The sequence below is a fragment of the Tessaracoccus sp. OS52 genome, from assembly GCF_020687685.1.
Taxonomy (GTDB): domain Bacteria; phylum Actinomycetota; class Actinomycetes; order Propionibacteriales; family Propionibacteriaceae; genus Arachnia.
In genome coordinates this window covers 286,730-402,072 of the sequence record NZ_JAJEWM010000001.1, presented here as the reverse complement: position 1 = coordinate 402,072, position 115,343 = coordinate 286,730, and the positions used below count along the sequence as shown (strand labels likewise).

Below are 115,343 nucleotides of genomic sequence, written 5' to 3'. Positions count from 1 at the left end.
AAGTAGGAGTCGTAGGGGTCCTGCTCGTAGACGCCGACCTGCTGCAGCGCGCCACGCTCGACGAGCTCGATGAACGGGTCACCGGAGATCTGGTCGGAGAACCGGGTGCAGCGCGCACACAGGACGCAGCGCTCGCGGTCCAGCAGGATCTGGGCGGAGATGCTCACCGGCTTGGGGAAGGTCCGCTTGGCCATGCCGAACCGGGACTCCCCCGGGCCGTGGCTGAGGGCCTGGTTCTGCAGGGGGCACTCGCCACCCTTGTCACAGACCGGGCAGTCCAGCGGGTGGTTGATGAGGAGGAACTCCAGCATGCCGCGCTGGGCCTTCTCCGCCACCGGGGACGTCAGGTGGGTGTTGACCTTCATGCCCTGGGCCACCGGCATGGTGCAGGAAGCCTGCGGCTTCGGGAAGCCGCGGCCGTTTCCGGCGTCCGGGATGTCGACCATGCACTGGCGACAGGCGCCCACGGGGTCCAGGAGCGGGTGGTCGCAGAACCGGGGAATGTGGTTGCCGATCATCTCGGCGGCCCGGATGATCAGGGTCCCCTCGGGAACGCTCACCTCGGTGCCGTCGATCGTGAGGGTCACCAGCTTGGGGGCCGGGGCCACCTCGCCTGTGGGCTTCTTCGCGTCGACGCTCACTTTGAATCTCCTTCCGAAGTGAACAGCGCACTCTTCTCGTAGGGGAACAGTTCCCAGGCGGGCGTGTGGTAGCCCTGCTCGAACTCGTGGCGGAAGTGCCTGACCGCGCTGGTGGTGGTCGCGACGGCGCCGTCGGCCAGCGCGCAGAACGACCGGCCTCCGATGTTGTCACAGGCGTCGAGCATCTTCTCGATGTCGCCCTCCTGGGCCGTGCCCGCCTCGAAGCGCATCAGCAGCTGCACCAGCCACCAGGTGCCCTCGCGGCAGGGGGTGCACTTGCCGCAGGACTCGTGCTTGTAGAACTCGACCCACCGCAGGGTGGTGCGCACCACCGAAGTGGTCTCGTCGAAGACCTGCAGTGCCTTGGTGCCAAGCATCGAACCCGCGCCGGCCATGCCCTCGTAGTCCAGGGGCAGGTCGAGGTGCTCGGCGGTCAGGATCGGGGTCGAGGAGCCGCCGGGGGTGAAGAACTTGAGCTCGTGTCCGTCACGGATGCCGCCCGAGAGTTCGATGAGCTGCCGCAGCGTGATGCCCATCGGCGCCTCGAACTGACCGGGACGCTTGACGTGCCCGGACAGGGAGTACAGCGTCATGCCCTTGGACTTCTCGGTGCCCATCGCCTGGAACCACGCCGCACCGTTGTTGATGATGGAGGGCACCGAGGCGATCGACTCGACGTTGTTGACCACGGTGGGCGACGCGTAGAGGCCGGCCACGGCGGGGAACGGGGGCCGCAGTCGCGGTTGCCCACGACGGCCCTCCAGCGAGTCGAGGAGGGCGGTCTCCTCGCCGCAGATGTAGGCGCCGGCACCAGCGTGGACGATGATGTCGAGGTCGTAACCGGTGCCCAGGATGTTGCGGCCGAGGTAGCCGGCGGCGTAGGCCTCTCGCACTGCCTGCTGCAGGCGGCGCACGATGTGCAGCACCTCGCCGCGGCAGTAGATGAAGGCGGTGTGCGCGTTGATCGCGAACGCGGAGATGATGACGCCCTCGACCAGGGTGTGCGGCGTCGCCATCATCAACGGCATGTCCTTGCAGGTGCCCGGCTCCGACTCGTCGGCGTTGACGACGAGGTACTTCGGATTCGGGTTGTCCTGCGGGACGAAGGACCACTTCATGCCCGTGGGGAAGCCGGCGCCTCCACGACCCCGGAGGTTGGCCTCCTTCACCAGGGAGATGACGTCGGCCGGCTGCATGTCGAGGGCCTTGCGCAGCGCGCGATAGCCGCCAGTGGCCTCGTAGCGCGCGAGCTTCCAGGAGTTCTCCGTGCCCCAGTGCTCGGACAGGACGGGGGTGAGCATGGCTACTCCTGAGCTGGTCGAAGGAGCGGTCACTTCGCCTCCTCCGTGACTGACTCGGACTTGGGCAGGTTGTTCGGGTCCGGAGCCCGCCAGTCGTTCTCACGGGCGATTTCGCGGCCCAGCAGCGACGCATGCCCTGCGGAGGGGCCCTCGTCGGCACGTCCGTCGGGGAAACCGGCGAGCACGCGCTCGGCGGCCTTCCATGAGGTGAGCGTGGCCCCGCGCGGGGACGACACCTGCTCGTCGTTCATCAGCGCATCAAGCAGCGCGTCGGTGGTCTCCGGCGTCATGTTGTCGAAGTACTCCCAGTTGACCATCATCACGGGGGCGAAGTCGCAGGCGGCGTTGCACTCCAGGCGCTCGAGCGAGACCTGGCCGTCGGGCGTCGTCTGACCCTCGTCGATGCCGAGGCGCTGCTTGGCGCGCTCGAGCAGCATGTCGCCACCCATGACCGCGCACAGGGCAGTCGTGCAGACGCCGACGTGGTGCTTGCCGGCGGGCCGGCGCTTGTACATCGTGTAGAACGTGGCCACGCCCGAGACCTGGGCGGTGGTGATGCCCAGGATGTCGGCGCAGACCTCGATGCCGCGCGGGCTGACCCGGCCGTCGACAGACTGCACCAGGTGCAGCATCGGCAGCAGCGCGGAGCGCGCCTGCGGGTAGCGTCCTGCGAGCTCGCGAAGCTCATCGATGGTGGTCTCGTCGATGTTGGTCGACTGGTCGGAGTAGTCGACCGCCCCGGACTCGGGGAAGTGGCTGGCGAAGTGACCGCTCATCGGTCGACACCTCCAAGAACTGGATCGAGGCTGGCGAGGGCGACGACGACGTCCGACATCATGCCGCCCTCGGTCAGCATGGGCAGTGACTGCAGGTGGTTGAACCCGGGGTCACGGAAATGGGCTCGGTACGGGCGGGTGCCGCCGTCGGAGACGAGGTGCACGCCCAGCTCGCCCTTGGGCGACTCAATGGCCTGGTAGACCTGGCCGACCGGCACCTTGAAGCCCTCGGTGACGATCTTGAAGTGATGGATCAGCGCTTCCATGGACTCGCCCATGATGTGCTTGATGTGCTCGTTGCTGTTGCCCTGGCCGTCCGGTCCCAGCGACAGCGAGGCGGGCCAGGCGATCTTGGCGTCGGCCACCATGACCGGCTGCCCCTGGGTACGTTCCAGGCGCTCGAGACACTGCTCGACGATCTTCAGCGACTCCCACATCTCCTGCAGGCGCACGCGGAAGGCGCCGTAGGAATCATCGGTGTCCCAGGTGACGACGTCGAAGTCGTAGGTCTCGTAGCCGCAGTACGGCTGCACCTTGCGCAGGTCCCATTCGTAGCCGGTGGCGCGCAGCCGGGGACCGGTGACGCCCATGGCCATGCACTGGCTCAGGTTGAGCATGCCGATGTCGCACATGCGCATCTTGAAGATGGGGTTCTCGTTGCAGAACTTCGCGTACTCCGGCAGGTGCTTCTTCAGCCAGGAGATCACCGTGGCGAGGTGCTCCAGGCCACCCTCGGGCAGGTCGTTGGCCACGCCGCCGGGGCGGATGTAGGCGTGGTTCATGCGCAGGCCGGAGAGGCCCTCGAGGAAGTCGAGGATCATCTCGCGTTCACGGAACGCGATGGTCATCATCGTCAGGGCGCCGATCTCCATGCCACCGGTGCCGAGCGCGACCAGATGCGAGGCGATCCGGTTGAGTTCCATCACGAGGACCCGGATGATCGTGGCGCGCTCGGGGACGTCGTCGGTGATCATCAGCAGCTTCTCGACCGCCAGGCAGTAGGCGGCCTCGTTGAACAGCGGCGCGACGTAGTCCATGCGGGTGCAGAACGTGACCCCCTGGGTCCACGTCCGGTACTCCATGTTCTTCTCGATGCCGGTGTGCAGGAACCCGATGGCGGGACGGCAGGAGACGACGCTCTCACCGTCCATCTCCATGATCAGGCGCAGGACGCCGTGGGTGGAGGGGTGCTGGGGGCCCATGTTGACGACGATGGTCTCGTCGCCGCGCTCGGCGTGCTCTCCTGCGATGTCGGCCCAGTCGCCGCCCTGTGCGAGGTATACCCGGTCAGCCGTGGCCTCGCCCGGGGAGGCGAAGATGTCCTCGGTGGCCGCGTGCGTGCTGCTCATGAGTAGGTCCTCCGGTTGTCAGGCGCGGGTACCCGCGCGCCCTTGTACTCGACGTCGACGCCGCCCAGCGGGTAGTCCTTGCGCTGCGGGTGGCCCACCCAGTCGTCGGGCATCATGATTCGGGTCAGTCCGGGGTGGCCGTCGTAGATGATCCCGAAGAGGTCGTAGGTCTCCCGCTCGTGCCAGTTGGCCATCGGGTAGGTGGCCACGACCGACGGGATGTGCGGATCCGCGTCGGGGCAGGTCACCTCGAGGCGGACTCGGCGGTTGTGGGTGAAGGAATGCAGGTGGTAGACCGAGTGCAGTTCGGCCCCGGTGTCCTGCGGGTAGTGCACGCCGGAGACCGACATGCAGACCTCGAAGCGCAGGAACGGATCGTCGCGGAAGGTCCTGACAACTTCGGGGAGCTCGGCGCGGTCCACGTAGATGGTGAGTTCACCCCGGTCGAACAGCACCCTGCTGGCGCGCAGGGCCGGAACGACCTCGATGGCGCGGCCCCAGATGGCGTCGTGCACGTCGTCGAACGGGGGCTCGCTGCGGCCGGGCATCTCCAGCGTCCGCTGGATGCGCCCGTAGCCCGAGGTGTCCCCCGAGTCCCGCGACCACATGCCCTGGGTGGTGGCGAATGCCTTGCGCACGGGCGCCGTCAGCTCCTCGCCCTCCCCGATGGGAAGGGCGCCTTCGGGACGCTGCGGAAGCTTGTCCTCGCTCATCGCATGAGCCCCTTCATCTCGTGGGTGGCCGGCGCCGTCAGCGCGGCCTGCTCGTTCTCCTCGATCGCCTTGATGGCGTTGGGGCCGATGGGCGTCTTCTGGACCTGCTGGCGCAGCTTGAAGATGGCGTCGATGAGCATGTCGGGCCGCGGCGGACAGCCCGGCACGTACATGTCCACCGGGAGGAAGTGGTCGCAGCCCTGGATGATCGCGTAGTTGTTGAACATGCCACCGGAGCTGGCGCACGCACCCATGGACAGGACCCACTTGGGGTTGGGCATCTGGTCGTAGATCTGGCGGATGACCGGGGCCATCTTCTGGCTCACGCGGCCGGAGACGATCATCAGGTCCGCAGAGCGGGGCGAGGCGCGGAAGACCTCCTGGCCCCAACGGCCGGAGTCGTACCGGGGGGTGCCGAACGCCATCATCTCGATGGCGCAGCAGGCGAGACCCATCGTCACCGGCCAGAAGGACGCCTGACGCATCCATCCCGCGACGCCTTCCAGCGTGGTGAGGAGGACGCCGCTGGGCAGCTTGTCTTCGATTCCCATGTCAGACCTTCCCGATCAGTCCCAGTCCAGGCCGTTGCGGCGCAGGACGTAGAAGTAGGCGATGAGCACCGTGACGACGAAGATGATCATCTCCACCACGGCGAAGGTGCCCAACTGGTTGTAGGCCACCGCCCATGGGTAGAGGAACACGATCTCGATGTCGAAGATGATGAACAGCATGGCCGTGATGTAGTACTTCACCGGGAAGCGGCCACCGCCCACGGGCTGGGGGGTGGGCTGGATCCCGCACTCGTAGGAGTCGTACTTGGCCCGGTTGTAGCGCGCCGGACCGACGTTGATGCTGAGCACGATCGCCACGAGGACGAATACGGCGGCCAGGACCGCCATGCCGACGATTGGGATGTAGAGATTCATCTCTGTCCCCTCCCTCTTCCGATTCCGGTCATGCTGACGGTGCCACCTTGCACAGACCGTTGATGATCCTGTCCATCGCGTCACCGTCGCGCGAGTCCGTCAGGTTTGCGAGCAACTTCATCACGAAACGCATCAGCGTCTTGCGAGGTAGACCATATGTGGTGCAAAGGTGCATGATCCGCGGGTCCCCGATGAGCTTCACGAAGATCGTCCCGAGGCGGTAGTACCCGCCCAGTTCCGAGTTCAGCCGCGCGGGGTAGCCGCGCAGCGCCTTCTCCGCGGAGTCGGTTCCGATGCCGCGGGCGTGGGCCTCGGCCATCGCGTCGGCAGCGGCCTCCGCGGACTCCATCGCGTAGGCGATCCCCTCCCCGTTGAAGGGGTTCACCATGCCACCTGCGTCACCGACCAGCAGCAGGCCGCGACCGTAGTGGGGCTTGCGGTTGAAGGCCATGGGGAGCGCGGCGCCCTGCACCCGTCCCACCATGTTCTCGTCGCGGAAGCCCCATTCCTCGGGCGTGTTGTCCAGCCAGCGCTTCAGGAGCGCCTTGTAGTCGGTCTTGCCGAAGCTCTTGGAGGTGTTGAGCACTCCGAGCCCGACGTTGGAGGTGCCGTCGCCCATCCCGAAGACCCAGCCGTAGCCGGGCATCAGGGTGGACTTGTGGGGTTCTCCGTCCCACAGCTCCAGCCAGGACTCGAGGTAGTCGTCGTTGGACCGGGGCGAGGTGTAGTAGGTGCGCACGGCCACGCCCATGGGGCGGTCGTCGCGCTTGGTCAGTCCCATGGAGATGGCCAGGCGCGAGGAGTTGCCGTCGGCGGCGACGACCAGCGGGGCGCGGTAGGTGGCCCCCTCCTTGGTGCGGACGCCGACGATGCGGCCGGAGCGGTCGTCGAGGATCGGCTCGTTGACAGTGGCGCCCTCAACCAGGCGCGCACCGAAGGAGACGGCGTGGCGAGCCAGGAGGTCGTCGAAGTCAGCGCGCTGCCGGACCACGCCGTAGGGCGGGAAGTCGGTCAGGTCCGGCCAGTCGATCACGAAGGGCTCGACGCGGCCGCCGTAGATCCGCAGGCCCTTGTTGTGGAGCCAGCCGGCTTCCTCGGAGGTGTCGATGCCCAGTCGGGTCAGGGCGCGGGTGGCACGGGGCGTGAGGCCGTCGCCGCAGACCTTCTCGCGGGGGAAGTGGCTCTTCTCGAGCAGGAGAACGGACAGGCCGCGGCGAGCAAGGTTTGCCGCGGTCGAGGATCCACCGGGTCCGGCGCCGACGACGATGACGTCGGCCTCAGCGTTCTCGGTGGGCGCCATGCCACTTGTCGGCTTGGCGTTGGGCATTGGCAACTCCTGGATCTGATCGGCCCCTACGGAGGGGTTTCGCAGGTCAGTCTAGGGTGTGGAATCCGCAAACCTCCAACCGGAGCCCCACCCGCCCACAGTCCCGCCTGACTAGGTGCTTCGTCCTGCAATTCGGCCACGGATTCGTTTCCTAAATCGGAAATCAAGCCGCGACAAGGACCTGCGCCCCCCGCGTCCAAACCCGACGTCCGGCGCCCAGGACCGGAGGCGGCGCCGGTTCGCAGCTACACGGGACGCTCGGCTAATGTCGGGTGGGTGATTCTGGAATCCGGCAGCAACCGCCTGCGCGCCACGACCGTCGCGATCGACGACCCGGGCCCGCTCCAGCGCTTCCTGCCGCTCTCCGGACCGGCCACCGCCTTCATCCGCAAGGGGGAGGGCATCGTGACGCTCGGCGAGGTCGCGCGTTTCGAGACCGACTACGCCGACGCGGCCGACGTCTGGTGGAACGAGGTGGCCTCCTACATAGACCACGACTCCGAGCTGCCCGGCGCCTACGGGACCGGACCACTGGCCGTCGGCTCCTTCACCTTCGACCCGGACGGCTCCGACGAGCGCTCGGTGCTCATCGTGCCCAAGATCATCATCGGACGACGAGCGGGCCAGTTCTGGCTCACCAAGCTCGACGGCGCCCGGATGAGCTACGAACTCCCCGACGTCGGTGAGCCCCTCGTGCCGCCCACCGGCGTGGAGTTGTTCGACGGGGCCGTGTCCCCGGAGCAGTGGACCGAGATCGTCGGCGAGGTCGTCCGCCTGATCCACACCGGCGAGGTCAGCAAGGTGGTGCTCGCCCGCAACGTCCGCGCGCGCGCCGACGGCCCGCTGGATGCCCGGACCATCCTGAACCGGCTGCTGAACCGCTACCCCACCACCTGGTGCTACCTGGTCGACGGCCTCGTCGGCGCCACCCCGGAACTCCTGATCCGACGACAGGGCGGGCTCGCGACGTCGCGGGTCCTGGCCGGGACCGTCTCCCTCGACCCCGAGCACACCGACTCCCTGGCGCGCGCAGCGGAGCTGGCCCGGTCACAGAAGGACATCGCCGAGCACGAGTTCGCCGTCGAGTCCGTGGCCCGCGCCCTAGAGCCCTTCTGTTCGGCCATGAACGTACCTGAGGCGCCGTCGGTGCTGCCGCTGCCCAACGTCCTGCACCTGTCAACCGACATCACCGGCGTGACCGAGCCGGAGACCAGCGCTCTGGCCCTGGCTGCGGCGCTCCATCCGAGCGCGGCGGTGTGCGGCACCCCGACCTTCCGGGCCCGGGAGGTCATCAGCGAGCTCGAGTCCATGGACCGCGGCCGCTACGCGGGCCCCATCGGATGGGTCGACGCCCGGGGCGACGGCGAATGGGCCCTGGCGCTGCGGGGCGGCCAGATCATGCGCAACGACCCGTCGGAGATCCAGCTGTTCGCCGGAGCGGGTGTCGTCGCCGACTCCGAGCCCGCCGACGAACTCGCCGAGACGCAGGCGAAGCTGCTTCCGATGCTGCAGGCGCTGGGCCTGTCCGACTGACACGGCGGGGCCGCTGGACCGGTTACGCGCTCAGTGGGCGGGACCCGGGCGTCAGCCGCCCTCGGAGAGCACCACGTCCTGCCCGGTGAGGAGTACGCGGAAGCCGTCCTGGTCGACCTCGACGTCACGCAGCACCAGGTTCGGCGGCAGTCCCTCCACGGGCTGCTCGATGGTCACGAACTCGCGCACCAGCGCCGCGATGGCATCTGACAGGAAATCCGGCCCGCCCAGGTCGATGGAGCGTGGCTCTACGACGATCAGTCCGTCCCTCACCTCGACGGTCCCCGTGGCCACCACCGCGATCTGCCTCCCCAGCACGTCGACGGTGCGGTGGACCGCAGCCTGGCCGCCCTCCGCGGCCCTCACCCGGGAGTCGCCACCCAGTTCCGCGGCGACCGTGTCGAAGGGCACCGTCGCCCGCACCTCCAGTTGCTCCACCACGAGCCGCTGTGGGCCAGACCGCACGCCGTCACCCCAGGCCTCGACGTCGGTCAGCGTGGAACCAGAGAGCACGACCACTGCCGACTGCAGTTCCATGGCCCCCAGCCAGACCTCGTCGGCTGCGAGGTCGGCGGGGGCCGTGGCGGAGGCGGAGGCGGTGGGCGTTGGGGTGGCGCTGGGCTCCCCGCCGGGCTCGGCCACCGGGTCGGAGACCACCCACCAGAGCACGACCACTCCAATGGCGAGCAGGAACAACATCCCCAGGGCGCCGATCAACCAGTCAACGACACGAGCCATGCGCCCAGTCTGCATGAGGCCACCGGCCGGGGCGGAGAAACCAACCGGGTACCGGTCAGTCAGAGTCCTCGTCGTCGTCGGAGACCGAACGCAGGAAGTTCTCGAACTCAGCACCGAGTTGGTCGGCCGAGGGGATCTGGTCGCCCTCCGCGGCCCAGAGGCTCGGACGCTGTGCGCCCTGGACGAAGGCGTCGTACTGCTGCTCCAGCGCCGCAACGATCGCGCCGACCTCCTCGTTGCCGTCCACCTCGGCAGCGATCGCGCGCCGGTTGGCCTCGGCCTTGGCGACGAGTCCGTCGTTGGGCAGGTTCAGCCCCGTCAGGTCCACGACGGCGTTGAGTGCGGCCAGTGCCCCCTCCGCGAACTCGGAGGCTGCCAGGTAGTGGGGCACGTGGATGGCGAACCCGGCCGCCGCATGCCCCGCCTCCCCGAGCCGGAGTTCGAGCAGGGCACCGAGCGAGCCCGGTACCTGGACGCGCCCGAAGGGGGACCTCACTGCCCCGATGAGGTTCGGGTCGGTGGCGTGCGCCGTCATCCCGACGGGCCTGGTGTGCGGCACGCCCATGGGGATGCCGTGGACGGTGACCACCAGTGTCACCCCCAGGTACACGACAAGTTCCCGGATGGCCTCGACCACCCGCTCCCACTGGAAGTCGGGTTCGGGTCCGGTGAGGAGGTAATAGGTGTGCCCGTCCCGGTCTGTCAGCCGTCGCAGCATCATGGCGGGAGCCTCGTAGCCGGCCCAGCGATTCGCGTCGAAGATCATCACGGGGCGGCGGCCCCGGTAGTCGAAGAGCTGGTCGAGGTCGAAGGATGCGATGAGCTCGGAGTTGCCCGACTCCACGAGGTGCTCACCCAGGATGCGCTGGACGTCGCCGGCGTCGATGAAGGCACCCAGGGTCACCACCAACACCCCCGAGCGCGACTCGCCGAGGTCGGCGTCGGTCTCGAAGCGGTAGAGATCTGAGGGGTTCTGCACGGCAAAAGCCTTTCTTCGGTAGTTCAACCTGCCAGGTCACGCCACCGGACGCGACGTGCTTCCAGCGATCACCACACCCTCAAGGATGCGCCCCTCAGCGCTTGGCCGAACGCTGCACCTTGATCTTGGTCGCATTTCCCGTGGAGCGGCCCTGCTTCCTGGCCTTCTCCTCCTCCAGGAGCCGGCGCTGCTCCTCCTGCTGTTCCAGCATCTGGTCCTTGTCGAACCCGGAGCGCAGGATCGCGAACGCGACGGCGGCGATGAGGATCGAGACCCACACCGGCAGCCCGAACACGATCGGCAGGGTCACCAGCGCCACCATGTCGATGCCGCGGAGGATGGAGAACAGCATGCCGGGTGGCATCGCCCCCACACCGACGGCGACGATGGGCCCGCCGTAGTCGGCCGGCTTGGCACTGACCCAGCGGATGGCCGCCAGCAGCCCCGCCACGGCAGTGATCAGGGCAGCCGTGACGCCGGCGAACAGGTCCAGCCGCTCCCCACCCAGGACGCCGAGGAACGCCGGCGCCGTGGCGATGCCCCACACCAGCGCGAGTACCGCGGGCACGATGATGACCGCGGTCTTGATCTGGGACGGTGAGAACGGGAAGCAGCGCTGCAGGCCCTTGGTGCGCGTCAGCACACGCAGGGAGTTCATGAACGGGATGAGCACCGCCATCAGCACCAGCGCGGAGATCGGCGGGTTCAGCTGCGAGATGCCCAGCGCCTGCACCGCGTACGGGACCACCATGGACCCCAGCCAGCCGACCAGCGGCATGGGGCTGCGCCACAGCCGCTGCACGTCGCGCAGCACCAGCGCCTTGGTGCCGACGCCGGCCCCGCGGGTGGCGCGCACGTGCCCCTTCTGCTTTGCCTTGTGCTCCACCAGGATGTCCCGCACCAGCGCGAAGTCGAGCGCGAAGGCGGCACCCTGCATGCCCGCGATGAGCGAACTGCCGGCGGTCAGCCGTTGGCGCCGGATGTTGCGGAGCCGCTGGTGCGCCAGCACGGCGGAGATGATGCCGAGCAGCAGGCCTCCGCCGGCGATGAGGTAGGCGAACTCGACACTCAGGCGGTCCAGCCCCTCGACCGGGAGCCAGCCGGCGGCGATGCCGACCAGCGCGAGCAGCGTCGCGACGGCGAGCAACCCGACGATCCACTGCAGGGCCGTGGTGATCCAGTGCCGCTCCAGGCCTTGTTCCGCGGCCGCGAAGGCGGTCAGCCCGAATGCTCCGAGACCTGCCGACAGCGCCCAGACGCCCACGTTCACAAGCGTCGACCCCGTCAGCGCCGCGATGAGAGCACCGAAGAGCGCGCCCAGGCCGAACGCGATGGCGAGTGCCGCGAACAGCCGTCCGCGCAGGAGTCGCCGGCGATCCACCGCGGCGTCCATCAGCCAGAACCCCTCGGCCGCGGAGGCGACGATGGGGCCGAACATGCGGCAGGCCACCAGCGTGAACGCCAGCACCGCGGCCACCGCCGCCCAGGGCAGGAGTCCGCGCGCGGCCAGGCACGAGTCCGTGGTGCAGCCTGCCACCGACTGTTGGGCCTGGATGATGGAACTGATCAGCATGGCCCCGATCAGGACCACGCCGAAGACCATCACGTAGGCGTCCTGCAGTGCCTCAAGGATGTTGCGGTCGGCGCGGCCGTGGCGCCAGTCGCGCATCAGCAGCTTCAGCTGCTTCTCGTCGGCCTGCCCGACCTCACCGAACCGGTCGTCTGTCACATTCATCCGCGCGGCTCCCCCAGCCGGACCTCGCGGGCGTTGATCGCCTTCAGGAGCGCGGGCTCGTGGCTCGCCATCACGATCGCGAGGCCGTCGTCGAGGTCCTGCCGCAGCCGTCGGCCCAGCCACTCGATGCCCTCGACGTCGAGGCGCTGCTCGGGCTCGTCCATCACCAGCAGCCGACGGGGCCGGACGAACGCCGTCGCCAGCGCGAGCCGACGGCGCTGGCCCGAGGACAGGGTGTTGGGCAACTGGCTCGCCTGCGGCACCAGCTGCACCTCGTCGAGGACCTCATCTACCAGGGCGTCCGGGTCATGCAGACCGTGCGCACGCGCCAGCAGGTCGAGGTGCTCGACGACGGAGAGGTCGGGGAAGAAGTCGAGGTCGTCGATGACCGTCGCCACGTTCCGGCGGATCTCGGGGTTGGTCTCGTTCATCTTGGTGCCCAGGACGTTCACCGTGCCCTCGTCGGGACGGTCGGCCCCGACGATGCAGCGCAGCACGGTGGACTTGCCGGCACCGTTGCGCCCCGTGAGCGCCACCGCCTCCCCGGCGTGGACCTTGAGGTCGAGGCCTTCCACGATCGTCACCGGCCCGTAGGCCTTCTTCAGCTTCTCGACAGTCAGGACCACTTCTCGTTTCGCCACGGACGCCATTGTCCACCATCGGAGGAAATGCCACGAACCCGGCCCGGCAACGACGGTTGCCGGCAAACCCCCGACGTCGACGGGGTTGGGTCCGAGTACGCTGTGGGGATGCAACACACGCGAGCGACCCTTGGCAAACGACGGGCCGAGGTTTCGGCGATGTTCGACGGTGTTGCCAAGCGCTACGACCTGCTCAACGGGCTCATGACCATGGGCTTGCACAAGTGGTGGCGACGCGCGACGGTGGCCGCCGTCGCACCGCGCCCGGGTGAGCGCATCCTCGACCTGGCGGCGGGCACGGGGACGTCGTCGGCCCCGTTCGCGGCGGCGGGCGCGATGGTGTTCCCCACGGACCTGTCCATGGGCATGCTGAAGGTCGGCAAGCAGCATCGGCCCGAACTGGACTTCGTCAACGGGGATGCCCTGAAGCTGCCCTTCGCCGACGAGTCGTTCGACGCGGTGACCATCTCCTACGGCCTGCGCAACGTGGAGAACACCCACGAGGCCCTGACGGAGTTGCTGCGGGTCACCAAGCCCGGGGGCAGGGTCGTGATCAACGAGTTCTCGACCCCGACCAACCCTCTTTTCCGCATGCTCTACGAGCAGGTCGCACTGCGCTTGATCCCGTTGGTGGCGAAGGTGTCGAGCAACCCGGACGCCTACGGGTACCTGGCCGAGTCCATCATCGCGTGGCCGGACCAGCAGCGGCTGGCCGACCTGATGGCCCGGGCCGGCTGGGTCGACGTCGAGTGGCACGACCTGACGGGTGGCATAGTCGCACTGCACCGCGCCTGGAAGTACTGATGCCTGAGTTCACCCTCGACGCGTACGCGGCCCGGTCCTGCCCGGTGAAGACGTTCAACGCGTTCGACCCGACCCTCAGGCAGCAGCCGCTGGACCATTCCCTGCGCGAGTCCTTCCAGGGCGGCCAGGACCAGCGCGACCTGGTGCTGGCCCGCATCCTCGAACTGGGCCACGACGTCGTGGACCTCCGCGTGCTGGGCACCAGCGACTGGACCGAGCTCGAGGCGTCGGCGCTGAAGGCGATGTCCGACGGCGTGGGCGTCATCATCGGCGGTGTGCTCCCGCTGGACCTCGCCGGACACCGCAGCGGTCGCGCGGACGTCCTGGTCCGGGGCGACGACACTCCCGACGGGCGCCCCGGGTACTGGCCGATGCGGGTCAAGAACTACCGCGTGCTCGAGCGGCAGGTGGGGGGCACCGACCTGCGGTACTCCACGATTGCTGATCTGGGGACCCTGGAGGTGCTGCCGGACCTGCGCTACCGGGCCTTCCGGCAGGGGGCGCTGCTGGAACTGGCCCACGTCTGGCGGCTGCTGGAGACCGCCGGCTTCGCCTCGGCCACCCCGCTGGCGGGGATAGTCGGCACCGACCGGATTCCCGTCGACGGCAGCGAGCCGACGGCGGCCTGGATCCGGCTCGACCAGCGCTTCCTGCGCACCTTCTCGCGTACCTCACCGACCGGACACCGGTTGCGCTCGGCGCTGGAACGCTACGACCACGAGCATGGCTTCCGCGTCCACGTCGCCGAACAGGCGATGCTGCGCACCGGCGTCGACGACCCGGAGCCGATCGTGCGCCCGATCCGCGTCAAGGAGTGCGAGTGGTGCGCCTGGTGGGAGGTCTGCCGGCCACGGATGGACGACGACGACCTCTCGCTGCGGATCTCCAAGACCCCGCTGGACGTGCGCGAACTGCAGACCCTGATGAGCCTCGGTATCCGGACCGTCGCGGAACTGGCCGAGGCCGACGTCGATGCGATCCTGCCCCAATACCTCCCGCTCACTGCTCACCGGGACCACTCCGAGCAGCGTCTCCGCACCGCCGCGCGCCGGGCGCGGATGCTGGCCGCGGGCGTCGAGCTGGAGCGGGTCTCCGGAGACCCCATCGACGTCCCCCGCTCCGAGATCGAGGTGGACCTGGACATCGAGACCGCAGAGGGAGACCTCACCTACCTTTGGGGCGTCCTGGTGACCGACCGCCGCAGCGGGGACCAGCACTATGAGCACTTCAGCGGCTTCCAGAGCCTCACCCCCGCCCAGGAGGTTGAGATCGCGGCCCGGTTCAGCCGCTGGCTGGTGGCCTTGTTGACCGAGCACCCCGGCACCAGGGTCTTCCACTACAGCGACTACGAGACCGTCCACCTGCACCGGTTGGCCGAGCGCAGCGGCCACCCGGACATCCAGGCAGCCTGTGACCTCGTCCGGGACCACTTCGTCGACCTGTTCGGCCACGTCCGGGACAACTTCGTGGGAGTGGATGGCCTGGGCCTGAAGGTGGTGGCGCGCAAGGGCGCCGGGTTCAACTGGCGCGACGACGACGCCGGCGGCCTGAACTCGCAGACCTGGTTCGAGGCAGCGGTCAAGGGTGCCCGGGACGAGGAACGCGCCGCGGCCCGCACCCGCGTCCTGGAGTACAACGAGGACGACGTCAGGGCCACCTGGGCCGTCCGCGAATGGCTGAGCGGCCTCGACTCGCGTTAGTCGCGGCACGGACGTCGGTCGCCGTCCGGGTCTCCATCGTCATTGATGAGAACTCGCCCGTCCGGGGACGGGTCAAGCGGTGGTGCCGGTAGGGATGGGCAGCCCGCGCCGTGCCCGGAGCGTGAGCCCCAGCCAGGTGACAAGAACCACGACGGCGGCGATGACGCCGGCCACCGCCACCGGCGTCGACAACGGCTCGCCTGCGCTCCTGCCGATGGCGATCCACGAGAAGGCCCACGCCATGGCCAGCGCGACCGCGATCCTGGGACCGAAGGCGACCTGGTAGACCGCGTGGAGTCCCGCAGCCACGATGATTACGATGATCGCCACCACCGGCGCCCACTGACCGAGGTCCCAGCCCGAAGCCGTGCCGGCCGCGGCGATGTTGGCGGTGGATGCCGCCGTGACCCAGCCCAGGTGCATTCCATGGGTGCCGTCGACGATGATCCGGGCGGGCCAGGTGTCGTCGGGGTGCGTTTGGAGGTTGCGCACCAGGAACCCGAGCACCACGGCCAGCGCGAGGATCACCACCACGCTCAGCCAGATCAGGTCAGCCTGCGTCACGAGCAGCCACGACGCGTTTAGCACCAGGCTGAGACCAGCCAGCCACCCGATGGCGCGCTCGCGCTCCGACCTCGCGTTGCGCGGGAGCCACTGCCACACCACGTACGCGATGAGTCCCAGGTAGATGACGCTCCAGATGGAGAACGCCGGGCCGTCCGGGGCCAGCAGCGTGGCCTCCGAGGAGAGGGCCCCGCCGGCGGAATCCTCCACCCGCTGGCCGATCACCCCGGTCCCGAACAGCACTCCGACGGCGTTGAAGACGACGCAGGCGGTGACGAACAGGCGGCGCTGCAGATCTCGGTCCATGACCCGACGATAGTGCTCCGGCGGTGCCCCCACCGGAGTCGCGGTCAGCGCGTCAGGGCGGGCTGTCCCTCTCCTGCGGGCAGGGCAGCAACGATCGCCTGCGTCGAGGACTTGGCGTCGCCGAAGCACATCAGGGTGTTGTCCCGGAAGAACAGCGGATTCTGGACGCCTGCGTAGCCGGCGCTCATGGACCGCTTGAACACCACGACGGTCCGGGCCTCCCACACCCTCAGCACCGGCATCCCTGAGATCGGGGACCCCGGCTCCTCGGCGGCGGGGTTGACGGTGTCGTTGGCGCCGATGACGAGCACCACGTCGGTGGCGGCGAGGTCGTCGTTGATCTCGTCCATCTCGAGGACGATGTCGTACGGAACGTGGGCCTCGGCGAGCAGGACGTTCATGTGCCCCGGCAGCCTGCCGGCGACGGGGTGGATGCCGAAGCGGACTTCGACGCCACGGTGCTGCAGGTGCGTGACGAGGTCGGCCACCGGGTACTGCGCCTGCGCCACGGCCATGCCGTAGCCGGGGACGATGACGACGCTGCGCGCGTCGGCGAGCAGTTCGGCGACGTCGGCGGTGGAGGCTTCGCGGTACTCCCCCAGGTCACTGGCGACGGCCGCAGTGGTGTCGTCGCCGAAGCCGCCGAGGATGACCGAGATGAAGGACCGGTTCATGGCCCGGCACATGATGTAAGACAGGATCGCGCCGGAGGCACCGACGAGGGCACCGGTGATCACCAGCACGCTCATGTCGAGCATGAAGCCGCTGAACGCGGCCGCCCAGCCGGAGTAGGAGTTCAGCATCGAGATGACCACGGGCATGTCGGCACCGCCGATGGCGGCCACCAGGTGGACGCCGAGCCAGAGGGAGAGCACGGTCATCAGCAGCAGGGGGATGAGAGAGTTCGTTGCGAGGTACCACCAGCCGAGCAGGGCGATGGCGACGATGGTGGCCAGGTTCAGCCAGTGGCGGCCTGGCAGCACTAGGGGCTTGGACTTGAGGCGCCCGTTCAGCTTCCCCCAGGCGACGATCGAGCCCGTGAGGGTCACCGCGCCGATGAAGATGCCGAGGTAGACCTCGATGGCGTGGAACGCGTCCGGCTCGGGGTTCTCGAGATGGACGTTGAAGCCCACCAGCACGGCCGCCGCACCCACGAAGCTGTGCAGCAACGCGATCAGTTCGGGCATCCCGGTCATCTCGACCTTGCGGGCCCGCCAGACGCCGATGGCACCACCGATCGCGACGGCGACGTAGAGCAGCACCGCAGAGACAGGCTGCAGTTCATGGTTGCGGTAGTCGGTGTAGGCGACGGCGAAGTTGGTCGCCACGAGGGCGAACACCATCCCCATCACCCCGTAGACGTTGCCGCGTCGTGCGGTCTCGTGTTTGCTCAGGCCCGCGAGGGCGAGGATGAACATCAACCCGGAGGCGATGTAGGTGGCGTCGATGAAGTTGCTCAGCACGGCTCAGCCCTTCCTGAACATGTTGAGCATCCGGGCGGTCACTGTGAAGCCGCCGAACACGTTGATGGATGCGATGAGCACAGCGATGAAGGCGAGGATCTTGACCACCCAGAGGTCGCTGGCGAGTTGCGTCATGGCGCCGACGATGATGATGCCGCTGATGGCGTTGGTGACGCTCATCAGAGGGGTGTGCAGGGCGTGGGTCACGTTCCACACGACGTAGTAGCCGACCACCACAGCCACCACGAAGATCCCGAACAGGCCCACGAACCCCTCCGGAGCGAAGGTCAGGGCCGCGATCAGGGCGACCGACCCCACCCCCATGGCCACCACCTGGTGCCACCAGGGTCGTTTCGGCTTCGGCTTGGCCACCACGGCGGGAGCCTCCACGACCGCCGCGGGCGCGGGCGCGGCGGAGACCTGGATGGGCGGCGGCGGGAAGGTGACCTCACCGTCGAGAACCGTGGTCATGGTGCGCACGATGTCGTCGTCGAAGTCGATGACGAGCTGGCCGTCCTTGCCGGGCGTCATGAGCGTGAGCACGTTCACGAGGTTGGTGCCGTAGAGCTGGGACGCCTGCCCGGGCAGGCGGCTGGCCAGATCTGTCCATCCGATGATGGTCACCCCGTTGTCGGTGACCCAGGACTCGCCCGGCCGGGTGAGTTCGCAGTTGCCGCCACCTGCGGCGGCGAGGTCCACGATCACCGAGCCGTTGCGCATGCTGGCCACCATCTCGGCGGTGATCAGCCGGGGCGACGGGCGCCCGGGGATGGCAGCGGTGGTGATGATGATGTCGACGTCGGCGGCCTGGTCGGCGTACAGCTGGGCCGCGCGGGCGGCGTAGTCGGCGCCCACTTCGCGGGCGTAGCCGTCGGTGCTGACGCCCTGGTCGTCGGCGGGGACGTGGAGGAAGGTGGCGCCCATGGACTCCACCTGCTCGGCGGTCTCGGGCCGGACGTCGGTGGCCCGGACGACCGCGCCCATGGAATTGGCGGCGCCGATGGCTGCGAGGCCGGCGACACCGGTCCCGGCAACGAGGACCTTCGCCGGTGGCACCTTCCCCGCTGCGGTCACCTGCCCGGTGAAGAACCGGCCGAAGACGTGGGCCGCCTCGACGACGGCGCGGTAGCCGGAGATGTTGGCCATTGCGCTGAGGGCGTCCATGGACTGCGCACGCGAGGTGCGCGGGACCATGTCCATGCTGAGCGCGGTGACGCCCTGGGCCGCGAGCGCCTCGGTGAGCGCCGGGTACTGGCGGGGGGCGAGGAACGCGACGAGCACGGCGCCGGCGTGCATCAGCGAGAGCTGTTGCTGCGTCGGCGGGTGGAACGCGAGAACGATGTCGGCGCCCCAGGCGCTGACCTCGTCGCCGATGTGGGCCCCCGCCTCGCGGTAGGCCTCGTCGGCGAAGGCCGCCCGCTCCCCCGCCCCTTCCTCCACGACCACCCGGTAACCGAGGGTGAGGAGAGCCTGCACTGTCCGGGGGGTGGCGGCCACGCGTCTTTCGCCCTGGCCCGCCTCATTCGGTACGCCTATGTCCATGCCGTACACCCTAGTCAATCGGACGGTGCGCGGACGCCGCGGGGTCGGTCTCAGGATCACCCCGGGCCCCGCCGCTTGGGTGTGGCCGGAAGGACGGTCATGCGTCGTTGCGGCCACACCCAAGAAGGTGGGCTGGATCAGACCCCGGGCTGCCTGCGCCCGAAGCGGGAGATCCTGGCCACAACCAGCTGGCGGCCGGTCACCGGCCCGGCCAGTGCGGCGGCCAGTTCCTCCGGCGTGGTCACCGTGGTGGTGTCCCAGCCGAGGGCGGCTCCGACGGCGGCGAGGTCGGTTCCCTGCGGGGTCCCGAAGACCCGCTCGAAGGCGTCGGCGTACTCAGCAGCCCCCTGCTCGAGGGTGTGGAAGATGGCGCCGCCGTCGTCGTCGGCCACCACCACCCGCAGGTCGGCAACCGGCTCCAGTGTGGGAGCGACGAGGGCGCCGAGGTCGTGCTGGAGGGTCAGGTCGCCGAGCAGGACGGTGGTGGGCCGTCCAGTCGCAAGCGCGACGCCGGTGGCGGTGGCCACGGTGCCGTCGATCCCGGAAAGTCCGCGGTTGGCCCAAGTGGCCGCCCGGCCGGAGGCGATGGGCGCGAGGTCGGCGTCGCGGATGGACTGGCTGGAACCGAGGAAGAGGTTGTCGCCCGCAGCCACGCTGGCCACCACTGCGGCTGCGACGGCGGGACCGTCCAGTTCCTTGCGGTCCGGCGTTCCGAGGGCGGCGTCGGCGGCGAGCCAGTCATCGAGCCAGCCCTCCGGTTGTCCGGTGATCAGCACGCGGTCGGCGATGACCGCGGCGCGGGAGCCGAGGTCGGTCCAGTCGGCGCGGTCGGTCACGACGACCAGTTCGAGGTCGTCGCGCGAGAGCAGCCGGGTCACGGCGCGCGAAAGGGTGGGGTGCCCGAAGCAGAGCACGCGTTCGATGCGGTCGGCCACGGGCGAGTCCAGCAGCAGCCGGTACCTCGCCACGGCGTTGGGTCCGGTGCGGGCGTTGCTGGAGGGCTCCGCGAACAGCGGCGCTCCCGCCAGTTCCGCAGCCGCCCGCGCCTCCGTGCCCCCAGCGGGCGTCGCGTCCCCCACCAGCACGATCGTTGCCCTGTCATCGAGTTCGGTCACCGACGCCCCGACGCTCTCCGCCACCTCCGCGACCCGCACCGGCACCGTCGGCACCGGCCCGACCAGCGGCATCGGGAACTCCGCATTGAGATGCACCGGACCCGGCCGACGCGTGCGCAGGCCCGAGGCCAACACGTGCGCCCGCTGGACCGCAGCGGTCCACGCCTGGACGGTGCCGGACGCTGCCGACACCCGTACCAGGCCGAGCACCGAGGGCCCGAAGACGCCCACCTGGTCAGTGGTCTGGTTGGCGCCGGTGCCGACGGCCTCGGCCGGCCGGTCGGCGGTCACCACGACCAGCGGCACCCCCGAGGCCCGGGCCTCCATGACGGCGGGGGCGAGGTTGGCGACCGCAGTCCCGGAGGTGGTGACGACGGCGACCGCACGGCCCGAGCCCTTCGCCAGTCCCAGCGCGGTGAAGCCGGCGACCCGCTCGTCGACCCGCACGTGCAGGCGGATCTTGCCCGCACCGTCGGCGGCGTGCAGCGCGAGCGACAAGGGGGCGTTGCGGGAGCCGGGAGCGAGCACGACGTCGCTCACCCCGCAGGCGGCCAGCGCCTCGACGATCACCGCGCCCAGCAATGGCGAGTTCACACTGTCTCCTCTCCGGGACCGCTCAGCAGTTCGCCCGCGCGCTGCAGCCGCTCCCGCCACCAGCGGGTCACCTCGGGACCGGCAGCGACGCGCTCGAGCGCCTCCTCTGAAACCTCGATCTCGCCTACCGGCAGCTCGCCGCCGTCGGCGCGTAGCGGGGCCGTGACGACGTCGTCGGTGAGCAGCGACGCGGTCTCCAGCCCGCAGGCGTACGGCAACGACGGCAGCGCAGCAGCGAGTGCGACCCCCGCGCGGAGCCCGACGGAGGTCTCCAGGGCACTTGAGACCACGGCGGGCAGGGCCAGCTGTTCCGCCAGCCGCAGGGACGCCCGGACCCCGCCGAGCGGCTGCACCTTGAGGATCGCGACGTCGGCGATGTCGCGGACGGCGAGGGGGTCGGCCGCCTGGCGGATGGACTCGTCGGCGGCGATGGGCACCGCGATTCCGGCGGCGTCGAGCCGGCTTCGGAGTTCTCGGAGCTCCGCGACGTCGCGGCATGGCTGTTCGGCGTACTCCAGCCCGAACTGGGCGAGTTCCCGCAGTGCGTCCAGCGCCTCCTCGACGCCCCAGGCGGCGTTGGCGTCGACGCGGATCAGCCCGTCGGGTCCGAGGGCGTCCCGGACCGCAGCCACGCGGGCGACGTCGTGGTCGAGGCCCTCGCCGGACTGCGCCACCTTCACCTTCGCGGTGCGGCAGCCGGACTCCAGCACGCGCCGCGCGGCCAGGTCTGGAGCGACGGCGGGGACGATGGCATTGACGGGCACCCGGTTCCGGACCGGGGCTGGAAAGCCGTGTGTGGCAGCCTCCAGGCTGGCCTCCAGCCAGCGCGCCGCGATGCCGTCGTCGTACTCGGGGAAGGGGCTCCATTCGGCCCAGCCCGCGGGACCCTCGAACAGCATCCCCTGCCGCCGCTCGATGCCGCGGAAGCGAGTGCTGAGCGCGATGTCGTAGACGAAGCTGCGCATGGTCAGCCCACGAACGTTCCGACGAGCAGCCCCAGTCCGACGCCGAGTTCGGTCATGCTCGTGCCGCGCAGCAGCGGGATCAGTGCGGTGCCGGTGGCGCCGGAGAGCATGCGCTGCACGGGTCGCAGCGCCATCCCGAAGGCCAGCAGCGCGATCAGCGCCGCCCACGTCGTCAGCGCGGCGAAGATCACCACGGCGAGCGCGGCCAACCCGATGAGCGCGACGTAGAACCTTCGGGTCCCGACGTCCCCGAGGCGAGTGGCGAGCGTGAGTTTGCCGGCCACCTGGTCCTTGGCGAGGTCGCGCAGGTTGTTGACCACCAGCAGTGCGCTGGCCAGTGCGCCGATCGCGGTGGCGGCGGCCCAGGTGGCCGGCGGCACGCCGTCGCCGATCACGTAGGCGGTGCCACCGACGGCCACGAGGCCGAAGAAGACGAACACGAACACCTCACCGAGGCCCAGGTAGCCGTAGGGCTTCTTCCCGCCGGTGTAGAACCAGGCCGCGAGGATGCACAGGGCACCGACGACCAGCAGCCACCAGTGCCCGCTGATGGCGACCACCGCCAGGCCCGCCACCGCCGACACGCCGAAGCAGATGAACGCCGCGCGCTTCACCGCGGCGGGGCTGGCCAGCCCGGAAGCCGTCAGCCGGACCGGCCCGACGCGGTCGTCGTCGGTGCCCCGCACACCGTCGGAGTAGTCGTTGGCGTAGTTGACGCCGATCTGCAGCCCCAGCGCCACGACGAAACACAGCAGTGCCAGGGGCCAGTCGTAGATCCCGAGGTGGGCGGGCACGGCGGCGCCGGCCAGGACGGGCGCGAGTGCGGCGGGCAGGGTGTTGGGCCGCGCACCGGCCACCCAGACTGAGATGTTGTCGCTCATGGTTGGACCAACAATAGGAGAGCGGAACGGTCCGGTTTGCCGCCCGCGGTGCGGGGCAGGCGGTCGACGTGGACGAACTGCCTGGGCAGCGCCGCCCTCTGCAGCGTCTCCCCGAGCGCTTCCCGCCAGCTGTGGAGGTCCCCGTCGCGGGCGAAGATCACGATTCGGACGCCCCATTCCTCGTCGGGGACCGCGAGCACGGCGGCCTCCGCGTCTCGGGCCTCGACGGCGCGCCTCACCTCGGCGAGGTCGACGTTGACGCCCCCGGTGATCACGACGTCGTCGAGCCGGCCACCGACTGCGAGGCGATCCCCGACGAACGTCCCGAAGTCGCCGGTGAGCAGCAGGTCACCGGCCGGCCGACGTGGCGGCGACGACGGCGACTCCAGGTAGCCGTCGAACAGCGTCGGGCCGCCCAGCGCGATCCTGCCGGTCCCGGCCGGCGCGCGGTCGTCGGGCAGGATCCGCACCTCCACCCCGGGCAGGGGCTCGCCGTCCCAGACGCAACCGCCGCAGGTCTCGCTCATGCCGTAGGTCTCGATGATCCGCAGACCCGCCCCGAGGGCACGCTCCCGCAGACCCGACGACAGCGCGGCCCCGCCCACCAGGATCGCGTCGAAGCCCGCCAGCCGCGCGGTCAGTTCGGGGGACCCCAGGGCTCGGTGCAGTTGGGTGGGGACGATCGAGAGGGCGTCGCCCTCCCCCGTGGCGACGACATCGGAGAGGTCGGTGGTGCCGAACCTTGGCGGTCTCCCCGCGACCAGGGATCGGACCAGCACCATCAGGCCGGCGACGTAGTGCGGCGCCAGCGTGAGGTGCCACGTCAGCGGCACGCCGAGCCGGGCCTGCGATGCCTCGGCCGCCGCTGTGAGTGCAGAGCGGGAGAGGACCACCAGGCGCGGTGCGCCGGTGGAGCCAGAAGTCGCGACCACGGCTCCCACGCCGTCGGGAAGTTCCGGCGCGGCACCGGGCGCCAGCCAGACCGGCTGGCCGCCGTCGAGCATCTTCGCGACGGCTCGCGCCACCGCGGCGGGTTCCGCGTTCAACGCCGGAGGTCCCACGCGCATCCGAACCCGGCCGGGACCTGGCCTGCCAGGTCGTTGGGGCTGCTCATCTCGTCCTCCCGAAGCTGCGTGACGCTGACTCGACGGTAGCAGCCAGTCCTTCGGCGCCTGGAGATGGTGCACGTCGCCGAACGGGTAGCCTTGGAGCGTGACCCGGGTTCTCATCATCGTTGCGATCGTCGCCCTGACGATCTACTGCACCGTGGAGGTGGCCCAGTCCCGCAAGTACCTGGTGCGGTTGATGCCCAAGTGGTTGTGGGCCTTCATCGTCATCTGCCTGCCGGTCATCGGCCCGTTCGGCTGGCTGCTGTGGGGACGCCCCACCGGACCGGCCAGGCCCGGCCACCGGCCACGTGAGCAGGGACCCGACGACGACGAGGACTTCCTGCGGGGCCTGAAGCCCTGACTCGCGGCCATCACCGACGAGCCGATAAGCTGTGCGACGGCCCCATCGGTACCGGGAAGGGAATCGCCGGATGACAAGCGGCAACGACGTGATCCGCACTTGGCTCGACAGAGCTACCCAAATTCTCCAACAGCACGCTGCCGAGCTCGACGAACTCGACCGGCAGGTGGGCGACGGCGACCATGGCAGCAACATGCTCCGCGGCTTCCGCGCCGCCCGCGAATCGGTCATCGACGCGGACTCGCCGGCCCAGAACGTGAAGCACGTCGGGATGGCGCTGGTCAGCAACGTGGGGGGCGCCTCCGGCCCGCTGTACGGCACCTTCCTGCTCCGCGCGGGGCAGGTCTGGGAGAGCGACGTCACCACCGCGAGCCTCGCCCGGGCGATGCGACGTGGCCTGGATGGTGTCGTCGCCCGGGGAAAGGCGCAGGTCGGGGACGCCACCATGGTGGATGCGCTGGCGCCGGCCGTCGCCTCGCTCGAGGCCTCCGCAGCGACTGACCTGGACCTGACCGACGCCCTCGCCGCCGCACGGGAGGCTGCGGCGGAGGGAGCCCGGAGCACCGCCCCGTTGGTGGCCCGACGCGGACGCGCCAGCTACCTGGGGCGGGCCACCGTCGGGCATCTCGACCCGGGCGCCGTCTCGTCGTCACTGCTGTTGTCCACGCTTTCAGGTGACGACGCCTGACCAATAGGGTGTTGGCCATGGCACCTGACACCATCACTCCCCCCACCAAAGCAGTCATCCTCGCGCGCGGTCTCGGCTCGCGCATGCGCAAGGACGCCGAGGGCGTGGAGCTCACCGACGAGCAGTCCCGGGCCGCCTCCGCGGGCGTCAAGGCAATGATCTCGGTGGGCCGCCCCTTCCTCGACCACGTGATCAGCGCGCTCGCGGACGCAGGCTTCACCCAGATCTGCCTGGTGATCGGCCCCGAGCACGACATGATCCGCGACTACTACGACAGCGTCGAGAAGAACCGCGTCAGCATCAGCTACGCCATCCAGGAAGAGCCCCTCGGGACCGCCAACGCCGTGCTCGCGGCCGAGGAGTTCGCCGGTGAAGACCGCGTCCTGGTCATCAACTCGGACAACTACTACCCCGCCGCGGCCCTGCGCCTGCTGGCCGACGTCCCGGGCTCGGCACTGGTCGGGTTCGAGCGCGAGGCCATGCTCACCGACTCCAACATCGACCCCGAGCGCATCAAGGCCTTCGCACTCGCCACGGCCGACGCCGAGGGCAACCTGGCCGAGCTGGTGGAGAAGCCCGACGACGCCACCATCGAGCGCCTCGGTGACGACGCGGTCCTCTCCATGAACTGCTGGCTGTGCGGCCCGGCGATCTTCCCCGCCGCCAAGGCCATCCCGAAGTCGGCGCGCGGCGAGTACGAGATCACCGACGCCGTCCGCGCCGCCATCGCCGCCGGAGACCCGTACCGCGTGGTCCGCGCGAACGTCGGCGTGCTGGACATGTCCAACCGCGGGGACATCTCGTCGGTCGTCGAAGCCCTGGGCGACCGCGAGGCCAACCTGTGACCCAGTGGTTCGTGCCCGGCCGCCTCGAAGTCCTCGGAAAGCACACTGACTACGCAGGCGGCCGGTCGCTCCTGGCAGCCGTGGATCGCGGCATCACCATCACCCTCACCCCCGGCGGCGACGGGATCAGCGCCACCACCACGGCAAGCCCCGACCAGCTGGTCCTGCGCCCCGGGGACCGCCCGGACCTGCCGGCCGGCCACTGGGGCGGCTACCTCCAGGCGGTGCTGGACCGGTTGATGCTCAACTTCGGCGAGCTGGAACCCGCGTCGCTGGAGATCGACTCCAACCTTCCCCTGGCCAGCGGGATGTCGTCGTCGTCGGCCCTGGTGGTGGCCATGGCGCTGTCCTTGATCGACCACAACGGTTTCCGCGAGACGCAGCAGTGGCGGGACAACATCCGCGACGACATCGACCTGGCCGGCTACATGGCGTGCTTCGAGAACGGCATGTCGTTCGGCACGCTGGACGGCTTCCGGGGAGTTGGCACCTTCGGTGGTTCCGAGGACCACACCGCGATGCTGTGCTGCAAGGCCGACCACCTCACGCAGTTCTCCTTCTGCCCCATCGTCGAGCACGAATCGGTGCCGTTCTCGCGGGAATGGTCCTTCGTCGTGGCCGTCTCCGGTGTACTCGCCGAGAAGACCGGCAAGGCGCTCGAGCTGTACAACCGGGCCTCCATCCGGACCCGCGAGATCGTCGCCGCCTGGAACGCCGCCACCGGCCGCGAGGACGTCACCATCGCCGACGCCCTGAACTCCGACGAGGACGCCCTCGAAGGCCTGCGGGCCGTCGTGTCGCACTCACCTGAGCTGAGCGCCCGACTCAAGGCCTTCCTGACTGAATCCGAGCGGCTGATCCCGGCGGCGACGGCGGCGCTCGGCCGTGCCGACCTGGCCGAGTTCGGCCGGCTCGCGGACCTGTCGCAGCGCAACGCCGACGTCGAACTCGGGAACCAGATCCCGGAGACCAACCGGCTGCAGGCGCTCGCGCGCGAGCTGGGCGCCCAGGCCTCCGCAGGGTTCGGGGCAGGCTTCGGCGGCTCGGTCTGGGCCTTGACCAGCACCAGCGACGCCGAGGCGTTCGCCACCACCTGGCACGAGCGCTACGTGGCAGAGTTCCCCGAGGCGGCACAGACAGCCTCGGTGATCGTCACCCGCCCGGGCGCACCCGCCCGGCCCGTCGGCTAGTTGTACTCCATGTCCTCGTAGCTGCGCGGGTCCTCGATGGGTTCCAGGTGACCAGTCACCCACAGGTCGGGGAACTCGCCGCGGATCTCCGCCACGATGTCCTCCATGGCGTCGTGACCCTGCTGGACCGTCCAGGCGCCCGGCACGAGCATGTGGACCTCCATGAACTTGCGGGTACCCGACTCCCGGGTGCGCAGTGCGTGGAAGGCCATCTCGTCGGAGGTGTGGGAGTCGAGGATCTCCTGCAGCCGGGTGTTCTGGCTCTTCGGGAGTGAGATGTCCATCAGACCGGCCGTGGACTCCTTGATCAGGCCATAACCGGCCCACAGGATGTTGATGCCCACACCGATGGCGAGGATCGGGTCCAGGATCTCCAACCCGGTGAGCATGACCAGGCCGATGCCGATGGCCACGCCCACGGAGGTGTACACGTCGGTCATCAGGTGCTTGCCGTCGGCCCGCAGCGTGATCGAGTTGTGACGCCGGCCCGCCCGGATGAGGATGCCACCGACGACGCCGTTCGCGATTGTTGCAACCAGGGAGATCGCGACGCCGACGCCGAGTTGCTCCAGCGGCTGCGGGTCGAACAGCCGGATCACCGCGAAGACGATGATGGAGGCGGCCGCGACGAAAATCATGGCCCCCTCGACCGCGGCCGAGAAGTACTCCGCCTTGGTGTGGCCGAAGTGGTGGTTGTGGTCGGCGGGCTTCGCTGCCACCTTGAGCGCGATCAGGGCCACGATGGCCGCCACCAGGTTGACCAGCGACTCCGCGGCGTCCGCCAGGAGGCCGACGGAGCCTGTGAGCAGCCACGCCCCCGTCTTGAGCAGGATGGTGAACACCGCCGTCGCCACCGCCAGCCAGCCGTATCGGGTCAGGTCTGGTCTGGTTTCGCTCTTCACCCAACTAGACTCCCACGCATGGCCAAAACAGGGTGGCTGGGACTCCCACTATTCGGATTCACCCCCCGCGACGAGACGGTGGCCTGCGTGTTGTCGGGCGGTGGTTCGAAGGCCAGTTTCCAGCTCGGGGCGCTGGCCTACCTGTACGAGCACGATCCGGAGTTCCGGCCCACAATCTTCGTCGGCACTTCGGCCGGAGCCATCCTCGCAGCCGTCCTCGCGCAGGGCGCGAGCCCTGCGGAGCAGCGCGGCTACGTGTCGCTGCTGGCCGACATCTGGGACGAGATGACCACCTCCGACGACATGTTCACCCCCCGCCCCTGGATGGCCCGGGCCCGGGCGGACATGCCGCGCTGGCTCCAGCTCGTGGAATCCCCCGCACAGCCCGCCGCGACGCGCACGCTGGCTGACCGGCTGCCGTTCCGACGGCGGCCCGAGAGCGTCGTCAGCCCCGTCAGCGCACCGGAACCCCTGGACCCGCTCGAGGCTGCACTCACCCCGGACGAGGAAGTCGGTCCCGAATGGTCGCTGTCTGACGTGGCGACGCTGATGGGGCGCCTGGGCGAGCTGCCGCGCCTGGGGTCCGAGCTGGCCGTGATCCGGCGCGGCATGGAGACCACCCGCTCGATGTACCGGCCCGGGCCGATGTTGGCCAAGCTGCTCGACAGGGAACTTTTCGACGAGAACCGCGTGGCTGCCTCCGGCATGACGTTGCGGGTGGCGATGGTTTCCCTGGAGTCCGGGCACCTGCACTACCTCCGGGAGGACGGCCGCATCGTCGACAGGGATGACGTGGTGATCGACGATTCCCAGTACCGGTTGGCAACCGGCGTGCTGGCCTCCTGCTCAATCCCCGGGGTCTTCCGGCCAGTTCAACTTGGGTCGCAGACCTACGTCGACGGCGGCACGCGCGACACCCTGCCCGCCGAACTCGCGATCGGACACCTGCGTGCCCAGCGCACCTACGTGCTCAGCTCCCAGTCCGTCGGCGTGCCGGCCAGGCAGTCCATGGCAGACGCAGACCTGTTCAGCATCGTGATGCGCTCCATGGAGATCCTCATCGACGAGGCCGGCCGCGACGAGCTGGCCTACGCAAACTCCACCGACGCCATCGTGATCAATCCCACGATCAGCGTCCACGACGCCATGACCGTGCACCCCGGGCTCATCAGGATCAACAGCGACTACGGCTGGATGCGGGCGGCGGAGGAGACCCTCGGGCTGGGCGCAGAGCAGGAAGCACGAACGTCTCGGATCGTCCTGCTGCGGATGCAGGCACTGAAGCTGGAGCAGCGGATCATGGACGGCGAGGACAACGCCCGCACCGGCGCCAGACTGGCCAGCACCAAGACCGAGTTGCGCGACACCGTCGAGGCCTGCCCGGCTGCGGTGCTTCCACCGGGGGCGACGCAGTGGTGGCGCGAATTCGAACGGCACCACCCGCAGCAGCCGACGGCGGAGAAGTCCTGGCTCGAGGTCTGAGTGGGCGAACGCAGGCGCTGCGCGCCAGCCGATCCCCTACGAGTTTTCTGGGCGGCTGCCGCAGGAGTCCCTCGGGGTTAGGCTGTGGGGGATGGCTCTCGCACTCGAAGGAGACGCTCATGGCAAGCACATCCCCGCTGACCATCCCGCCGGACGCCGCCCTGTTGGAGTTGTACCGCGACCTGCACCGGAACCCCGAACTCGGCTTTCAGGAGCATCGCACCGCCGACATCGCCGCGAAGCACCTGACCAGACTCGGGTTCGCCGTGACCACAGGGGTGGGTGGGACGGGCGTTGTGGGGGTCCTCAACAACGGCCGTGGGCCCACCGTTCTGCTCCGCGCGGACATGGATGGCCTCCCGATCCGGGAGGAGACCGGACTCGACTACGCGAGCACCGTCGTCGCGACGGATGCCCACGGGAGGAGAGTGCCAGTCAGCCACGCGTGTGGCCACGATGTCCACACCACCTGCCTGCTGGGCGCGGCCTCCGCTCTGGTGGCCGACCGCGCGAACTGGTCCGGCACGCTGGTCACGATCTTCCAGCCTGCTGAGGAGCTGGGCTCGGGCGCGCAGGCCATGGTCGATGACGGGTTGTTCAAGCACTTTCCCCAGCCCGAGGTCGTCCTTGGCCAACACGTCGCACCGCTGCCCGCGGGCACCATCGCGGCTCACCCCGGACCGGCCTACGCCGCCTCGGACTCACTCCGCGTCCGGCTGATCGGTAGAGGGGCGCACGGATCAATGCCGCAGAACTCGATCGACCCGGTGGTCATGCAGGCCGAAGCCGTTCTACGCCTGCAGACAGTCGTCTCCAGGGAGGTGGCCGCGACCGACGTCGTCGTCCTGACCGTGGGTTCAGTACGTTCGGGCGAGGCCGCCAATGTCATCCCCGAAGAGGCGGAACTCCTCCTGAACATCCGGACCTACGATCCCGCCGTTCGGGAGCACGTCCTGAGCATCGTGGAGAGGATCGTCAGGGGCGTGGCGGCGGCAGCAGGGGCGCCCAGGCCGCCCACCATGGAGTCCATCGAGCGTTTCCCGGTAGCCGTGAACGACCAGGCTGCCCTTGCAAGGACCTTGGCATCGTTCAGGGCGTGGCTCGGGGACCGCAGCGTGCTCGACCCGGGAGCCGGGGCCGGTAGCGAGGATGTCGGAATCCTGGCGACCAGCGCTGGGGCGCCACTGGCTTACTGGTTGCTGGGCGGAACCGACCCAAACCTCTTCACCAGCGGCGGACTCGATGATCCCGCCCTGAGGTCGGTGCCCGCCAACCACTCCCCGAGCTACGCCCCCGCGGCCGAACCAACCATCTCGATGGGAGTGACGGCGCTGGTGGTGGCAGCCAAGGATTGGCTGGGGGCACCAGAGGGACGGCGACCCCAAGTTCACGACCAATCATGAGGGGTCCGTGCGCCCAGCGGGGCTCGAACCCGCGACCCGAGGCTTAAAAGGCCCCTGCTCTACCAACTGAGCTATAGGCGCCCCGACAGTCTAGTGCCTCGCGCAGCCCAGGCCAGCACGGGGCGCGGGTGTCAGACAGCCACCACCTCGGCATACTTCGGTACCCACATGGATGCAAAGACATCCTGGACGGGGTCCTGCAGTGGCCGGGCCGCCAGGCCCTCCTCCTCGGCGGCAGCCGCGACCGCGAGCGCCACCGTCGCCGAGACCGCCCGCAGCTCCTGGATGCCCGGGAGCAGCGAGGCGCCGAGCCGCTTCGCGTGGCTCAGGGATGCGACGGCGCGCGCGGAGGCCGCGATCATCGCGTCGGAGACGCGGGTGGCGCGGCAGGCCGCCACCGCGAGCCCTATCCCGGGAAACACCAGCGCGTTGTTGGCCTGCGCGATCTGGTGGGTGACGCCGTCGAAACTGACGGGCTCGAAGGGCGAGCCGGTGGCGATCATCGCCCGGCCGCCGGTCCAGGCAAGCAGGTCAGCCGGGGTCGCTTCGGCCAGCGACGTCGGGTTGGACAGGGGGAGGACGACCGGCCGTTCGGTGTGGGCCGCCATGTCCCGGACGATCGCCTCGGTGAAGGCGCCCGGCTGCGCAGAGGTTCCGATGAGGATCGTGGGGTGGACGTTCCTGACGACGTCGGCCAGCGCGATCCGGCCGGGCGTCGCCACCTGCCAGCCACCCAGTTCTTCGGCCGGGCGGGCATAGGGCCTCTGGAACGAGCGCATGCGGGTGTCGTCAGCGCTCAGCAGGCCCCGGGATCCAAGGCCCCAGAACCGCCGATTCGCCTCCTTCTCAGGAAGCCCCTCTGCCACCATCACGTCCCGCAGCAGGTCCGCGATCCCGATGCCCGCCGTGCCGGCGCCGTGCACGACGATGCGTTGCTCGGCCAGCGTGGTTCCCGTGGCGTCCAGCGCCGACAGAATGGCCGCGACCACCACCGCCGCAGTGCCTTGGATGTCGTCGTTGAAGGCGCAGTGGTCGTGGCGGTAGGTCTCCAGGACGCGGTGCGCGTTGCCGGCTCCGAAGTCCTCGAAGTGGATCATGGCGTGCGGGTACATCGCGGTGACGGTTTCCATGAAGAGCCGAACGAACTCGTCGTAGCGCTCGCCGCGCACCCGTGCGTGCCGCACCCCCAGGTAGGTCTCCTCGTTCAGCAGGGCGAGGTTGTCCGTCCCGACGTCGAGCACGACGGGCAGGACCCGCTGCGGGTGAATTCCGGCGGCAGCGGTGTACACAGCCAGCTTCCCGACGGCGATCCTCACCCCACCCACGCCCTGGTCCCCGATGCCGAGGATCCCTTCGGAGTCGGTGACCACCACCAGGTCGACGTCGTCGGCATCATGCCCGTAGGAGGCCAGCGCCCCTGCCAGTTGCTCCGGATGCTCGATCGACAGGAAGACCCCACGCGGGCGCTGCATCCACTGGCTGTACTTCTGGATGGCCTCGCCGATGGTGGGGGTGTAGACGATCGGCAGCATCTCCTCGATGTGCTCGGTCAACAGCTTGTAGTACAGGACCTCGTTGCGGTCATGGAGTGCCTCCAACAGCATGTTCTTGGCCAGCGGGGTCGGCTGGTCGTGGAACTGCTCGTAGACCTTCCTCAGCTGGCCGTTCATGGTGCTGACGCCGGGTGGGAGGAGTCCCGAGATGCCCAACGCCTCACGCGTCTCCGGGGTGAACGCCGTACCCCTGTTGATCATCGGCAGCGCCAGTACGGCTCGCCCACGCGCCCTGATGTGAACGGTCTCGCCGTCCGGCCCGGTTGTGAACTTGTAGGGCGTCGTTGCCATGGGCGCCACACTATCGCCACCCGGGCGTGGCAGGCTGGCGGGGTGGCTGACTGGCTGGGACTCATCATCGCTCTCGGGATCGGGCTCCCCCTGCTCGTTCTGGCTGTCTGGTTGGACCAGCGACGACGGCGCCAGCTTGAGGGCGACGCGGACGCGCCCCCGCAGCGCGGGCTGGCGGAGGTCGACACCCACGCGCCCGCGTACGTGACCCAGAGCGAGATCGACCGCCTGCCGCCGCCGAGCGCCGGATCCAGGGAGAGCCGCGCACCAGCCGGCACCCGGCTGGGGTTCGGCCATGCCTCCCCCGACTTCGCCACCCATGGCGAGCAGGCGGAACTCGCCGACGCGAGAATCCTGATGGTCGACGGCGAGGTCACGGCTGTCAGGGAACTCCTCGCCGTGCTGGCCACTGCCACCGCGGAGGCGCCGCTGGTCATCGTCGCCACCGGGTTCGACGACGCGGTGATGGCCACGCTCGGGGCCAACCGCCGGGCGCTGGGCTCGCATGTGGTGGCGGCGACCGCCACCGAGAAGGACCTCTACGAACTGGGAGCCCTCGTCGGCGGGGAGGTGCTGACGGTGGCGGACCTCAAGGCCGGCTACACGCCGTCGGAAGTGCTGGGCTGGGCCGCTGCGTGGACGAGCAACCTCAAGGAGACCTGGGTCGACCCACGAAAAGCCTGAACCTGAAGTGCCACTTGAGGCGGCGTCAAAACCGACCATTTCTGAACAATCTCAGATCCAGCCAATCGATCCGGCGGCGCCGCCAACCTCCCTGGCGATCACTTATGCCCCTAGTCAAACCCGGATTGCCCAAAATCACAACGGGAGAATTACACCGCTGGGATTCCTCAGGAACCAGCCGCTCGCGGCCCTCATTTTGCTTGGCGAACTCTCAAGTAACGCTTGTCTGTCGAGGCGACCGATCCCTAATGTCCGGGCCACTGGACGGGAACGTGCCGGAGGCCGCAGGTCTCGGGGAAGCGGCACGAGCCTGACAGCCTGTGACTTCACCGAAGGGATCCAAGAGCGTGAATCGGGTATTGAAGGGGCTCCGTGGCCTGGCCGTCGCCGCCACCATGGCCGCCCTCGTGCAGGGTACGGCAAACGTCGCCCTCAGCCTGAGCGCCGAGGCTGCCGGCACCAGGCTCAAGGCCACGGCCGCCGTGAACGTCCGTTCGGCCCCGACGGTCTCCAGCGCCCGGGTGGGAATCCTGTACAAGGGTGAGCAGGTCTCCGCCAGCACCAGCAAGGACGGTTGGACCGAGGTCTCCTGGAACGGCAAGACCGCCTACATCGCCTCCGCCTACCTCACCAGCGGGACCGTGTCGCTCAAGCCCGCGCCGACGCCGGCCGAGTCGGCTTCCCAGGGCGCGGTGTACACCACGGCCAACCTGAACCTCCGCGTGGGCCCGACCGTGAAGGACCCCGTCTCCGTGATCGCGACCAAGGGCGCCCGGCTGGTGCTCACCGGCAAGGTGAGCGGCTCCTACGCCCAGGTGCAGTACAACTCGAGCACACTGTGGGCGTCCATGAGCTACCTGTCCGCAACCGAGGCCGCGCCGACGCAGTCGCTGCCGCCCGTAAAGGTCAAGGCCCGCGCCACGGCCGCACTCATGATCCGGACCACCGCCACACGTGGTTTCCAGTCGCTGGGCGATGTCCCGCGCGGCACCATCCTGGAACTCACCGGGACCGTCCAGTACAACATGGCTCAGGTGATCTGGCAGGGACAGGCGCGCTGGGTGAACAACTCCTACCTGACCCGTCTGACGGAGACCGCCCCGAGCGCTCCCGAAGCCCCGGAGACGACCACGCAGTACGCGACGGCCAACCTCAACATCTGGCACGCCAGCACCGGCACCGCCTTCACGGGTGAGATCCCGCGCGGCTCCGCGGTGGCGGTCACGGGCAAGGTCTCAGACGGACGCGCCGAGATCCTGCACAACGGGGCGCTCCGCTGGGTGACGGCCAACTACCTCTCGGCCACCGTCCCGACGACCCCCGCTCCCCCGCCCAGCGGCGGCAGCCCCGACCGCGGAGACATCAACAAGGGCTACTCCAGCGGCCTGGAGAAGACCAACGCCAACGTGCAGCGCATCGCCTGGTACGTGTGGGACAACTGGTCGGCGATCAAGACCCAGTACGGCTGGCGCCGCGACGTCACACCCGACCACCCTGGTGGCCGCGCGGTCGACGTGATGATCCCGAGCTACCGCACCAACAGCGCCCTCGGCTGGGAAATCGCCCGCTACTTCCAGGCCCATGCGGCGGAGTACAACATCAACTACATCATCTTCGACCAGAAGATCTGGAGCGTGGCCCGCAACAAGGAAGGTTGGCGCGCCATGGCCAACCGTGGTGGGGACACCGCCAACCACAAGGACCACGTTCACATCAATACGTACGGCTGACCCCCCGTAGCCGTGCCCAGGGAGCCCCGGACCACCGGGGCTCCCTCTTTGTTTGCGCGGCCTGCGGTCTCCTGACTATCCTTGACCAGTCCGGTCCCCATCGTCTAGCGGCCTAGGACTCCGCCCTTTCACGGCGGCAGCACGGGTTCGAATCCCGTTGGGGATGCCAAGGCCCTCTCGTCTGAGAGGGTTTTGAATGGTGACTGACCAGCGTCGAGACCGATTTCCCTTCGGTGAGATCCTGACGCTATAGTTGCCGGGCTGGCTCAGCCAGCAGGCCAAGAAATTGGCCCCGTAGCGCAGTTGGTTAGCGCGCCGCCCTGTCACGGCGGAGGTCGCGGGTTCGAGTCCCGTCGGGGTCGCTGGTAAGCGCAGCAGCGCAAAGCCACCTGGCCAGGTAGCTCAGCTGGTAGCAGCGTTCGCCTGAAAAGTGAAAGGTCGCCGGTTCGATCCCGGCCCTGGCCACGGAATGAACCCCGCCCGCGTGGGCGGGGTTTCTTCATTCCTCCCAGATCAGCCGTAGGCCGACAGCCACCTCGCCAGGACGTCGAAGAACGCCTCCCGCACGGGCGGGGCGGACAGGGTCAGGTCGTGCAGCCCGTCGGCGATTCGCACCAGCGTGACGTGATTGCCGAGGAACGCCGCGCGGGAGGCGAGCCGCTCGACGTCGAGGACGATGTCAGCCTTCTTGAGTTCCTCGCCCCACTTCCGCGGGATGACGGTGCGCTTCGAGAGCGCCACCATGATCGGCACGTCGATGGACAGGCCGGCCGCGACGGTGGCCTGGCCGGCCATGATCGCGGCCAGCCAGCCCACTCGGACCATGAAGGCCCTGTCGCCCTTGAAGTTCTCGTTGTAGGTCCACTCCCCGTCCTGACCCGCGTGGATGGAACGCCGGTAGAACCCCAGTTCAGCCACCGGGAAGGCCGCCAGAGGGTTGAGCTGCCCGACGGCCGTGAGCATGGGGGCAATGGCCGGACGAAGCGCGGGATAGCCCTGCAGTTCGAGCCACGGCGAGTTCAGCACGATCGCCTTGACCCGGCCCGGGTTGGCGTCGGCCCACAGCGATGCGACCAGCCCGCCGGTCGAATGGCCCATGACGACGATCTCCCCGTGCCCCTCGTCGGCCACCAGTTCCGCGGCCCGGTTCAACTCGTCGAAGTACTCCGAGAGGTCCGTGGTGAACCCCGCGAGGTGACCCGGGCGCAGGGACCTGCCGTAACGGTGCAGGTCTATGGCGTAGAAGTCGTAACCGAGCGCGGCCATCTCGTCGGCCAGATGCCGCTGGAAGAAGTAGTCGCTCCAGCCGTGGACGTAGAGAACCGCCTGCGGCGACGCCGGGGGGTTGCGCCGGATCACGGTGGCGCACAACGACCCCTCCTGCTCACCGTTGTAAGTGGGAAGGTCGGGCAGTTCGAGGGTGCGAACCTCGAAGGAGTCAAGCTCCGAGTCGGGTGACCACACGGGTTGGCCGACGCTCAGCCTCGGGTGTCGGCTTCGTCGTCCTCTGCTGCGTCGTCATCAAGGTAGGTTCCACCGTGGCCGTACTCCTCGGCAAGATCCGCGTATGCGTCGGGGATCTCCTCCGGTTCCGGCTGGGTGTAGTCCTCACCTCTGAGCTCACGCTCCAGTGACGCAAAATCGGTGTCCACTGGGCGATACTTCAGATCGCGAGCCACCTTGGTCTGCTTCGCCTTTGCACGGCCGCGCCCCATATCGGGTCGACCCCCTCGCTTTGTCCCTCGCGGCCTTGCCGCGGAATCTGTCAATAACTCGTGGGGCATAGGCTACCGGAGGTCGCGGACAATCCAAAGAACACGCCCGGGCCACGGGTCGCTAAGCTGTCCTGCGACGCGCCGAGATCATAGGAGACCACATGGGCAAGATCATCTACACGCTCACCGACGAGGCCCCGTTGCTCGCAACGTACTCGTTCCTTCCCATCATCGAGGCCTACGCCGGACAGGCGGGCGTCGACGTGGAGACGCGGGACATCTCCTTGGCCGCGCGCATCCTCGCCCAGTTCGCAGACTCGCTGCCGGCGGACCAGCAGAGCCCCGACGCGCTCACCGAACTCGGCGAACTCGCCAAGACTCCCGGCGCGAACATCATCAAGCTGCCGAACGTCTCCGCCTCAGTGCCGCAGCTCAAGGCCGCAGTGGCCGAGCTGCAGAGCCAGGGCTTCGACATCCCCGACTACCCCGAGGACCCGCAATCCGTGCGTGAGCGCGACGTGCGCGCCCGCTACGACCGCGTGATGGGATCAGCTGTCAACCCCGTCCTGCGCGAGGGCAACTCGGACCGCCGCGCCCCGGAGTCGGTCAAGAACTACGCCCGCAAGCACCCGCACAGGATGGGCGAATGGGCGGCTGACTCCAGGACGTCGGTCGCCACCATGGACCGCGACGACTTCCGCCACAACGAAATGTCGGTGGTCATGCCCGCGGCCGACACCCTGCAGATCCGCCAGATCGCCGTCGACGGCACCGTCACCGTGCTCAAGGAGAGCCTCCCGGTCCAGGCCGGAGAGGTGGTCGACGCCACCGTCATGGGCGTGGCGGTCCTCACCAACTTCCTGCGCGAGCAGATGGCCCGGGCCAAGGCCGCCGACGTGCTGTTCTCGGTGCACCTCAAGGCCACCATGATGAAGGTCTCCGACCCCATCATCTTCGGGCACGTGATCCGCGCCTACCTCTCGCACGTCTTCGAGTCCTACGGCGACGACCTCGCGGCCGCCGGCCTCTCCCCCAACGACGGGCTGGGCGCCCTCCTCGCGGGCGTGGACAAGCTCCCCAACGGCGCCGAGATCCGGGCAGCAATCGAGACGTCCATCGCCCAGGGCCCCCGCCTGGCAATGGTCAACTCGGACAAGGGCATCACCAACCTGCACGTGCCCTCCGACGTCATAGTCGACGCCTCCATGCCCGCGATGATCCGCAGCTCCGGCCACATGTGGGGGCCCGACGGCGAGGAGGACGACACGCTCGCCGTCATCCCCGACTCCTCCTACGCCGGCGTGTACCAGGCAGTGATCGAGGACTGCCAGGCCAACGGGGCATTCGACCCCGCCACCATGGGGTCGGTCGCCAACGTCGGCCTCATGGCACAGAAGGCCGAGGAGTACGGCAGCCACGACAAGACCTTCGAGATCGCCGCCCCCGGCAAGGTCCAGCTCGTCGATTCGGCCGGGAACGTCCTCACCAGCCACGAGGTCTCCAAGGGCGACATCTGGCGCGCCTGCCAGACAAAGGACGCTCCCGTGGCGGACTGGGTGAAGCTCGCCGTGAACCGCGCCCGCGCCACCGGCACGCCCGCTGTCTTCTGGCTGGACGAGACCCGCGCCCACGACCGGAACCTGATGGCCAAGGTCCGCGACTACCTGACCGAGCACGACACCTCCGGTCTCGACATCCAGGTCATGAACCCGGTGGACGCCACGAAGTTCAGCATCGAGCGCATCCGCCGTGGCGAGAACACCATCTCTGTCACGGGCAACGTCCTTCGTGACTACCTGACCGACCTGTTCCCGATCCTGGAACTCGGCACCTCGGCCAAGATGCTGTCGGTCGTGCCCCTGATGGCAGGCGGGGGGCTGTTCGAGACCGGCGCGGGCGGCTCGGCTCCCAAGCACGTGCAGCAGCTGGTCTCCGAGAACTATCTGCGGTGGGACTCCTTGGGTGAGTTCCTCGCGCTGGCGGCGTCCTTCGAGCACCTGGCGACGACGGAGGGCAACCCGAAGGCCGGCGTGCTGGCAGCCACGCTTGACCGCGCAACAGGCACCTTCCTGGAGAACGACAAGTCCCCCACCCGTCGCCTCGGCGGCATCGACAACCGGGGTTCCCACTACTACCTGGCGCTGTACTGGGCCCAGGAACTGGCCTCCCAGTCCGACGACGAGGACCTGGCGCGCACCTTCACCCCCGTGGCCGAGGAGTTGGCCGAGGCCGAGTCGCAGATCGTGTCGGAGATGATCGGCGTGCAGGGCTCCCCTGCCGACATCGGCGGCTACTACCGCCCCGACGCCGCACTGGCCTCCGAGGTGATGCGGCCCTCGCCCACCTTCAACGAGATCATCGACTCACTGCGCTGATCTGGAGACTGGTTCAGCCGGTCACGGCAACGTAGACCACGAACGCCGCGACGCTGATCACCGTGTGCAGGCTCAACACATTGTTGGCCAGGGTGATCTCGTCGCGGCGTTCGCGTGGGAGGTAGATGGGCACGATGAACGGCGGGGGCAGGATGAGCAGGGTGAACACGGCCGCCTCGACGATCGGCGGCAGCCCCAGCCAGGTCCGGATGACCAAGTGGTTGACCAGCAGCGCGAGGGCGAGCATCAACGCGAACCGCGCTGCCACCAGGGGCGCGGCCTGCCGGACGCCCGCCCGCGTGAGCCGGGTGCCGTGGCCCACCACGATCAGGATCACGGGAACGATCATGGCGGCGAGATAGCCCACCAGCTGCAGGAACGCCGCCCCGATCACGTTCCCCTCGAGCCAGCGCGAACCCCCCAGCAGATTCAGTACCAGCCCCGCCGCGATCGCCAGGATCACCGGCGAGGTTGCGAAGGACCGCATCGTCGCGGCCACGGAAACCCTGCCCGCCATCCGGCGCCGCAGCAGCGTCACGAAGATGAACCAGATGAAGAACTCGTGGCCGAGGCCCACCATGCCGGCAACCGGGAGTTCGGAGACCCCGAACGCCGCGGTGAACAGCGCCAGCCCCACCATCCCGAACTCGAAGCCGGTGAACAGGAACGGGATGACCCCGGAGCCTCCCAGCGGCCGGCGGACCAGATGACCGACTCCCAGCAGGAACACACACAGAGTCAGGACCAGGAGAACGACCGCAACGTACTCACCGCGAAACTCGATGCCCAGGAAGGCGGTGAACAGGACGGCGGGCAGGATGGCGCTCACCACGAGACGCTTCAGCCCGTCGACGGCGCAGTCGTCGAGCACCCGCGTGCGTCGCAGGACGATCCCAAGGCCGACGAGCGCGACGATGGGAATCACTGAACCGAGCATGTCCACCATGCCAGCGATCCTTTCGTACCCGCCAACACCCATCACTGCCCACCCCCCTCGAAAGCCACCGCCCCTCGCCGCCGGCCGAAGAGACAGCGGCGCCGCACCCATTCCGGGTGCGGCGCCGTCGTGATTCAGGGACTAGCAGCCGATCAGCTGAAGACCTTCTTCAGCCAGCCGACGAATCCACCCTTGGCGGGCGCGGCCTCCGCGCGGGCCGGCTTCACGGCGGGCTCCTCGACGGGAGCCTCGATGGCGGCCGCGTCGTCGGCCGAGGCCTGGGCGACGTCCTTGATGGCCGAGACCTCGAAGAAGAGGGTGACCTTCTCGGAGACCAGCACGCCGCCGGTCTCGAGGGCTGCGTTCCACTCAAGTCCGAAGTCCTTGCGGTTGACGACGAGCTCACCGGAGATTCCGACGCGCTCGTTGCCGAACGGGTCCACAGCGGCACCCTCGTAGTCGAAGTCGATCGCGACGGGACGGGTGACGTCCTTGATGGTGAGCTCACCCTCGACGTGGACGGTCTCCGCATCGACGGCCGAGATGAAGGTGGAGGTGAAGGTGATGGTCGGGTACTTCTCCACGTCGAAGAAGTCCTCGCCGCGCAGGTGGGCGTCACGGTCCGCGTTGCGGGTGTCGACGGAAGCAGCCTGGATGGTGAGCGACAGCGCCGCGCCCTCCAGGTTCGGCTGCGAGGACGCGCTGCCCTCGAACTTGGTGAAGGTGCCACGGACCTTGGTGATCATCGCGTGACGCGCGACGAACCCGATCTGGGTGTGGCTGGGATCCAGCGTGTAGCTGCCCGTGAGCTGGGCCGGGGTGTTGGCGAGCTGGTTCAGGGTGTCGGTCATGCGATCTCCTCGGTGCTGCCGGCGGTCCGGCGGAAGTGGTTGAAACTGAAATCATCCTAGCACGAGGAAGGTTGAACCGTCAAGCAACGCCGGGCACCGTTTCAGAGATTGTTGTACCGAGCCCCTTGTGCGTGTCTTGCCCCGGTGTCCTAGGCTGAAACCCATGTCGCAGGAAACTTTCAGCAACGGTTCAAAACCGCTCACCATCGTCGACGATCCCCGCCACACCGTGGCTGGCTTCGTGACCGAATTCATACGCGAACTGCACAACCGGCAGGGCGTGGACCTGACTGAAGCGAGCGCCCAGGACCGCTATCAGGCGGCCGCCAGCGCGGTGCGCCACTACCTGATGGACGAGTGGCTGGCCACCAAGGCACTCGATCGCCGCGTGAGGCCGAAGGTCGTGGGATACCTTTCTGCCGAGTACCTCCTGGGTCGCCAGTTCGACAACGCCCTGCTGGCCACGGATCTCGTCGAGGTCGTTGAGGAGGCGCTGTCCAAGCACGGCATCGACATCGACGAGGTGCGCGCCAAGGAGGTCGAACCGGGCCTTGGCAACGGTGGCCTGGGACGCCTGGCGGCCTGCTTCATCGACTCGCTCGCCACCATGGACGTGCCCTGCATCGGCTACGGCATCCGCTACGAGTACGGCATCTTCCGCCAGACCTTCGTCGAGGGGCGGCAGGTTGAGGAGGCGGATTCCTGGCTCGCCCTGGAGTCCCCGTGGGAGTTCGTCCACCCCGAGCATGCCGTCCAGGTGAACTTCGGTGGACACACGGACACGTGGACAGACGAGCACGGCCGCCAGCACACCCGGTGGATCCCCGCGTGGAACGTGATGGGCCTGCCCTACAACTACCTGGTGCCCGGCTACGACACGGATCGCGTCAACACGCTGCGGCTGTGGGGCGCCCGGGCAAAGCAGCAGTTCGACCTGCAGACCTTCAACGCCGGCGACTACGTCGAGGCCGTCCGCGCCCAGACCTTCGCAGAGAACATCTCCAAGGTGCTCTACCCGGAGGACTCGACGCCGCAGGGCAAGGAGTTGCGCCTCCAGCAGCAGTACTTCTTCGTCGCCTGCTCCCTGCGTGACTTCATCGACCATGAGCTCGAGCCCGGGTTCGACCTGCACAACCTCGCTGACCGCATCATCTTCCAGCTGAACGACACCCACCCGGTGATCGCGGTGCCCGAGCTGATGCGCATCCTCGTCGACGAGCGCGGCTTCGAGTGGGAGGAGGCCTGGGAGGTCACGAAGTCCTGCTTCGCCTACACCTGCCACACCCTGCTGCCCGAAGCCCTGGAGGTCTGGTCCACCGACCTGCTCGGCCGGCTCCTCCCCCGCCACCTGCAGATCATCAACCAGATCAACGAGCAGTTCATGGCCGAGGTGCGCGCCGCCTTCCCCGGCGACGAGGAGCGCGCTCGCCGCATGTCGATCGTGACGCAGCACCCCACCCCGTCGGTGCGCATGGCGCACCTGGCCACCGTCGCCGGTTCCAAGGTAAACGGTGTCGCGGCCCTGCACAGCCAGCTGCTGCGCGACAAGGTGCTGCCGGACTTCTCCGAGCTGTGGCCTGACAAGTTCACCAATGTCACCAACGGGGTCACGCCCCGCAGGTTCGTGCGCCAGGCCAACCCGAAGCTCTCCGAGCTCGTCTCGAGCCGGATCGGCCATGGCTGGGTCACGGATCTGGAGCAGTTCCGCGGCCTTGAGGCCCACGTCGACGACGCAGGGTTCCGCGAGGCGTTCCGCGAGGTGAAGGCGGCCAACAAGGCCCGCCTACAGGACGTGCTGGCCAAGCGGGACGGAATCTTCCTCCCGCCGGACCACATGCTCGACGTGATGGTCAAGCGCCTCCACGAGTACAAGCGCCAGACCCTCAAGCTCCTGCACGTGGTCTCGCTCTACGAGCAGGTGCTCTCGGGCCGTCGGAAGCTCGAGGACCTCGTCCCGCGCACGGTGGTGTTCGGGGCCAAGGCAGCGCCCGGCTACAAGCTCGCGAAGGACATCATCCACCTGATCAACGCAGTTGCGGCGGCCGTGAACGCCGACGACAGGCTGGAGGGCCGCCTGCGGATCGCGTTCCCGGCGAACTACAACGTGACCCTTGCCCAGACGCTGATCCCGGCCGCGGACCTGTCCGAGCAGATCTCCCTCGCGGGCATGGAGGCCTCCGGCACGGGCAACATGAAGTTCGCCCTCAACGGCGCCCTCACCATCGGAACCGACGACGGCGCCAACGTCGAGATCCGCGAGCTCGTCGGGGATGAGAACTTCTTCCTCTTCGGGATGGACGAGCCCACCGCCGCGGCACTGCGCGACAACGGCTACCGTCCCCGCTCCTACTACGAGGGCGACGAGAACCTGAGGGCGACGATCGACCTCATCAACTCCGGAGCGTTCTCACGAGGCGACACCTCGGCGTTCGAGTCGGTCACAGGCAGCCTGCTGAACGAGGACCGCTTCATGGCCTTCGCCGACTTCGCCAGCTACCTCGACGCGCAGGACGCCGTCGAGGCGAAGTATGCGGATCATGAGGCCTGGACCCGCTCCGCGATCCTGAACGTGGCGCGCACGGGCTTCTTCAGCTCCGACCGGTCCATGCGCGACTACCTGGACCGGATCTGGCACGCGAAGCCGGTGCGCTGACGCTGGACGCGAACCGGCCCCGCGCGTCGGGGGAACGTGCGGGGCCGGGGCTCGTGGGCTCATTCGAGGCGAGTCGGCTGAGCGATTACGACCCTAACATATTTGGTGTCCCGGATACATATTCTGCGGGCGCGTAGGGTGGAAATCGTGATTGATCTAGCGCTGGCGCTCGAATTGCGCGAGGCCGGCCTGGCGTGGCAGCCAGCGGCCGGGGACAGGTTCGTCGTGACCGCTCCCGAAATGGTGGACGACCTGTTCCACCTCGCTGACATGGTCATCGAACCACGACGGCTTGAGACGGGCACCGTCTTCGCGTTCAACGGGACCACCGAATGGGCACTCGATTCGGTCGCCCAGGAGAAGACGGTCTGGCTGCCGAACGAGGGCCAGCTCCGCCAGGCGCTCGGGGCGGCGTTCAGGTCCCTCGTCAGGCTGGACCGAACGAGGGGGTTCGAGGTCACCGTCGACGTCGCCGGGGGCGACCAGACCTTCACCGAGGACGACCCGGAGAACGCCTACGGTGAGGCGCTCCTGGCGGTGCTGCGCGGGTCCTGACTCAGATCAGTTCGGCCGCGCCGGCGCCGTCGTGGGCCTGCACGTCACCAAGGACCCAGCTCTCCACGCCCCGCTCCGCCAAGGCGGCGATCGCAGCGTCCACGCCGTCGGCAGGCAGGACCGCCACCATGCCCACACCCATGTTGAGGGTGGCGTCGACGTCGGCCTGGCTCAGCTGGCCCACCTGCTGCACCAACTGGAAGATGGGACCGGGCGTCCAGGAGTCGCGGCGCAGGACTGCGCGGGCCCCGTCGGGGATCACCCGGGCCAGGTTGTTCACGAGGCCGCCGCCGGTGACGTGACTGAAGGCGTGGACCTCGACCCGCTTGATCAGGTCCAGCACGTCCAGGGCGTAGAGCCGCGTGGGTTCCAGCAGTTCCTCCCCAAGTGTCCTTCCGAGTTCGTCAACGTGCCGATCGAGCGACCAGCCGGCCCGCTCCAGCAGTACGTGGCGCACCAGGGAGTAGCCGTTGGAGTGCAGCCCCGAGGAGGCCATGCCCAGGACCACGTCGCCAGCGACGATCCGGTGGGCGCCAAGGATCTCGTCCTTCTCCACGACGCCGGTGGTGGCGCCGGCGATGTCGTACTCGTCGGCTCCCAGGAGTCCGGGGTGCTCCGCGGTCTCGCCACCGACGAGGGAGCAACCGGCCGCGACGCAGGCGTCGGCGATGCCCCCGACGATGGCGGCGATCCGTTCCGGCACCACCTTTCCGGTGGCGATGTAGTCGGTGACGAACAACGGCTCGGCGCCGACGACCACCAGGTCGTCCACGAGCATGCCCACCAGGTCGAAGCCGATGGTGTCGTGCTTGTCCATCGCCTGCGCGATGGCCACCTTGGTGCCGACACCGTCGGTCGAGGTGGCCAGTACCGGGTGGCGGAAGTCCTTCAGCGCGGCTGCGTCGAAGAAGCCGGCGAAGCCTCCCAGGCCCCCGAGCACCTCGGGGCGGCGGCTGCGGGCAACCGAGGCCTTCATCAGCTCGACGGCGCGGTCCCCGGCCTCGATGTCGACGCCGGCGGCGGCGTAGGCGCTTGGTTTCACTTCTCCTCCAGCTTCAGCAGTTCTGCCTGCTCGGGTGGGATGGGGACTGGGTAGACGCCATCGAAGCAGGCCCGGCACAGCCGCTCCGGCGCGATGGTGGTGGCGCGGGTGAGCCCCTCGAGGGAGATGTAGCCGAGACTGTCGGCCGAGATGGAGCGGCAGATCTCCTCGACGGTCAGACCCGGCGCGATGAGCTCCGCGCGGGTGGAGAAGTCGATGCCGTAGAAGCATGGCCACTCCACCGGCGGGGACGAGATCCGGACGTGGACCTCCGCCGCACCGGCCTCCCGCAGCATCCGCACCAGCGCCCGCTGGGTGTTGCCGCGCACGATCGAGTCGTCGACCACCACGAGCCGCTTGCCCGCGATGATCTCCCGCAGCGGGTTGAGCTTCAGCCGGATTCCCAGCTGCCTGATGGTCTGGCTGGGCTGGATGAAGGTCCGGCCGACGTAGGCGTTCTTTACCAGGCCCTGCCCGTAGGGGATGCCAGACTCCTCCGCGTAGCCGATGGCCGACGGGGTTCCCGACTCCGGGACCGGGATCACGAGGTCCGCGTCGACGGGGTGCTCCCGGGCGAGCTCGCGGCCGATCTCCACGCGGGTGGTGTGGACGCCACGGCCGGCGATGGTGGTGTCCGGCCTGGCGAGGTAGACGTACTCGAACAGGCAGCCCTTGGGCCTGGCCTCCGCGAACCGCTGGGAGCGCAGCCCGGCCTCGTCGATGGCGATGAACTCGCCGGGTTCGACCTCCCGGATGAAGCTGGCGCCGACGATGTCCAGCGCGGCGGTCTCCGAGGCCACCACCCAGCCGTGCTCCAGCCGGCCGAGCACCAGCGGGCGGATGCCTTGCGGGTCACGGGCGGCGAACAGTGTGTTCTCGTTCATGAAGGTGAGGCAGAACGCGCCGCGCAGCCGCGGCAGCACCTTCATGGCCACCTGCTCCACGGGTTCGTCTCCGAAGGACACCATCAGCGCGGTCACCAGCGAGGTGTCGTTGGTGGAGTCCATGGTCTTCTTCTCCGGGACCTTCTCACCGGAGTCAAGTTCCCGCAGCCACTCCTCGAGTTCGAGGGTGTTGGTCAGGTTGCCGTTGTGCGCCAGGGCCAGGCCGCCCCGGGGGCCGTGCCGGAACGTGGGCTGGGCGTTCTGCCAGACGGAGGCACCCGTCGTGGAATAGCGCGTGTGGCCGACGCAGAGGTGCCCGCGCAGCGCCGTCAAGGTGGTCTCGTTGAACACCTGGGAGACCAGCCCCATGTCCTTGAACACCATGATTCGCTGGCCGTTGGACACGGCCATCCCGGCGGACTCCTGCCCCCGGTGTTGCAGCGCGAACAGGCCGTAGTAGGTCAGTTCCGCGACGTGCTCGCCGGGAGCCCAGACCCCGAAGACGCCGCACTCATCCTGCGGCTTCCGCTCAATGGGGTCGATTTCGAGGCTCAGGCGTCCGTCAGCTCGTGGCACCCCGACAGCTTACCGTGCGACCGCCGCGAGGTTGACCAGCAGCAGGGCCTCGGCGGTGGCCGCCTTCGCCAGGTCACCCAGGTCCAGGGACTCGTCGATGCCGTGCATCCGGGAGTCGGGGTCCGTCACCGCCGTGACCAGGACGATGCCGTCGGGGTTCCGGTTCGCGAACTCCGCGACGATGGGAATGCTCCCGCCGCACCCGATCTCGACCGGCGCCATCCCGAAGGACTCAACGAACGCCTGCCGGGCGGCCTCGGCGTAGGGGCCGTCGAGGCTGATCGTGCTCGGTCCGCCCAGCTGGCCGTCGCTGACCTCGACGCGGGCGCCCCACGGTGCGTGTTCCAGCAGGTGCCGCTCGAGCGCCTCCTGCGCGGCCACTGGGTCCTGGCCCGGGGCGAGCCGGACACTCACCTTGGCCGACGCCGTCGGGATCAGGGTGTTGGAGGCCTCGGAGATGCGGGTGGTGTCGATGGCCAGCACGGAGGCTGCCGGTTTGTACCACATGCGCTGCACGACGCTGCCGGTCCCGGTCTGCTGCACGCCGTCGAGGACCCCGGTCTCCGCGCGGAGGCGGTCCTCGGGGTAGTCGAGGTCCGGTCCCGGGTAGGAGTCCAGCCCCGCGATGGCGACGTCGCCTCTATCGTCGTGCAGGGTGGCGAGGAGGCGGACCAGGGCGGTGAGGGCGTCGGGCACGACTCCGCCGAACTGCCCGGAGTGCAGGCCCTGCTCGAGCGTGGAGACCGTGACCACGGCGTCCACCAGGCCCCGCAGCGACGTGGTGAGGCTCGGCTGGCCGACGGCCCAGTTCACCGAGTCGGCGATCACGAACACGTCAGCGGACAGCTCGTCGGCGTACCTGTCCAGCAGCGCGGGCATGGAGGGAGAACCAATCTCCTCCTCGCCCTCGATGAAGAGCTTCACGCCGACGGGCGGGGAGCCGTCGAAGGCACGCAGCGTGGCGAGGTGGACGGCGATGCCGCCCTTGTCATCGGCGGCCCCCCGGGCGTACAGGCGTCCGTCGCGCTCGTCGGGCGTGAACGCCGGCGAAGTCCACAGCTCATGTTCGCCCGTGGGCTGCACGTCGTAGTGCGCATAGAGCAGGACCGTCGGCATGCCCTCGGGCGCAGGGTAGTGCCCGTAGACCGCCGGCTTGCCGCCAGCCTCGAGCAGCCGCACCTCGGGGCAGGCCGCGCCCTTCAGCAAACCCTCGATCCGGTGAGCACAGGCCAGGACATCGGCGTCGTGTTCCGGCTGTGAGGACACCGACGGAATCGTGATCAGCTCGTGCAGGTCTGCTATGACGGAGGGCAGCACACCCTCGACGTCCCAGGCGAGGTTTGTCATGGCCCAACGGTACCGTCCGGGCTAGCCCTTGACAGAGCCCGCGGTGAGGCCGCCGACGATGTACTTCTGCAGGTACATGAACAGCACGATGATGGGGACGGCGGCAATCACGGCGGCCGCAGCGAACAGCGACCACGGAGCGTTGCGCTCGTCCGATGCCCAGAAGTAGAGACCGACGGCGAGGGTGTAGTCGTCGGGGTGGGTGAGGACGATCTTGGCGAGGATGAACTCGCCGTAGCTGGCGACGAACGAAAGCAGTCCCACCACAGCGAGGATGGGGGTGACCAGCCGCATGATGATGCCCCAGAAGATCTGGGCGTGCGTGGCGCCGTCGATCTTGGCGGCCTCGTCCAGTTCCCGGGGGATCGTGTTGAAGAAGCCGTACATGAGGAACGTGTTGGCACCGAGTGCCCCGCCCAGGTAGACGGCGATCAGGGCCAGACGCGAGCCGACACCGAGCACCGGGAAGATCTCCCCGAGGGTGAGCAGCAGCAGGAAGATGGCCACGAACGCGAGCATCTGCGGGAACATCTGGACGATCAGCAGGAAGGTCAGCCCGCCCCGCCGGCCCTTGAACCGGAACCTGCTGAACGCGTAGGCCGCGGCTGCTCCCATGACGACGGTGCCCACCGACGTCGCGGTGCTGACGATGAACGACTGCAACAGCCAGCGCGGGAAGAGGCTGCCGAAGAGGTCCTCGAAGTTGGCGAGCGAGAACTCGCGGAAGAGCTCTGCGGACCCGGTCAGCGTCGCCCCCGGATTGAGGGAGGTGGACAGCACGTAGAGCAGCGGGAAGACGCAGTAGAGGATGAACACGACGGCGAAGACGTGCTTCCAGCCGACCTCCTTCCACCAGCGGGCGCCGCGGAGTCCGGTCTTGTTGGCCATCACATGATCTCCTCGAGCTTGCGGGTCTGACGGAAGCCGAGCCAGGAGACGAGGCCGACCACGAAGAAGATGAGTATGGACAGCGCAGAGGCGAGGCCGTACTGCTTCTGACCGGACTCGAAGGCGATGGAGTAGACCATCGAGATCAGGATGTCGCTCTCACCGATGACCACGGGCGCCCCAGGTAAGTTCGGTCCTCCCCCGGTGAGCATGTAGATGAGCGAGAAGTTGTTGAAGTTGAACGCGAAGCTGGAGATCAGCAGCGGCGCGGTGGAGACGAACAGCAGCGGCAGGGTGATCGAGCGGAACCGCCGCCACGGCCCGGCGCCATCCATGACGGCCGACTCGGTGAGTTCGCCGGGGATGGACTGCAGCGCGCCGGTGCACACGAGGAACATGTAGGGGAAGCCCAGCCAGAGATTCACCCCGAGGATGGACAGCTTGGCGAGGTTGCCGTCGCCCAGCCAGTTGATGTCCTGGCCCAGCCACTCATTGATGATGCCGAAGCGTTCGTTCAGCATTCCCTTCCACACCAGCGCCGCCAGGAAGCCCGGGAACGCGTAGGGCAGGATGAACAGGGAGCGGTACAACCGTCGCCCCCTGATCCTGGGGTCGTTGTAGATCACGGCCAGGGCCAGGCCGAGCGCGAAGGTGGTTGCCACCGACAGGATCGCGAACGCGAACGTCCAGGCCAGGATCTGCACGAACGGGCCGCTGAGGCGGGAGTCGGTGAAGACCTTCGTGAAGTTCTCCGTCCCCACCAGCACCCGCCAGCCCGGCGTGAGGGACGTGCCGTCGTCGGCGACGAACAGGCCCCGCTCCGGGTCCGCGGTGTAGACCTTGCCTTCAGCAGTGGTGAACGTGTCGGCGGCCTCGTCGTAGACAAGGCTGGACTTGGCGACGAAGGCCATCGTCGCGTTGTCGGTGCGCAGCCAGCCGTCGTCGGGGTTGTCGGACAGGCTGACGCGCAGTTCCAGCACCTCTGACTGCCGGTCCAGGATGTCGGCCAGCACCAGCGTGGTGTAGCCGGGCACCTCCAGGACCTTGTCAGCCTGGACCACCGCGTCCGGCGCCTCCGTGAGCGGGTCCTCCGCGTCGCCCACCAGGGGCACACCGTCGCGGACGATGCCGAAGGCCAGCTCGCCGTCCTTCTCCAGCACCGTGACGGGAAAGGTCTGCGTGCCCTCGACGCGGCGGTCGGCCGTCTTGAGGATCTGGGTGATGGCCGGACCCTTGGAGTCGTTGTGCCCGTCGCCGTAGTTGGTGAAGGCGACGTAGGCCGTGTGGCCCATCACATACAGCTGGTAGACGGCAAGGAACACCAGGCCGGGCATCAGGTACTTGGCGGGGATGGCCCGCTTGGAGAAGTAGACGTAGTCGGCGATGGCGAGAGTGATGACGAGGAACGTCATGACTCCCCACTCCTGCTGCGCCCAGGAGGCCAGGATGCCGTAGAGGCCCAGCGCGTTCACCACGGCCATGAGCACGAGCTTCACCCAGAAGCCGGGGCGTGACAGGTCACGGGCATGGGAGAGCCTCGGGCCGTCTTGAGCCTTTCCGGATTGCGTCACGACGCGTGGTCCCTTCCGATTCGGACGGGCGCGTGGGTTCCAACGGGGACCCACGCGCCCATCACGGCTGCGATGGCTGGATCAGATCTCGCCCTGGATGTTGGCGATCATCTCGTTCCAGGCGGTGGCGGGATCCGCGGCCCCGGTGATGATGCTCACCTGGGCAGCGCCCCAGTAGGTCCACACGGCACCCATCTCGGGGATGGCGGGCATGGGCTGCCCGAGCTTGCCGGCCTCACCGAACCCGGCGAGGATCTCGTCGTCCACAGCGGCCGCCGACTCGGTGTTGGCCGGGAAGCGGCCGTCGAGTTCGTAGAGCTGGGTCTGCGCCTCGGCGCCTGCGAGGAAGGTCAGGAACTGGTTGGCGAGCAGCGCGTTCTCGGAGTGGGCCGACAGGTAGACGCCCTGGAAACCGAGGAAGGGGGCCGACGGCTGGCCACCGGCCGACGGCACCGGCAGGACGGTCACGTCCATGTCGGCGGCGACGAAGTCGGCGACGTACCACGGGCCGGTCACGATGTAGGGGGTCTTGCCGTCCAGGAAGCTCTGCTTGGCCTGGTCTCCGCCCACGGCGGTGCTGAGCACGCCCTCGTCGGCCAGATTCTTCAGGTAATCGGCGAACGCCAGGCCCTCAGGGCCGGCCATCCCGAGTTCGGTGGTGTACTCGCCGTTCTCGCTGACGAACACGGGCGCGCCGAACGAGGTCTGCAGGGGGTACAGGTGGAACGCGTCACCGCCCTCGCCCTGCTGGATCACGACGGGGAACTCGGCTCCGAGCTCCTTGCCCTGCGCGACCAGTTCGTCGAACGTCTCGGGCGTCTCGGTGGCGAGGGCGTTGTTGCGGACCAGGCCGATGTTCTCGCTGGCGTAGGGCACGCCGTAGAGCTGGCCGTCGTAGGTGAAGCCCTGCACTGCGGGCTCCGGGAAGTTGCCGACGGCGTCGCCGAGCTCGACGGGGGCGATGACGCCGTTGTTGACAAGGTCACCGGTCCAGTCGTGCGCGCCGACGATGAGGTCCGGCCCTTCGCCGGTGGGCGCCTGGGTGACGAACTCAGTCTTGATGTCCTGGGTGGGCTTCTGCACCATCTCGACTGCGATGCCGGTCTCGTCGGTGAAGCTCTTGGCCACCTCCGTGAAGCTGTTGACCCGGACCTCGTCGGCCCAGATGGTGATGCTGCCGGAGGCGGCCGGGGCGCTGGACTCAGCGGTGGTCTCGGTGGCCTCCGCGGTGGTCGCAGCCTCGCTGGCCGACTCGCTCGTCTGGGTTGAGCTGGTGCTGGTGGGGGTGGTGCCGCTGCCGCAGGCTGCGAGAGTCATCGCCAGTCCTGCTGCCGCCACGGCAAGGAAGCTCTTGCGCATGTCAGGTATCTCCTCGTCCTTGAGAACTGGCGCCGATTGCCAGTCGGGATGACCATAGCAAATTTGCAGCAACTTTCAGCAAGTGCGGCCTCACAGTTTGGTAACGTTTGCCGGGCTGGTAACGTTTGCGGGCACAAGTCACCGTCGATCAGGTCGAAAGAGGAACCCAGATGGCCCCAACGAAGCGGACGAGGATGGCCGACCTGGCCCATCTGGCCGGGGTTTCCACCGCGACCGTCTCCCGCGTCCTCAGCGGCAAGCCCGGCGTGAAGGAGGACACCAGGCGCACGGTCCTTGACGCCATGAGCCAGCTCGGCTACGAGCGGGAGTCAGGGGCGGGCAAGCGCGGCAGCGTCGTCGCCATCGTCGTACCCGAACTCTCCAACCCGGCCTTCCCGGCGTTCGTCGAGGAGTTGGACATCCTGCTGTTCGCCGCCGGCCAGCCGAACGTGGTGTGCCCTGCGGGGACCTCCGGCACGGGCGAGATGCAGCACCTCGAGACCCTGCAGAACCTCAACGTCACAGGTGTGATCTCGGTCTCCGGGACGCCTGCTGACAGCCTGGGCTCCAACGAGCACTACCGGCGGCTGATCGAGTCCGGGATCCCAGCGGTCTTCATCAACGGCTACGCGCCGGACCTGCGGGGTGCGTTCTTCTCCTGCTCCGACGCCGAGGCCGTCTCCGCCTCCGTGACCCACCTGCGGTCCCTGGGGCACGAGCGGATCGGGCTCGCGATGGGCTCGGAGCGCTACCTGCCCGCCAGGCGGAAGGTCGACGCGTTCCTGGCGCTCGGCTTCACGCGCGCCGACATCGCCAGCACCATCTTCACCGCCGAGGGTGGGCAGCTCGCGGCGGGCCGGCTCATCGACTCCGGCCACACCGCGCTGGTGTGCGGCTCCGACATCATGGCGCTGGGCGCCATTCGCGAGGCCACTTCCCGGGGCCTTTCGATTCCCGACGACCTCTCGGTGGTCGGGTTCGACGACAGCCCGCTCATGGCCTTCACCGCACCGGCCCTCACGACGATCCGCCAGCCCGTCCGCGCCATGTGCGAGGCCGCCGTCGGCGCCCTGCTGGATGGTCTGGCGGGGGCTACTCTTGACCGTTCCGAACTGCTGTTCCACCCCGACCTGATCATCCGCAACTCGACGGGACCCCTTCAATGAACCAGCACCAGTGGTGGCGCGACGCCGTCATCTACCAGGTCTACCCCCGCTCCTTCGCCGACGGCGACGGCGACGGCTACGGCGACCTGCCGGGCATCATCGAGCGGCTGCCCTACCTCGTGGACCTCGGGGTGGATGCCGTGTGGTTGTCGCCCTTCTACCTCTCCCCCATGGCCGACGGCGGCTACGACGTCGCCGACTACCGCACCGTCGACCCGCTGTTCGGGAAGACCGAGGACGCCCACCGCTTGGTGGCGCGGGCCCACGAACTGGGACTGCGGGTCATCTTCGACCTGGTCCCCAACCACACCTCCGACGAACACGAGTGGTTCCAGGCCGCCGTGGCAGCCGGACCCGGCTCCGCTGAGCGGGACCTCTACATCTTCCGCGACGGCCGCGGGGTGGACGGCGAAGAGGCTCCCAACAACTGGCGCAGCGTCTTCGGTGGGCCGGGCTGGACGCGCCTCACGCGGCCGGACGGGACTCCGGAACAGTGGTACCTGCACCTGTTCGACGGGAGCCAGCCGGACCTGAACTGGAACAGCCCCCGCGTCCGGGAGGAGTTCGAGGCCATCCTGCGCTACTGGCTGGACGCCGACGTCGACGGCTTCCGCGTGGACGTCGCCCACGGCCTGGTGAAGGCCGACGGCCTCCCTGACGAGACCCGTAATCCCGAACTGCTCGGCCTGCAGGCCGGGCCGATGTGGGACCAGGACGGCGTGCACGAGATCTACCGCTCGTGGCGCCGGGTGCTGGACTCCTACGACGCAGACCGCATCCTCGTGGCCGAGGCCTGGGTGCACACGGACCGGATCGCGAACTACGTCCGCCCCGACGAGATGAACCAGGCGTTCAACTTCGAGTTCCTGGAGTGCGCGTGGGATGCCGCCGCCTACCAGCAGGTGATCACCTCGTCCCTCGCCAAGGTGGCCACCGTCGGTGCCCCGACGACGTGGGTGCTGAGCAACCACGACGTCCTGCGGCACCGCAGCAGACTCGGACGGGACGACACCTCGAACCGCTACGGCATCGGAGCCTCCGATCCCCAGCCGGACAACGAGCTGGGCCTGGCCCGCGCCACGGCGGCCACGCTGATGATGCTGGCGCTGCCAGGCTCGGCGTACCTCTACCAAGGCGAGGAACTGGGCCTGCCGGACCACACCACGCTGCCCGACGACCTCCGTCAGGACCCGACCTGGTTCCGTTCGAACCACACCGAGGTCGGCCGCGACGGCTGCCGCGTCCCCATTCCGTGGGAGGCCGACGCCCCCGGCCTCGGGTTCTCGCCCACCGGCCAGACCTGGCTGCCCCAGCCAGACAGCTACCGGCAACTCGCCGTAGACCAGCAGCAGGGGGTCGATGGGTCCGTGTGGACCATGTACCGCGACGCACTGCGACTGCGCAAGGAACTGGCCCTGGGCACGGGCGAGCTCGAGTGGGAAGACCTAGGCGAGGGCGTCGTCGCGTTCCGCAACGGCGACCTGCTGGTGGCGACCAACGTCTCTGCCCCGACGGTGGATCTCCCCGAGGGCGAGGTGCTGCTGGCCAGCGGTGCCCTGGAGGGCAACGCCCTGCCCGTCAATACCACGGTCTGGCTGCGCTGAGCTTCGGCTACCGGCCGGGTTCCGGGTCCTCGCCCGCCTTGTAGACGTCGAGGCGCAGCGGCCAGCGCAGGCGGAGCCGTGCCCGCAGGCCGCGGTAGGTCACCAGGAACAGGCCGACGCCCAGGAAGGTGAGACCGCAGGCGAGCGCGCCCACCAGCAGGGTCCAGCGTGGCCCGAGCACGTCGCCCACCCAGCCGACGACCGGCGCGCCCAGCGGGGTGCCGCCCATGAAGATGGCCATGTAGAGCGCCATGACCCGGCCGCGGAACTCCGGTGCCGTGGAGAGCTGGACCGTGGAGTTCGCCGTCGTCATCACGGTGAGTGCGAACAGTCCGCAGGGGATCAGCGCCAGGCCGAACAGCGTGTAGCTGGGCGCCAGGCCGGCCAGCAGGCAGAACAGGGAGAACAGCCCCAGCGCGCCGAGCAGTATCCGCAGTCTGGGCCGCCCGCGCCGGGCCGACAGGAGCGCCCCCGCCAGCGTGCCCACCGCCATCAGGGAACCCAGGAGTCCGTACTCCTCTGCACCCTTGTCGTAGACCTGCGTGGCCATGAGTGCGATGGTGATCTGGAAGTTCATGCCGAAGGTACCGAGCATGAAGACGATCACGAAGATCAGCAACAGGTCCGGTCTGGAGCGGACGTAGGCCACCCCTTCCCGCACCGTGCCGCGGTTCTTCGACTTCGGGTTGAGGAGCAGCTGGTCGTCGCGGATCATCAGCAGTCCCATCAGCACGCCGACGAAGCTCAGCGAGTTCACCAGCAGCGCCGGTGCCACCCCCCACCCGCCGATGACCAGACCAGCCACTGCTGGACCAAGCAGTCTGGCGGCGTTGAACGACGCGGAGTTCAGCCCGACGGCGTTGGCCACCAGCCCGGGGCCCACGAGTTCGTTCACGAAGGCCTGCCGGGCCGGATTGTCGAAGGAGACGACGACACCCTGCAGGAACGCCAGTAGGTAGGCGTGCCACAGCACGGCGACGTCGGTGGCGACGAGGAGCCAGAGCGTCAGGCCGGTGACGGCCATCAGCACCTGGGTGACGATGAGCAGGCGCTTCTTGCTCACCCGGTCCGCGATCAGCCCCGCATACGGCGCCAGGAACGGCAGCGGCAGGAACTGCAGGCCGGTGATGATGCCCAGCGCCGACGCGGACCCGTCGGTCAGCTCGGTGAGCACCAGCCAGTCCTGGGCGGTCCTGCCCATCCACGTCCCGACGTTGGACACCAGCGCCCCGGCCGCGAACCAGCGGTAGTTGGGGACGGCCAGGGAGGCGAAGGTCTTGGACATGTCGCCCTCAACCCTAGGCCAGCCCCTCCCCGGCCGCCCGGGCTTGCCCGGATCAGCCGATCAGGTGCTCCAGGGCCAGTTGCTGGAGCTGGACGAAGTGGTACTCGCGGGCGCCCTTGGCGTCGGCGTCGAACTCCTCCTCGGCCGCCAGGAAGTCGGCCACGGACTCACCAGCCCCCAGCGTGGGCTCCGCGAGCTCGAAGATGCTCGCCTCCCTCATGAGGGCCTGGACGGCCGGATCCTGCCGGAAGGAGCGGGCCTTCTCCGCGAGCATCAGGTAGCCGACCATGTTGGCGCGGGCAGAGTCCCACACCCCCTGCATGCCCTCGGTGCGGCTGGTTTTGTAGTCGAAGTGGATCGGGCCCTCGTAGCGGGGGGCGTCGGGAGAGGCGGGGAAGCCGTTGACCAGGAGGTCGACGGTGAAGAAGGCGCTCATCAGGTCGCCGTGGCCGAAGGCCAGGTCCTGGTCGTACTTCAGGCCCCGCTGGCCGTTCAGGTCGATGTGGAAGAGCTTGTTGCAGAACAGCGCGAGCGCGAGCCCATGGGTGTAGTTGAGGTTGGCCATCTGCTCGTGCCCGACCTCGGGGTTGAGGCCGACGATGTCGCCGTTCTCCAGTTGGGCGATCAGGCCCAGCGCGTGTCCGATGGTCGGCAGGAAGATGTCACCGCGCGGCTCGTTGGGCTTGGGTTCCAGCCCGATGCGCAGGTCGTAGCCCTGGGACTTGATGTACCCGGCGACGGTGTCCAGCCCCTCGGCGTAGCGGGCGTGTGCCGCGTGGAGGTCCTTGGATGAGTCGTACTCGGCACCCTCCCGGCCGCCCCACATCACGAAGGTGCTGGCCCCCAGCTCCGCGGCCAGGTCGACGTTGCGGAGCACCTTGCGCAAGCCGTAGCGGCGCACGGCGCGGTCGTTGGAGGTGAGGCCGCCGTCCTTGAAGACCGGGTGGCTGAAGGTGTTCGTGGTCACCATCTCGATGACGAGTCCGGCCTTGTCGGCGGCGTCCTTGAGCTTGGCGAAGGTGGCGCGCCGCTCGTCCTCGGGGGCGTCGTAGGCCACGACGTCGTCGTCGTGGAACGTGATGCCCCACGCTCCCAGCTCGGCCAGCTTGTCCGAGTACTCCCACGGGTCCAGCTTCGGGCGGGTGTCGGTACCGAACGGGTCGGTGCCCGTCCAGCCCACCGTCCAGAGGCCGAATGAGAACTTGTCAGTCTTGGAAGGCACAGGTGCCATTGTCACTCCTCAGCGAGTTTTGTTGTCTCGAACAACTTAATGGCGGGGCACGGTAGAGTCAAGCCCATGTCAGAAGTTGAACCGGCGGCCCCGGCTGCGACGCTGAGGCGCCGCTCCCGGCCGACGTCCTCCCTGCGCTCCCAGCAGCCCGGCGCTCGCCAGTCAGACCTGCGGGAGCGCAACCTGTCCTTGGTCTTCAGGCAGGTCCTGGCGTGCGCCGAGCCACCCTCGCGCGCCGACGTCGCCGCCCTGACCGGCCTCACCCGCTCGACGGTCTCCCGGCTCGTCGACGAACTGCTCGGCAGCGGGATGCTCCAGGAACTGGAAGCGCTCGGCACCGGACGCGCCGGCAGACCTGCGCTGCCCCTGGTGGCCAATGGCGGGACAATGCACGCGCTGGGCCTGGAACTCAACGTCTCACACATGGCCGTGTTCGTGATGGACCTGGACGGCACCGTCCTTGCCAGCGGTTCCAGAGAGGGTGACTACTCCCACTCCAGCCCCATCGAGGTCCTGGACGAGCTCGCAGACCTGGCCAGGTCCGCTCTGGAACGCGCCGCGGACGGCAGACTCGTCGGGGCCGCGCTCGCCGTCCCCGGGCTGGTCGACTCCAGCCGCGGCGTCCTGCTCCGGGCACCCAACCTCGGATGGGTCGACGTGGGCGTCGGGGAGATCCTGCGCGGCTTCCTCTCGTTGCCCGACGACGTCTTGCTCCTCGTCGGCAACGAGGCGGACTTCGCAGCCGAGACCGTTGCGATGGAGGCACCCGGACGGCCCTCGACCATGGGCGACTTCCTCTACATCTCGGGAGAGACGGGTATCGGTTCCTCGGCGGTTATCGGCACCGGTGTGGTCGCCGGCCGCCATGGCTGGGCCGGGGAACTGGGCCACGTGTGCGCGGATCCCGAAGGATCGGTCTGCGGCTGCGGCGCCCAGGGCTGCGTGGAGGCCTTCGCCGGGGCGAAGGCGATTCGTGACCATGCCGGGGTCTCCTCGATCGAAGAATTGCTGGCCGCCGCCGAGGCCGAGGAACCAGCCGCGCTCGAAGCACTCCGGCGGGCCGGGGACGCGCTGGGCATCGGCGTCTCTGCAGCGCTGAACCTCCTCGACCTTCCGGTCGTCGTGATCGGCGGACACCTGGGACGGCTGGCGCGCTGGGTGGTGCCCGCCCTTGAGCAGCAGCTCCAGAGCCGGGTGCTGGCCCACGAGTTGTCTCCTCCGCGGATCATCCCTGTCGAGGGTGAGGCCCCGGCCGCGCTGGGCGCGGCCATGGCTGCCTTCCGTCCCGTGCTGGGCGGCCCGGCCGCCTGGCTGGGCAAGGTCGGCTGAACCGACTCAGTGGGACGGCGGCTCCGGCTGGCCCGGTTGGACCGGCCCGATCCGGTAGGGGCGCATCATCTCGTTGTCCTCATGTTCGACGATGTGGCAGTGCCAGACGTACTGCCCGGCCGAGGTGAACCTCATCCGCACGCGGGTGACCTCGCCCGGGTAGGCAATCACCGTGTCCTTCCAGCCGAGTTCACCCGGCTCCGGCGCCATGGGCTGGGACCCGGCGTCCACGACGACGGGGTGCGGTCCGTCGTCATCGTCGGTGACCATCAGCTTCTGCCTGTCGACCAGCTGGAAGGCCACCTCGTGGACGTGCATCGGGTGCGCGTCGGCCGTCGTGTTGTGGAACTCCCAGACCTCGACGTCGCCAGGTTGCGGGTTCTCGGTGACCGCGTGCAACCACTCGAGCGGAGTCCCCTCCCTGGTGGTCGGATCGATGGTGCCGAGCATCGCAGCCGCGGGGGCGTCGTCGAAGTGCATGGACATCATCTCGGCCAGCAGGAGCGGACGGGTGCGGGTCGGCGCGGGCAGGGGCGCGAGCGCGGGCAGCGCGAGGAAGGCGGGCGGCGTCGTCGGGTCAGCGGCGGCGGCCGGAATCACGCGGAACTGCATGACCTGCCCGGTCCCGCCCGGGTTCGCGACCTCGAAGTCCACGCCTGGAACACCGCCGCCGAAGGGCTCGTCAGGACCGATGTTGCCCAGTACCCACTCCCCCACCGGCACGCCCGTGAAGTCGACCACGACGTCGGCCCGTTCTGCCGGTCCGAGGAGCAGGGTGTTGCCCGCGGTGGTGACGTCAACGGGAGCGGCGAGGAACCCGCCGTCGCTGCCGATCTGCCAGACCTCGACACCGGGGATGTCGCGGAAGTCCAGAATGAGGAACCTCGAGTTGCAGCCATTGAGGAGCCGGAAGCGGTACCGGCGTTGCTCCACGGTGTGGAAGGGCCAGGTGGCTCCGTTGACCATCATGGCGTTGCCGAAGAACTCGGGGTTCCAGATGGGTGAGACGTCGGTCTCCGGCACGAACGGTCCGCTGATGCCGTCGAAGAATTCGCGGCTGTCCGGGTAGAACAGGGAGCCGTCGGCACCGAAGGAGCGGTCCTGGATGGCGAGTGGGATCTCGTAGTAGGTCTTGTTGGAAGGAAAGGCGTCATTCGCCTTAGGAGCCGGTCCGGGCAGGACCGCCCGGGCACCTGTGCGGGTGTCGAGCACCGCGTCGTCGCCGTCGGGGCCGCCGCGGATGAGGTAGAAGCCCGCGGGCCCGGCGTAGACGTTGTTGCGTGTCATGCCCAAGGTGTGGTCGTGGTACCAGAGGGTGGCGGCTCGCTGGTCGTTCGGGTACTGGCACGTGGCTGACCCCGGACCCCAAGCGGCCCCGAACCTGGCGTTCGCCTTCGACGCGAAGAAGTCGTACCAGGTCCCCTCTGTGGCATAGCCGTCGGGGATGTCGACGGCGTCGGGCAGGTACCAGGCCTCGGCGTACCCGTCGGACTCGTCCCCGACGCCCACGGCGCCATGGACGTGCGTGACCATCGGAACGGGCCCGGTGTACCGGCCGGGGGTGGACTCGAACGCCGGCCTGGAGTCCCTGCCGGCCTCACCGCCGGACGGATTGGCCCAGTGCAGCGTCGGGTCCACCGGTAGCAGGTGCTGCAGGAAGCGCCCTTCGTCATCGACGAGGTCGTTGGTCCAGGTCACCCGGACCGGGCGCTGCCAATCGGCCTCGATCGTGAGGCTCGGGGCGTTGTGGATGAGCAGCCCCCGCTCCCAGTCGCGGGCGAGGGCGCCGTATCCCCATACAGTCGTGGCGGGCAGGGGTGAGGGCAGGATCTGCTGCTGGAACTGCCGCACGGAGATCTCGTAGTGGTCGGCGTTCTTGCCGCCGCGGATCCGCACGGTTCCGGCGCGGGGCATGACCGGCGGGACCAGCAGCGCCGTCAGGTACTTGGGTATGCCCGACGGCTCAAGAGTCGGTGAGGCCGCATCCTGGGGCAGTACTCGCTCGGCCTCGATGGCGACGGCCCGGCCCCCGACCGTGCCGACGAACCACAGCCCGAAGCCACCGCCCGCCGCTCGCAGGACATTCCTCCTGGTCACCTGCCGACCGCCCAGAGGTGCGGTTCTCGCGGCACTCGTGCTGCTGCCTCGGGTCTGTTTCGTCATGATGGCTCCCCCGCCACGCGCTGGAAACGTGCCGGGGTCTGCAACGGACCCACACAAACTTCACCTATGGTCATCGTTGACCCCGGTTGCTTGGGAGTCTAGTTGGTGAGGAGTGCCTGTCAAGGCTCACTTGATGCGGTTACGCCAAGATCGCGAACCGCGCCCACCGCGCCGACCGTCGAAGGGCGCTTCCGCGACACCGCGCGGCGCGGCTGATCAGTTCAGGCTCTCATGGCCTCTCGGATGGGGGCCCGCCAGGCCGCGCGCACCTCGTCGAGCGGGATGCTGAAGGCGCCGACGAACTCGCACTCCGCCTCGCCGGTCACCTCACCCAGACGCGTGACCGGGACGCCGTGCTCGGCGCACAGTGCCTCGAAACGCGCCAGGCTGCTGCCGGGCAGCGAGACGACGGCGCGGGCGCCGGACTCCGAGAAGAGCGCGACGGTCGGGTCGCCGTCGGGCAGCGTGACCGCGAACCCCATGGAGTTGCGCAGCGCCGACTCCACCAGGGCGACAGCCAGGCCCCCCTCGGAGAGGTCGTGGGCGGAGGACAGCAGCTGCTCGGCTGCGGCAGCCCGCATCACCCTGGCGAGGTTCTGTTCATCGGCCAGCACCACCTGCGGCGGCGTGCCGCCGAGGTGACCGTCGTGGATGGCGTCGGCCCAGATGGAACCGGACAGTTCCTCACGCGTGGCACCCAGCAGGAGAATGCCGTCGCCGGCGTGGGTGAAGCCTGAGCGGACGCGGTTGGCGACGTCGTCGATGACACCCATGACGCCGATGGTCGGAGTGGGCAGGATGGGGGTGCTGGCGGTCTGGTTGTAGAGGCTGACGTTGCCGCCGGTGACCGGGATGCCGAGTTCCTTGCAGGCATCCACCAAGCCTCCGATGGCCTCCACGAAGGTCCACATCACCTCCGGGTCCTCGGGGGAGCCGAAGTTGAGGCAGTCGGTGACGGCGACCGGCTCCGCGCCGGTGACGGCGACGTTGCGGTAGGCCTCGGCGAGCGACTGCTGCGCACCCAGGTAGGGGTTGAGGAACGTGAACCGGGAGTTCGCGTCCAGCGCGAGCGCGATGCCCAGGCCGGTCTCCTCGTCGATCCGGAGCATGCCGGAGTTGTCCGGCTGGGCCAGCACCGAGTTGCCGCGCACGTAGCGGTCGTACTGGTCGGTCACCCAGGACTTGTCGGCGATGTTGGGGTGGGATGCCACCTCGAGGACGGCGGCCCGGAGGCCATCGACCGAGTTGTCCCGCGGGAGGTCCTCGGCGCGGTTGGCGTTGACGCCGTCGAGCCACTCGGGACGGTGGTAGGGGCGGTTGTAGACGGGTCCCTCGTGCGCGACGGTCTTGGGGTCGACGTCGACGATGACCTCGCCGCGCCAGGTGATGATGAGCCGGTCGCCCTCGATCACCTCGCCGACGACAGTGGCCAGCACGTCCCACTTGCGGCAGATCTCCATGAAGCGCTCGACGTTGCCCGGCTCCACAACCGCCATCATGCGTTCCTGGGATTCGCTCATCAGGATCTCCTCGGGAGCGAGGGAGGAGTCCCGCAGGGGCACCAGGTCCAGGTCGACCGCCATGCCGCCGTCGCCGGCGGAGGCGAGTTCCGAGGTGGCGCAGGAGATCCCGGCCGCGCCGAAGTCCTGGATGCCGTTGATGACGCCGGCCTGGAAGAGTTCCAGGGTGCACTCGATAAGGAGCTTCTCCATGAAGGGGTCGCCCACCTGGACGCTGGGGCGCTTCGCCGGACCGGTCTCGTCGAAGGTCTCCGACGCCAGGATGGAGGCGCCGCCGATGCCGTCGCCGCCCGTCGCCGCACCGAACAGGATGACCTTGTTGCCGACGCCGGTGGCGCGGGCGAGGTGCAGATCCTCGTGCCGAAGGACTCCGACACACAGGGCGTTGACCAGCGGGTTGCCCAGGTAGGAGTCGTGGAACTGGACCTCGCCGCCGATGTTCGGCAGGCCAAGGCAGTTGCCGTAACCGCCGACGCCGGCGACGACGCCGGGTAGCACCCGGTGGGTGTCCGCCTCCCCAAGCGGGCCGAACCGGAGCGAGTCCATCACTCCGACGGGGCGGGCGCCCATGGCGAGGATGTCGCGCACGATGCCGCCGACGCCGGTGGCCGCGCCCTGGTACGGCTCCACGAACGACGGGTGGTTGTGGCTCTCCGCCTTGAACGTGACGGCGTAGCCCTGGCCGACGTCGACGACCCCGGCGTTCTCGCCGATGCCAGCCAGCAGCGGTCCGCGAGGCGTCTCCTGGCTGAGTTCACCGAAGCGGCGCAGGTGCACCTTGGAGGACTTGTAGGAGCAGTGCTCAGACCACATCACCGAGTACATGGCCAGTTCGGCACTCGTCGGCCTGCGGCCGAGGATCTCGCGGATGCGCGCGTACTCCTCGTCCTTCACGCCCAGCGCAGCGTAGGGCTGCTCGAGGTCCGGAGTGTTGATCGCGTCTGAAACAGTGTCTGCCACGGGCGACAATCTACCCTCCCACGCCAGTGGTCGCGCATCGCCGACCACCCCCTGAGTCCCAGCACGCGCCCAGGTCTCCGCACCCGGGTGTCCGTCGGGGTCCGCGAAGCTCCGTTCCGGGCCACCGAGCTTGCGGCGAGGAATGTTGTCCCCCAGGACGGAAGTGTTGTCTGCGGCCTGCTGGGTGTTTGCACGCATCGGCGATGTGTTGCCGGACCGATGTCCGCGTCGGGACTTTGCACCCAACATGGGAGTGGATTGTCCAATGAGCATCAAAGAGATAGTCGACTTCCACGGTGGCGTCGTGGCGATATCCAGCTACAAGTCCCTGCGCACCGGCTGGAGCCAGGCGGTGAGGAAGGGCTCCTTGGTGAAGGCACTTCCGGGGATCGTCATGGATCCGGGTCTGGAGGGTGACGGCGGCGCCTGGATCCGGGCGGTCAACCTGTGGGACCCGAATGCTGCCATCGCAGGTAGAGCGGCGGCCGCCCTTTCCTTCGACGCCACCACTGACGTGTCGGACGTGGTCGTCTACACCTCCCGACGCGTCGAAGACCGTGGCCTGCTTCGGTTCCGGCGGCACCAGATTCCAGCTGAGCACCTCGAGTGGACCGGGGACTTCCGCATCACCAACCCCTCGGCCACCGCGCTCACCGCCGGGCTGGATGGCGACTTCCAGACCGCGACCACGGCCCTGCGCCTCGGCCTGGTCTCGGTGGCCTCACTCACCGCGCTGGCTGGGCAGTGGGCTCCTGGGCGGCCACGGCCCGCACAGAAGGTTGCAGAAGCGCTGAGCCGCAACCCGTGGTCGGTGGCGGAGTTGGAGGCGCACCGCCTCCTCCGGGACCACGGAATCACGGGCTGGGTGGGGAACCTGCGTGTGACCCTGGCTGGCAAGGAGTGGGTGCTGGACATCGCACTGGAGGACGCCAGGATCGCATTCGAGATCAACAGCTTCGAGTTCCACAGTTCCAAGGAGGCGATGGAGCGCGACGCGGTCAAGGCCAACGCCCTCGCTGCAGGAGGTTGGCGCTGCTACGTGCTGACCCCGCGCCAGATCAGGGACAATCCAGAGGAGGCGACCGACCTCATCCGACGTGTGATCTGGAAGCGTCACCAAGCGAAGCCGCGGAACATCAGGAAGAGGTGAGGGAGGATTGGACAGAAACTCCGTTTTCTTTGCACTCGAGTGCAAGGAAAACGGAGTTTCTGTCCTTCTATCCATGGGGTGGCCAAGGTCGAGCTCTATGGCGACAGCCAGGCCGACGCTTCGGCCTCGTGGAATTCTCGATCCGGGACGTCGACAGTACCTCTGGATGGTCGCAAAGGAGCGTCGAGCGCGTGACCTCAGTGGTCAGTCCCCGGGGCTATGGGTGCCTACGCCCGACGGCCGACGCGTTCGGCGAAGGCGTCGAGCGCGTCAATGACATCTTGGGCGATCCACGCCCGGTTGCGCTGCCCGCCGCCCGCTCGTTTCAGGATGCCCGCCTCCTCGAGTTGCTCGACGGCGCGTTGCGCCGCAGACAGGGCGACGCCGGTGGCAGTCTCGACATAGGCGATGTTGACCGCAGGCTGGTTGAGCAGATGCGGGAGCAGGCGTCGTGCCGCCGAGCCACGCCTGGAGGCAAGGCTCTCGCTCCACCCTTCGTAGACCTGTTCCAGGTCTTCGACCAGAGTCCGGCCGTTGCCGATCGCACGGAATGAAGCGTTGATGAACTGTCGGATGATCGTCTCGACGTACCCCTCGCGGTAGTCCGTCAGCGCGTGGAAGTAGGCCGCCGTGTCGGTCAGCAGCCCGGCAGAGACCGGGACCGTCAGCGTGGTGTAACGAACTCAGGGTGTCGCGCACCCGCGCGGAGCGTCAGACCTTTGCCCGCCGTGCCCAGAGGAAGCAGTAGAACCCGAAGCAGGCGAACCCCAAGGCCACGGCGGCCAGCATCCACGGTCCGAATGGTGCGGAGCGCAGCGACTGCAGCGCGGCGTCGAGGCCGCCCGCAGTTTCGGGATCGTAGGTCCACGCCGCGAACACGAAGAGCTGGCCGACCAACAGGAAGGAGACCCCCTTCGCGACGTAGCCGAGGCGCGGCAACCACTTCCACCTGCCGCTGAGGCTGCCGTGCAGGTCCTCACTCCACTTGCCGGTGAACGCCTTGCTCGCGAGGTAGGCGCCGACCGCCGCCACACCCAGCCCCACCAGGGCCACCAGGACCTGACCGAAGGGCAGCGCCATCAGGGAGCCGCCCACCGCCGAGGCCGTGTCCCCCTCGGAATCGGTGCCGTTGGCGACGTTCGCCGCCGCGATCCCAAGGGCTGCGTAGACGACCGCCTTGCCTCCCGAGCCCAACCGCTTGCGCGTCAGCTTGGCGCCGGAGTATTCGTGATGCCCGATGAAGGCACTGAGCAGCTGCCACAGGGTGAGCGCGAAGAATCCGACGGCCACTGCCCACAGCAGCACCGGGCCGAGCGGGGTGTTCGCCAGCGCGCGCATCGCGCCGGCCTGGGAGGCCTCCTCGTCGGAGGCCCCGATGGCCAGCTGGACGGTCAGGAACGCGATCAGCAGGTGGACGACTCCGTAGACCACCAGACCACCCCTGACCGTCGCCTTGTAGGCCGGTGACCGGTCGATCTTCCGGGCAGCCTGCTTGGCGTCGTCGACGTCCGGGGTTTCCATGGCGTAACCATATCGAGACGTGAATTTCTCCGCGCATTAGCCGAAAATCACACAACTGCGACAAATCTGATGGAAGATTTGCCGCTAGAGGAGCATCGTCCGCTCCGTACCCATTCCTCTGAGGAGTTCGACCCATGACCAAACGTCCCACTGCCCGCCTGCGGGCGCTCGGGGTCGGGGCACTGGCAGCAGCCCTTTGTGCCGCGAGTGCCGTCACAGCCACAGCAGATCCCAACGACGTCGAGGACCTCGGCAGCGCTGCCGACTTCGGTGTCGCAGTCCCCCAGCAATCCATCGAGGACCTGCTCTCGCAGTACGAGGGCCAGCCCCGCGTGACGGACAGGTGGTTCGTCGAGGTGAAGGGAGCCGCCGAAGCCAAGGGCGGTTCGAAGTCTTCGGCCAAGGCTGCCCAGGATGCTGTAGTGCTGGCAGCCAAGAACGCGGGCCTCAAGCTGTCGGTCTCCCGGAGCTTCACCGCTCTCTGGAACGGCATGTCTGTTTCGGTCAGCGACCAGGACGCCGCGAAGCTGAGCACGGTGCGCGGCGTCGCCGCTGTCTACCCGGTCCTCAAGTTCGACCTCCCCGTTACCGAGGCGACTACCCCTGAGATGGAGTACGCCAATCAGATGACCGGCGCCGACGTGGCCCAGAACGAGCTGGGTCTCACCGGCAAGGGCGTCAAGGTCGGCATCATCGACTCCGGTATCGACTACAACCACCCCGCGTTCGGCGGAGCCGGCACCAATGACCAGACCGCCGACTTCCCCAACGGCCGCGTCAAGTGGGGCTACGACTTCGTCGGCGACGCCTATGACTCCGGCAGCGACGATCCCGCCATCGCCGCTCCCAAGCCCGACGCCTGGCCCGACGACTGCGGCGGCCACGGTACCCACGTCGCGGGCATCGTCGGCGCCGACGGCGAGATCACCGGCGTCGCGCCGGGCGTGGAGTTCGGCGCCTACCGAGTGTTCGGTTGCGACGGGAGCAGCGACTCCGACATCATCAACGCCGCCATGGAGCGCGCCTGGGCCGACGGCATGGACGTCGTGAACATGAGCCTCGGCGCCGCCTTTGCGACCTGGCCGTCCTACCCGACGGCGCAGGCCGCGAACGCACTCGTGCAGGCCGGTGTCGTCGTCACCATCTCCCAGGGCAACTCCGGCACCTCGGGCACCTTCTCCGGCGGCGCGCCGTCGGTGGCCCACGACGTCATCTCGGTCGGCTCGGTGGACAACACCCGCCACATGGCCAACTACGTCACCACGACGGCGGGCACGGAAGCTCCGTTCTCCCAGGCAGAGGGCGCACCCGCCCCGGTGGGCGGCTCCACCTTCCAGCTGATCGCGGCCAACCCCGTGCTCGGCTGCACGGGCACCGTCGCGCCCGCCGCCGCCGATGGCCAGGCCCTTCTGGTCAGCCGCGGCTCGTGCAGCTTCGCGGAGAAGGCGCTGACCGCGCAGGCCGCAGGCTACGACGCGCTGATCATCGCCAACAACATCCCCGGCATCATCAACCCGACGGTGGCCGGCTCGCCCGTGACCATCCCCGTCGTCGCTGTCCAGCAGACCGACGGCAACGCCCTGCGTGCCGAGGCTCCCACGGAGATCACATTCTCCGAGGCACCAAAGCGGTTCGACAACCCCACCGGCGGCTACCAGTCCGACTTCAGCTCCTACGGCCTGGCCGCGGACCTGACGCTGAAGCCCGACGTCTCCGCTCCCGGCGGCAGCATCTACTCCACCTACCCCCTGGAAAAGGGTGGCGCGTTCTCGACCGGCGGCACGTCGATGGCGGCACCGCACGTCGCCGGCGCCGCGGCTCTCCTGCTGGAGGCCGACCCGGGCCTGGACCCCTACGACGTCCGACGGGCGCTCACCAACACCGCTGACCAGCTCGACTGGAGCGTGGTCAAGGACGCGGGCTACTACGAGCCGGTACACCGCCAGGGCGGCGGTCTGATCGACATCCCGCAGGCGGTCCTGTCGGTGACCTCGGCTTCCCCGTCGAAGATCTCGCTCGGGGAGGGCGAAGCAGGCCCCATCACCACCACCGTCAGCGTCAGCAACGACTCCGACACCGCGGTGACCTATGACCTGGGGGTCCGCCACGGCATCGCCACCGGCGGCGCCACCTACGCTCCGAGGTTCCTGCTGGCCGAGGCCGACGTGTCGTTCTCCGCGGACACCATCACCGTCCCCGCGGGCGGCAGCGCCACCGTCGACGTCACCATCGCCGAGGACTTCGGCGCCGACGGCATCATCTACGGCGGCTGGTTGACCCTCACCTCCGCGACCGATGAACTGACCATCCCGTTCGCAGGGATGTCAGGTGACTACCAGGCGCTCACGGCCTTCGACGCCCTGCTCACCTACCTGTCTCCCGAGGGATTGGACGTCGCTGAGCCGTTCCACGAGTACTCCATGGTGGACGGGGACTACCCCATCATCTACTTCACCCTGGACTACCCCACCAACGCGATCTACTTCGACATCTACAGGGCCAACGCCGACGGGACCAAGGGCGCCAAGGTGCACTCCAACTTCATCAACTACGCCACGTTCATCGACGAAGGTCGGCTCGCGGGAGTGGCGACGATCCCGTGGGACGGCACCTACCAGGGCAACAACGGCAACGACAAGTACCGCCGCGTCAGCGACGGCGACTACGTCCTGGAGGTCCGCGTGCTGAAGGCTCTCGGCGATCCGAGCAACCCGGACCACTGGGAGATCTGGAACAGCCCCGCGTTCACCATTGCCTACGGTGAGGGCGCAGACACCTCGGCCGGCAACGGCCCCGGAGCAAAGAAGGGCAGGAACTAACCCCGCTGGACCCTCGCGGCGACCGCCAGCTCGGCGTCCTTCTCGACGACGAGCCGGCGCAGCGCCGCGGGGGCATCCGGGTGGGCGTCGAGCCAGGCCTCGGAGAGGGGCTTGTGCTCGACGCCTCGCGGATACCCGTCCTCCACCAGCCTGATCGCGATTCCGATCGGGTGCTCGGCCCAGACGTCGAGCAGGCCGTCGAAATAGGGCTGCGCAAACGGCGCCGTGAGTTTCGGCGCCCCGGGCGCGAACACCCCGGCCAGAAGTGCGTCGACGTGATCGTTCGTCTCGCCCCCGACGACGTGGGCCCGACGCCATGCCTCCGCCCTGAGAGCCGGGTCCGGACGCGAGTACCAGGCCTGCAGGTGTGCGTTCACACCGGCGGCCGTGCGGTCCGCCGCAAGGGCGGCGTTCAACTCCTCGTCCGACGCGCGGCCCTGCGCGGCGCGCGTCTGCCAGGCGAGCCAGCGCAGGTCGTCGGAGACCTCCAGGCCCTCCAGTTCGCCCTCGGTGACCCAGTCCACGTCCTCGTGGGCGACGGCGGCTACCCTCAGGTAGGCCTTGGTCCACTGCAGTTGCTCCGACGACGCGGGCTCGGCCCCCCGGGCGGCCTGGTGGCAGGCGTCGCGCCAGGATGCGGCGGCCGCGATCCGACGGGTCTCGGGCACGTAGCGCTCGATGGCCTCGCCGACGTGCGCCAACAACGCCGTGAGCGTCCCGGTCCGGTCCTCCGACGGGGCGTGCGCCACCACCGCTGCCACGTAGTCGGCCACCGGGAGAGCCACATCGCGGACGTCGGACCACAGCGCGGCCCAGACCACCGCGCGGGTGAGCGGCTCCAGGTCTGCGACGCGCTGCAACAGCACGGCCCGGGTGTCGTCGTCGAAGGCGATGCGGGCGAAGGTCTGGTCGGTGTCGTTCGGGATGATCGCGGCCGGCTGCGCACCCAGCTCTCCCAGCGGGGTCACGGGGTGCTCGAGCACGACGTCGAGCCGGTCCCGCAGCGCCAGCCTCCCGTCCACGAGGTCGTAGAGGCCGACGGTGGTGGCGTGCGGCCGGCTCGCCCCGGCCAGCGACGCCGGAGTCGGCGCAACGGCGAGGGTGTCGTGCCCGCTGGTCAGCAGCCAGGCGCGCGCCCACGATTCGAGGTCGCGACCGGAGGTCTCGGCCAGCGCGTCCAGGAAGTCGGCCAGGGTGGCAGACGCGTACTCGTGCCGCGAGAAGTAGCGGCGGCAGCCCGCGAAGAAGTTCTCGAGCCCGACATAGTGCACCAGTTGGGTGAGCGCGGCCGCGCCCTTGGAGTAGGTGATGCGGTCGAAGTTGTTCTTCGCCGCCTCCAGGTCTGGGATGTCGGCCACGACGGGGTGGGTCGTCGGCAGCGAGTCCGCGATGTAGGCCTGGGCCTTCCGGACGCCGGTGAAGTTGAGCCAGGCGTCGTCGAAGCCGGCCGCCTCCCCGGAGAGGAACGCACCCATGAACTCCGCGAAGGACTCCTTGAGCCACAGGTCGCTCCACCAGCGCGGCGTCACCAGGTCACCGAACCACATGTGGCTCATCTCGTGGAGGATGGTGTTGGCGCGGCCCTGGTACTGCGCCGGCGTCGCCTTGGAGCGGAACAGGTAGTGCTCGGTGAACGTGACCAGCCCCGGGTTCTCCATGGCGCCGAGGTTGTACTCCGGGACGAAGACCTGGTCGTACTTGCCCCACACGTAGTCGCCGAACGCCTCGTGCAGGTAGCCCAGGCCTGCCCGGGTGATGCGCAGGAGTTCCTCCGCGTCCAGGTACTTGGCCAGCGACCGCCGGCAAAGGAGCCCCAGCGCGACGTCGATCCGCCCGTCGGGCGACGACCACTCGCCGCCCACCCGGTGGTAGGGGCCGGCGCAGATGCAGGTCAGGTACGACGACAGCGGCGGGGTCTCGGCGAAGTCGACGCACACCATCCCCGCCCCCGCGTCCACTCGCGCGGTCTCCGGCTGATTGCTCACGAGCTCCCAGCCCTCGGGGCCGATGATCGAGAACGAGTAGCGGGCCTTGAGGTCCGGCTGCTCGAAGCAGGGGTAGACGCGCCGGGCGTCGGCCGGTTCGTACTGCGTGTAGAGGTAGACCGCGCCGTCCGCGGGATCCTGGAAGCGGTGCAAACCCTCGCCGGTGCGCGAGTACAACGAGGCCCCCTCCACGACCACCTCGCACTCCGCCCCGACCGGCAGGTCGCGGAGCAGGACGCGGGCGCCGTCGAACTCCACGGGACGGACCTGCCCGTCCACCAGGACCGCGGTGACGGACTCGCCGATGTAGTCCACCCAGGTCTCGGGCTGCGACGTCGTCAGCCGGATGGCGGAGCGCACCGGGTAGGTGGGTTGCTGCAGGTCCTGGCAGTCACGCAGGTCCACGGTGACCTGCTGGGCGCTCAGCCGGATCGCGGCGGCGCGGAAGGCAGTCTCTTCACGGGTGAGGTTCGCAGACATGGCACCAATCCAACCACGCGCGCGCCGGCGTCACCGATTGGCTAGGGTGACGGCATGGTCAAGGTTCTTCTCGCAGGCGAGTCCTGGGTCAGCGCGGTCATCGACCACAAGGGCTATGACGCCTTCCCCCACACGCAGGTCCACATCGGGTGCGCGGAGTTGCTCCGAGTACTCGGGGAGGCCGGTCATGAGGTGACGCACCTGCGCTCCCACGACGTCGCCGCCGACTTCCCGCTCACGCTCGAGGAACTGTCCGCCTGGGACGTGGTCATCCTCTCCGACGTCGGCTCCAACACCCTGCTGCTGCCGCCGCAGGTGTTCGAGGAGGGCCGCCGGGCCCCGAACCGCGCGAAGTTGCTTCGCGAGTGGGTCCAGCAGGGTGGCGGGCTGATGATGGCCGGCGGCTACCTCAGCTTCCAGGGGTTCCAGGCCAAGGCCAACTACCACGGCACCGCGATCGAGGAGGTGCTGCCCGTTGAGATCCTCCCCTACGACGACAGGGTGGAGGCGCCCGAGGGCGTCGAGGGTGCGCTGACCGGCACCGAGCATCCGGTGGTGGCGGGGCTGGACCAGGACTGGCCGGCGCTGCTGGGATACCAGAAACTCACCGCCCGCCCGGATGCGACGGTGCTGGCCACCGTCGAGGCCCACCCCCTGCTTGCGGTTCGCAACGTGGGTGAGGGCCGCACGCTGGCGTTCGCCTCCGACATCTCACCGCACTGGGCGCCCCAGGAGTTCATGGACTGGCCGGGCTACGCCAGGCTGTTCGACAACGCGGTGCGGTGGCTCGCCGGCTGATCAGGCGCGCACGGACAGGAAGTTCAGCACGGAGCTGAAGAACTTCCGGCCGTCCAGCGAAGGGCTGGTCAGCTCCTCGACATTGTGCTCGGGGTGCGGCATCAGGCCCACGACGTTCCCGCGGGCGTTGGTGATGCCCGCGATGTCGGAGGCCGAACCATTGGGGTTGTCCACGTATCGGAACACCACCTGGTCGTTGTCCTCCAGCCGACGGAGTGTTTCCGGAGCCGCCTGGAAGTTGCCCTCGCCGTTCTTGAGGACGATGGTGATCTCCTCGCCCTTGGTGAAGTCGTTGGTCCAGACGGTGTCGATGGTCTCGACGCGCAGCCGCTGGTCCCTGCAGATGAAGTGCTGATCCACGTTGCGGATCATGGCGCCGTCGAGGAGATGCGCCTCGCACAGCAACTGGAAACCGTTGCAGATGCCGAGCACCGGCATGCCCTTGTTCGCGGCGTCGATGACGGTGTCCATGATCGGGCTGAAGCGGGCGATCGCACCGCAACGCAGGTAGTCACCGTAGGAGAAGCCGCCGGGCAGGATGATTGCGTCCACGCCGTCGACGGAGTCCGAGCCGTGCCACAGCGGGACGGCCTCTGCGCCACAGAGTTCGACGGCGCGCAGCGCGTCGTGGTCGTCCAGGGAGCCGGGGAAAGTGACCACCCCGATGCGGGGCATCAGTCGGTCACCACTTCGAAGGACTCGATCACCGTGTTGGCGAGCAGCCGCTCGGCTGCCTGCTCTATGTCGGCCAGCACCTCGGGCGTGACGTCGCCGTCCACCTCGATCTCGAACCGCTTGCCCTGACGGACGCTCAGGCCGTCGAAGCCCAGACGCGTGAGCGCGCCCGTCACTGCTTTGCCCTGGGGATCCAGGATCTCGGGCTTGGGCATCACATTGACGATCACGCGACTCATGGGGCAAAGGATACTGGACCAGCGGCTGGGGGTTCTCGCCCCAAGCCGCCTGCGGACGTCGGGTTCCAGTGCCGCCGGGTGGGGACACTCAGGCGAGGGAGGAGGATCGGACAGAAACTCCGTTTTCTTTGCACAGCAGTGCGGAGAAAACGGAGTTTCTGTCCGATTTTCCCGGCCTCGTGATCAGCCGGGGAACTCGGTGCCGGTCAGGCGGCGGTAGGCCTCCAGGTAGCGCTCCCGAGTCGCGGCCACGACCTCGTCGGGGAGAGCGGGGGGCGGGGTGTCGGAGGCCTTGTCCCAGCCGGATTCGTGGGCGAGCCAGTCACGCACGTACTGCTTGTCGAAGCTCGGGAGCGAGACCCCCGGCTGCCACAGCGCGGCGTCCCAGAAGCGCGACGAGTCGGGCGTCAGCACCTCGTCGGCCAGCACGAGCGTGCCGTCGGCCCGGCGTCCGAACTCGAACTTCGTGTCGGCCAGGATGATGCCCCGCTCCGCCGCGATCCCTGCCGCCCGCGAATAGATCCGCAGCGTCAGGTCCCGCAGTTGCTCGGCCAGGTCCCTGCCGTGCAGCCGCACGATGGTCTCGAAGTCCACGTTCTCGTCGTGGGCGCCGAGCGGGGCCTTGATGGCCGGGGTGAAGATCGGCTCGGGAAGCCTGTCCCCGTCGCGCAACCCCTCGGGCAGCCGGACCCCGCACACCGTCCGGGAGTCCTGGTACTCGGCCCAGCCGCTGCCGGTCAGGTAGCCGCGGGCCACGCATTCGACCTCGACCATGTCCAGCAACTCGACGACGGTGCCCCTCCCCCGCACCAGCTCGGGGACGTCGGTGCTCACCACGTGGTTGTCGACGATGTCAGCCAGCTGGGCGAACCACCACAGCGACAGCTGGGTCAGGATGGCGCCCTTGTCCGGGATCCGCGTGGACAGCACGTGGTCGAAGGCGGAGATGTTGTCGGTGGCCACCATCAGGACGCGGGGGACGCCGTCGAGGGTGAGGTCGTAGAGCTCGCGGACCTTGCCCGCGTGGCGCAGCGGCAGGCCGAGGCTGTCGTACTGGGCCATCACAGCACCGCCCCGGGAACGTAGGCGGCGTCGTCGGGATTGGCGGCGACGAGTCCGTCGATCTGCGCGACGATCCGCCGCACCTGGTCCTGCGCGGTTCCCGCGAGTTCGAGCGGGCTGCCGACGAGGGAGCCCAGCTCGTCGCGCGAGAGTCCCAGCCGCGGGTCGGCGGCCAGCCGGTCCAGGAGGTCGTTGGCGGCCTGGCCCTGGCGCATTCCCAGCGCGACGGCGACGGCGTGCTCCTTGATGGCCTCGTGGGCCGCCTCCCGGCCGACGCCCTTGCGGACGGCTGCCATCAGGACCTTGGTGGTGGTCAGGAACGGCAGGTAGCGCTCCAGCTCGGCGTCGATGACCGCCGGGAAGGCGCCGAAGTCGGCCAGCACGGTGAGGAAGGTCTCGAAGAGCCCGTCGAGGGCGAAGAACGCGTCCGGCAGCGCCACCCTGCGGACCACCGAGCAGGACACGTCGCCCTCGTTCCACTGGTCTCCGGCCAGTTCCCCGACCATCGCCACGTAGCCGCGAACCACCACGGCCAGCCCGTTGACGCGCTCGCAGGAGCGCGTGTTCATCTTGTGGGGCATCGCAGAGGACCCCACCTGACCCTCCTTGAAGCCCTCGGTCACCAGTTCGAGCCCGGCCATGAGCCTGATGGTGGTGGCAAGGTTCGACGGCGCGGCCGCGGTCTGCGCGAGCGCGGTGACGACGTCGTAGTCAAGGGAGCGGGGGTAGACCTGCCCGGTGGAGGTGAGCACCGCCCTGAACCCCAGCGCCGACGCGACGCGGCCTTCGAGCTCGGCGAGCTTGCCCGAGTCGCCGCCCAGGAGGTCGAGCATGTCCTGCGCGGTTCCCACCGGGCCCTTGATCCCCCGCGCCGGGTAGCGGGCAATCAGCTCCTCGATCCGGCGCAGCGCCACCAGGAGCTCGTCGGCCACCGTCGCGAACCGCTTCCCCAGCGTCGTGATCTGGGCGGCGACGTTGTGGGACCTGCCGGTCAGCGGCTGGTCAGAGTACTGGGCGGCCAGGCGGCCGAGCTGCGCCAGCGCGGCGATGACGCGGGTCCGGATGAGCCGGAGCGAGGCGAGCACCTGGTACTGCTCGATGTTCTCGGTGAGGTCGCGGGAGGTCATGCCCTTGTGGACGTGCTCGTGGCCTGCCAGCGCGTTGAACTCCTCGATCCGCGCCTTGACGTCGTGCCGGGTGACGCGCTCCCGCTCCGCCATGGACGCGAGGTCGACGTCGTCGACGACCGCCTCGTAGGCGGCGATCACCTCGTCGGCGTCGGCACCCCCGAAGTCCACGCCGAGGTCACGCTGGGCACGCAGCACCTCCAGCCACAGCTTGCGCTCCGCCACCACCTTCGCCTCGGGGGCCCAGACGGCGCGCATCGGCGCGGAGGCATAACGGTTGGCGAGGACGTTCGGCAGGCTCATGGGCACAGCCTATTGCGTGGCGATTCTCCACCCGAATCAGTGGAAAGTGAACCGGCCCGGGAGTGACACTTGTTGCTCGCACCTGTTCATACGCGACGTCCCCGGTTTGCCAGGCCCGTCGCCCGTGCCCCGCAGCGGTGCGAGGCACACCTGGTTGGGTTCTTGAGCGGCGGGAGGTCCGCTTTGCCCACGACTGACTGGGCCGAACTACAGGCCCAACTCGTCGCCGGATACGACGACGCACGCCGGGAACTGATGCAGGTCCCGGGAGTCCGCGACGTCGGCATCGGCCTGCGACGCCGCCGCGGCTCACTCGTCGAGGAGCCCGTCTACATCGCCTACGTCACCCAGAAGTTGCCCGACGAGGACCTGGCCCCCTCCGAACGCGTCCCACCCGAGGTGCTCGGCTTCGCCACCGACGTGCAGGTGGTCCGCACCCCCAAGCTGTTGCTGGGGTTCGGCGACGATGAGCACGACCGCAACTACGGCACGAAGGTCGGCGGGATCGCGATCAACGCGGAGGGGTCCGGGGGCTGGGGCACGCTCGGCTGCTTCTGCAAGCGCACCAGCGACGACTCGGTCGTGCTGCTCAGCAACCACCACGTCCTGCTCGCCCCGAGCGCCCAGATCGGTTCCGGGGTGGGCCAGCCCGAACACCGCAAGAGCTGCTGCTGCACCTGCAACGAGATGGGCAAGGTCCTGGCCGCCGACCAGGCCCAGGACTGCGCCATCGCTTCGGTGACGGTCCCGTTCTTCCCCAAGATCCGGCGCATCAAGCGCGGCGACGGGACCGTGGAGGAGGAGGGCAGCATCGCCGGCACCTCGGCACCGGTGCTGGGCATGGTGGTCTGGAAGGTGGGCTACCGGACGGGCCTGACCCGGGGCACGATCAGCACCGTCGTGCCGGCCCTGACGATCGACGTGGACCCGGCGTTCGCGAAGTTCGCCTTCTACGGCGACTCGGGTTCGGTGGTGGTGGAGAAGGCCACGGGCAACGTCGTCGGCCTGCTCTACGCCATCGAGGACGAACTCGGGACCATCGGCGTGATGAAGAACATCCTCACGGTGCAGACCACCCTCGGGATCACGGTCATCCCCAGCGATCCCTCCACCACCTACACCGAGTCCTGGGACGAGGACGACGAGGACCTGTTCCCGCTGCCGGCCGCGTCACCCTTCGAGAGCCTCGTTGGCCGGCTCCGCGCGGAGCCGGCCGGCCGGGAGCTGCTGGAGGTCGTGGACCGCAACGTCGCCGAGGCGCTCCGGCTGGTGGAGCGGCGCCGCGGCTTCACCGTCGCGTGGCACCGCAACCGCGGACCCACCTGGCTGGCGGCGTTCGGCAGGAGCGCCCGAGACCCGATCTACGAGATCCCCGCGGAGATCGAGGGAGTGGTCCGGACCGAGGCGCTGGAACGGATCCGCGAAGCCCTGGCCGCGGAGGGCAGCGACGCCCTCCGGGAGGATCTCGCCGCCCACGGACCCCGGCTGTTCGACGTGCTCGCGCACGCCCGGACCGTGGATGAGATGGTCAGTCTGCTCGAGGCGCGGGTGGCAGTGCCATGACCATGAGCTACGAGCAGAAGCAGGCGGAGACCGAACGCCTGAACGCTTTGCTGCCCCAGGCCCGGGAGCAGTTGATGCAGTATCCGGGGGTCGTGCGGGTCGCCGTCGGCGCCCGTGAGCGGGCCGGTGGGATCGAGGAGGAGTTCGTCTTCCGGGTCCACGTGGAGGAGAAGATCCCGCTGGCTGAACTGCCACCGGCCGACGTCGTGCCGCCGATGGTCCTGGGCGTGGCCACCGACGTCGTGGTGAAGCGGCTTCCGGTCAAGGAGGTCGGCTTCAACGACGAGGACGACCGCACCGAGTACTCCCCGAAGGTCGGTGGGTCCCGGATCGGCGCGGAGGTGGCGGGCGGCACCGGGACCCTGGGCATGTTCTGCCGGCACACCGACCGCGACTCGGTGGTGCTGCTCAGCAACTGGCACGTGCTGATCGACCCCGGCGGCAACGTCGGCGACGGCGTGGGCCACCCACGCTGGCGGGAGTCCTGCTGCTGCGCCTGCGGGAAGATCGCGGAGGTGCTCGACTGGGACGAGGACCTCGACTGCGCCACCGCCGAGCTCGACTCCGGCGTCGCCTTCGCCCCGAAGATCCGGCGCATCACCAAGCCGGACGGGACCCTGGAACTGGCCGGCAGGATCGAGGGGTCCCAGGCGCCGGTGGTGCTCGACGAGGTGTGGAAGGTGGGCGCCCGGACCGGCCTCACCCGCGGGATGATCACGGAGGTGGACCCGGGGCGGGTGGAGGTCCACCCGATCGCCCCGTTCACGAGGATGAGCAACAAGGGCGACTCCGGCTCGGTCTACGTCAGCCTGGCGACCGGCAACGTCTGCGCGCTGCACCACTCCGGGAACGGCCTGGAGGGGTTCGGCTCGCCCATCGACGAGGTGATGCTCGCGATGAAGATCGAGGTCATCCCCACCGGCGAGGAGGACTACACGGTGCTCGACTGGATCGACTCGGACCGCCCCGCACCCGTGGCTGCCCCGTACTCGGCGCTGGTCGAGCGCCTTCGCGCCGGCGACGCCGGGCGCGACCTGCTGCGGATCGTGGACCGGCACCGCGACGAGTGCCTGGACCTGGTCGAGCGCAACCGCCGCTTCACCATCGCGTGGCACCGCAGCCAGGGACCTGCCTTCCTGGCAGCCCTGTTCCGCAGCGCAGCCGACCCCGGCTACCTGCTGCCCGACCGCATGAACGGGGTGGACCGGAAGACCACCGTCGCCCAGCTCGCCGTCGCCCTGCGCGCCACCGGCAGCGAGGAACTGGTGGCCGACCTCGACCGGCTCGTGCCGGTGATCGGGCCAGCGCTCGCGGGCGCGGAGACCGTCGCAGCGATGATCGAGATGTGGGAGGGGGCCCGGCAACCCGCCGGATAGTGCCATGGCCGAGGACGAAGGAACGCTGGCGGCACTGGGCGAGGCCCTGGCCCGCCTGGTCGAGCCGTTGGAGGACCGCCTCACCGGCGGCGACCTGCGGGTCCTGCTCGCCGAGCTCGGGCTCAACCTGCCGGCCAGCGTCGATGCCGACGGTGCGCTGTCGGCCGCCGGGCAGGCGACCGTCCAGCGCATCACCGACCTGCCGCCGGTCATCGCGGACCTGGCCGACGCCGTCGCGGCCGAGGACACCGGCCAGATCATCGCGAAGGCGCTGCAGCTCGCCACCGGCGTCGCGGCCACCGTCGACGGGATCGCCGACATCGCGGCGGCCATCAAGGGGCTCAGCGGCACCGGGGTCCCGACGGCGGAGCTCAACCAGTTCGCCGACCAGCTCCCCGGCCGCCTCGTCGACTACCTGCTGGTGCGCAACCTCGAGGAGATCCCCGGTGCAGCGGCTGCGCTGGACTTCATCGGTTTCGTCGAACGGGTGGACGTGCCCGCCGTCGACGTCACCCATCCCGCCTTCGTGCGACGCAGCGTCGACTTCGCTGCCCTGTCCGACTTCCTCACCGACCCGTCCCAGCACCTACGCGCGCTCTACCAGTGGGGCGATCCCGGCTTCACCGGGGACACGCTGCTCGCGACGCTGAACCGGCTCCTCGCCGGGGCGGGCGTCCCCGCGGTGCTGGACACCAGCGGCCCGGTTCCCGTGCTGGACGTGCTGGCCTTCGAGCTCTCCCCCAAACTCGACGCCCCGACCGGTCTGCGCATCAGGATCGCGCACCCGCTGGAGGTGAACCCCGCCCCCATCACCCAGGACGACTGGTCCTTGGCCGTCGAGCTGAACACCCCGATCGTCCCCGGGGTGGAGGCCATCATCACCGCCGACGACGGCGTCTCGCTGGTCCCGGCCACACCCGGAAGAGTCGAGGGCGACCTCGCCGTGACGTGGACGGGTGGCAGCGCGGCCGGCACTCCCTACGTGGTGCTCGGCGAGCCGGGCGGCAGCCGCCTGGAGATCCGCAAGTTCATCGCCACGGGCAAGGTCGGGTTCGCCCACGACACCACCAACGGCCGCGGTGAGGGCACCTGGAAACTCGGTGGCGAGGTGCAGGGTGGTCGGCTGGTCGTCTCCCTCGCGGGCGCCGACGGCTTCCTCGGCACAATCCTGTCCGGGTTCGGACTGGACTCGCAGTTCGACCTCGGCGTCGGCTTCTCCTCCGCGCAGGGCCTCTTCTTCGCGGGGTCGGCGACGCTCGACATCCAGTTGCCGCTGCACATCCAGCTGGGCCCGGTGGAGATCAGCGCGCTGACGCTGACCGTCGGGATCGCCGACGACAGCTTCCCGATCGGGCTGACCACCAACCTCCGCACGGACCTGGGGCCGCTCAAGGCGGTGGTGGAGCAGATCGGGATCGGCGCGGACCTGACCATCCCGCCGGACCGCTCCGGCAACGTCGGCCCGCTGGACTTCGCGCTCCGCTTCCTGCCGCCGAAGGGCGTCGGGCTGTCGCTCGACGTCGGCGCGGTCAAGGGCGGTGGCTACCTGTTCATCGACCCCGAGCGTGGGGAGTACGCGGGGGCCGTCGAGCTCTCGCTGTTCGAGACCGTCAGCATCCAGGCGATCGGGATCATCACCACCCGGATGCCGGACGGCAGCTCGGGGTTCTCGCTGCTGATCATCATGTCGGTGGGTTTCGGCACCGGCATCCAGCTCGGATTCGGGTTCACCCTCCTCGCGGTGGGCGGCCTGGTGGGCCTGAACCGCACCATGAACCTCCAGGCACTGGCAGAGGGCATCCGCTCCGGGGCCATCGAGTCGGTGATGTTCCCCAGCGACATCGTCGCGAACGCGCCGAAGATCATCAGCGACCTGCGGGCGTTCTTCCCGCCCCGCGAGGGCACGTTCCTCGTCGGCCCCATGGTCAAGCTCGGGTGGGGCACCCCGACGCTCGCGAGCCTGTCGCTCGGGGTCATCATCGAGATCCCGGGCAACATCGCGATCGTCGGCATCATCAAGGTGGCCATCCCCGCCGACGACGTCGCGGTCATCGTGCTGCAGGTCAACTTCATCGGCGCCATCGAGTTCGACAAGCAACGGCTGTGGTTCTTCGCCGCCCTGTATGAGTCCCGGGTGGCGTTCCTCACCATCGAGGGCGAGATGGGGCTGCTGGTGGCGTGGGGGCAGGACGCCAACTTCGTGCTCAGCGTCGGCGGCTTCCACCCCCGGTTCTCCCCGCCGCCGCTGCCGTTCCCCAGCCCGCGCCGGGTCTGCGTGGACCTCATAAACACCCCCGTCGCACGGGTCTCCATCCAGGGCTACTTCGCCGTGACCTCCAACACCGTGCAGTTCGGCGCCCGGGTGGACGCGTTCTTCGGCTCCAGCGACTTCAACGCCCAGGGCTTCCTGGCCATCGACGCCCTGTTCCAGTTCTCGCCGTTCTGGTTCATCGTCGAGATCTCAGCCTCGTTCTCCGTGAGGGCCTTCGGCGTTGGGCTGCTGTCGGTGAGCATCCGCGGCGAACTCGAGGGCCCCACCCCGTGGCATGTCAAGGGGCACGGGTCGATCTCGCTGCTGTTCTTCGACATCGACGTCGAGTTCGAACACACCTGGGGGGACGCGAAGGACACGGTGCTCGACCCGGTGCAGGTGCTTCCGGTGCTGGACACCGAGATCCGCAAGACGGACAACTGGCGGGCGATCCTGCCGACCTCGTCGAAGCTGATGGTGGCCATCCGTTCGATGCCCCAGGAGGAGGCCGCCGGGATCCTCCACCCCGTGGGCGTGTTGCGCATCTCCCAGCGGGCGCTGCCGCTCGACCTGGTGCTGGACAAGGTCGGGGCCCAGAAGCCCTCCGACGTGAACCGACTGGAGGTCCAGGTCACCGGTGGCGGCCTCGCGAAGGTGGCAGACGCCACGGAGCAGTTCGCCCCGGCCCAGTTCCGCAACTTCAGCGACGCGGAGAAGCTGTCCCAGCCGGCGTTCACACCGGAGCACTCCGGCCTGGACCTGTCGGCGTCCGGGGCCGACGTGCGCTCCAGCATGATGGCAAAGCGCGTGGTCCGCTACGAGGAGATCATCCTGGACAACAATTACAAGCGCTTCGCGCGCAGGTTCAGCGGTTTCGCAGGGACGCTCTTCCAGTTCTTCCTGGGCGGCGCCGCCGTGACGCGCAATCCCATGTCGCAGGCGATGCGGAAGAAGACCGTGCCGTTCGAGGACAAGGTGGAGGTCCACGCCGAACAGTTCGTCGTGGCGACGTCGTCGGACAACAAGGCGTTCAGTTCCACGGCGGTGTTCCAGAGCCAGGCCAGCGCCCAGGACTTCCTCACCGCGCAGGTCAAGGCGGACCCGTCGCTGGCTGAGAGCCTGCACGTCATCCCGGGATTCGAGGCGGTCTCATGAGCACGCTTGGCACCTATTCCTTCCTGCCCTGGCTGCGGCAGGGACTGGCCAACCAGATCTCGGCGCCGGACCATTCGGCCGGAGTCAAGGTCCGGGCCGCCATCGACGTCCAGCTGACCGCCAAGGGCAAGAAGGCCGACGGCGGTGAGCTGGCCGCCCCTCCCTTCAACCACCAGGTGCCGTTGGTGGGGCCGGGCGACATCGTCGGGATCGACAGGGCGGCGGTGGTGCGCTCGGAGCCGCTGGACTGGATCACCAACTTCGAGCCGAACTACCTGCCCTTCCTGGAGTTCTACGACGAGGACTTTCCCTGGCGCTACACGCCCGCGGCCCCCGACGTCGCCAAGGGGCGGCTGCGGCCATGGATAGCGCTCGTGGTGCTGGCGGAGGACGAGTTCGTGCCGGGCCAGAACATGACAGACAAGCCACTGCCCTACATCGACGTAGCCGACCTCTCCGTCTTCCCCAAGGCCGACGAGTTGTGGGCCTGGGCGCACGTGCACGTGAACCGGAGCCTGGCCGCCAGCGACGACGAGTTCACCTCCACCGACATGGGCGCGGTCATCGGGAAGTTCAGCGCGACCCTCGCCGAGAACCCCGACCTCGCCTATTCACGGCTGCTGTGCCCCCGCAAACTCAAGGAGAACACCGCCTACCACGCGTTCCTGATCCCGACGTTCGAGACCGGCCGCCGAGCGGGTCTCGGCCTTGAACTCGGCGACGTGGTGGCGACGATGTCCGCATGGGACCCCGCCACCCGGCCCCAGGGCCAGTCCTTCCCCTACTACCACCGCTGGTTCTTCCGCACCGCCACCTCGGGCGACTTCGAGACGCTCGTGCGGCTGCTGGTGCCACGCGTGGTGGACCCGCGCGTCGGGTCTCGCGAGATGGACGTACAGGTACCCGGCTCCGGTGTCAGGGGCGTGGACAACCCGGATCTGGGCGGCATCCTCAAGCTCGGGGGCGCGCTGAAGCCACCCTCGACGGTTCCACCCACCCCGCCCGACGTGTTCGAGAGGTGGGACGAGCCGTTCCCGCGCCCACTCCAGACGGACCTCGCGCACCTGCTCAACCTTCCCGACGACTACCAGCGTGAGGGCGAACCCGACCCCATCATCACCCCGCCGCTGTACGGCACCTGGCACGCCATGGCCAGGCGGGTGCTCACCGAGCACGACGGCTCCCCCATCGCTCCCGATGACAACTGGATCCACCGCCTCAACCTGGACCCCCGGTACCGCGCCGCCGCAGGGATCGGCACCGGCGTCATCCAGGACCAGCAGGAGAAGCTGATGGACGCCGCCTGGGAGCAGATCGGCGACGTCCTGGAGGCTTCTCGCCGGATCCGGTTCGGCCAGTTCGGCCTGCTCACCACCGAGGTCTGGTACGACGCGAGCCTGCGTCCCACCGTCGGCCTCAGCCGGCAACGCGGTCTGCTGCTGCTCGCGCCCCTGAACAAGCGGATCCTGACCGACGGCGTGACGCTCCACCACCGGCTGGCCGGGAGCCTGGTGCAGCCGACGCTCACCTCGGCCGCGCTGCGCCGCGTCATCCGGCCCCGAGGCAGGCTCATGACGTCCCTGCCATTCGACGCCCTCCATCGCCCCGACGACCTGCTCGACCGAGTGAACGACGGCGACGTGAGCGCGGCCCCACCCAAGACCGCACCCCCCGGCGTCTTCACCGCCGAGGAGGCCGCGGAGCTCGCGGAGCCCTCCGGCGCCCCCGACTGGGTGCTGGACCTGCTGCGACGGTTCCCCCAGCTCGCGTGGGTGATCCTGCTGATCGCCCTCATGCTCGCGCTGGTCGCCTTCATCCTGCTCCCCCGAATCCTCGGCCTGCTGGTGGCGGCCGCGCTCGTCGTCGCGGGCATCGTGGTGTTCCGTCTCTTGTCCGGCTGGGGTCTGGACACGCGCGGAGCGGACCTGATGGACCTCACCGGGATCAGCGCCGACGACGTCGAGGACCTGCCACCTGTGCCCAACTTCGAGGTCAAGGACGTCGGCGAACCCTTCCGTCCCGTCCGCGGTTCCACCGACAGCCTCGAGGCAGCCCGGTTCAAGGAGGCGCTCTCGGAAACCCTGGGCGGCATCCGCGACAGCCGTACCGTCGGCCGCCCGCCGGCGCGGGGACGCGTGGATCTGGGCCGGATCGCCACCACCGCCATCGAGGCCGTCCGCCCCACCACCACCATCCCGCGCCGGGTGCTGGCAGGAATCGTGCTGCCACAACGCATCAAGGACGACCTGGTGGCGCCGCCGCGCGAGACGTTCGTCGAGCCGATGGCCTACCCGGTGATCGACACGCCCATGTACGAGCCGCTGAAGGACCGCTCCTCGGAGTTGTTCCTGCCCAACATCAACCTGATCCAGCCCAACACGATCACGCTCCTGGAGACCAACCAGCCCTTCATCGAGGCCTACATGGTGGGGCTCAACCACGAGTTCGCCCGCGAGCTGCTGTGGCGCGAGTACCCGACCGACCAACGCGGCTCCACCTTCCGCCAGTTCTGGGACGTGCGCAGCTTCTTCAACACCGAGAACCTGGACGACGAGGCACTCAAGGAGAAGCTGCGAGACATCCCGCCGCTGCACGAATGGCCGAAGGCGTCAAAGCTCGGCGAGCACGACCACCGCGAGCCGCCCGGCGGGCCGGACGAGAACGAACTGGTGCTGGTGATCCGCGGCGAACTCCTGAAGCGCTACCCCAACGCCGTCGTCTACGCCCACCGCGCCCGGTGGCAGCTCACCGACGGCGGGGCCATCGACAACACCGTCGAGCGCCGCCTGGTGGAACTCACCGCCGCGGAGGAGGAGAAGCCCCCGACGTCGAAGCTGCTGACCCCGCTCTACGAGGCCAAGGTGGACCCCGACATCTACTTCTTCGGCTTCGACCTCACCGCGGCCGAGGCCAAGGGGCAATCCGGCGAGAACCCCGGCGACGACCCGGGCTGGTTCTTCGTCATCAAGGAACGCCCGGGGGAGCCCAGCTTCGGGCTCGACACCGACGAGGCGGCCACCCTGAACGTGTGGAACGACCTGTCCTGGCCGCTGGTCCAGCCCGCCCCCGCTGGCGCCCACATAGACCTGGCCGCGGCGCCCGCCCAGCTCACCGTCGCATCGCCGGGCAGCTCCGACGAGAAGTACCCGCAGTACCTCGACGACCGCCACATCGAGTGGCGCCGGGACTCGCTGAACTCGGCGCTGCTGGCCTACGTCACGTTCCAGTCACCGGTCCTGGTGGCCGTCCACGCCCACGAGATCCTCCCGGAGTAGGCAATGTCCGAGTTCGCACAGGTACTGGACCGCAGCCTCTCGCTGGGGCACCTCGAAGACACCCTGCCCATCCTGTTGATGCCGCTGCGGCTCGAGACGCGGTTCATGCAGGTGGCCGGCGGGGCCGATGAGTTGTGGCTGCGGATCTTCCCCGACGACTGCTGGATCGACACCTTCGACCCTGCACTGACCGGGACCGAGGTGGCCAACACCGAGGCGTACTGGCAATCGATGGCTGCGGCCGGCGACGACGTCGACCAGCAACGCGGCGCCTGGGCGGCCCTCGTCAAGGCCCACGGCTCCGGCCGTTCACGGTGGCTGGTCCAGGCCCACCGGCCCGTCGACGACGGCGCCGCCGAGCTGACCTTTCCGCAGGTCCAGACCAGGGAGACCGCCTGGTCAAGCGCCCCGCGCGCGCTGGTCCTGCCGCAACGGTTCGTCTTCCTCGGCTACGAGGGCGACGCCACCACCGAGCCGCTCGTGCGCGTCGGCTCGGAAGTTGTGCAGCCGCTGCTCCTCGGCCCTGATCCCAACGCGCCAGAAGCCGAACAGCTGACCCACGACGCCCAGGGCAACCTCGTGGTGCCCGAGGAACTGACCTGGCTGACCGACTTCGAGCGGGCCGTGGAGGTGGGGATGGCAATGCGCATCCCGCTGAGCTCCACGCAAGCCGCGCGCGGCTTCCGGCGGGTGCATGTCGTCGGCATCCGGATGGGCTCCGAGGAGTCCGTCAAGGACGAACTGGAGACGCTGCTGCTGCACCACACCCACCGGCGCACCGGCATCGAGGTGTTGCCGCAGGGGACACCGACGAACAACACCGAGGACGTGGGCACCGGGTTCGACCGCCTCGACGACCCGGACCAGAGCTTCGACGACCTGGCCACACCGCTGTTCACCGCGGCAGGAGGCTGGCTGGACAAGCGCGACGGGCAGTGGCTTGCCGAACTCCTCGGCATCGACCCCGCCCTGCTGCAGCACGTCCACGGTGCCGGCTCCCAGGACCAGCTGGCCGCCCGCGCGATGCACACCGCACTGTGGCCGGGCACGTTCGGGTACTGGATGGAGACCATGATGGCACCGGTCTTCGATGACGCCACGATCTCCGCCACCAGGGAGTTCCTCACCCGCTACGTCGTCGGGGGCGGCGCGTGTCCGGCCATCAGGATCGGGCAGCAGCCCTACGGGATCCTGCCGGCCACCGCGTACTCAAGGATGCGCTGGTTCGAGGGCGACGTGCGTCGTGATAACCACCGCGGCAACAACTTCCTGTCCGGCCTGCACGGGGTCCTGCTCGGCATGCGGGAGGACTTCGAGGACCTCGTCGACGACCTCTCCCACGTCGGCGGAGCGGGGGACCCCCACCAGCTGCTGCTCGACGTCCTGGGTCTCCACCCCGGGTCCGTGGAGTGGGATCAGCGCTACGCCGAGTCCCTCCAGACCCTGTACAACCGGCTGAACCTGCTGGGCTTCGGCGGCCGGATCAACGCCTTCCTCGTAGCCGCGGAGCGGGTGGCGGCACGCCAGCGACTCAGTGACCTCGGCTACGACGGCGACGGCAACCCCAAGATCCTCGACCTGGCCTTCTCCGGGAGGCACAACCTGCTCTCCGGCGGCGTCGTCGACGACTCCCCGCTCTCCGAGACCAACCCGGTCCGCGCCTGGACCGACGACGGCCGCAACTACCTCGAATGGCTCGCCGACGCCGCCAACACTTCGCTGGACGCGCTCTACCGGCAGCAGGGGTTCGTCGACGGGAAACGTCCCACCGCGCTGCTCTACCTGATGCTGAGGCACGCGCTGCAGCTCGGCTACTCCGACGCCGGGATCCGGCTCTACGAGGGTGCGGGGCTCTTCGACGCCCAGCAGGTCCGGCTGGCCCGCGCCGACGACCCCTTCCTCCACGTCCGCGACAACGCCCTGGCCAGTGAGAGCCGGTACGGCCCCCTGTACGGCAGCGCGGTGGAGGTGACGGGCAACGCCAGCCTCCCGGTGCACAGCTACATCGGGCTCCAGCTGCGGAGCTTCTCACTGGACTTCCCCCTGGCGGACCAGCTCACCGCCCTGGACCGGCTCAAGGACCAGCCCACCGCCGTCCTCGAGCGGGTGACCGCCGACCACCTGGACCTGGCCTCCTACCGCCTCGACGCGTGGCTGCAGGGGCTGGTGAACCTGCAGCTGACGATGATGCGCAACCTGCGCGACGGCGCCGAGGACGAGGTCCGCCAGGGCCTCCACCTCGGTGGCTATGCCTGGCTGGAGGACCTCCGCCCGGAGCACAAGGCCCTCGCCCCCGCCGACGTCCCCGACGACCTCGCCGAGGTCTTCAAGGACCGTTCCCCCCTCATGACCGACAGCACCAACCAGGGTTACGTCCACGCCCCGTCCCTGAACCACGCCACGGCCGCCGCGGTGCTTCGCAACGGCTTCATCTCCAATGCCGGCGAAGACAACCGGCAGGCGCTCGCGGTCAACCTCACTTCGGAGCGGGTGCGCTCAGCCCTCGCCCTCATCGAGGGCATCCGCGCCGGGCAGAGCCTGTCCAGCCTGCTGGGCTACCAGTTCGAGCGGGGGCTGCATGACCGGCACGCCCTCGCAGAGGTGGACAAGTTCATCCTCGACCTGCGCAAGGCCTTCCCGCTCAGGGCGGACAAGCTCGCCTCCACCAAGTCGGACCCGGCTGAGCCGATCACCAACATCGAGGCGCGCAACGTCATCGACGGGCTGGCGCTGGCGGAGCACATGGCCGCCAGCGGGAAGCTGACCTACCCGTTCGGGAAGACCGGCCTGCAGCCCGCCTCGCCCACGGAGGCCGCCGCCATCAACGCGGAGGCCGACAGGCTGCGGGAGGCGCACGACGCCGTCGCGGACCTGGCCCTGTCCGAGGGCGTCTACCAAGCCGTGCTCGGCAACTACGACCGGGTCGCCTCCACCTACGACGCCTACGCCCGCGGGAACTTCCCACCGGAGCCCGACATCGTGCGCACCCCGCTGAGCGGCACCGGCCTCACCCACCGCGTGGCCCTCCACCTGGATCCGGAGGCCGACCCGGACGTCTCCCCCACCGGCGGCCTTCCGATGACGCCGCGGGCCACTGCGGAGCCCGGACTCAACGCCTGGCTCACCCAGGTGCTGCCGCCCCTGGCGACGGTTGGGTGCGTCGCCACCTACACCTCGGCGGCCACCGGTACGGCCGAGCCGATCGACGTCACGCTGGACCAGTTGGGCCTCCAGCCGGCGGACCTGCTGCTGCTCCTGCGCGACGACGCGGGCTCGGCCACCTTCGGCCTGGACGACCTGGTGACCCGACGGGTCCGCGCCGCCGCGGACCCTCGTCCGGACCGCCCGGTCACCATCGCCTACCTCGACGCCGGCGGCGCCGACCACAGTGTCTTCGAGTTGCTGCCGCTGGTGCGAAACCTCCGACGGCTGGCGACGCTGTCGAGGCCGCTGCGACCCACGGACCTGTCGCTCATGAACGACAGCTCGCCGGAGCAGGACACCTCGGCCGCCGTCGACAAGGGGCGCCTGGACAGGGTCCACGCCGCGCTGACGACGCTGCGCACCGACCTGCAGACCGAAGCCGACGCGCTCGCGGGCGGGACCGCCGGGAGCGTCGACGACCTCGTCGACGACGTGGCGGAGCTCCTCGCCCGCGCGAGCAGGTTCGGCATCCCGCAGGCCGGGTGGGCCTTCGCCTACGACTTCCAGCGCAGGACGTTCAACGCTCTCCTGGAGCAGGCCGACACACTCGTGTCGCGGTGGGACGTCAAGCAGGCCGAGTTCGTCGAGAAGCGCACCGCCGCCACGCTCGCCCCGACCGACGAGGAGAAGCTCTCCCTGCTGGCGCAAGCCGAACGGGCCATCTCCACTACCGTCACCACCCCGCTTCCCGACGTCGCGACCTACCAGGGGATCCTGACCGCGAAGCTCGCCGCGTTCGAGGCCAAGCGGGACCAGTTCGCTGCCGTGGGCGACACCACGCGACGCACCGTGTCCGGGCTGCGCGCCGACGTCGAGGCGCTGCTGCCGGTGTCCGGCTTCGACGCCGTCGAGTACTCCCTGACCGAGCACGATGCGGAGCTCACCCGCTTCAGCGAGGACACCGGCCGGGTACTGCTGCAGGTGATCGCCGACGTGGACGCGAGGCTCGCCGCCGCACAGGAAAGCTTCGACGCCCACGACGCCACCACCGATCCCCCGGCCCGGCTGGCGGCGCTGGAACTGGCAGCCAGGCAGCTGCTCGGTGAGGATTTTCGCGTCTTCCCGGTGTTCGCGCTGCCCGCCACGCAAGCCGCTGAGCTCACCAAGGCGGAGGGTGACTCCGCCTCAGGACACCTCTTCCGCCACCTCACCAGCGACTTCCCCGTCGACGACTGGCTCTACGGGCTGGCCCGGGTGCGGGACAAGCTGTTCGCCTGGGAGCAGACCGTCATGTTCTCCGGGGCCCTCGGCCGGTCAGAGCCCGAGCTGGTGGCCATCCAGCTCCCCTTCCGCGCCGACGACCACTGGCTCGGCCTCGATTTCCCAGCGGACAAGGTGCTGGACACCGACCGCCTGCTCTACACCGCCCACCACGCCGTTGCCTTCGACGCCACCGCCGACCAGTGCGGAATGCTGCTCGACGAGTGGACCGAGACCATCCCCATCCAGAGCGTGGACACCGGGATCGCCTTCCACTACGACCGGCCCAACTCCGAGGCGCCGCAGTCGATGCTGCTGGTGACCCCGACCGAGTTCCGCGGCGCCTGGCAGTGGGCCGACGTCGTGGGCGCCCTCAACGAGACGCTCGACCTGGCCAAGCTCAGGGCCGTCGAACCCCGTCAACTGGACGCGACGCCGTACGCACCGTTCCTCCCGGCCACGGTGCTGGCCTCGCAGGTCCACCAGCTCACGATCGCGCTGGACCTGGCGCTCAACAACAAAGTCGACCGGATCGGGGGCTGAGATGGCGTTCGACATCACCGCTGACATCTCCAAGGTGCTCGCCGGGAAGACGAAGCCGGGCATCACCGTCTGGAACCGCCTCGAGGGCGTGCCCCGCACCGAGAAGTTCGACCGTGCCCTGCGGGCCGAGGTCCGGGACCCGCTGTGGATGCTGACCAAGCAATGGCAACTGGGCGAGTTCAACGGCGACGACGCGGGCTCGCCGATCGACGTCAAGGCCCACCTGACCACGACGAAGCTGCACAAGTACCGGCCTGCCGAGGGCGCCGTCGAACCCTTCGACGAGACCGTGCCGCTGGAGGCGGAGGTGGAGCGCCTGCCGATCGGGTTCAGCCAGGCTGGGCATGAGATCGCGCTCGACGTGCGGTTGCTGATGGGCAGGCAGTGGTTGAAGATGCTGGGCACCGTCGCGGGCGTCCCGGCGGCGGCGCGGGGCGAGTACATCGGGGAGTACCGGGTGCACGCTCCCGACCCCACGAACCCGGCCGACGCGCCGACCCTGGCCCACCCCGAGGCGTGGTCGAACTTCGCCGCCGCAAGCGGTCGGCTGATGGACGGCGCAAAGTTCTACGCGCACCTGGTCGGCGGGGGTGCGGCGACCGACAACATCGCGTCGCTGTCGGCGATGGCGGCCCTGGTCGACCCCGTCGCGGCCCGGTTCGTCGAGTGGTTCGACGGGCTGTTCCTGCAACCGGCAGGGGCGACGGCGTGGCTGCCGAACCGTCTGGAGTACCAGTTCGGCGTCGCCGCGCCCACCGAGACCGGCGAGAAGGTCCTGCTGGCCGAGGAGTACTTCCACGGGCATCTCGACTGGTACAACTTCGACGTCGACCCCTCCGGCGAGCCGCTCGGGGAGCTGGACCCTGCCGCCACGCCGCCCGAGCCGCACACGCTGGCCATGCTGCCGACGCAGGTCACGTTCAACGGCATGCCCAACTCGCGCTGGTGGCGCTTCGAGGACACCCGCACCAACTTCGGCGACGTCCGGCCCGACACCACCGACCTCGCCAAGCTGCTGCTGGTGGAGTTCGGCCTCACCTTCGCCAACGACTGGTACGTGGTCCCGTTCACGCTCCCGGCCGGGAGCATCGCAGAGGTCCGGGGCGTCGCGGTCACCAACGTCTTCGGCGAGAAGACCTGGGTTCGGGCGGCGGGCTCTGGCGACGACGAGGACTGGCAGCGGTGGGCGATGTTCCTGCTGTCGACCCAGGGCGAGGCGCACGTGCCCGCGGACCTCAGTCTCGTCGTCCCCCCGGCCGCTCGGCAGGTGCTCGAGGGCAGGCCACTGGAGGACGTGCTGCTGGCCCGCGACGAGATGGCGAACATGGTCTGGGGCGTCGAGCGCGGCATCGCCCTGCCGTCGGGTGAGAAGGCCAGTGGACACGAGGCGGCCGCGCAGACCCGCGGGTTCTTCGAGCGTGCGCTGGAGGCCCGGCTCGGGCACCCGCCGGAGCCGCCAGCGCCGGCTGAGGGCGCCAGGATCCGGTACCAGGTCATGACGTCGGTCCCGGAGAACTGGATCCCGATGATCCCAACCCACGTCGACGGCGACAACCGGGAGGTGCAGTTGCAGCGCGCGGCGATGCTGCGGATCATGGTCGGCGACGACGATCCCTCTCCCGATCCCGTCCGCCCCCGCACGTCGTTGCTGCGGGTGGGGCTGGAGGAGACACCCGCCGTCGGCTACCTGCTCCACGAGGAGGAGGTGCCGCGCTCGGGCACCCACGTCACGCTCAGCTTCCAGCGCACCCGCTGGACCGCCGGACGCACGTTCACCTGGCTGGGCGTCCGCAAGCGCACCGGCCGGGGCGAGGGCTCCAGCGGGCTGGCCTTCGACAAGCTGGTCGACATCCCGCCCCAGACCTGAGCCGCGAGGGCTAGGAGATCGCCTCCACGTACAGCCACCGGTTGGCTCGGTACTCGAACGTCGACCGCTCGTGCATGACCTTCGTGCGCCAGTTGTCCCGGTACGTCGCGACGAACTCCACGATGCCTGTCGAGTCACCCGGCTGCCCGTCGACGACGTCACGGATCTCAAGGGTCAGCCACTGGTTCCCCGACGGCAGCACGCGCTTGGGCCGGGTCCTCGGGTGCCAGGTGCGCCACAGGTGGTCGGTCTCGCCGATGGCGTTGGCGGTGAAACGGGAGCGCATCAGGGCCTCGGCGGTCCAGGCCTTGGCCGTCTGTTCGATCAGCGGCTGGCAACAGGTGCCGTAGGTTTCACCGCCACAGGGACACCGGTCGTCGGCAGCAGGTTTGGCCATGGCCAGATCATGGCACAAGGACGGGGGTGGCGCTCAGTGGGGAACCCCGATGTCGGTGCGGTGGAAGCCGTCGGCGAAGTCCACCCCGGCCAGCTTGGCGTAGGCGCGTTCGCGGGCGGCCTCCAGGTCCGACCCGCGTCCGACGACGCCCAGCACCCGCCCCCCGGCGGCCACCAGGTGACCCTCGTGGAGCGCGGTCCCGGCGTGCAGGACGTAGGCGTCCTCGTCGTCGGCGGGCAGGTTGATGCGCCCACCGCTGCGTGGGGTCCCCGGGTAGCCGGCGGCGGCGGAGACGACGACCACCGCGGCGCCGTCGTGCCACTCGAGGGATCCGACGGTGTCCAGTTCGCCCCGGGCGGCTGCCCGCAGCACTCCGCCCAGCGGGGTCTTCAGCAGCGACAGCACGGCCTGGGTCTCCGGATCACCGAATCGGACGTTGAACTCAACCACGCGCAACCCCTTGGAGGTGAGGGCGAGCCCTGCGTAGAGCAGGCCGACGAACGGTGTGCCGCGTCGCTTCATCTCGGCCAGCGTCGGGTCCACGACGGTGTCCATGACCTCCTCGACGAGCCCGGCCGGGGCCCATGGCAGGGGGCAGTAGGCGCCCATGCCGCCGGTGTTGGGGCCGGCGTCGCCGTCGCCCACCCGCTTGAAGTCCTGCGCCGGCAACAGCGGGAGTGCCCGTTCGCCGTCGCAGATCGCGAACAGGGACACCTCCGGGCCGTCGAGGAAGTCCTCGATCACCACCCGCCCGCAGGCGACGGCGTGGGCCAGGGCGGCTTCCCGGTCATCGGTGACGACGACGCCCTTGCCGGCAGCCAGACCGTCGTTCTTCACCACGTAGGTGGCGCCGAACTCGTCGAGCGCCGACGCCGAGTCCTCCGCGGTCTCGCACAGCCGCGACGCCGCCGTCGGCACGCCGGCCGCGGCCATGACCTCCTTGGCGAACGCCTTCGATCCCTCCAGCACCGCCGCCCGGGCCGAGGGGCCGAAGCAGTCGATCCCGGCGGCCACGACGGCGTCGGCGACGCCAGCCACGAGCGGCGCCTCGGGACCGACGACCACGAGGTCCACCCCCAGCTCCCGGGCCAGCGCCACGACGGCGTCGGGATCAGCGGGGTTGATGGCGTGGAGGGTGGCGAGGGCTTCGAGTCCGGGGTTGCCGGGCGCGACGTGCAGTTCGCTCACTTCGGGGTCGCGAACCAGTGCGCGGCCCAGCGCGTGCTCGCGGCCACCATTTCCCAGCAGGAGGATCTTCACGCAGGCCAGCGTAGGGGAACAGGGGAAACCACTCCCGCTCGCCGCTGCCATTCGGGCGCTCCCCAGGCTTCATCCCCAGGGAATCGGCGTAAAATGGATCCCGAGGACGACCGCTCCGGCGAACATCCGTCCGCTGCTCGCGTCGCCCCACCTTCACGGTTGAAGGAGGGTGCCATGACTGGCACAAGCAAAGTCCTCACCTACATCGGAGGCATCATCCTGGCCCTGGTGGCAATCGCAGGTGGCCTGTTCGCCGCCGGCTACGCGTTCTCGGACTTCCCGCTGTGGATTGCCATCTCTGCGGCAGTCGCGTGGATCGCGTTCGCCGGCCTCCTCGCCTGGCTGGCCTTCCGGTCCCCCGAGGTCGCCGTCCCCGTGCTGCTGGCTTTCACCCTCGTGGTGTCCGCGGTGACGATCATCGATTCCCGGATGGACCTCTTCCAGCGGGACACGTCAGGTCCGGTGGCAGCTGTCGTGGTGCTGGCGATGTTCATCCCCCTGGCCACGCTCGGGCTGAAGCACCCGACGATGGCCGGCCTGCTGCTCGCGCTGCTCGGGATCTCGCAACTCCTTGCCACGGCCATGGGGCGCTGGTCCGCGTCGGGCGAGGGCCCGGGATTCCTCGGCCTGTTCATGGGTTCCTCGGGCGCGCTGGTCGCCCCGATGCTCATTGGAGCAGTCCTGTTCCTGATCGCGGGTGGCTTGGCCCATGACCACGTGACCATCGGTCACATCAGCACCAGGAGGGGACATCCGGCGCACTGAACTGTCCCGACCACGGCGCTCTGCTTGAATGGTGCGCGACACAGCCATGACGCATCCCGACGAAGGAGACCCCATGACCCGCCGCGCCGAAGTCCACCAGGGTGCCACGCTGACGCCCACGAAGCTGGAACTCCTCACCGCTTGGTTGCCCAGTCAGGTGTGGTTCACCGGCGATGCCACGGCCATCGAGCAGGAGGGCCGCTTCCGCTTCGTGGATCCGGACGGGGAGGTCGGAATCGAGACCATCCTCGCCCGGTCAGGCGACGACCTCCTCCAGGTGCCGCTGACCTACCGCGCCGCACCACTCGAGGATGCCGACGACGCCCTCGTCGGCACGCTCGAGCACAGTGAACTCGGCACCCGGTACGTCTACGACGCGATGTCTGATCCCGTCTACCTCGCCGAACTGGAGCGGGTCATCAGGGAGCGCGACACCGCGGCCGAGATCGTCTCACTGCGCGATGGCTCCGTGGCTCCTCCCGGCCTGGATGTCCGGGGAACCGGGGTCGCCCAGGACGCGGCGGCCGACGGTGAACTCGAGGTGATCGGCGTGCTCACCGACGCGACGTACGAGGACGCCGCTGGCAGGCTCATCGCCAGGCTTGGCGAGGGCGACGACACCCACGAGGTAGTGCTGGCCGTCCTGCGCTGACTGCTGTCAAGCTGGTGGCATGGCCTCGTCAGCGGCATCCTCCAGCCCGGCTCCTGAACACTCGGCACCCATGCCGTGGCATTTCGGGGAGTTGGCCGCGGCCGCCGGCGTCTCGCTGTCAGCGGTCATGCTCTTCGGCTTCCAGTACGCGGGGTGGGGCCACGCCCTCCTGGCCGCGAGTGTGGCCGCGGGGTTCATCCTGCGCCTCGAACTGGGCAAGGACCTGCTCCTGATCGCGCTGGGGGTGGCGATCGTGAGCCTGACCTCCGTCGAGGCAGATGTCAGCTGGGACCGCTTCGTGACGATCGGTTCCGTGCTGGCCCTCGCGGTGGCGGTCCCGCTGCTCGCCGACCGCTTCCTCTACCGTCGTGCGGCCATCACCTTTCCCTGGCGGGGAGGGCACCACTGGACGCGGCTCGAGGCGGCCTACGTCGTCGCCGTCCCGTTCCTGGGCTGGGCGATCCTCCCGTTCTACTTCATCCGCTCCGGCGCCTACCTCAACTGGCCACACATCACCGACGGCAGCGAACTGGCGCGGTTCTTCCTCGGGGTCAACGCCGTGGGCACCTGGGATGAGCTGTTCTTCATCTGCACCTGCTTCGCCCTCCTGCGTCGCCACTTCCCCGTGTGGCTCGCCAACGCCTTGCAGGCGACGATCTTCGTGTCGTTCCTGTGGGAACTGGGCTATCGCGAATGGGGGCCTCTGCTGACCGCACCGTTCGCATTGCTGCAGGGCTTCCTGTTCGCCCGCACTGGGTCACTGCTCTACGTGCTGGCGGTGCACCTGCTCTTCGACGCCATCGTGTTCATGGCCATCGTCCACGCCCACAACCCGACCTGGTTCGCGATCTTCGTGTACTGACCGCGAACGGCACCGTCGCGCTCAGCACTCGATGACGTTGACCGCGAGGCCGCCGAGCGAGGTCTCCTTGTACTTGGTCATCATGTCCGCACCGGTCTCGCGCATCGTGGCGATGACCTTGTCCAGGCTGACGATGTGCCTCCCGTCGCCGTAAAGGGCGGTCCGGGCTGCCGAGATGGCCTTGATCGCTGCGATGGCATTGCGCTCGATGCACGGAATCTGCACCAGTCCGCCGATCGGATCGCAGGTCAGGCCGAGGTTGTGCTCCATGCCGATCTCCGCAGCGTTCTCCACCTGGTGCGGGTCCGCGCCCAGCACCGCGGCCATCCCCCCTGCAGCCATGGAGCAGGCCGAGCCGACCTCGCCCTGGCAGCCCACCTCGGCGCCGGAGATGGAGGCCATCGACTTGAACAGCACGCCGATGGCGGCGGCGGTGAGGAGGAATTTCTGGATGCCTGCCTCGTCGGCGCCGGGGACGAAGTTCCAGTAGTAGTGCATCACGGCCGGGATGATGCCGGCCGCGCCGTTCGTCGGGGCCGTCACCACTCGGCCACCGGCCGCGTTCTCCTCGTTGACCGCGAGCGCGTAGAGGGACACCCAGTCCATCCCTCGGAGGGGGTCCTCGGTCCCGGGTTCTGCCAGCAGCTTGCGTCGCAACCCCGGCGCGCGCCGCGGAACGCGAAGCCCCCCGGGCAGCTCACCGCTGGCCGCGCCGATCCCGTTGGCGACGCACTCCTGCATGACCGCCCACAGTCCCATGAGACCCGAACGGATCTCGCTCTCGCTGCGCCAGGTCAACTCGTTGGCCAGGACCACCTCCGCGATTGTGAGTCCCGTGGCGTCACAGATCGCCATCAGTTCGGCTGCGGTCCGGAACGGATGGGGCACGTGGTCGGCTGCAGCAGCACCCGCGTGCTCCCCCAGTGCGTCGGCCTCCAGCACGAAACCACCACCGATTGAGTAGTACTTCTTCCGCGTGAGCTCGCGGGTGTCGGCCCGCGCGATGAAGGTCATGCCATTGGGGTGGGCCGCGGCTCTGGATGCCACGGCGGCGATCACGTCGGCGCCGACGTCGAAACCGATCCGGTGTCCGGCAAGCACCACCGTCCCGGCCGCCGCCACGCCGTCGATGAGGGCGGGGCACGCCTGCGGATCCACCGTCTCAGGCTGTTGCCCCATGAGCCCGAGCACGATGGCTCCGGGCGTGCCGTGGCCCTGACCGGTGGCGGCCAGGGATCCCTCGAGCTCGACGGTGACGCGGGTGGTGGCCTGCAGCAGTCCTTCGGCGCACAGATGCTCGACGAACGCTCGGGCGGCACGCATCGGCCCGACGGTGTGGGAGGAGGACGGTCCGGTCCCGACGCTGAAGAGATCGAAGACGCTGATCATGGGACAACCATACGCCCGAAGAAACGAAACCGCTAGAGATAACGCTTTCTGTAGCGGCGATGCGCAACGGGGCTTGTCGTCGTCACATCCGCGCCCGGACCTACGCCCTATTGTGGCCGTGTGAACCCGATCCGCGAGTTGCGCGAGTTCTTCCATGCGGCGCTCGTGGTGCCCGTGGACCAGGAACCGGAGGACACAGCGGGGCAGAAGACGCGCCGTCGGGTGGCCACGGCCGTCACCCTGGTGGCGGGCGCCGTCGCGCTGTGGCTGACGCTCACCATCACGCCGGGCGACCCAAGTTTCTACCTCGCGAGCCTGGGCGTCGCCCTGGTCTGGGTTGCCGGAGCCCTCGCGTCCGGGAAGCTCTACCTCGGGCAGGCGCGCACCCGCGACGGCCGCGCCGGCCCGGCGTTGCTGCACGGGTTCCTGCTGGGGTTCGCGCTCCTTTTGGTCTTCTGTGCGGGCGCGGTGGTCATCTCGCGAGTCCCGGTCCTCGTGGAACCCGTTGAGCGGCTGCTCGACCACGCCCGCTTCGGCTCACTCCCACTGGTGGCGGCCATCACGGCGGTCAGCGGGGTGGCGGAGGAACTCTTCTTCCGTGGCGCCCTGTACGCGGCCCTCCGGCGCCGCTGGAAGGTGATCGGCTCGACGTTGCTCTACGGCGCCTCGACGCTCGGGTCCGGGGTCCCCCTGTTGACCTTCGCGGCGCTCACGCTGGGTCTGCTGACCGCCCTTCAGCGCCGCGTCACAGGCGGCGTGCTGGGTCCGATCGTGTGCCACCTCACGTGGTCGCTGGGGATGCTGTTCGTCCTGCCGCCACTGTTCGGCGCCCTGCGCTAGTACGCTGCGAACCATGAGCGCAACGGGGCGGCTGGGCCTGGTGACCGGAGCGACGGGCTACGTCGGGGGCGAACTGGTGCCCGAACTGCTGGAGCGCGGCTGGCGCGTGCGCGTGCTCACCCGGGACGCGGACAAGCTCAAGGACCTGCCCTGGGGGGGGCGCCGTCGAGGTGGTCCAGGGCGACGCGTCCGAGCCCGCGGACCTGGACCGGGCGCTGGCCGGAGCCGACGTCGCCTGGTACCTGCTGCACTCCATGGAGCAGGGCGGCTCCTTCGGCGACATCGAGCGGCAAATGGCCGAGTCGTTCGCGGCCGCGGCCCGTGAGGCGGGCGTCGGGCGACTGGTCTACCTGGGCGGGCTGCACCCCGAGGGCGAGCTCTCGCCCCACCTGCGGAGCCGCGTCGAGGTTGGCCAGATCCTCATGGACTCGGGGGTACCCACAGCGGCTCTGCAGGCGGGCGTGGTGATCGGCAAGGACTCCATCAGCTTCCGGATGCTGCGCCACCTCTCCGAGCGACTCCCCGGCGCCATCGGTCCCAGCTGGATCCGCAACCGCATCCAGCCAATCGCCGTCGCGGACCTGATGCACTACCTAGTCGCAGCGGCAGACCTGGAGCCGTCGGTGAACCGCACCTTCGACATCGGCGGCCCCGAAGCCCTCACCTACGCCGACATGATGGTCCGCTACGCGGCCGCCGTTGGTCTGGGCCCCCGGATCGTGCTCACCGCGCCGGTCACGACGGCGCACCTCGCGGCCCGCTGGATGGGTCTGGTGACCCCCATCCGGACGACGATGGCCAGGCCGCTCATCGGTTCCCTGCTCAACAACACCGTCGTGGCCGAACGGGACCTCGACGACATCGTCGGTGCGCCCCCCGGAGGACACACCCCCTTCGACGACGCCGTACGGGCCGCGGTGCGCGACGTCGACACCCGCAGTTGGCGCCGCACGCTGCTGGCCACCACCGGCGCCGTGGCGGCAGCGGCCACCGTAGGCGGCCTACTGGGCGCGACCGGCCGTTCCAGGGGCATCGTCCTGCCCGCGGTCTGGGCGGGGGTCCATGCGGACCTGGCCGTGATGTCAGCCCTGGTCCTTTCGGACCTGGCCGACGGCGGCCGCGACGACGAGCGCAAGGCGTTCACGAAGATCCTGACCGCGAACCTCGTGCTCACCGCCTCGCACGGGCTGCTGGGGCGTTCCCGCTCCCGTGCCCTGGGTGCGGTCCTGGCCCTGCTGACCGCCGGGAGCTCAGCGGAACTGGTGCGCCGGAGCGCAAAGGCCTCACCCGAGCGCGCGTTCTTCCTCCTGCCCTGGGCGGCCACGACCAGCCTCAGCGCGGCTCTGAGGCCGAGGAGGCCTCGGCGCGAGCGCTGAACTCCCGCCCTCACAGCCGGGCGAGTTCCACCTCCAGCGCATCCAGGCCGAGGGCGCCCAGGGACAGGGCGGACATGTGCCAGTCCTTGAGCTCGAACTCCTCGCCGCGGGCGGCATGCGCGGCCCGCGCGGCCTCCCGGCCGGCGAGCCAGGCCCTCTCCCCCAGCTTGTAGGAGATCGCCTGACCCGGCCAGCCGAGGTAGCGCACGATCTCGGATGCGATGAAGTCCGGGGACTGGCCCGAGTACTCGCCGAAGAACTGCTCCGCCAGTGCCGGCGTCCAGGTCTGACCCGGGGCGAACGGCGAGTCCTCCGGGATGGTGAGTTCGAGATGCATGCCGATGTCGATCACCACCCGGATGGCGCGCATGATCTGCGCGTCGAGGTAACCGATCCGGGCCTCGTCGTCCAGGTAGCCCAGCTCGTCCATCAGCCGCTCGGCGTAAAGCGCCCACCCCTCGGTCACGGCGCTGTTGGAGCCGACGAAGGACTGGAAGACCGACAGCTGGGGCGCACGGTGGACCCATTGTCCCAGCTGGAGGTGATGGCCCGGGACTCCCTCGTGGTACCAGGTGCTCACCAGGTCATACAGGGGAAACTCGGTCCGGCCGAGCGTGGGCAGCCAAGTCCGCCCGGGACGGCTGAAGTCGAGCGTTGGCCTGGTGTAGTACGGGGCGGCGGCCGAGCCGGCGGGCGCGATCATCGCCTCCACCTTCCGGACGGGCTCCGCGATCTCGAAGTGGGTGCCGTCCAGTTCCGCCATGGCCCGGTCCATCATCTGCTGCAGGCGCGCGCGGACCTCCTCCACACCGACGATCCGGGCGCCATGCTCGTCGAGGTGGCGCATGCACTCGACGGGAGTTGACCCGGGGAGCAGCTTGTCGGCCAGTTCCCGCAGTTCGGCGTCGATCCGCAGGAATTCCTGCCAGCCCCACTCGTAGGCCTCGATGGGATCGATCCGCGCTCCCAGGCTGCGCCGGCTCGCCCGGCGGTAGGCCTCCTCGCCGACGGCGTCGGGGGTTTCCCGGGCGGCCGGGAGGTAGGTGCCTGCCAGGTAGTCGCGCAGGGTCGCGACCGCCTGGTGCGCCGTCGTCGCGGCCGCCTCCAGTTCGGATCGCAGCTCATTCGGCCCGTCGGCGACGAAGCTGTGGAACCACCTGGCCTCCAGCCACTCCTCCAACTGGCCCACGACGGTGGCGGCCTGCCTCGGCGCCGACATGATGCCGCGCTCCCGCCCCTGCTCAAGCGTCCGGACCCATGACGCATAGGCCGCTGGCACCTGGCCCAGCCGCCTGGCAATGGCCGCCCAGTCGTCGGCCGTCGCCGTCGGCATGAGGCTGAAAACCTGGCGGACGGAGTGGACCGGGGAGAAGATGTTCCGGATGGAGCGGAGGTGGTCCCCCGACTCGTACTCCTCGATCCCAGCCTCCAACTGCTCGCGCAACAGCTGTGCGCAGCGACGCTCCACGTCATCCCAGCCCTCGGGATTGCTCCGATCCAAGGCTTCGAGCGTCGCTCGGGCCAGCCCCACCTTTGCCTCGTACCCGGCGGGCGAGAGGTCGGGGAGCTTGTCAGCCCCACTGGCGTGACCCAGATGGGTGGCGAGGATGGGGTCAAGGGTCGCGAGATCAGCGACGTAGGCATCAGCGAGTTGACGGGGAGTGGTCATGTGGCAAGACTGCCAATTTGGTCCGAGGAATGACAGCTCAGCGACGTTGCTGGACAGTGAGGGGGAAGGTAGATAAGGTTTTCTATAAGAGGCACCCCCTCAACCCAAAGGAGAGTTGTAATGGCCCCACGCTTCATGAAGGCCGGCGCTGCCGCACTGGCCCTCGGACTTCTCGTCGCCTGCTCTGGCGGCGGCGAGGACACACCCAGCGCCCCACCCACCGGCGAGGAAGCCGCGGAGATCAGCGGGGAGGTCACGTTCCGTACGTTCCCGATCAGCCCGGAAGTCCGCGCCAACGCCGACGAGGACTTCTGGCAGAGCCAGGTCGACGCCTTCAACGAGGAATACCCCGACATCAAGGTCACCAACGAGGTGCTCCCCTGGGCTGACCGCGACACTGCGCTCTCCAGCGCGATCGCCGGCGGCGTCGCACCCGATCTGGTCTACATGATCCCCAACGAGGTGGTGCAGTACCAGGCGCAGGACGCCCTGGCCCCGCTCCAGGACTTCCTGGTCACCGACGGCTACTACGAGAACGCCCTGCAGTACGGCAACATCGACGGCAACCAGTACACCGCACCAATCCTCATGTCCGTGGTGCCCACCACGTGCAAGGCACCGCTCCTGGAGCAGCTCGGCGCCGAGGTCCCCGAGACCTGGGACGACCTCCTGGCCCTGGGCGAGGCAGCCAAGGCGGAGGGCCTGTACGCCACACAGCTCGGGTTCAACCCCAACGCCGCCATGGACATGGCGTTCCTGCCCTTCGTCCAGCAGGCAGGCGGCAGCACCTTCGACGAGGAGGGCAACCCGACGCTCGACTCCCCCGAGGTCCTCGAGGCCGTGAAGTTCCTGAAGTCGCTCGCGGACAACGGCTACATCGACGTCGACGACTCGGTGACCGCGGTTCCCATGGAGCAGTCGGGCATCGCGGAGGGCACCGTCGTCTGCGAGATGTACCAGGGCGCCGGGATCATGGAGCCCTACTGGGGCGACGACCGCGTCGTCGGCCCGCCGCTGACCAACAAGACCAGCGCCGGCTACGGCACCATCGGCTCCTTCACCCTCCTGGAGGGTTCCGAGAACAAGGAGGCCGCCGCGGTGTTCCTGAACTGGATCACCCAGCCCGAGCAGCTCACCGCCATCCACGACTTCAGCCTGTTCTACCCGCCGAAGGAGTCTGCGGAGACCACCATGGAGGAGGGCTCCCCCGAGGCCACCGCAGGTGAGTTCCTCGACGTCGTGACCCCCGGTGTCCAGCAGCCGAAGGCGCGTGAGGTGAACTCGGTCATCCTGGCCGAGATGCAGAACGTGCTCCTGGGCAACAAGTCCCCCGAGGACGCCGTCGCCGACATGCAGGCGCAGGCAGAAGACATCGTCGGCTGATCGATGACCACCGACACCATCACCGCGAGGGCTCCTCGTCGACGCCGCCTTGTGCAGCGTCGCGAGGCCCTCGCGGGCTTTCTTTTCGTACTTCCCGTCGTCACGTTGTTCCTTGTGTTCAAGCTGTTCCCCGTCTTCGGCGGGATCCTCATCTCCCTGGGCGACTACAAGATCTCTGGCGCGTTCGAGTTCATGGGCCTGGAGAACTACCGGGAGATGCTCTCCGACGCTGCGTTCTGGCGTTCGTTCTCGGTCACCGTCGCCTACACCGTCGCCGTGGTACCGCTGCTGATGATCATCTCGATCTCGCTGGCTCTCCTGGTGCGCCGCGTGGGTCCCTTCATCAAATTCTTCCGCGCGGCCTACTTCATCCCTTCGATCACCTCCCTGGTGCTCGCCGGTGCCGTCTTCGTATGGGTGTTCAACGCCGGCGGCATCGTTCCCAACGTGGCGCAGTGGTTCGGGGGCGACGGCCGCTCCTGGCTCGGTCACCCCGTGCTCGCGCTCGTGGCCATCATCTTCGTGGCCGTCTGGGGACGGTTCGGCTTCGACATGCTCATCGTGCTGGCGCGCCTGCAGGACCTCCCCCGTGAACTGGACGAGGCCTCCCTGATCGACGGCGCGAACGGCTGGCAGCGCTTCTGGTTCGTCACCTTCCCGCAGCTCAAGCCGCAACTGTTCTTCCTCCTGGTGATCGAGACCACCTTCTCCTTCCAGGTCTTCGACGTCGTGTTCGTCATGACTGGTGGCGGCCCCGCCGGGGCCACCAATGTGCTGGGCATGCTCCTCTACGAGGAGGCGTTCCGGCTGTTCAACTTCGGCTACGCAGCCGCAGTGGGAGTTGCGATGTGCATCCTGCTGGTAACCCTGGCGCTGCTCCAGCGCGCCGTGATGAGTAGGGGCGATTGAGATGTCAACCGCGATTCTGGACGCCAAGGAGATCCTCGCCGCCGAACCCGAGCAGCAGGATCCGGACGACGGTGGACCCGGTGGCCGCCGAAGCTTCTTCGCCAAGCGTGACCGGATGTCACCCAAGGGCTGGGGAGCGGTCGCCCAGTACACGGTCCTGGTGATCGCCGGCCTGATCTCGCTGTTCCCCTTCTACGCGATGATCGTGATGTCGATGCGCGAGCCGGGGGTCCCGCTGAACTTCCCCGGCTCCCTCGTGCCGACGGACCTGAGCATCCAGCAGTACCTGGAGATCTGGAACACCGGGAAGATGCCCAAGTGGCTCTTCAACACCGCCATCTATTCCTTCGTGTCGGTCTTCTTCGTCCTGCTGTTCGCCTCGATGGCGGGCTACGGCTTCGCCAAGAAGCGGTTCCGCGGCCGCGAGGTCCTGTTCTGGATGTTCGTCGCGATGGTCATGGTGCCCTACCACGTCACCCTGATTCCGCAGTTCATGTTGATCGCGGAGCTGGGCGGGGTGAACACCTACTGGGGCCTGATCCTGCCTACGCTGGTCAACGTCCAGGCCACCTTCCTGATGCGCCAGTTCATCACCAGCATCCCCGATGAACTCATCGAGGCCGCCAAGGTCGACGGCGCCGGTGAGGTGCGCATCTTCTTCACGATCATCCTGCCGCTGTGCAAGCCGATCCTGGCGACCCTGGGCCTGTTCGTGTTCCTGTGGCACTGGAACGACTTCCTGTGGCCGCTGGTCGTCGCGCAACGCGAAGACATGCAGGTGCTCACGACGGGCGTCGCCCGGATGCTGCAGGAGAACGCACCGCTCAGCGCGACGCTGGCCGGCTCCGCCATCGCGCTCGCTCCGATCCTGATCGCATACATGTTCGCCTCCCGGCACTTCACCGAGGGCGCCACGATGTCCGGCCTGAAGGGCTGATCCATGAACCTCGAGGCGCGCCAGGAGGGCTACGTCGCTGAGCTGGAGAACTACTTCCGTGCTCGGCTCGTGGACCGCTACGACGAGACGTCGGACCAGCTGTGGGAACGGGACTACTCATCTGAGCAGGCCTTCCTGGCCAGCGTGCGCAGCCGACGCGACGAGTGGCGTTCGCTCCTGGCGCCGCCCGACCTGAAGGCCGCGGGCGACGTGGAGGTGCGCGACTCCGAGGTCGCGGGCGGAAGCTGGCTCACCGTGCGGCTGGCAGACTCACTGACGGCGCAGGGTCTCCTGGTCGTGCCGGAGGGAGCCAGGAAGCTGGTCGTGTTCCAGCATGGCCTGGGTTCCACACCGGAGCGCGTGATGGGCCTGGCCGAGAAGGGGGCCTACGACGCCGTCGGCACCAGACTGGTCGAGGCCGGCTACGCGGTCCTTGCCCCGATGAACCTGATCGAGATCCCCCCGCGGAACCGGGCCCAGTCGCTCGCCCGGCTGGCGGGCACCACCATGGAGGGTCTCGAGTTCGCGCGCTTCCAGCACCTGCTCGACGCCGTTGCAAAGGTGGCTCCCGACGTCGACGTCGCAGGCTACGCTCTCGCCGGGATGAGCTGGGGCGGCCTGGCAGCCCAGTTCTGGGCCCCCCTGGACGACCGAGTCGAGGCCGTGGCAACGCTCGGGTTCTTCAACAACCGCTCCAACAAGATGGTGGTCCAGGACACCCGGTACTCCACCTTCTACGACCACGACGAACACCACGCCTTCCTGCAGGGCCACCTGCTCGGGTTCGGCGACGCCGACCTCGCGAGCCTTGTCTGCCCGCGCCCCTTCCTCGTGCAGCACGGCCGCGCAGACCAGATCGCGTGGTGGCCGCAGGTGGTGGAGGAGTTCGAACGCGCGAAGTCCCACTGGGAGCGCCTCGGCGTCGGCGAGCGCGCATCCCTGCAGATCCACGAGGGTGGCCACGAGGTCCACGCGGACGGGCTCATCGAGTGGCTGCGGCAGGAGTACCCCGCGGGGTGATCCGTCCCCGGCGCACCCGGCTCTCCGGAACCCTTCCGGACTCCGACGTGCCAAGTGCGCCGACCTGCGCCCAGTCGTCGGATGCCGGTCCTATGATTCTGGGCATGAACGAGCAGGGGCCCACAGACTCCGAGCTGCGCCGCAGGTTCAATGACGTCACCTCCGGCGCGGAACTGGCGGAGTTGCGGCTGCTGTTCCAGCAAGTGGAGCGCAATGGCTTGATGCCCCACCAGATGGACTGGGGCCCGGAGCACCCTGAGGCGTCCCCCGTCGAGGAGGAACTGGAGGCGTTCTGGACCCCGGAGCCGGATTCGGAGATCGCCATCCCCACCAGGCTGCTTGAGCTGGCGGCGGGAATGGATGAAACCACAATTGGACATGACCTGCGGGGCAGGCTCACGGCGCTGCTCAGCGACGAGCGAGGACTCGCCCACCGGGACCTGCTGGCCGCACTCCCTGCGTTCCAGTGGTTCCTGGACAGGGCCGCCGCTGGCGGTCTCGAACTGACGTCGTCGGGGTACCTGAAACCGGACGACGTCATGGTGGCCTGTCAGCTCGTGCCGCGGCACTGGACCGGCTACGGCAAGAACAACCGGGAGGCCAGCGCTCCCGAGGTGCGCCACTTCCGCGAGTGCCTCCAGCAGGTCGGGCTGCTCCGCAAGGTCAAGGGCAGGCTGTTGCTGACCAGGGCGGGCGATGCAGCGCGAAAGGACCCCTGGGAGCTGTGGGAGCACCTCGGCGGACGGCTCATCCCGGAGGCGGACGGGTTCGAACGCGACGCTGCGCTGCTGTTCCTGCTGCATGCCGCGACGGAACCAGGGCCTGTCTCCCTGGCGGACGTCGCCGACGCGCTGACCATGTCGGGCTGGCGGGTCGACGACGAGCCGATCACGAGCCAGGACTTCCGCAAGCTACCGGCCGTCGGGATCCTGGGAAACCTCACGCCGGCGAGGGATGTGGGTCTGGGCATGGGCCTGCACATCAGCGAGGCCGCCTCGATCCTCGCGCGCCAGGCCCTGCTGCGCTGGCCGGCCTAGCTGGGTTCGTCCAGCCGGAATCCCACCTTGAGCCCCACCTGGTAGTGCTTCACGGCACCGTTCTCGATGTGCCCACGGATCTCGGTCACCTCGAACCAGTCCAGGTTCTTCAGGGTCTGCGCCGCACGCGCGATCGCGCCGTCGATGGCCTCCGAGACACCCACCGTCGAGGTGCCGACGATCTCGCTGACCTTGTAGATGTTGTCGCTCATGTCCGAACTCCTTCGTTCTGCTCGACGTCATCCGAGCCTACGCCCGCGCACACGTACGCGTCGCCGATTCGGACGGCCTCTCAGGCGGTCACGTCCCGGCGCGTGAAACCAAGCCAGCCGACCAGCACGAGGACGGCAGTCAGTCCGTAGAGCAGCGCGATTCCCTCGAAGTCCCAGCCATTGATCAGGGGCCGGTTCTCGTAGGCCCAGGAGACGGGCGAGATGGTGGCCATCCACTCGTTGCCCTCGTCCACGTTCGCGAGGGCATTCAGGAGGAAACCCCCGACCAGCACGGCAGCACCGGCGCCGGTAGCGCGGCCGCGGTCACCGGTGACGGCTCCGACGGCGAGCGCGCACGTGCCGCAGACCAGTCCGACACCGAGGTAGGCGACCACCTGCGGCGGGATGTTCCCGAAGTCCAGCTCGAGCCCTGCGGGCCCGTCCAGCAGCACCAGGCCACCTGCCACGATCACGCCCAGGAGCAGGAGCCGGAAGACCATGCCCAGGAGCCGTTCCAGGTAGAGCTGCGTGCGGGAGACACGGTGGGCCAGCGTCAGCTCCAGCATGCCCTCCTCCTCGTCTCCGGCAATCGCTCGCGCACCCCAGGAGATGCAGGCCGCCGAGAGGATGAACAGTCCGAGGAGCCCGAAGAATGTCGAGTGCGCCCAGCCCGCGCCGCTGCCGATGTCCCGGAAGCCGAAGGCAGCGGTCATGCCCTCCGGCAGCTGGTTCATCATCAGTTGGAGGCCCTCGGCGTTGCCCATCGAGCTGTAGAACGACAGGTACAACGACATGACCGCAAGCAGGGCGAGCCCCCAGTAGATGACGCCGCGCCAGGACTCCCGCATCACCTGGATGAAGATGGGCATCAGGCCACCTCGTCGGTTTCCGAGTAGATCTCCAGCACGGTCTCCTCGAGATCCGGCTCCGAGAGCACCAGGTCAACCACCTCGAACGCCCCGAGCAGCGCGACGACGTCGTTGGCCCGGCCCTCGACCATCCCGGTGACCCGGACCTCACCGTCGCCCGCGGGCTCGACGGCGAGGTCCAGGCCGCAGCGCTGGGCGGCGGCCGTGACCTCGTCCGTGCTGGCGGCACGCACCACCGCGCGGAGGCGGCGGACCGCCGTCGCGCGCAGTTCGGTGATTGGAGCCTCGCGCACCACCCGACCCGACCTAAGGATGGCCGCAGCGTCGGCCACCTGCTCCACCTCGGAGAGGATGTGCGAGGAGAGGAAGACGGTGGCGCCCTCGGCATGGGCCTCCCGGACCATGCCCAGGAAGGTCTGCTGGATCAATGGGTCCAGGCCTGAGGTCGGTTCGTCGAGGATGAGGAGTTCAGGTTTGTGCATGAACGCCTGGACTACGCCGAGCTTCTGCTTGTTCCCCTTGGAGAGTTTGCTGGCGGGCCGGGAGAGGTCCAGGTCGAGGCGCTCGGCGAAGTCGCGTGCCCGCGCGAGGGAATCGCGTTGGGGCGAAATCTCAGACCAGAACTTGACGTGGGCGTTACCGGTCAGCCGCGGGGAGACCCGGAACTCCCCGGGGAGGTATCCGATGCGGCCACGCAGCCGCTTTCCGCCGGCCCGCGGGTCCTGGCCGAGGACTTCGGCGTGTCCGGAGGTGGGACGCAGGATGTCGAGCAGCAGCCGCATCAGGGTGGTCTTGCCGGCGCCGTTGGGACCGATCACGCCGAAGATGGAGCCCTCCGGGATGTCGAGACCGAGGTGGTCGAGCGCCAGTACCTTGCCGAAGCGCTTGGTGAGCCTGGACGTCGAGACCGCGTTGCTCATGCGCACCACGCTAGACCTCACCGGGCCCCTCCGCTGCTCGGGGTCACCATGTGTCCACGTCGGGATAGATTGGGACCCGGCAACCAGCACCAGCAGGAGGAGCAACATGACCCGAGTGCCCGTCACTCCAGTCACCCTGGGGGCCTCGCGGCTCGGGGACCGCCCCGACGCCGAGGCCCTGGCCGACGCGTTGATCGCCACCCCGCTGGGGAACGTCGACACCAGCAACAACTACGCCGAGGGCCGAAGCGAACGCCTGCTCGGAGAAGCCATTCGCCGGGCCGGCGGTCTCCCGGAGGGCAAGCTCGTCTACTCCAAGGCGGACCGGGACATGGTGACAGGTTCCTTCGACGCTGACCGGCTGCGCCGTTCCTTCGAGGAGTCCCTGGAGCGGCTCGGGATGGACCGCTTGCCGCTGTACCAGTTCCACGACCCGTTCACGATCAGCTTCGAGGACGCCATGGCGCCCGGCGGCCCCGTCGAGGCGTTGCTCGCGCTCCGCGACCAAGGCTTGGTGGGGGCCGTGGGGATCGCACTGGGCCCGTCGGCGGAGGTCCTGCGCTACATCGAGACCGGCGTCTTCGACGTCGCCCTCTCGCACAACCGTTTCACACTCGTGGACCGCTCGGCGCAGCCGGTGTTCGAGCGCGCCCGCGAACTCGGGATGACGGTGTTCAACGCCGCCCCCTTCGGTGGGGGCACGCTCGCAAACGGCGCCGACAAGTACGGCTACCGCGACATGCCCGTGGACTTCGCCGCCCACCTGCAACGGGTCCGTCACCTCGCCGAGGAGGCCGGCGTGGACCTGGCTGCGGCCGCACTTCAGTTCTCCATGCGCAGCCCTCTGGTGGACACGACCGTGGTGGGCATCCCCTCGCTGGATCGGCTGGAAGCGCTGGAGGGCCTTGTCGAGGCCGACGTTCCCGATGAGTTCTTCGACGCGCTGGAGGAGTTGGGTCCCCCGCCCGCCAGCGGCAACGAGTGATGCCCATGCATGGGGCCGGTGGAGACCGTAGGCTGGCGGAGCATCGTCGAAGGAAGGGTGAGAGGGAATCATGAGCGAAGAGGACTTCGACGATCGACTGCGCTGGCTCAGCCCGACGGAGGCCGTCTCCCGGGTCGGGCGCATCACCAACATCTACCGCGAGGCCTTCGGGCACACGGACGAGACTGCCGCGCACTTCTCGAAGGTGTTCAGCGAGGCGATGATGACCTACAAGGGGGCCACGTGTCTGGTCGCGGAGATCGACGGCGAGATCCTCGGCTTCGTCTTCGGATTCGACTTCGTTCCCGAGAACTGGTGGCCCCGCCAGATCATCCCGGCCATGGAAGCCGCCGGCCATCACGAATGGCTGGACGACGCCTTCGAACTCGCCGAGATCGAGGTCGACCCGGAGTTCCACGGCCAGGGCCTTGGCAGCAGCCTGCTGCATGCGCAACTGGACTCGATGCGCCAGTCCCGTGCCCTCCTGGCAACGCACCCCGACAATCCCGCCCGCGGGCTCTACCGGCGGTTCGGATTCGTCGACCTCCTCGAGGACTTCGAGTACCCGGAGACGAAGCAGGCCGTCGCCATCATGGGCTGGGAGCGCTGAAGCCGGCTTTTTGTCGCGCGGGCGAGCGCAGTGGTAGTATCGAGCCGCTCGTCAACAAGGGGCTATGGCGCAGTTGGTAGCGCGTCTCGTTCGCAATGAGAAGGCCGGGGGTTCGAATCCCCCTAGCTCCACCCAAGTGTGTGACCGATAGATCGCCAAAGGCCCGGACCCCTCTGAGGGCCCGGGCCTTCGTGTTCCGTAGCCCGGTCAGGCGTCGGCGCCGACCCGGGCGGCCAGCATTGCACCCAGCGCGTCCAGGAGCCCCCTGCTGCCCGCCTCGCGGTCGGAGGGATTGTCGAGACCGTCCAGGTGGACGCCGTGTTCGGTGTGCGTCAGGCGGGTGCCGCCGTCGATCTCCTCGAACTCGAACGACGCCACCGAGGTCGAGATGTGCAAGCCGTCGATCCACATGTTGTAGGTGGTGACGATGCGTTCATGCTCGACGATGCTGGTGTAGTCGGCCTCGTATCGGGAGACCGGGCCGCCGTGGAAGGTGCCCTCGTCGACGTCGTGGCCGCCCACCCGGAAGTCGAACTGCCATTCGCGGTTGGTCCAGCCCTCGTCGGCGCCGAACCACTGCTTCTTCTGCTCCTCCTGGGCGAAGGCCTCCCAGACCTTGCCGAGGGGTGCGGGGTACTCGCGGGTGAGGGTGAATCCGGCATGGATGACGCTTGGTGTCTTGCTGTGGGACATCGCTTGCTCCTGGTGGTTGAGGGTGGGTTGCTTGCTCACCGCTGAAGATGGCTTGCCAGGCGATCGGCCTGGCGCTCGGCGGGCGTGCGGTGCTCGTCGAGCCAGTGACGGAGGACGTCGAGGGACCCGGGCCGAAGACTGACCGTGCGGACCCTCCCCAGCTTCTCCGACTTGATGATGCCCGCAGCCTCGAGGACGCCGAGGTGCTGCATCAGGGTGGGCAGTGCCATCTGGAACGGCTCTGCCAGTTGCGATACCGCGGCCGGCGAAGCGGAGAGGCGCTCGACGACCGCGCGACGCGTCGGGTCGGCCAGGGCGCGCATCACCTGGTCCAGCTCGTCGCGATACTTAGGCATATACCTAAGTATTCGCGCGACGAGGGCAGCTGTCAAGGGTCCGCGTGAATCGACTAGTTCGACACCCTGTCACCCACGGGTTCGACCGTGGTGTGTGCCTCCGCGCTCGGGCGTCGGAGCCACCATGAGCCGATGAAGCCCAGCGCCCACACGCCCGCCGCTGCGAGGAACGCCAGCCGGGAGCCGGTGAGCATGGCAACGCGCTCCTCGATTCCCTTGCCCGCAGCGATGCGGGTCTGCGTCGCGTAGATGGTCACGAACACCGCGGTACCGATGGCACCCGCCAGCTGCTGCACAGTTCCCATGGTCGCCGAGCCGTGGGGATACAGTGCCGGCGGCAGGGATCCCAGCGCGGTCGTGAGGAGCGGGGTGAACATGAAGGCGAACCCCACGCTCATCGCGACGTGGCACGCCACGATGAACCACGGCGACGTGCTGACGCTGATGGTGGACAGCCCGAACAGGACCGCGCCGATCAGCAGGCACGCCGGGATCACGAGTGGGCGTGGACCCACCCTGTCGTAGAGCTTGCCCACCGTCGGCCCCAGGATTCCCATCACCAGACCTCCGGGGAGCAGCACCAGCCCGACGGTCAGCGGCTGCATCCCCAGTGCGTTCTGGAGGATCAGCGGAAGCATGATCAACGTCCCGAAGAGCGCGGCCATGGCGATGGCGACCACTGTGAGCGCGATCCGGAAACCGGGGTGGCGGAACGTGTCCAGGTTCAGCAGTGCCCTCCCCGAGCGGCCAAGGATGACCTGCCGCCACAGGAACGCGACGAGGCTGGCGAGCCCCAGGACCAGCACACCTGCGAGCTGTGCGACGCTCCCGCCCTCCACGCCGATCAGGCTGAGGGCGTAGACCAGCCCACCGAACCCGACGATCGCCAGACCGATGGAGACGGCATCGACGGGCACGTCGCGGGGTTCGTTGAGGGAGCGGATGCGCAGGGCTCCGAACACGCCCAGCAGGACCGCCAGCGGCAGGACGATCATGAAGATCACCCGCCAGTTGGCGAACTGCAGGACCAGCCCCGAGACCGTGGGACCCAGCGCGGGGGCGACGGAGATCACCATGGAGATGTTGCCCATCATCGCGCCGCGCCGGGACTGCGGGACCACGTTCATGATCGTCGTCATCAACAGGGGCATCATCACCGCCGTCCCGCTTGCCTGGACCACACGGCCGGCGAGGACGAGCGGGAAGGTGGGCGAGACTATGACCAGCAGTGTCCCCGCCGAGAACAGTGCCATGGCAAGGATGAACACCTGCCTGGTGGGGAATCGCTCCAGCAGCCAGCCCGTCACGGGGATGATCACGGCCATCGTCAGCATGAAGGCGGTGGTGAGCCACTGGGCGGCACGCTCTGTGACGCCCAGGTCGTCCATGATCCACTTCAGGGCCACCGTCAGCGTGGTCTCGTTGAGGATCACCACGAAGGCCGAGGCCAACAGGATCGCGATCACCGAACGGCTGCCCGGCGGGAGCCGGTCATCGGCGGGAGCGTTGTTCTCGTCGTTCTTGAGCATCATCGTTCTCGGGTCCTGTAGGTGAGGAGGAGCCGGGCGTCCGGGGTGCGGCGCCACTGGGTCTGTGAAGACCGGAAACTGATCCCACGTGCGTCCTAACCTTGCGTCATGAACGGCTCATCAAGCAACCCTGTCCGCCAACTTCGTCTCGTCGTCCGCGCGGATGACTTCGAGGAGTCGCTCCGCTTCTTCCGCGAGGTGCTCGGAATGCCAGAACTGGAGGCCTACGAGGGGGAGGGTGACGCGCGCGTCGTCATCCTGGACGCCGGCCGGGCGACGCTGGAGCTCGCCAATCCGGCGCAGGTGGAGTTGATCGACAGGGTCGAGACCGACGGCGCCCAGAGCCCCAAGCTGCGCGTGGCTCTGGAGGTCGACGACACCCCAGCCACCACGGACCAACTCGTCGCGGAAGGGGCAGAACTGGTGGCCTCGCCGCGTGAGACGCCATGGCGATCCATCAACTCACGCCTGACGACGCCGGGCGGGCTGACAGTCACGCTGTTCCAGGAACCGCTCGACTGATCCCGCCGCCGAGGAAGCGGCTGTTGCTACTCCCCCACGGCGCGGGGGCGGAACTCGTGGAGGAACGTCTGGGTGTCCTCCAGTTCCAGCTCTTCGACGTCGCTGTCCGGGCGGTCTGCCGTCGGAACCAGCGGCTGCTTGACCACCACGGGCGCGGACAGGTCGATCGTCCGGACCGTCCGCGGCACCAGCGGCTTGGACACGTAGGTGGGCGCGGTGACCGGGATCGGGTCCCACAGCGCGCCGGTCGCCTGGGGTGCGGAGAGGTCGACGCGGAACTCGCGGGAGGTGTCCTCGGGCTCCTCGAGTTCGATCCTGGTGGTCTCCTCCTCGTCGCCCCAGCCCTCCGCCACGGCCTGCGCGCGCGCGTCGAATCGCCGTCGCATGGCAGCGACCTCGAACCGTGCCACCCCGACGAAGACCAGGAGCCCTCCCACCGGCACCAGGACCGACCACCATGGGAGGTATCCGAGGATCGTGGTGACACCGACGGCGAGCAACGACACCACCAGCAGTAGCAGCGCTCGACGGCGACGGGTGGCCCCGCTGGAGGCCAGCAGCCGCAGTTCGGTGAGTTCGGCCTTGCGCGTCAGGGGCGTCGAGACTTCGGCGGCGCCGGCGTCTTCCAGGTAGTCGGCGATGTCTCGTCGGAGGATGCGCATGGAATCGGAGAAGCGTTCGGTCGGGTCCCCCTCCAGCACGTCGGGGGCATCGCGCTGGGCGGCCAGCCAGGGCAGCCCGAACGCCAGGCCTGCGATTACGAGGACACTGATGACGATTCCGGCGAGCACAAGCCCACCGTAAACAACAAAGGTGTGTTTCAGCTGACCAACTCGCGGTTGGGCCCCAAAGTCTTGGTGCTCAGGATTCGTCGAGTGGCCAGCACATGACCTGCTCGCCGGCCTTCACCAGGTCGGTCTGCTCGTCCAGCACGATCAGGGCGTTGCTCCGGGACAGTTCCGCCATCGCATGCGGGTCGCTGACCCGTTCGACGGTGCGGATGCTGGCCTCCGAGAACAGCTCACCGCGCAGGAGGTGCAACTGTCCCTTGTTGGAGCGCAGCGTCGAGGAGGCGATCGCACGGACTGCGCGCCGCTTCTCGTTGCCTCCCATCAGGCGCCGGATGAGCGGCCAGACGAACGTCTGGAAGGAGACGTAGGCGCTGACGGGGTTGCCGGGCAGCATGACCATGGGGACCCGCTCGTCGCCGATCAGCCCGAAGGTCTGGGTCCGTCCCGGAGACATGGCGACCTCAACGGAGTCCACCAGGCCGAGTTCGCCCATGGCGCGGGCGACTGCCTCGTAGTCCTCGCGGTGTCCGCCGGTGGTCGAGATCAGCAGGTCGGCCCTGATCAGCTGGTCCGTGATGGACATCTTCAACTGCTCCGGGTCGCTGGTGTGGAGTGCGACGCGAAACACCGTGGCACCCGCGGCCCGCGCCGCCGCCGCGATCATGAAGGAGTTGGAGTCGGTGTTCTCGCCGTGATGCACCTTGTCGCCGGGCTCAACGAGTTCATGGCCGGAGCTGACCACGACCACCCGTGGGCGGGGGCGCACCAGAACCTTGTCGATGCCCGCGCTGGCGAGCATGCCGATCGCCCTGTCGTTGAGGCGTTCACCCTCACTGAGCAGCCGGGTCCCGACGGCGAGGTGCTCCCCCGCAGCCCGCAGGTAGGCGCCCTCGTCGACGGGCTCGATGATCTTGAGTTCCGCGCCGAGCACCTGCCCGAAGGTCGACGGGAGAACAGCCGTCGTCCCCCTCGGGAGCACCGCACCGGGCATCACCCGCGCCGCTTCTCCCGGAGCCAGCCGCTCGTCGGCATCGACGATGCGCAGGGAGTCGGTGACGGAGCCGTCCTCCTGCCGGAGGTCTGAGGCGCGGACGGCGAAGCCCTCCACCTTGGCAGTGCTGTTGGGCGGGACGTTGATCATGGAGTTGATGTCCTCGCACATGACCTGGTCCCAGGCATCGACGAGCGACATCCCGAAGGGTCGCAGCGGCTCCACCAGACTCAGCAGGTAATCGGTGTGGTCCGCCACGGTGCGGAGCCCGGTCTCGTTCAGCGGGGGCGCCGGAGGGAGGCTGGGCGCCTCCTCGACGACCTCTTCCTCGACGGGGGCGGGCTTCTTGCGACCGAACAGAGCCATGGGCCATACGATAGTTCAATGCCCCCCGAGCGCTCGAAGGACTCGCTGCGAGCGCGTGTGCTGATTGCACGTTCGGCCTTGTCGCGCGAGCAGTGGGCGGCCGACGACGACGCTCGGACCGCGGCGGTACTGAAGGCCTTGCCCGACGATGCGGGCGTCGTCGCCACCTACGCCTCGCGCGCAGGCGAGCCGGGGACCGCGTCCCTGCTGACCGCCCTCGCCGAACAGGGGCGGCGCGTGCTGCTGCCGGTGCTGCGGCGCGAGCCGGACTGGGCCTGGTACACCGGCGCGAAGGACCTCCGGGAGGGATGGGGCGGGATACCTGAGCCGACGAGCCCCCGCCTGGGCGCCGAGGCACTGTGGATGGCCGACGTCGTGCTGGTGCCCTGCCTGGCCGTCGGCCCCGACGGTGCGCGCCTCGGCACCGGTGGGGGCTGGTACGACAGGGCGCTGCCGCGGCGGCAGACCGGCGCTGCGGTCTGGGCGCTGGCCCGGGCTGCGGAGGTAGGCCTGGACATCCCCACGGAACCGCACGACGTCGCAGTGCAGGCGGTGGTCACCGAACTCG

General features: G+C 68.8%; 93 protein-coding genes, 5 tRNA genes and 2 pseudogenes (2 of these 100 running past the window's edge). 46 read left to right on the top strand and 54 right to left on the bottom strand.

The genetic code is table 11. The features are described 5' to 3' along the window. The 8 genes in view from LKO27_RS01725 to LKO27_RS01690 are tightly spaced (at most 29 nt apart) and all read right to left on the bottom strand, a layout consistent with a single transcriptional unit that may run on beyond the window. Positions 1-641, bottom strand: partial view of an NADH-quinone oxidoreductase subunit G gene (locus LKO27_RS01725; RefSeq protein WP_227735180.1) — the 5' end (the start) only. The gene continues 1,774 nt to the left of window position 1, outside the view; the window shows 641 of its 2,415 coding nt (coding positions 1-641); the start codon lies at positions 639-641; its stop codon lies beyond the left edge, outside the window. Next, on the bottom strand, positions 638-1,942 hold the full coding sequence (gene nuoF, locus LKO27_RS01720; RefSeq protein WP_227735179.1) for an NADH-quinone oxidoreductase subunit NuoF: 1,305 nt from the start codon (positions 1,940-1,942) through the stop codon (positions 638-640). Before nuoF ends, LKO27_RS01725 begins: the two co-directional genes overlap by 4 nt. Before the next feature lie 29 nt (positions 1,943-1,971). Further along, entirely contained in the window at positions 1,972-2,718 is a 747-nt protein-coding gene (gene nuoE / locus LKO27_RS01715) for an NADH-quinone oxidoreductase subunit NuoE (RefSeq protein ID WP_227735178.1), read from the bottom strand. Then, positions 2,715-4,067, bottom strand: coding sequence for an NADH-quinone oxidoreductase subunit D (locus LKO27_RS01710; protein WP_227735177.1), 1,353 nt, complete (start codon positions 4,065-4,067; stop codon positions 2,715-2,717). The genes nuoE and LKO27_RS01710 overlap by 4 nt, the downstream gene beginning before the upstream one ends. Then, positions 4,064-4,780: an NADH-quinone oxidoreductase subunit C gene (locus tag LKO27_RS01705; RefSeq protein WP_227735176.1), complete on the bottom strand. Its 717-nt coding sequence runs from the start codon at positions 4,778-4,780 to the stop codon at positions 4,064-4,066. The genes LKO27_RS01710 and LKO27_RS01705 overlap by 4 nt, the downstream gene beginning before the upstream one ends. Beyond that, positions 4,777-5,331: an NADH-quinone oxidoreductase subunit B family protein gene (locus LKO27_RS01700; RefSeq protein ID WP_227735175.1), complete on the bottom strand. Its 555-nt coding sequence runs from the start codon at positions 5,329-5,331 to the stop codon at positions 4,777-4,779. Before LKO27_RS01700 ends, LKO27_RS01705 begins: the two co-directional genes overlap by 4 nt. 15 nt (positions 5,332-5,346) lie before the next feature. Continuing rightward, positions 5,347-5,706 carry an NADH-quinone oxidoreductase subunit A gene (locus LKO27_RS01695; RefSeq protein ID WP_227735174.1) on the bottom strand — a complete coding sequence of 120 codons (360 nt, stop codon included), beginning with the start codon at positions 5,704-5,706 and terminating at the stop codon, positions 5,347-5,349. Positions 5,707-5,734: 28 nt separating this feature from the next. Then, positions 5,735-7,033, bottom strand: a complete 1,299-nt coding sequence (locus LKO27_RS01690) for a geranylgeranyl reductase family protein (RefSeq protein WP_370629921.1) — start codon at positions 7,031-7,033, stop codon at positions 5,735-5,737. Positions 7,034-7,309: 276 nt separating this feature from the next. Here LKO27_RS01690 and LKO27_RS01685 point away from each other — a divergent pair, with 276 nt between their 5' ends. Next, entirely contained in the window at positions 7,310-8,566 is a 1,257-nt protein-coding gene (locus tag LKO27_RS01685; protein ID WP_227735173.1) for an isochorismate synthase, read from the top strand. Positions 8,567-8,617: 51 nt separating this feature from the next. On the opposite strand, the gene LKO27_RS01680 is transcribed toward LKO27_RS01685, so the two are convergent. The 4 genes from LKO27_RS01680 to LKO27_RS01665 form a co-directional block, all read right to left on the bottom strand. Next, a complete protein-coding gene (locus tag LKO27_RS01680; RefSeq protein WP_227735172.1) occupies positions 8,618-9,304 on the bottom strand; it encodes an LmeA family phospholipid-binding protein in 687 nt (228 codons plus the stop codon). Positions 9,305-9,359: 55 nt separating this feature from the next. Then, the gene (locus tag LKO27_RS01675) at positions 9,360-10,283 is read right to left on the bottom strand and encodes a PAC2 family protein (protein ID WP_227735171.1); all 924 of its coding nucleotides are present in this window, start codon (positions 10,281-10,283) and stop codon (positions 9,360-9,362) included. A gap of 94 nt (positions 10,284-10,377) precedes the next feature. Further along, positions 10,378-12,018, bottom strand: coding sequence for a DUF6297 family protein (locus tag LKO27_RS01670; RefSeq protein ID WP_227735170.1), 1,641 nt, complete (start codon positions 12,016-12,018; stop codon positions 10,378-10,380). Next, on the bottom strand, positions 12,015-12,668 hold the full coding sequence (locus tag LKO27_RS01665) for an ABC transporter ATP-binding protein (RefSeq protein ID WP_227735169.1): 654 nt from the start codon (positions 12,666-12,668) through the stop codon (positions 12,015-12,017). The genes LKO27_RS01670 and LKO27_RS01665 overlap by 4 nt, the downstream gene beginning before the upstream one ends. 99 nt (positions 12,669-12,767) lie before the next feature. Between LKO27_RS01665 and LKO27_RS01660 the strand changes: the two genes are divergently transcribed. Both LKO27_RS01660 and LKO27_RS01655 read left to right on the top strand, forming a co-directional pair. Continuing rightward, the gene (locus LKO27_RS01660; protein WP_227735168.1) at positions 12,768-13,463 is read left to right on the top strand and encodes a demethylmenaquinone methyltransferase; all 696 of its coding nucleotides are present in this window, start codon (positions 12,768-12,770) and stop codon (positions 13,461-13,463) included. Continuing rightward, the gene (locus LKO27_RS01655; protein WP_227735167.1) at positions 13,463-15,163 is read left to right on the top strand and encodes a TM0106 family RecB-like putative nuclease; all 1,701 of its coding nucleotides are present in this window, start codon (positions 13,463-13,465) and stop codon (positions 15,161-15,163) included. Before LKO27_RS01660 ends, LKO27_RS01655 begins: the two co-directional genes overlap by 1 nt. A 72-nt stretch (positions 15,164-15,235) precedes the next feature. Here LKO27_RS01655 and LKO27_RS01650 read toward each other — a convergent pair whose 3' ends face one another. The 7 genes from LKO27_RS01650 to LKO27_RS01620 all read right to left on the bottom strand — a co-directional run bounded on the left by LKO27_RS01650 (position 15,236) and on the right by LKO27_RS01620 (position 23,639). After that, positions 15,236-16,033, bottom strand: a complete 798-nt coding sequence (locus tag LKO27_RS01650; RefSeq protein WP_227735166.1) for a tryptophan-rich sensory protein — start codon at positions 16,031-16,033, stop codon at positions 15,236-15,238. Positions 16,034-16,077: 44 nt separating this feature from the next. Further along, positions 16,078-17,496 carry a Re/Si-specific NAD(P)(+) transhydrogenase subunit beta gene (gene pntB, locus LKO27_RS01645; RefSeq protein ID WP_227735165.1) on the bottom strand — a complete coding sequence of 473 codons (1,419 nt, stop codon included), beginning with the start codon at positions 17,494-17,496 and terminating at the stop codon, positions 16,078-16,080. Positions 17,497-17,499: 3 nt separating this feature from the next. Then, positions 17,500-19,038, bottom strand: a complete 1,539-nt coding sequence (locus LKO27_RS01640) for a Re/Si-specific NAD(P)(+) transhydrogenase subunit alpha (RefSeq protein ID WP_227735164.1) — start codon at positions 19,036-19,038, stop codon at positions 17,500-17,502. A gap of 137 nt (positions 19,039-19,175) precedes the next feature. Further along, positions 19,176-20,747, bottom strand: a complete 1,572-nt coding sequence (gene menD, locus LKO27_RS01635) for a 2-succinyl-5-enolpyruvyl-6-hydroxy-3-cyclohexene-1-carboxylic-acid synthase (RefSeq protein WP_227735163.1) — start codon at positions 20,745-20,747, stop codon at positions 19,176-19,178. Beyond that, positions 20,744-21,712, bottom strand: coding sequence for an o-succinylbenzoate synthase (locus LKO27_RS01630; protein WP_227735162.1), 969 nt, complete (start codon positions 21,710-21,712; stop codon positions 20,744-20,746). The genes menD and LKO27_RS01630 overlap by 4 nt, the downstream gene beginning before the upstream one ends. A gap of 2 nt (positions 21,713-21,714) precedes the next feature. Continuing rightward, complete coding sequence (locus tag LKO27_RS01625) at positions 21,715-22,593, bottom strand: 1,4-dihydroxy-2-naphthoate polyprenyltransferase (protein ID WP_227735161.1); 879 nt, start codon at positions 22,591-22,593, stop codon at positions 21,715-21,717. Continuing rightward, positions 22,590-23,639, bottom strand: coding sequence for an AMP-binding protein (locus LKO27_RS01620; protein ID WP_227735160.1), 1,050 nt, complete (start codon positions 23,637-23,639; stop codon positions 22,590-22,592). Before LKO27_RS01620 ends, LKO27_RS01625 begins: the two co-directional genes overlap by 4 nt. 166 nt (positions 23,640-23,805) lie before the next feature. Here LKO27_RS01620 and LKO27_RS01615 point away from each other — a divergent pair, with 166 nt between their 5' ends. The 4 genes from LKO27_RS01615 to LKO27_RS01600 all read left to right on the top strand — a co-directional run bounded on the left by LKO27_RS01615 (position 23,806) and on the right by LKO27_RS01600 (position 26,786). Continuing rightward, entirely contained in the window at positions 23,806-24,063 is a 258-nt protein-coding gene (locus tag LKO27_RS01615; RefSeq protein ID WP_227735159.1) for a PLD nuclease N-terminal domain-containing protein, read from the top strand. A gap of 70 nt (positions 24,064-24,133) precedes the next feature. Further along, positions 24,134-24,751: a dihydroxyacetone kinase subunit DhaL gene (gene dhaL / locus LKO27_RS01610; RefSeq protein ID WP_227735158.1), complete on the top strand. Its 618-nt coding sequence runs from the start codon at positions 24,134-24,136 to the stop codon at positions 24,749-24,751. A gap of 17 nt (positions 24,752-24,768) precedes the next feature. After that, positions 24,769-25,596 carry a nucleotidyltransferase family protein gene (locus LKO27_RS01605; RefSeq protein WP_227735157.1) on the top strand — a complete coding sequence of 276 codons (828 nt, stop codon included), beginning with the start codon at positions 24,769-24,771 and terminating at the stop codon, positions 25,594-25,596. Then, entirely contained in the window at positions 25,593-26,786 is a 1,194-nt protein-coding gene (locus LKO27_RS01600) for a galactokinase family protein (protein WP_227735156.1), read from the top strand. The genes LKO27_RS01605 and LKO27_RS01600 overlap by 4 nt, the downstream gene beginning before the upstream one ends. On the opposite strand, the gene LKO27_RS01595 is transcribed toward LKO27_RS01600, so the two are convergent. After that, positions 26,783-27,688 (bottom strand): cation diffusion facilitator family transporter, encoded by a 906-nt coding sequence (locus LKO27_RS01595; protein ID WP_227735155.1) that lies wholly within the window; start codon positions 27,686-27,688, stop codon positions 26,783-26,785. The two genes, LKO27_RS01600 and LKO27_RS01595, sit on opposite strands and share 4 nt — an antisense overlap. Positions 27,689-27,706: 18 nt before the next feature. Here LKO27_RS01595 and LKO27_RS01590 point away from each other — a divergent pair, with 18 nt between their 5' ends. Both LKO27_RS01590 and LKO27_RS01585 read left to right on the top strand, forming a co-directional pair. Then, positions 27,707-29,170, top strand: coding sequence for a patatin-like phospholipase family protein (locus tag LKO27_RS01590; protein ID WP_227735154.1), 1,464 nt, complete (start codon positions 27,707-27,709; stop codon positions 29,168-29,170). A gap of 119 nt (positions 29,171-29,289) precedes the next feature. After that, the gene (locus LKO27_RS01585; protein WP_227735153.1) at positions 29,290-30,573 is read left to right on the top strand and encodes an amidohydrolase; all 1,284 of its coding nucleotides are present in this window, start codon (positions 29,290-29,292) and stop codon (positions 30,571-30,573) included. A gap of 8 nt (positions 30,574-30,581) precedes the next feature. Here the strand turns inward: LKO27_RS01585 and LKO27_RS01580 are convergent. Together LKO27_RS01580 and LKO27_RS01575 are read right to left on the bottom strand one after the other, a co-directional pair. Further along, positions 30,582-30,654: transfer RNA gene (locus LKO27_RS01580), tRNA-Lys, on the bottom strand. Positions 30,655-30,704: 50 nt separating this feature from the next. Beyond that, positions 30,705-32,417 carry an NAD-dependent malic enzyme gene (locus LKO27_RS01575; protein ID WP_227735152.1) on the bottom strand — a complete coding sequence of 571 codons (1,713 nt, stop codon included), beginning with the start codon at positions 32,415-32,417 and terminating at the stop codon, positions 30,705-30,707. A gap of 42 nt (positions 32,418-32,459) precedes the next feature. Here LKO27_RS01575 and LKO27_RS01570 point away from each other — a divergent pair, with 42 nt between their 5' ends. The 5 genes from LKO27_RS01570 (at position 32,460) to LKO27_RS01550 (ending at position 35,296) form a co-directional block, all read left to right on the top strand. Next, on the top strand, positions 32,460-33,101 hold the full coding sequence (locus LKO27_RS01570) for a hypothetical protein (RefSeq protein ID WP_227735151.1): 642 nt from the start codon (positions 32,460-32,462) through the stop codon (positions 33,099-33,101). 347 nt (positions 33,102-33,448) lie between these two features. Continuing rightward, positions 33,449-34,831 (top strand): SH3 domain-containing protein, encoded by a 1,383-nt coding sequence (locus LKO27_RS01565; protein ID WP_227735150.1) that lies wholly within the window; start codon positions 33,449-33,451, stop codon positions 34,829-34,831. Positions 34,832-34,924: 93 nt separating this feature from the next. Continuing rightward, a tRNA-Glu gene (locus tag LKO27_RS01560) sits at positions 34,925-35,000 on the top strand. A 119-nt stretch (positions 35,001-35,119) separates the two neighbouring features. Continuing rightward, positions 35,120-35,193: transfer RNA gene (locus LKO27_RS01555), tRNA-Asp, on the top strand. A gap of 29 nt (positions 35,194-35,222) precedes the next feature. Beyond that, positions 35,223-35,296, top strand: a tRNA-Phe gene (locus tag LKO27_RS01550). A gap of 48 nt (positions 35,297-35,344) precedes the next feature. Here LKO27_RS01550 and LKO27_RS01545 read toward each other — a convergent pair. Together LKO27_RS01545 and LKO27_RS01540 are read right to left on the bottom strand one after the other, a co-directional pair. Continuing rightward, entirely contained in the window at positions 35,345-36,295 is a 951-nt protein-coding gene (locus tag LKO27_RS01545; protein ID WP_227735149.1) for an alpha/beta hydrolase, read from the bottom strand. A 14-nt stretch (positions 36,296-36,309) separates the two neighbouring features. Further along, positions 36,310-36,546: a DUF3073 domain-containing protein gene (locus LKO27_RS01540; protein WP_227735148.1), complete on the bottom strand. Its 237-nt coding sequence runs from the start codon at positions 36,544-36,546 to the stop codon at positions 36,310-36,312. 161 nt (positions 36,547-36,707) lie between these two features. On the opposite strand from LKO27_RS01540, the gene LKO27_RS01535 reads away from it, so the two are divergent. Continuing rightward, positions 36,708-38,921: an NADP-dependent isocitrate dehydrogenase gene (locus LKO27_RS01535; protein WP_227735147.1), complete on the top strand. Its 2,214-nt coding sequence runs from the start codon at positions 36,708-36,710 to the stop codon at positions 38,919-38,921. 13 nt (positions 38,922-38,934) lie between these two features. On the opposite strand, the gene LKO27_RS01530 is transcribed toward LKO27_RS01535, so the two are convergent. Next, a complete protein-coding gene (locus LKO27_RS01530) occupies positions 38,935-39,867 on the bottom strand; it encodes an AEC family transporter (protein ID WP_227735146.1) in 933 nt (310 codons plus the stop codon). A gap of 143 nt (positions 39,868-40,010) precedes the next feature. After that, entirely contained in the window at positions 40,011-40,709 is a 699-nt protein-coding gene (locus LKO27_RS01525) for a YceI family protein (protein WP_227735145.1), read from the bottom strand. Between the two features lie 163 nt (positions 40,710-40,872). On the opposite strand from LKO27_RS01525, the gene LKO27_RS01520 reads away from it, so the two are divergent. Both LKO27_RS01520 and LKO27_RS01515 read left to right on the top strand, forming a co-directional pair. Further along, a complete protein-coding gene (locus LKO27_RS01520; RefSeq protein WP_227735144.1) occupies positions 40,873-43,362 on the top strand; it encodes a glycogen/starch/alpha-glucan phosphorylase in 2,490 nt (829 codons plus the stop codon). A gap of 147 nt (positions 43,363-43,509) precedes the next feature. After that, entirely contained in the window at positions 43,510-43,917 is a 408-nt protein-coding gene (locus LKO27_RS01515) for a pilus assembly protein CpaE (RefSeq protein WP_227735143.1), read from the top strand. 1 nt (position 43,918) lies between these two features. On the opposite strand, the gene purM is transcribed toward LKO27_RS01515, so the two are convergent. From purM to LKO27_RS01485, 6 genes are all read right to left on the bottom strand, one after another. Next, a complete protein-coding gene (gene purM, locus LKO27_RS01510) occupies positions 43,919-44,959 on the bottom strand; it encodes a phosphoribosylformylglycinamidine cyclo-ligase (RefSeq protein WP_227735142.1) in 1,041 nt (346 codons plus the stop codon). Further along, on the bottom strand, positions 44,956-46,419 hold the full coding sequence (purF, locus tag LKO27_RS01505; RefSeq protein WP_227735141.1) for an amidophosphoribosyltransferase: 1,464 nt from the start codon (positions 46,417-46,419) through the stop codon (positions 44,956-44,958). Before purF ends, purM begins: the two co-directional genes overlap by 4 nt. A 9-nt stretch (positions 46,420-46,428) precedes the next feature. Next, on the bottom strand, positions 46,429-47,766 hold the full coding sequence (locus tag LKO27_RS01500; protein WP_227735140.1) for a dipeptidase: 1,338 nt from the start codon (positions 47,764-47,766) through the stop codon (positions 46,429-46,431). Positions 47,767-47,787: 21 nt separating this feature from the next. Then, the gene (locus tag LKO27_RS01495) at positions 47,788-48,654 is read right to left on the bottom strand and encodes a sugar ABC transporter permease (protein WP_227735139.1); all 867 of its coding nucleotides are present in this window, start codon (positions 48,652-48,654) and stop codon (positions 47,788-47,790) included. Further along, the gene (locus tag LKO27_RS01490) at positions 48,654-50,225 is read right to left on the bottom strand and encodes an ABC transporter permease subunit (RefSeq protein ID WP_227735138.1); all 1,572 of its coding nucleotides are present in this window, start codon (positions 50,223-50,225) and stop codon (positions 48,654-48,656) included. The genes LKO27_RS01495 and LKO27_RS01490 overlap by 1 nt, the downstream gene beginning before the upstream one ends. 81 nt (positions 50,226-50,306) lie before the next feature. Then, positions 50,307-51,584, bottom strand: a complete 1,278-nt coding sequence (locus tag LKO27_RS01485) for a maltose ABC transporter substrate-binding protein (RefSeq protein WP_227735137.1) — start codon at positions 51,582-51,584, stop codon at positions 50,307-50,309. Between the two features lie 170 nt (positions 51,585-51,754). Between LKO27_RS01485 and LKO27_RS01480 the strand changes: the two genes are divergently transcribed. Next, positions 51,755-52,750, top strand: coding sequence for a LacI family DNA-binding transcriptional regulator (locus LKO27_RS01480; RefSeq protein WP_227735136.1), 996 nt, complete (start codon positions 51,755-51,757; stop codon positions 52,748-52,750). After that, positions 52,747-54,354, top strand: a complete 1,608-nt coding sequence (locus tag LKO27_RS01475; protein ID WP_227735135.1) for an alpha-amylase family glycosyl hydrolase — start codon at positions 52,747-52,749, stop codon at positions 54,352-54,354. Before LKO27_RS01480 ends, LKO27_RS01475 begins: the two co-directional genes overlap by 4 nt. Before the next feature lie 7 nt (positions 54,355-54,361). Here LKO27_RS01475 and LKO27_RS01470 read toward each other — a convergent pair whose 3' ends face one another. Both LKO27_RS01470 and xylA read right to left on the bottom strand, forming a co-directional pair. Beyond that, positions 54,362-55,639, bottom strand: coding sequence for an MFS transporter (locus LKO27_RS01470; RefSeq protein WP_227735134.1), 1,278 nt, complete (start codon positions 55,637-55,639; stop codon positions 54,362-54,364). A 52-nt stretch (positions 55,640-55,691) separates the two neighbouring features. Further along, positions 55,692-56,870, bottom strand: coding sequence for a xylose isomerase (gene xylA / locus LKO27_RS01465; protein ID WP_227735133.1), 1,179 nt, complete (start codon positions 56,868-56,870; stop codon positions 55,692-55,694). Positions 56,871-56,936: 66 nt separating this feature from the next. Between xylA and LKO27_RS01460 the strand changes: the two genes are divergently transcribed. Next, positions 56,937-58,199: an ROK family transcriptional regulator gene (locus tag LKO27_RS01460; protein ID WP_227735132.1), complete on the top strand. Its 1,263-nt coding sequence runs from the start codon at positions 56,937-56,939 to the stop codon at positions 58,197-58,199. Positions 58,200-58,205: 6 nt separating this feature from the next. Here LKO27_RS01460 and LKO27_RS01455 read toward each other — a convergent pair whose 3' ends face one another. Further along, positions 58,206-60,362: a multicopper oxidase family protein gene (locus LKO27_RS01455; protein ID WP_227735131.1), complete on the bottom strand. Its 2,157-nt coding sequence runs from the start codon at positions 60,360-60,362 to the stop codon at positions 58,206-58,208. A 221-nt stretch (positions 60,363-60,583) separates the two neighbouring features. Then, positions 60,584-62,842, bottom strand: a complete 2,259-nt coding sequence (purL, locus tag LKO27_RS01450; protein ID WP_227735130.1) for a phosphoribosylformylglycinamidine synthase subunit PurL — start codon at positions 62,840-62,842, stop codon at positions 60,584-60,586. Between the two features lie 265 nt (positions 62,843-63,107). On the opposite strand from purL, the gene LKO27_RS01445 reads away from it, so the two are divergent. Next, positions 63,108-63,992, top strand: coding sequence for an endonuclease domain-containing protein (locus LKO27_RS01445; RefSeq protein ID WP_227735129.1), 885 nt, complete (start codon positions 63,108-63,110; stop codon positions 63,990-63,992). 191 nt (positions 63,993-64,183) lie between these two features. Then, the gene (locus tag LKO27_RS01440) at positions 64,184-64,546 is read left to right on the top strand and encodes a hypothetical protein (protein ID WP_227735128.1); all 363 of its coding nucleotides are present in this window, start codon (positions 64,184-64,186) and stop codon (positions 64,544-64,546) included. A gap of 157 nt (positions 64,547-64,703) precedes the next feature. On the opposite strand, the gene LKO27_RS01435 is transcribed toward LKO27_RS01440, so the two are convergent. After that, positions 64,704-65,513 carry a DUF1206 domain-containing protein gene (locus tag LKO27_RS01435; protein ID WP_227735127.1) on the bottom strand — a complete coding sequence of 270 codons (810 nt, stop codon included), beginning with the start codon at positions 65,511-65,513 and terminating at the stop codon, positions 64,704-64,706. Between the two features lie 134 nt (positions 65,514-65,647). Between LKO27_RS01435 and LKO27_RS15385 the strand changes: the two genes are divergently transcribed. Then, on the top strand, positions 65,648-68,332 hold the full coding sequence (locus LKO27_RS15385; RefSeq protein ID WP_304650884.1) for a S8 family serine peptidase: 2,685 nt from the start codon (positions 65,648-65,650) through the stop codon (positions 68,330-68,332). Here the strand turns inward: LKO27_RS15385 and pepN are convergent. Continuing rightward, positions 68,329-70,797, bottom strand: coding sequence for an aminopeptidase N (gene pepN, locus LKO27_RS01420; RefSeq protein WP_227735126.1), 2,469 nt, complete (start codon positions 70,795-70,797; stop codon positions 68,329-68,331). The genes LKO27_RS15385 and pepN overlap by 4 nt on opposite strands. Before the next feature lie 54 nt (positions 70,798-70,851). Here pepN and LKO27_RS01415 point away from each other — a divergent pair, with 54 nt between their 5' ends. Then, positions 70,852-71,595, top strand: coding sequence for a glutamine amidotransferase (locus tag LKO27_RS01415; RefSeq protein ID WP_227735125.1), 744 nt, complete (start codon positions 70,852-70,854; stop codon positions 71,593-71,595). Here the strand turns inward: LKO27_RS01415 and purQ are convergent, their stop codons facing one another. The 4 genes and pseudogenes from purQ to purB all read right to left on the bottom strand — a co-directional run bounded on the left by purQ (position 71,596) and on the right by purB (position 75,001). After that, a complete protein-coding gene (purQ, locus tag LKO27_RS01410; RefSeq protein WP_227735124.1) occupies positions 71,596-72,270 on the bottom strand; it encodes a phosphoribosylformylglycinamidine synthase subunit PurQ in 675 nt (224 codons plus the stop codon). Next, positions 72,270-72,509, bottom strand: coding sequence for a phosphoribosylformylglycinamidine synthase subunit PurS (gene purS / locus LKO27_RS01405; protein ID WP_227735123.1), 240 nt, complete (start codon positions 72,507-72,509; stop codon positions 72,270-72,272). Before purS ends, purQ begins: the two co-directional genes overlap by 1 nt. Positions 72,510-72,706: 197 nt before the next feature. Further along, positions 72,707-73,571: pseudogene (locus tag LKO27_RS01400) on the bottom strand (phosphoribosylaminoimidazolesuccinocarboxamide synthase); the annotation flags it as partial. After that, positions 73,571-75,001: an adenylosuccinate lyase gene (purB, locus tag LKO27_RS01395; protein ID WP_227735121.1), complete on the bottom strand. Its 1,431-nt coding sequence runs from the start codon at positions 74,999-75,001 to the stop codon at positions 73,571-73,573. The gene purB and the pseudogene LKO27_RS01400, both read right to left, overlap by 1 nt. 183 nt (positions 75,002-75,184) lie before the next feature. Here purB and LKO27_RS01390 point away from each other — a divergent pair, with 183 nt between their 5' ends. The 6 genes from LKO27_RS01390 to LKO27_RS01365 are packed head-to-tail and all read left to right on the top strand — an operon-like array spanning position 75,185 to position 91,435. Beyond that, entirely contained in the window at positions 75,185-76,564 is a 1,380-nt protein-coding gene (locus tag LKO27_RS01390) for a S1 family peptidase (RefSeq protein WP_227735120.1), read from the top strand. Beyond that, a complete protein-coding gene (locus tag LKO27_RS01385) occupies positions 76,561-77,940 on the top strand; it encodes a S1 family peptidase (RefSeq protein WP_227735119.1) in 1,380 nt (459 codons plus the stop codon). The genes LKO27_RS01390 and LKO27_RS01385 overlap by 4 nt, the downstream gene beginning before the upstream one ends. Positions 77,941-77,944: 4 nt before the next feature. Continuing rightward, complete coding sequence (locus tag LKO27_RS01380) at positions 77,945-81,346, top strand: DUF6603 domain-containing protein (protein ID WP_227735118.1); 3,402 nt, start codon at positions 77,945-77,947, stop codon at positions 81,344-81,346. Continuing rightward, entirely contained in the window at positions 81,343-84,621 is a 3,279-nt protein-coding gene (locus tag LKO27_RS01375) for a hypothetical protein (protein WP_227735117.1), read from the top strand. Before LKO27_RS01380 ends, LKO27_RS01375 begins: the two co-directional genes overlap by 4 nt. 3 nt (positions 84,622-84,624) lie before the next feature. Further along, positions 84,625-89,568 (top strand): hypothetical protein, encoded by a 4,944-nt coding sequence (locus tag LKO27_RS01370; RefSeq protein ID WP_227735116.1) that lies wholly within the window; start codon positions 84,625-84,627, stop codon positions 89,566-89,568. A gap of 1 nt (position 89,569) precedes the next feature. Then, the gene (locus tag LKO27_RS01365; RefSeq protein WP_227735115.1) at positions 89,570-91,435 is read left to right on the top strand and encodes a hypothetical protein; all 1,866 of its coding nucleotides are present in this window, start codon (positions 89,570-89,572) and stop codon (positions 91,433-91,435) included. Positions 91,436-91,445: 10 nt separating this feature from the next. On the opposite strand, the gene LKO27_RS01360 is transcribed toward LKO27_RS01365, so the two are convergent. Both LKO27_RS01360 and purD read right to left on the bottom strand, forming a co-directional pair. After that, on the bottom strand, positions 91,446-91,832 hold the full coding sequence (locus LKO27_RS01360) for a YchJ family protein (RefSeq protein WP_227735114.1): 387 nt from the start codon (positions 91,830-91,832) through the stop codon (positions 91,446-91,448). Between the two features lie 33 nt (positions 91,833-91,865). Then, positions 91,866-93,092: a phosphoribosylamine--glycine ligase gene (gene purD, locus LKO27_RS01355; protein ID WP_227735113.1), complete on the bottom strand. Its 1,227-nt coding sequence runs from the start codon at positions 93,090-93,092 to the stop codon at positions 91,866-91,868. A gap of 174 nt (positions 93,093-93,266) precedes the next feature. Here purD and LKO27_RS01350 point away from each other — a divergent pair, with 174 nt between their 5' ends. The 3 genes from LKO27_RS01350 (at position 93,267) to LKO27_RS01340 (ending at position 95,371) form a co-directional block, all read left to right on the top strand. Continuing rightward, the gene (locus LKO27_RS01350; protein ID WP_227735112.1) at positions 93,267-93,857 is read left to right on the top strand and encodes a hypothetical protein; all 591 of its coding nucleotides are present in this window, start codon (positions 93,267-93,269) and stop codon (positions 93,855-93,857) included. Positions 93,858-93,930: 73 nt separating this feature from the next. Then, positions 93,931-94,509 carry a hypothetical protein gene (locus LKO27_RS01345; protein WP_227735111.1) on the top strand — a complete coding sequence of 193 codons (579 nt, stop codon included), beginning with the start codon at positions 93,931-93,933 and terminating at the stop codon, positions 94,507-94,509. Positions 94,510-94,579: 70 nt separating this feature from the next. Next, positions 94,580-95,371, top strand: coding sequence for a type II CAAX prenyl endopeptidase Rce1 family protein (locus LKO27_RS01340; RefSeq protein ID WP_227735110.1), 792 nt, complete (start codon positions 94,580-94,582; stop codon positions 95,369-95,371). A 21-nt stretch (positions 95,372-95,392) separates the two neighbouring features. Here the strand turns inward: LKO27_RS01340 and LKO27_RS01335 are convergent, their stop codons facing one another. After that, the gene (locus tag LKO27_RS01335) at positions 95,393-96,760 is read right to left on the bottom strand and encodes an L-serine ammonia-lyase (protein ID WP_227735109.1); all 1,368 of its coding nucleotides are present in this window, start codon (positions 96,758-96,760) and stop codon (positions 95,393-95,395) included. A 120-nt stretch (positions 96,761-96,880) separates the two neighbouring features. Between LKO27_RS01335 and LKO27_RS01330 the strand changes: the two genes are divergently transcribed. From LKO27_RS01330 to LKO27_RS01325, 3 genes and pseudogenes are all read left to right on the top strand, one after another. After that, positions 96,881-97,600: a CPBP family intramembrane glutamic endopeptidase gene (locus LKO27_RS01330; RefSeq protein WP_227735107.1), complete on the top strand. Its 720-nt coding sequence runs from the start codon at positions 96,881-96,883 to the stop codon at positions 97,598-97,600. Positions 97,601-97,613: 13 nt separating this feature from the next. Beyond that, a pseudogene (locus LKO27_RS15460) lies at positions 97,614-97,691 on the top strand (hypothetical protein); the annotation flags it as partial. 79 nt (positions 97,692-97,770) lie between these two features. Further along, on the top strand, positions 97,771-98,976 hold the full coding sequence (locus LKO27_RS01325) for an NAD(P)H-binding protein (protein WP_370629920.1): 1,206 nt from the start codon (positions 97,771-97,773) through the stop codon (positions 98,974-98,976). 10 nt (positions 98,977-98,986) lie between these two features. Here the strand turns inward: LKO27_RS01325 and LKO27_RS01320 are convergent, their stop codons facing one another. Next, entirely contained in the window at positions 98,987-100,645 is a 1,659-nt protein-coding gene (locus LKO27_RS01320; protein ID WP_227735106.1) for a DUF885 domain-containing protein, read from the bottom strand. A 120-nt stretch (positions 100,646-100,765) separates the two neighbouring features. Between LKO27_RS01320 and LKO27_RS01315 the strand changes: the two genes are divergently transcribed. The 5 genes from LKO27_RS01315 (at position 100,766) to LKO27_RS01295 (ending at position 105,931) form a co-directional block, all read left to right on the top strand. Continuing rightward, the gene (locus LKO27_RS01315; RefSeq protein WP_227735105.1) at positions 100,766-102,028 is read left to right on the top strand and encodes a sugar ABC transporter substrate-binding protein; all 1,263 of its coding nucleotides are present in this window, start codon (positions 100,766-100,768) and stop codon (positions 102,026-102,028) included. Between the two features lie 3 nt (positions 102,029-102,031). Next, entirely contained in the window at positions 102,032-102,937 is a 906-nt protein-coding gene (locus LKO27_RS01310) for a carbohydrate ABC transporter permease (protein WP_227735104.1), read from the top strand. Position 102,938: 1 nt separating this feature from the next. Continuing rightward, on the top strand, positions 102,939-103,874 hold the full coding sequence (locus LKO27_RS01305; RefSeq protein ID WP_227735103.1) for a carbohydrate ABC transporter permease: 936 nt from the start codon (positions 102,939-102,941) through the stop codon (positions 103,872-103,874). A 3-nt stretch (positions 103,875-103,877) separates the two neighbouring features. Further along, complete coding sequence (locus tag LKO27_RS01300; protein WP_227735102.1) at positions 103,878-104,894, top strand: dienelactone hydrolase family protein; 1,017 nt, start codon at positions 103,878-103,880, stop codon at positions 104,892-104,894. 104 nt (positions 104,895-104,998) lie between these two features. Then, positions 104,999-105,931, top strand: a complete 933-nt coding sequence (locus LKO27_RS01295) for a hypothetical protein (protein ID WP_227735101.1) — start codon at positions 104,999-105,001, stop codon at positions 105,929-105,931. On the opposite strand, the gene LKO27_RS01290 is transcribed toward LKO27_RS01295, so the two are convergent. The 3 genes from LKO27_RS01290 to LKO27_RS01280 form a co-directional block, all read right to left on the bottom strand. Then, the gene (locus LKO27_RS01290; RefSeq protein WP_227735100.1) at positions 105,928-106,143 is read right to left on the bottom strand and encodes a dodecin; all 216 of its coding nucleotides are present in this window, start codon (positions 106,141-106,143) and stop codon (positions 105,928-105,930) included. The genes LKO27_RS01295 and LKO27_RS01290 overlap by 4 nt on opposite strands. Positions 106,144-106,223: 80 nt before the next feature. Further along, a complete protein-coding gene (locus tag LKO27_RS01285) occupies positions 106,224-107,012 on the bottom strand; it encodes an ABC transporter permease subunit (protein WP_227735099.1) in 789 nt (262 codons plus the stop codon). After that, entirely contained in the window at positions 107,012-107,932 is a 921-nt protein-coding gene (locus tag LKO27_RS01280; protein ID WP_227735098.1) for an ABC transporter ATP-binding protein, read from the bottom strand. Before LKO27_RS01280 ends, LKO27_RS01285 begins: the two co-directional genes overlap by 1 nt. A 106-nt stretch (positions 107,933-108,038) precedes the next feature. On the opposite strand from LKO27_RS01280, the gene LKO27_RS01275 reads away from it, so the two are divergent. From LKO27_RS01275 to LKO27_RS01265, 3 genes are all read left to right on the top strand, one after another. After that, on the top strand, positions 108,039-108,917 hold the full coding sequence (locus LKO27_RS01275; RefSeq protein WP_227735097.1) for an aldo/keto reductase: 879 nt from the start codon (positions 108,039-108,041) through the stop codon (positions 108,915-108,917). 70 nt (positions 108,918-108,987) lie between these two features. Beyond that, on the top strand, positions 108,988-109,527 hold the full coding sequence (locus tag LKO27_RS01270) for a GNAT family N-acetyltransferase (protein ID WP_227735095.1): 540 nt from the start codon (positions 108,988-108,990) through the stop codon (positions 109,525-109,527). Positions 109,528-109,585: 58 nt separating this feature from the next. Then, positions 109,586-109,658, top strand: a tRNA-Ala gene (locus tag LKO27_RS01265). A 76-nt stretch (positions 109,659-109,734) separates the two neighbouring features. Here LKO27_RS01265 and LKO27_RS01260 read toward each other — a convergent pair. The 3 genes from LKO27_RS01260 to LKO27_RS01250 are packed head-to-tail and all read right to left on the bottom strand — an operon-like array spanning position 109,735 to position 112,108. Beyond that, positions 109,735-110,220 (bottom strand): SRPBCC domain-containing protein, encoded by a 486-nt coding sequence (locus LKO27_RS01260; RefSeq protein WP_227735093.1) that lies wholly within the window; start codon positions 110,218-110,220, stop codon positions 109,735-109,737. Between the two features lie 35 nt (positions 110,221-110,255). Continuing rightward, a complete protein-coding gene (locus tag LKO27_RS01255; protein WP_227735092.1) occupies positions 110,256-110,576 on the bottom strand; it encodes a helix-turn-helix transcriptional regulator in 321 nt (106 codons plus the stop codon). Between the two features lie 53 nt (positions 110,577-110,629). Continuing rightward, positions 110,630-112,108: an MDR family MFS transporter gene (locus LKO27_RS01250; RefSeq protein ID WP_227735091.1), complete on the bottom strand. Its 1,479-nt coding sequence runs from the start codon at positions 112,106-112,108 to the stop codon at positions 110,630-110,632. Positions 112,109-112,213: 105 nt separating this feature from the next. Here LKO27_RS01250 and LKO27_RS01245 point away from each other — a divergent pair, with 105 nt between their 5' ends. Continuing rightward, the gene (locus LKO27_RS01245) at positions 112,214-112,627 is read left to right on the top strand and encodes a VOC family protein (protein ID WP_227735090.1); all 414 of its coding nucleotides are present in this window, start codon (positions 112,214-112,216) and stop codon (positions 112,625-112,627) included. 26 nt (positions 112,628-112,653) lie between these two features. Here LKO27_RS01245 and LKO27_RS01240 read toward each other — a convergent pair whose 3' ends face one another. Continuing rightward, positions 112,654-113,418, bottom strand: coding sequence for a hypothetical protein (locus LKO27_RS01240; RefSeq protein WP_227735089.1), 765 nt, complete (start codon positions 113,416-113,418; stop codon positions 112,654-112,656). Between the two features lie 70 nt (positions 113,419-113,488). Then, entirely contained in the window at positions 113,489-114,775 is a 1,287-nt protein-coding gene (gene glp / locus LKO27_RS01235) for a gephyrin-like molybdotransferase Glp (protein WP_227735088.1), read from the bottom strand. Between the two features lie 18 nt (positions 114,776-114,793). On the opposite strand from glp, the gene LKO27_RS01230 reads away from it, so the two are divergent. Beyond that, positions 114,794-115,343 carry the 5' portion of a 5-formyltetrahydrofolate cyclo-ligase gene (locus LKO27_RS01230; protein ID WP_227735087.1) on the top strand. The gene runs 23 nt beyond the window's last position, so only the first 550 of its 573 coding nucleotides appear in the window; its start codon is at positions 114,794-114,796; the stop codon falls past the right edge of the window.

What these genes read in the sequence shown, in the direction of transcription:
- nuoF (WP_227735179.1), bottom strand. Translation starts at nt 1,942, where the DNA reads ATGCTCACCCCCGTCCTGTCCGAGCACTGGGGCACGGAGAACTCCTGG.
- nuoE (WP_227735178.1), bottom strand. Translation starts at nt 2,718, where the DNA reads ATGAGCGGTCACTTCGCCAGCCACTTCCCCGAGTCCGGGGCGGTCGAC.
- LKO27_RS01710 (WP_227735177.1), bottom strand. Translation starts at nt 4,067, where the DNA reads ATGAGCAGCACGCACGCGGCCACCGAGGACATCTTCGCCTCCCCGGGC.
- LKO27_RS01705 (WP_227735176.1), bottom strand. Translation starts at nt 4,780, where the DNA reads ATGAGCGAGGACAAGCTTCCGCAGCGTCCCGAAGGCGCCCTTCCCATC.
- LKO27_RS01700 (WP_227735175.1), bottom strand. Translation starts at nt 5,331, where the DNA reads ATGGGAATCGAAGACAAGCTGCCCAGCGGCGTCCTCCTCACCACGCTG.
- LKO27_RS01695 (WP_227735174.1), bottom strand. Translation starts at nt 5,706, where the DNA reads ATGAATCTCTACATCCCAATCGTCGGCATGGCGGTCCTGGCCGCCGTA.
- LKO27_RS01690 (WP_370629921.1), bottom strand. Translation starts at nt 7,033, where the DNA reads ATGCCCAACGCCAAGCCGACAAGTGGCATGGCGCCCACCGAGAACGCT.
- LKO27_RS01680 (WP_227735172.1), bottom strand. Translation starts at nt 9,304, where the DNA reads ATGGCTCGTGTCGTTGACTGGTTGATCGGCGCCCTGGGGATGTTGTTC.
- LKO27_RS01670 (WP_227735170.1), bottom strand. Translation starts at nt 12,018, where the DNA reads ATGAATGTGACAGACGACCGGTTCGGTGAGGTCGGGCAGGCCGACGAG.
- LKO27_RS01665 (WP_227735169.1), bottom strand. Translation starts at nt 12,668, where the DNA reads ATGGCGTCCGTGGCGAAACGAGAAGTGGTCCTGACTGTCGAGAAGCTG.
- LKO27_RS01660 (WP_227735168.1), top strand. Translation starts at nt 12,768, where the DNA reads ATGCAACACACGCGAGCGACCCTTGGCAAACGACGGGCCGAGGTTTCG.
- LKO27_RS01655 (WP_227735167.1), top strand. Translation starts at nt 13,463, where the DNA reads ATGCCTGAGTTCACCCTCGACGCGTACGCGGCCCGGTCCTGCCCGGTG.
- LKO27_RS01650 (WP_227735166.1), bottom strand. Translation starts at nt 16,033, where the DNA reads ATGGACCGAGATCTGCAGCGCCGCCTGTTCGTCACCGCCTGCGTCGTC.
- LKO27_RS01640 (WP_227735164.1), bottom strand. Translation starts at nt 19,038, where the DNA reads ATGGACATAGGCGTACCGAATGAGGCGGGCCAGGGCGAAAGACGCGTG.
- LKO27_RS01630 (WP_227735162.1), bottom strand. Translation starts at nt 21,712, where the DNA reads ATGCGCAGCTTCGTCTACGACATCGCGCTCAGCACTCGCTTCCGCGGC.
- LKO27_RS01625 (WP_227735161.1), bottom strand. Translation starts at nt 22,593, where the DNA reads ATGAGCGACAACATCTCAGTCTGGGTGGCCGGTGCGCGGCCCAACACC.
- dhaL (WP_227735158.1), top strand. Translation starts at nt 24,134, where the DNA reads ATGACAAGCGGCAACGACGTGATCCGCACTTGGCTCGACAGAGCTACC.
- LKO27_RS01605 (WP_227735157.1), top strand. Translation starts at nt 24,769, where the DNA reads ATGGCACCTGACACCATCACTCCCCCCACCAAAGCAGTCATCCTCGCG.
- LKO27_RS01590 (WP_227735154.1), top strand. Translation starts at nt 27,707, where the DNA reads ATGGCCAAAACAGGGTGGCTGGGACTCCCACTATTCGGATTCACCCCC.
- LKO27_RS01585 (WP_227735153.1), top strand. Translation starts at nt 29,290, where the DNA reads ATGGCAAGCACATCCCCGCTGACCATCCCGCCGGACGCCGCCCTGTTG.
- LKO27_RS01575 (WP_227735152.1), bottom strand. Translation starts at nt 32,417, where the DNA reads ATGGCAACGACGCCCTACAAGTTCACAACCGGGCCGGACGGCGAGACC.
- LKO27_RS01540 (WP_227735148.1), bottom strand. Translation starts at nt 36,546, where the DNA reads ATGGGGCGCGGCCGTGCAAAGGCGAAGCAGACCAAGGTGGCTCGCGAT.
- LKO27_RS01535 (WP_227735147.1), top strand. Translation starts at nt 36,708, where the DNA reads ATGGGCAAGATCATCTACACGCTCACCGACGAGGCCCCGTTGCTCGCA.
- LKO27_RS01530 (WP_227735146.1), bottom strand. Translation starts at nt 39,867, where the DNA reads ATGGTGGACATGCTCGGTTCAGTGATTCCCATCGTCGCGCTCGTCGGC.
- LKO27_RS01525 (WP_227735145.1), bottom strand. Translation starts at nt 40,709, where the DNA reads ATGACCGACACCCTGAACCAGCTCGCCAACACCCCGGCCCAGCTCACG.
- LKO27_RS01520 (WP_227735144.1), top strand. Translation starts at nt 40,873, where the DNA reads ATGTCGCAGGAAACTTTCAGCAACGGTTCAAAACCGCTCACCATCGTC.
- LKO27_RS01500 (WP_227735140.1), bottom strand. Translation starts at nt 47,766, where the DNA reads ATGACAAACCTCGCCTGGGACGTCGAGGGTGTGCTGCCCTCCGTCATA.
- LKO27_RS01495 (WP_227735139.1), bottom strand. Translation starts at nt 48,654, where the DNA reads ATGGCCAACAAGACCGGACTCCGCGGCGCCCGCTGGTGGAAGGAGGTC.
- LKO27_RS01485 (WP_227735137.1), bottom strand. Translation starts at nt 51,584, where the DNA reads ATGCGCAAGAGCTTCCTTGCCGTGGCGGCAGCAGGACTGGCGATGACT.
- LKO27_RS01480 (WP_227735136.1), top strand. Translation starts at nt 51,755, where the DNA reads ATGGCCCCAACGAAGCGGACGAGGATGGCCGACCTGGCCCATCTGGCC.
- LKO27_RS01475 (WP_227735135.1), top strand. Translation starts at nt 52,747, where the DNA reads ATGAACCAGCACCAGTGGTGGCGCGACGCCGTCATCTACCAGGTCTAC.
- LKO27_RS01470 (WP_227735134.1), bottom strand. Translation starts at nt 55,639, where the DNA reads ATGTCCAAGACCTTCGCCTCCCTGGCCGTCCCCAACTACCGCTGGTTC.
- xylA (WP_227735133.1), bottom strand. Translation starts at nt 56,870, where the DNA reads ATGGCACCTGTGCCTTCCAAGACTGACAAGTTCTCATTCGGCCTCTGG.
- LKO27_RS01460 (WP_227735132.1), top strand. Translation starts at nt 56,937, where the DNA reads ATGTCAGAAGTTGAACCGGCGGCCCCGGCTGCGACGCTGAGGCGCCGC.
- LKO27_RS01455 (WP_227735131.1), bottom strand. Translation starts at nt 60,362, where the DNA reads ATGACGAAACAGACCCGAGGCAGCAGCACGAGTGCCGCGAGAACCGCA.
- LKO27_RS01445 (WP_227735129.1), top strand. Translation starts at nt 63,108, where the DNA reads ATGAGCATCAAAGAGATAGTCGACTTCCACGGTGGCGTCGTGGCGATA.
- LKO27_RS01435 (WP_227735127.1), bottom strand. Translation starts at nt 65,513, where the DNA reads ATGGAAACCCCGGACGTCGACGACGCCAAGCAGGCTGCCCGGAAGATC.
- LKO27_RS15385 (WP_304650884.1), top strand. Translation starts at nt 65,648, where the DNA reads ATGACCAAACGTCCCACTGCCCGCCTGCGGGCGCTCGGGGTCGGGGCA.
- pepN (WP_227735126.1), bottom strand. Translation starts at nt 70,797, where the DNA reads ATGTCTGCGAACCTCACCCGTGAAGAGACTGCCTTCCGCGCCGCCGCG.
- LKO27_RS01415 (WP_227735125.1), top strand. Translation starts at nt 70,852, where the DNA reads ATGGTCAAGGTTCTTCTCGCAGGCGAGTCCTGGGTCAGCGCGGTCATC.
- purQ (WP_227735124.1), bottom strand. Translation starts at nt 72,270, where the DNA reads ATGCCCCGCATCGGGGTGGTCACTTTCCCCGGCTCCCTGGACGACCAC.
- purS (WP_227735123.1), bottom strand. Translation starts at nt 72,509, where the DNA reads ATGAGTCGCGTGATCGTCAATGTGATGCCCAAGCCCGAGATCCTGGAT.
- purB (WP_227735121.1), bottom strand. Translation starts at nt 75,001, where the DNA reads ATGAGCCTGCCGAACGTCCTCGCCAACCGTTATGCCTCCGCGCCGATG.
- LKO27_RS01385 (WP_227735119.1), top strand. Translation starts at nt 76,561, where the DNA reads ATGACCATGAGCTACGAGCAGAAGCAGGCGGAGACCGAACGCCTGAAC.
- LKO27_RS01380 (WP_227735118.1), top strand. Translation starts at nt 77,945, where the DNA reads ATGGCCGAGGACGAAGGAACGCTGGCGGCACTGGGCGAGGCCCTGGCC.
- LKO27_RS01375 (WP_227735117.1), top strand. Translation starts at nt 81,343, where the DNA reads ATGAGCACGCTTGGCACCTATTCCTTCCTGCCCTGGCTGCGGCAGGGA.
- LKO27_RS01370 (WP_227735116.1), top strand. Translation starts at nt 84,625, where the DNA reads ATGTCCGAGTTCGCACAGGTACTGGACCGCAGCCTCTCGCTGGGGCAC.
- LKO27_RS01365 (WP_227735115.1), top strand. Translation starts at nt 89,570, where the DNA reads ATGGCGTTCGACATCACCGCTGACATCTCCAAGGTGCTCGCCGGGAAG.
- LKO27_RS01360 (WP_227735114.1), bottom strand. Translation starts at nt 91,832, where the DNA reads ATGGCCAAACCTGCTGCCGACGACCGGTGTCCCTGTGGCGGTGAAACC.
- LKO27_RS01350 (WP_227735112.1), top strand. Translation starts at nt 93,267, where the DNA reads ATGACTGGCACAAGCAAAGTCCTCACCTACATCGGAGGCATCATCCTG.
- LKO27_RS01345 (WP_227735111.1), top strand. Translation starts at nt 93,931, where the DNA reads ATGACCCGCCGCGCCGAAGTCCACCAGGGTGCCACGCTGACGCCCACG.
- LKO27_RS01340 (WP_227735110.1), top strand. Translation starts at nt 94,580, where the DNA reads ATGCCGTGGCATTTCGGGGAGTTGGCCGCGGCCGCCGGCGTCTCGCTG.
- LKO27_RS01335 (WP_227735109.1), bottom strand. Translation starts at nt 96,760, where the DNA reads ATGATCAGCGTCTTCGATCTCTTCAGCGTCGGGACCGGACCGTCCTCC.
- LKO27_RS01320 (WP_227735106.1), bottom strand. Translation starts at nt 100,645, where the DNA reads ATGACCACTCCCCGTCAACTCGCTGATGCCTACGTCGCTGATCTCGCG.
- LKO27_RS01315 (WP_227735105.1), top strand. Translation starts at nt 100,766, where the DNA reads ATGGCCCCACGCTTCATGAAGGCCGGCGCTGCCGCACTGGCCCTCGGA.
- LKO27_RS01310 (WP_227735104.1), top strand. Translation starts at nt 102,032, where the DNA reads ATGACCACCGACACCATCACCGCGAGGGCTCCTCGTCGACGCCGCCTT.
- LKO27_RS01305 (WP_227735103.1), top strand. Translation starts at nt 102,939, where the DNA reads ATGTCAACCGCGATTCTGGACGCCAAGGAGATCCTCGCCGCCGAACCC.
- LKO27_RS01300 (WP_227735102.1), top strand. Translation starts at nt 103,878, where the DNA reads ATGAACCTCGAGGCGCGCCAGGAGGGCTACGTCGCTGAGCTGGAGAAC.
- LKO27_RS01295 (WP_227735101.1), top strand. Translation starts at nt 104,999, where the DNA reads ATGAACGAGCAGGGGCCCACAGACTCCGAGCTGCGCCGCAGGTTCAAT.
- LKO27_RS01290 (WP_227735100.1), bottom strand. Translation starts at nt 106,143, where the DNA reads ATGAGCGACAACATCTACAAGGTCAGCGAGATCGTCGGCACCTCGACG.
- LKO27_RS01285 (WP_227735099.1), bottom strand. Translation starts at nt 107,012, where the DNA reads ATGCCCATCTTCATCCAGGTGATGCGGGAGTCCTGGCGCGGCGTCATC.
- LKO27_RS01280 (WP_227735098.1), bottom strand. Translation starts at nt 107,932, where the DNA reads ATGAGCAACGCGGTCTCGACGTCCAGGCTCACCAAGCGCTTCGGCAAG.
- LKO27_RS01275 (WP_227735097.1), top strand. Translation starts at nt 108,039, where the DNA reads ATGACCCGAGTGCCCGTCACTCCAGTCACCCTGGGGGCCTCGCGGCTC.
- LKO27_RS01270 (WP_227735095.1), top strand. Translation starts at nt 108,988, where the DNA reads ATGAGCGAAGAGGACTTCGACGATCGACTGCGCTGGCTCAGCCCGACG.
- LKO27_RS01260 (WP_227735093.1), bottom strand. Translation starts at nt 110,220, where the DNA reads ATGTCCCACAGCAAGACACCAAGCGTCATCCATGCCGGATTCACCCTC.
- LKO27_RS01255 (WP_227735092.1), bottom strand. Translation starts at nt 110,576, where the DNA reads ATGCCTAAGTATCGCGACGAGCTGGACCAGGTGATGCGCGCCCTGGCC.
- LKO27_RS01250 (WP_227735091.1), bottom strand. Translation starts at nt 112,108, where the DNA reads ATGATGCTCAAGAACGACGAGAACAACGCTCCCGCCGATGACCGGCTC.
- LKO27_RS01245 (WP_227735090.1), top strand. Translation starts at nt 112,214, where the DNA reads ATGAACGGCTCATCAAGCAACCCTGTCCGCCAACTTCGTCTCGTCGTC.
- glp (WP_227735088.1), bottom strand. Translation starts at nt 114,775, where the DNA reads ATGGCTCTGTTCGGTCGCAAGAAGCCCGCCCCCGTCGAGGAAGAGGTC.